The following is a 114,648-nucleotide window of genomic DNA, read 5'->3' as shown; positions in this document are numbered from 1 at the left end:
CGGGGCCCGAAGCGGCCGATCCGGCCGAGTGCGAAGCAGTACGCGAGGGCGGCGATGCCGCCGAACGCGACGCCGTAGACGAGGACACCGGTGGACAGGCCCGCGGTGGACTGCATCGTACGGCTGACGGGTTCGGCGCCTCCCCCGTGGTGGTGGGCGTGCGCCTCCTCGAAGGCGATGGCCGCGTCGACCCGCGACTCGCCCAGGAAGTAGGCGACGACCAGGGCGAGCAGGCCCGCGGCGAGTCCCGCGAGCATGCCACGCACCAGGAGGGCGCGGACGGTGGTGGAGTTCATGGTCTGGTACGTCCTTCCCCGGCCGTCAGTGGCAGGGGAAGCCGAGCAGGTGGCGGGCGTCGTGCACCCACTCGTGGACGTCCTCTCCGGACATCACGGAGGTGGCGCCCTGTTCGGCGCCGACGAAGTAGAGCAGGACCAGCATCAGGATGCCGAAGAAGACCGCCCAGGGGACGATCGCGCCGATCGGCAGCTTCTCGGGTACGGCAGTGGGGGCAGCGCTCGGCTGGACGGCGGACTGCGCCATGGCAGGACCTCCCTGGGGAACTCGCGTCCCATTTCGGTGGTGCACAGGACGACGGGCGCGGGTCTGACTCGCCCGGCCCGCACCGAAGTGCGTGCCCGGCATACAGTGGCGCGACCGTGCCGGAATCCCACCGGCTTCCACGTACCGTCGTCGATTTCGACGTGACCGTACCGCGAGGCAGGGAATCGGCCAAGGGCGCGTGGGTGCGTGGCGTGCGCCCGGGTGGGCCTGGCGGCACGTCAAGTCACGGGCTGCGGAAGGGTGTTGGGGGCGAGGAGTGGCCGAAGTAACGGAGTGGGCATGACAAGCCGAGTGATGTTGGTCTCACCGGCGATCAGTGCGGCGCTGCGGGAGGCCCGCTTCGACGACGGCTGCTCCCTCGACCCGGCGGGGCTGCGCCGCGCCCGGGCGGCCGCGGGCATCCTGCCGTCCTGGGAGCGCGCCTGGTCCTCCCCCACCGTGCGCTGCCGCGAGACGGCCGGGGCGCTCGAGCTCGACGCCGTGGAAGTGCCTCGGCTCGCGGGGCTGGACGCCGGCCGCTGGCGCGGGGCGACGCTGGCGGAGGTGGGCGCGACGGAGCCCGAGGCCCTCGCCGAGTGGCTGGCGGATCCCGGCGCCGCCCCGCACGGCGGCGAGTCGGTCCGAGAGCTGTGCGACCGGGTCGCCGCCTGGCTGGAAACGGCCGCCGGGGCCCCGGGGCGGAGCGTCGCCGTGGTCGAACCGGAGGTGATCCGCGCCGCGGTCGTCCACGCCCTCGGTGCACCGGCACAAGCCCTGTGGCGCACGGACGTACCGCCGCTGACGGCCGTGGAGCTCAGCGGAAGGTCGGGCCGCTGGAACCTCACGGTGGGGCGGCCACTGGGCGGGGCGTAGCGAGCGCAAACCACCGGGCGGGCCGGTCGGCGCGGCCGGGGCAGGCGATCGTCGGCGCTCGGCGCGGCGACCGGTCGCCGGGCGGGCGGTCGCCGGGTGCTCGGCGCGGCCGGGGCAAGCGGTCGTCGGCGCTCGGCGCGGCGACCGGTCGCCTGGTGGGCGGCGCGGCCGGGTCGCTCCCCGGGCGCGGCCCGGTGGCCTCCTCGGCCGGCGTGGAGGCCGACGGAGGCGGCCGGGGTGCCACGGTGAGGGTCGGGCCGGGTCAGACCAGGGTGGCGATGAACTCCGTGCAGGCCTTGGCGCACGCGCGGCAGGCCTCGGCACTCTCCTCGGCGCCGGGGTGCGCGTCGAAGACGTGCGCGCTCTCCAGGCAAACGGTCCGGCACCACTCCAGCTGGACGCGCAGGCTGGCCTCGTCCAGATGGTTCTGCTCGGACAGCACTCGGCAGGTCGCGTCGCACACCTCCGCGCACATGATGCCCTTGCGGCGTACGAGTTCCTGCTGTTCCGTCCCGTCCGGATCCACGAGGCTCGCCCGTAGCGCGCACGCCCGGGCGCATTCGGTACACGCCTGCGCACAGGCGAAGCGGTCCTCCAGGAACCGGAAGAGCTCCTGCTGGGATGTCGTCGGTGTCACGTAGACCCGGGTAGCCGGTGCGGTGAGCGTCAAACCCGGGTACGGCGGAGCTGCCGGAGGTCCTCGGGCGGTAGCGGAACCGGATCGGCCGGTTCACTCACCCTTCGAGGGGTATTCACCTGATATGAGTACCGCAACCATGCAGCTGGCCGAAGCGAGCGGGCTGCTCAGCATCGGACTCTTCGTGGTCGGCGTGGCCGTGCTGGCCGTTCTGGCCGGTGGCTTCTGGCTGGGCTACCGCATCAAACTCAACGAGTCGCCCCGGCCGCGACCCGAAGAGCAGCCGCACCTCCCCCCGGACGGACCGGTCCATGAGGTGCAGGAGAACCGGGAACCCGACGAGGTACCCCAGGTCTCGAAGGACGGCCGTGCGCTGACCCCGTACGAGCTGACCAATATGCAGACCCGCTCGAGCCCGTCGAAGCAGCGCCCGCGCTGGGGCCGCGGCAGCAGCGGTTCCTTCGGCGGGGGCGGACTGGGCGCCCACTGAGGATCCGGCCCGAGCGCACGCACTCGACTCCGAGGAGTGAGATTCATGGCCGACTCCGGCCGCGGCACGCTGCCGCTGCCCGACTACGACCATCTGCCGATCGGCGGCCTGGAGAGCCGCGTACGGTCGCTGGCCGCAGGGGACGTGGAGAAGCTGCTCGCCTATGAGCACGAGCACGCCGACCGCCGCCCGGTGACGGAGGTGCTGACCTCCCGCCTGGAGCAGCTGCGGGCGGGCGCCGAACCGACCTCCGGAGACCCCGGGGCGCTCCGTCCCGAGCAGGGCCGCGGCCGGTCGGCCTCCCACGTCTCCCCCGCGACCTCGGCCCAGCCCCTCAGCCCTCCCCCGCACGGCACCCCGGACCAGCGGGGCAAGCCGAAGGGCGACCGGACATAAAGCCTGGTCAGCCAGGTCACAGCACCTCTGTGAGGCGCGGTTGCCGTCTCAGTGGGTCGACAGTCGGCCTCCTCGGCCCAGGGACGCCCTCGCTCGGGGTGCGACCGTGGGCCGGTCGCCTCGGGCGAGGGTTAGGGCGTCGAGGTGCGCCTGGATGTATGGCACGGCCACCCGTTGGAGCTCGAGCTCGCCGTCCACGAAGGCGGGGTGGACGTTGACCTCGAACACGACTCCGCCGTTCTCGACGGCCAGGTCGACGCCCGCGAAGGGCAGTCCGACGGAGGCGGTGGCGGCGACGGCGAGCTCGGTGAGGCGGGCGGGCAGGTTCTCCGGGGTGATGTGGAGGGCGGTGGCCCCCTGGCAGGTGTTGCACGGGGTGTCCGTCCGGGGTTGTACGTGCTCCCGGGCGTGGATGACACGGCCTCCGAGGACGAAAACGCGGAACTGGTGACGGGCACCGTCCGGCCTGATGTTCCGCGCGTCCCGGGAGAGCAGCCAGTCGGTACCCCGCTCCGCGTAGAACGCGGCGGCCTCCTCGAGCTGGACCGGCGTGGTCACGTGGAAGGTGTCGTTGCCTCCCGTACCGATCACGGGCCGGGCCCAGGTGTCCCCGCCGAGCCGGTGGAAGGCGGTCTCGGCCTCGCGCGCACCGGGCCGGGACAGCACCTCGGTGTCCATCTGGGCGACACCGTCCCGGGCGAAGCGGGCCACGGTGAGGTTCTTCTCCGTGGCCGTACGCCAGGCGTCCGTGCCGGTGGCGAGGGTGACCACGTGGTGCGCTTCCAGGAGCTGCTGGAAGGCGGCGAGTCCCTGTCGGCGGTGCGGCGGGATCTCGTAGACCACGACGACGTCGGGCACGAAGTCCAGCCCCTCCTCGGGGACCTTCAGCCGTAAGCGGTCTCCGTCGGGGACGGCGCAGCCGGTCCCGTCGGGGGCGAAGTGGCGGGCGTCGATACGGACGGCGGATGCGCCGGTGAGCAGTTCCACGGCTGTGGCCAGGTACTCGCGGCAGCCTTCGGAAGAGGTGGGGTCGGCGATCAGGGCGATGCACGGTCGGGACACAGCGGCCTCCCAGGGCTTTGGACACGCGCTCGGACCGCGGACACTCGGCTGCCTGGTCCGAGCGGTTTCACGGGGTTGGTGCTGTCGCGCGGGTGGACCTCGGGTCACGTCGCTCCGGCCCGCCGCGCCCGTGTACGCGGGGCGCGCCGGGAAGTGGTGACGGCCGGGCGGTACGGCCGGTGGCCACCGGGGGTGGGGCTCCGCCCTGCCGACGTACGGCACAAGGCTGGGCGCCACACTGTAAGGGCTCAACAAGACCCCGTGACAGGGCGCACACGTGCCCGTCCCCTGCTCCCGCGTCTGCGCCGTTCGCCCCGATGTGTGCGCCCCGCGGGGACCGTGCACACGGGATGCACGGCAACTGGGGCGTCGAGGGGACTACGGGGCCTGCGGGGCGTGGGAGTCCGCCCGACCTCGGTCGAGCCGCTCCACGTGGGCGATGTTCTCGCGGTCCTCGGCGTCTTCGCCGGCGTCGGCGGCGAACCAGGCGTCCAGGATCTCCTTGAGCAGCGGTTCGGAGGTCAGCCGCAGGCTGAGCGCCAGCACGTTGGCGTCGTTCCAGCGGCGGGCGCCGTCCGCCGTGTACGCGTCGGTGCACAGGGCCGCCCGTACCCCGGGCACCTTGTTCGCGGCGATCGAGGCACCCGTGCCGGTCCAGCAGCACACGACCGCCTGGTCCGCCGTCCCGGCGGCCACCTCACGGGCCGCCGTCTCCGAGCACACCGCCCACCGCGGGTCGTCCCCGGTCCGCAGCGCGCCGTAGGCGCGCACCTCGTGGCCCCGGGCCCGCAACTGTTCGACGAGGGAGCGGGCGACGGGTTCGTCCATGTCGGAGGAGACGGAGATGCGCATGTGGCGGAGCCTACTCGGACCACGCCCGTGCCACGCCGCCTTCCGTCACTCCCCTTTCAGCGCCAGCGGCAGCGAGCTGAGGCCGCTGAGGAAGTTGGAGTACACCGGCCGGGCCGGACCGGTCAGCTCCAGCTCCGCCACCGTGTCGCGCAGTCCGGCCAGGACGGCCCCGATCTCGGCCCGGGCCAGGTAGGCGCCCAGGCAGAAGTGGCGACCGTAGGCGAAGGTCACGTGCTTGTTGGGGCTCCGGTCCAGGCGCAGCCGGCCGGGTTCGTCGAACACCCGCTCGTCGCGGTTGGCGGAGGCGTTCCAGACGGTGACGACGTCCCCGGCGCGGACCGGCCGTCCCCTGATCTCCGTGTCGGTGGTGGCGGTGCGCCCCGAGTGCAGCGCGGGGGTCGTCCAGCGCAGCATCTCCTCCACCGCGGTGTCGATCCCCGTCTCGCCCCGCTTGAGCGCCCGCCACTGGTCGGGGTGGTCCACCAGCGCCAGGGCGGCGCCGACCATGGACAGCCGGGCCGTCTCGTCGCCCCCGAGGATCAGGCTGTAGCAGTTGAGCATGATCTCGTCGTCGTCCAACGGCAGCCCGTTCACGCGGCTGCCGGCGAGCAGTGCGATGACGTCGGCGTGACCGCCGGCGCGCCGTTCACGGGCCAGCTGGGCGAAGTAGAGCAGGATCTCGCTCTTGGCGATCCAGGCGTCGGCCGCCGTGCTGTCCGCGTCGTGCGAACCCAGCGCGGACGAGGTCAGCCGGAGCACCTCGGCCCGGTCGCCGTCCGGCACTCCGAGCAGGTCGCAGATCGCACCGAGCGGGATACCCGCGGCCACGTCGGTGGCGAAGTCGCAGGTGCCCTGCTCGATCGCGTCCCGCAGCAGCCGCCGTACCGACCTGCGGACACTGTCGACGATCGGTTCCAGGGCCCGCGGGGTGAACGCCGACATCAGGACGCGGCGCAGTCCGGTGTGCCGCGCGCCGTCGGTGATCGCGAGCATCCGGCCGGCCGCGGAGTCGCCGCCGGCCAGCAGGGTCTCCAGGACGTTGCCGCCCTCGGAGGTGAAGCGCGCGCTGTCCCGGTAGACGGCGGTGACGTCGGCGTGCCGGGTCACCACCCAGAAGCCGGGGGCGGATCCGGTCTGCGGGTTCCAGTGGACCGGGTCGTGCTCCCTGAGGTGGCGCCACACGGCGGACAGGTCGCTCTCGGCGTGCAGTCGCGGCTCGGCCAGGTCCAGTGTGTCGAGTTCCTCGGGAGCGATCGTCCGCCGCGAGTCCATCGTCTCGTACCCCGATCCGTCTATTCGCCCATGGCCCGGATGAGGCTCTTGGGGCGCATGTCGGTCCAGTGCTCCTCGACGTGGTCCAGGCAGGACTGGCGGCTCGCCCGGCCGTGCACGACGGTCCAGCCGGCCGGGACCTCGGCGAAGGCGGGCCACAGCGAGTGCTGTCCCTCGTCGTTCACCAGGACGAGGTGCTCGAGGGTGTCGTCGTCGAACGGGTTGGTGCTCATGGGGAGTCGCTCCTGTCGTGTCGGGCGTGTGTGGAGTGTCAGGCGTGCGTGAGGAGTCGGGCGGTCAGGCGTGCCGGGGTGCGGTGGCCCGGAGCCGGCGATCCAGCACGGGCCCGATCCGGTCCAGTGCGGCGGGCCCCGTCATCCCTCCGTGGAGGCAGGGGATGTCGTGGTTGTCGACGCGCCCTTCGACGTACGGCCGCCATGAGCCGTGCCGTCCGGGGTGTGCGTCGGGATCATGGGCGGCGGTGAAGAAGAGAAGGTCGCCCTGGTACGAGGCGGGGGCGAACTCCGCCATGAGGCGACGGTTGTTCGCCGTCACCTCGACCAGTGCCTCCAGTTCGGCGTCGTCGAGGCCGCCCGGCAGGTCCGGCACGCGGCGGACGAGTTCCGTGAACCTCGCGTCGGTCAGCTCCTCGTCCTCCGGTGCCGCCGGGCGCCCCAGGATGGTGAGGAGGGCGCGGAGCACCGCGGGCCGATCGGTCGGGCGCGGGCCCCGCGCCGTCCACTCGCCGGGGAACGAGTCGAGCAGCGCCAGCAGCGCCACCCTCTCCCCCGCCGCCTGGAGTTCCGTCGCGACGCGGTGGGCTACGAGACCTCCCATGGAGTACCCCAGCAGGTGGTACGGGCCCCGCGGCTGAACCTGGCGGATCAGCGCGGTGTGCTCGGCGACCGCCTCCGCCAGACTGCCCGACCGCACCTGCCCGGGCACCAGGCCCCGCGACTGGAGCCCGTACAGCGGCCGATCGGCGTCGAGATGCCGGGCCAGCCCGGCGAAACCCCAGGCCAGCCCGGAGGCCGGCGGGAGACAGAACAGCGGCTCACGACGGCCACGGGTGCGCAGGGGCAGCAGGACGCCGAGGGCGGTACCTGAGGTGGCCGGGGCGGCCGGAACGACCGGGGCGACCGGGGCGACCGGGGCGACCGGGGCGACCGGGGCGACCGGGGCGACCGGGGCGACCGCCGAAGTCGGCGGCCCGGCCGACCTCGCCAACCCCGCCACCGACGGTGTGTCGAAGACCGCCCTCATCGTCGGCTCGCCGCCGAGTTCCGCACGGATGCGGGCCGTCAGTCGGGGGACCAGCAGGGAGTGCCCACCGAGGTCGAAGAAGCTGTCGTGAACGCCGACGCGGAGCGGATCGAGTCCGAGGAGGTCGGCGACGATCGCGCGGAGGCGCTCCTCCTGCTGGGTGCGCGGTGCGCCGGACGCCGGAGCCGGGGCGCCGGGGGCGGGCAGTGCCGTGCGGTCCAGCTTGCCGCTCGCGGTGAGGGGGAGGCGTTCGAGGAGGGTGACCGTGGAGGGCACCATGTGCGCGGGCAGGGCACGGGCGAGATGCGCGCGCAGCTCGGCGGGCCGCGCCCCCTCCGGTTCACCCGGCACGGCACAGGCGACCAACTGCTTCTCGCCCAGCGCGTCCTCGCGCACCGCGGCCGCCGCCTGTGTCACAGCCGGGTGGGCCGCGAGCACGGCCTCGATCTCGCCGAGCTCGACGCGGAACCCGCGCACCTTCACCTGGTGGTCGGTCCGGCCGAGGAAGCGCAGCTGTCCGTCGAAGCCGCGCACGGCGAGGTCGCCCGTGCGGTACATCCGCTCCCCCGGGCCGCCGAAGGGGTTGGCGACGAACCGCCGCGCGGTCAGTCCGGGGCGGCCGAGGTAGCCGCGGGCCGGTCCGCCGCCCGACAGGTAGATCTCCCCCGGTACCCCGTCGGGCACGGGCCGCAGGGCCTGGTCGAGGAGGTGAAGGCGGTTGCGCGCGAGGGGGCGGCCCAGCGGCGGCGCCCCGTCCGTGGCGTGCGGGTCCACGTCGGACTGCCAGGCGGTGGCGTAGACGGTCGCCTCGGTGGGGCCGTAGAAATTGATGATGCGGGCGGCGGGGAACGCCGCTTCGAGGTCGGTGCGGAGGCGTTCGGGGATGGGCTCGCCGCCGAGTGCGACGACTCTGGGTGAGATGTCCGGGGGGTCGGCGACCACCGTGCTCAGCACCGATGGCACCCCGCTGATCAGGCTCACCTCACGGACGTCGGTGTCGTCCGCGGTGAGTGCGAGCAGGTTCTCCACGATCTGGATGCGGCCGCCGCACAGCAGGGGAGAGAAGATCTCGAAGACGGACACGTCGAAGTTGAGCGAGGTGGAGAACAGCACCTCGGCAAGCCGCTCGGGACCGAGCGTGGCGTGCGTCCACTCGACGAACTCCACGATGCCCCGGTGGGTCTCCAGCACGCCCTTGGGTCGTCCCGTGGAGCCGGAGGTGTACGTGACGCAGGCGAGGTTGTCCGGCCGCGACTCCGGCAAGGACCCCTGACTGCCCCCCGCCTCCGGTGGGAGCGTCACCGTGTCCGCGGGCAGCACCCCCACCGTCTCGTCGGTGGCGAGGACGACCACCGGCCGGGCGTCGCCGACGATGTACGCGAGGCGGTCCGGCGGGTAGGCCGGGTCGAGGGGCAGATAGGCCGCCCCGGACTTCAGCACGCCGAGGACCGCCGTGACGAGGTCCGTCGTGCGCGGCAGAGCGATGCCCACGACACGTTCGGGCCCCGCCCCGAGCGAAACGAGCCGACGGGCCAGCCGTTCGGCGCGGTCGTCCAGTTCGCGGTACGTCCAGGTGGCGCCCCGGTCCAGTACGGCCACCGCGTCCGGGGTGGCCGCGACCTGGGCCGCCCAGAGGTCGGTGAGTGTGCGGGTCGCCGGCGGCGCGGAAGGGAGTTCCTCTCCGGTCTCCCCGGGTGCCAACCCGACTCCGCCGAGGAGGCGTTCGGGGTCCTGCGCCATGGTCTCCAGGAGCCGTACGAGGCGGTCGAGCGTGGCGTTGGCCCAGTCGGCGTCGAAGAGGTCGGGCCGGTAGGCGAGCCGGAAGCGCGGCCGCGGGCCGGGCAGGGCCACCAGGGTCACCGGATAGTGGGTGGCGTCACGCCCGCCCGTACCTACGACACGCAGGCCGTCGCCGGGACGGCCGGTCTCCTGGTCGTCGACCGGGTAGTTCTCGAAGACGACGAGTGTGTCGAAGAGTTGGGGCACCCCGGCCGCCCGCTGGATGTCCGCCAGGCCGAGATGATGGTGGTCCAGCAGCCGGACGTATCCCTCCTGGACCCGGCGCAGCAGTCCGCTCAGCGGCTCGTCGGGTCGCAACCGTACCCGGGTGGGGACGGTGTTGATGAACAGGCCGACCATCGACTCCACACCGGGCAGTTCGGCCGGGCGGCCGGAGACGGTGGCGCCGAAGACGACGTCGTCGTGGCCCGTCGTACGGCTGAGCAGGATCGCCCAGGCGGTCTGCACAAGGGTGTTGACGGTGACACCCAGGTCGCGTGCCAGTGCGGTCAGCGCGGTGCCGGTCTCTGACGTCAACTCGACACGGGCCTGTGCCGGTTCTCCCGAGCCCCGGCCGTCGGGCGCGTGCGGGGCCAGCCGGGTCGGTTGGGAGAGCTGGGCCAGCGCGTCCCGCCAGGCGGCCTCGGAGGCGGTACGGTCCCGGCGGCCCAGCCACTCCAGGAAGGTGCGGTAGGGCGGGGCGGGGGGCAGAGCGGAGGGGTCGTCGCCGGCGTCGTACAGGGTGCGCAGTTCACGCAGGAGGACGGAGACCGACCAGCCGTCGAGCAGGATGTGGTGGTGGGTGACGAGCAGCCGGTGCCGCCGCTCTCCCGTGCGGACCAGTGTGCACCGCAGGAGTGGAGGCGTGGCCGGGTCGAATCCGCGGTCCCGGTCCTCGTCCAGCAGGCGGGCCCACTCCCGCTCGGTGTCGGTTTCCGGCCCGGTCAGGTCGGTCTCGGTCCACGGCAGGGTGGCCCGGCGCGGCACGACCTGCACCGGTTGCCCGCCCCTGCGGCGCCGGAAGGCCGACCGGAGGGTGGGGTGGCGTTCCAGGAGGGCCTGGGCCGCGGCGCGCAGCCGGGCGGCGTCCACGGTGCCGTCGAGTTCGAAGACCAACTGGACCACGTAGACGTCCCGGGAGTGGCCCTCGTGCTCGTACACGGCGTGGAAGAGCAGGCCCTCCTGGAGCGGGGTCAGGGGCAGGACGTCGACGGACGCGGACTTCGCGGGCGACGCGGATTGCGTGGGCACGGGCTGTTTTGTCGGCGCGGGCTGTGCCGTCATGGGGTTCGTACCGTCTCTTCCGGGTCGTCCTGGCCGTCGAGGCCCGCGGCGAGTTCGTCGAGTTCGTCCTGGGTGAGGGCGTCGGTGTCCGGGTCGGCTCCGGGTGCCCGTGCGGCCCTGGCGGCCAGGGCGGTGAGCGCGGAGTACCAGCCGTCGGCCAGGGCCCGTACGTCCGCCTCGGTGAGCACGCCGTCGGACCACGTCCAGTCGGACAGCAGGCGGGGGCCGGTGTCGGAGTCCTGGACGACCGCGTTCAGGTCGAGGGCGTGGGCGGCGGCGAGGCCGAGGTCGGTGCCGACGCCGAGGGCCATTGACTCCGGGGCGAAGGCCCAGTCGGTCGTGTCCGCGGCGACGGTGTCGGCCGGCGCGGGGAAACGGCCCAGGTAGTTGAAGCCGATCTCGGGCGTCGGCGGCTCGGCCAGATCAGGGGCGGTGTCGGGGTTGAGGTAACGCAGCAGCCCGAAGCCGACGCCGTGGTCGGGCAGTTGGCGGAGCCGCTCACCGACGCGCCGGGCCGCGGTCTCGGCTCCTGGTCCGGCGCTCAGGGCGTCGCGCGGGTCGATGCCGTCCAGGTCGAGGTGGACGGGGTACAGGGAGGTGAACCAGCCGACCGTACGGGACAGGTCCAGCCCCGGCGCCACCTCCTCGCGGCCGTGCCCCTCGACGTCGACCAGGACGTGCGCGGAGTTCTGACGGTCGGCGACGGCGAGGGCGAGCCCGGTCAGGAGCACGTCCTGGGTGCCGATGCCGAAGGCGGCCGGGACAGTGGTCAGCAGCGGAGCGGTCACGTCCGGCCCCAGGGTGAGCCGCAGTGAGCGGGTGGTGGCGGCGGTGTCCCGTTCGGGGTCCAGCGGGCGGGCGCCCAAGAGGGTGCGCGCGGCGGCCGCCATACGGCGCCACATCCCGGCCTCGGCGACACGCGCAGGCGTGCAGGCCTCCTCGCCGAGGAGGACGGACCAGCGGCGGAAGGAGGTGCCGACCGGCGGCAACTCGGCGGGGCGCCCTGCGCTGATCGCGGTCCAGGCGGCCTCCAGGTCCGGTACCAGGATCCGCCAGGAGACCCCGTCCACCGCCAAGTGGTGGATGACGAGCAGCAGACGTCCGGGCCGGTCGGGGCCGGCGTCGAACCACACGGCGCGCACCATCACCCCCGCCGCAGGGTCGAGCAGCTCCAGGACCCGGTCGAACTCCTCGGCGACGACCCGGTGCAAGTCGTCCGTCCCCGCGACGGCGCGACGGTCGAGCAGGTCGGCGGCGCGCACCTGCCCGACCGGGCGCACCTCCAGGTCCGGGGTGGGGGTGAGGCGGGCCCGGAGCATGGCGTGGTGGTCGATGAGGGCTTGCAGGGTCTCGGTCAGGTGGGCCGGGCCCGCGCCGGCCGGGACCGTCAGGAGGACGGACTGGCTGAGCCGGTCGACAGGGCCGCCGCGCTCCAGGAGCCAGCGCATCACCGGAGTGAGGGCCGCCGTGCCGACACCGTCGTCCGCGGCGGGGCCGGCCGCTCCCACGGGGCCCCGGGCGACGGCGGCCAGCCCGGCCACGGTCTGGCGCTCGAAGACGTCCCGGGGCCTGATGACGACTCCGGCCTCCGCCGCCCGGCTCACCAGCCGGATCGAGGAGATGCTGTCCCCGCCGAGCGCGAAGAAGCCCTGGTCGAGGGGGACTTCGGTCAGCTTGAGGAGGTCGCCGAAGAGTCCCGCGAGGATGCGTTCGGCGGGCGTCACCGGTTGCCGCCCGGACGCGGTGCCTGCGGGTGCGGAGGGCGCGGGCAGGGCCTTGCGGTCGAGCTTTCCGTGCGGGGTCAGCGGGAGGGCGTCGAGCACGACGACGGCCGACGGCACCATGTAGTCCGGCAGCGCGTGCTCCGCGTGCCGTCGCAGCTCCGCCGGGTCGAGGGCGGGGCCGGGCCGCTCGGGAACGACGTAGGCGGTCAGGCGTCGCTCGCCGGGCTCGTCCTCGCGGACGACCACCGCGGCACGGGCGACGGCCGGGTGGCGGGTCAGGACCGCCTCGGTCTCGGCGGGCTCGATGCGGAAGCCGCGGATCTTGACCTGGTCGTCGGCGCGTCCCAGGTACTCCAGTTCGCCGTCGAGCGACCAGCGCGCCAGGTCGCCCGTCCGGTACATGCGTTCGCCCGGTCCGCCGAAGGGGTCCGCCACGAACCGCTCCGCCGTCAGCCCCGGTCGGCCGAGGTAGCCGCGGGCCACTCCGGCGCCGGCGAGGTACAGCTCACCCGTCGCGCCGGGCGGCACCGGACGCAGCCAGGCGTCCAGAACGTGCGCCCGGGTGCCGTCGACGGGGCGGCCGATGGGCGGGGCCTGGTCGCCGGAGAGCGGCACGCTGATCGTCGCGCACACCGTGGACTCGGTCGGCCCGTAGGCGTTGGCCATACGGCGCCCGGGCGCCCACCGGGCCACCAGCTCGCCCGGGCACACCTCCGCGCCCACGACCAGGGTGCGCAGGGCGGGGAAGTCGGAGGTGGGCAGTGTGGCGAGTGCGGCGGGCGGGACCAGGGCGTGGGTGATACCGCCGTCCCGCAGGGCCCGTTCGAGGTCGTCGCCGACCAGAGGGCCGGTATCCGCCGGCACCACCAGCGTGCCGCCCGATGCGAACGCCATGAGCAGTTCCATCACCGACGCGTCGAATCCCGGTGCGGAGAACTGCAGGACCCGGGAGTCCGGGCCGAGGCGGAAGCGGTCCCGCTGCGTCCGTGCCAGGGCCGCCAGGCCCCGGTTGTCGACGACGACGCCCTTCGGCACGCCGGTGGAACCCGAGGTGTAGATGACGTACGCGGCCTGGTCCGCGGAGTACGTCACCGGCAGCTCGCCCGGGGTGCCGTCCTCCCGCAGGTCCCGCAGGACGTACGCCGGCCGGGCGTCGGCCGTCATCAGTTCGACGCGCTCGCGGGGCTGAGCGGGGTCCACCGGCAGGAAGGCCGCGCCGGCCAGCGCCACCGCGAGCAGCGCGACGATCCGGTCCGCGGAGCGCGGCATCAGCACCGCCACCACGTCACCGGGACCGATCCCACGCCCGGCCAGTGTGCGCGCCAACCGCTCGGCCCGTGTGTGCAGTTCGTCGTACGTCAGGTCGTTGAGCGCGGTGGCTCCCGGAGTGCGGCGGGCCTGCGCGCGGAAGAGTTCGGCCAGTGAGGCATGGGGAATCTCGGGCGTGGTGGCGTTCCACGCGTCGATCCGGGCCCGTTGGGTGGCGTCGAGCAGATCGAGGTCGCCGATGCGCCGGTCGGGGTCGGCGGCCACGGCGGTCAGGAGGCGCACCAGCTGTCGTGTGAGCCGCCGGGCCGTGGCGGGGTCGAAGAGGTCGGTGCTGTACTCGGCGACGCCGTCGACCCCGGCGGGGGATCCGTCGTCGTTGCGCCGCTCGGTGAGGTAGAGGGACAGGTCGAAGCGGGCGGCCCCGGTCTCGACGGGTTCCCTGGTGACGTCGAAGCCGGGCAGGGACGGCGCGGGTTCGGCGGTGTGGCCGGTGAAGGCCAGCATGACCTGGAAGAGGGGGTGGCGGGCGAGGGTGCGTTCGGGACTGAGGGCCTCCACGAGGAGGTCGAACGGGACGTCCTGGTGGGCGTAGGCGGCGAGGTCGACGTCCCTCACGCGGTGCAGGAGTTCGCGGAAGGTGGGGTTGCCGGAGGTGTCGGTGCGCAGGGTGAGGCTGTTGACGAAGAACCCGACGAGGTCGTCGAGCCTGCCGTCGGTGCGTCCGGCGACCGGTGTGCCGATCGGGATGTCGGTGCCGGAGCCGAGGCGGGTCAGCAGTGCGGCGAGGCCCGCCTGGAGCACCATGAAGAGGGTGACGCGCGAGGACACGGCGAGGTCGGCGAGCCTGGCGTGGAGCTCGGCGTCGAGGGCGACGCAGGCGCGGTCGCCCCGGCCGCTGGGCTCGGCGGGCCGCGGGCGGTCCGTGGGGAGCGGGAGTTCCTCGGGCGCGCCGCGCAACGCCTCCTTCCAGAAGGCGATCTGGCGTTCCATCAGGTCGCTGTCCGTGGGGTCCAGCAGCGCTCGCTGCCAGCAGGCGAAGTCGGCGTACTGGACTGGCAGTCGCCGCCACTCGGGTGCGTGCCCGGCCGACCGGGCCGCGTACGCCGTCTCCAGGTCGCGCATCAGCGGTGCCATGGACCAGCCGTCCACGGCGATGTGGTGGGCGAGCAGCAGCAGGACGTGGGTGTCGGCGCCGAGGTCGAAGAGGGTGACGGCCAGGGGGAGGTCGGTGGCGAGGTCGAAGCGGTGGCCCGCCGTCGCGGTGAGCAGGGCGGGCAGTTCCTCGGGGGTGGCCCGGACGACCCGAGGGTGTGGTCGCGCCCGGCCCGGGTCCAGGACGTACTGGTGGGGCGTGCCCCGGACGTCGGGGCAGAGGGTGCGCAGCGGTTCGTGGCGCGCCACGACGTCGGCGAGGGCCTCTTCCAGCGCCGCCCGGTCCAGGGGTCCGGTGAGGCGCAGCGCCCAGGGGACGGTGTACGTGGTGTGTCCGCCGTCTAGGCGGCTCATGAACCACAGACGCTGTTGGGCGTACGACAGGGGCAGCGGGTCCGGCCGCCGCTGGAGGCGGGTGAGCTGCGGACGGTGTACGTCGTCCGTCTCCCCCACTCGGGCCGCGAGGCCCGCGGGGGTCGGCGTCTCGAAGACCGCGCGGACCGGGAGCGTGGCACCGAGGGCACTCCGGATCCGGTCGGCGAGCCGCATGGCGAGCAGCGAGTCGCCGCCGAGGGCGAAAAAGCTGTCGTCCGGGCCCGCTTGGTGCGCGGCGAGGCCGAGAACGTCGGTGAAGAGCCCGCACAGGATCTCCTCGTGCGGGGTGCGCGGGGCCCGGCCCGTGCCGGTGGCGGGGCCGGTGGCGGGCAGAGCGGCCCGGTCCAGCTTGCCGTTGGCGGTGAGCGGCAGCCGGTCCAGGACGACGACGGCAGAGGGGACCATGTGGCCGGGCAGCACCCCGGCCACGTGCCGCCGTACGTCTGACTCGTCAAGGGAGGCGGAGACGGGGACGGCGTAGCCGACCAGCCGTCCGTCCTGCACGAGGACGGCGGCCCGCGCCACGCCGGGGTGGGAGGCGAGGGCCGCCTCGACCTCGCCGGGCTCGATGCGGAAGCCGCGGACCTTGACCTGGTCGTCCGCCCGGCCCAGGTACTCCAGGCCACCGTCGGCCGTCCGGCGGGCCAGGTCGCCCGTGCGGTACATCCGGTCGCCCGGGCCGCCGAAGGGGTCGGCCACGAACCGCCCGGCGGTGAGCCCCGGACGCCCCAGGTAGCCGCGCGCCAGGCCGGCACCGGCGACGTACAACTCGCCGACGGCTCCCGGGGGTACGAGTCGCAGTCCGGCGTCCAGGACGTAGGCGCGCAGGTCGGGAAGGGGGCGGCCGATGCCGGCCGTCACCCGTCCCGCCGTCAGGGGCAGGCCGGTCACATGGACGGTGGTCTCGGTGATGCCGTACATGTTCACCAGGACGGGAGCGTCCTGCGGATGGCGCGTGTACCACTCGGCGATCTGCCCGACATCGAGCGCCTCTCCACCGAACACGACGTGACGCAGCGCCAGTTCGCGGGAGACCTCGGGGAGGTGGGCGTCCGCGCGCAGCAGTTCCCCGAACGCCGACGGGGTCTGGTTGAGCACGGTGACGTGCTCGCGGGCGAGGAGCCGCAGGAACTCCCGCGGGTCCCGGCTCACCGCGAACGGCACGATCACCAGCGTGCCGCCGTGCAGCAGCGCTCCCCACAGCTCCCAGACCGAGAAGTCGAAGGCGTAGGAGTGGAACAGCGTCCACACGTCGTCCGGGCCGAAGTCGAACCACGCGCGGGTCGTTTCGAACAACCGGACCACGTTCCGGTGCGGTACGGCGACGCCCTTGGGCCGGCCGGTGGAGCCGGAGGTGTAGATGACGTAGGCGAGGTGGTCGCCCGTCAGGAGGGGCGGGGCCGTCTCGGGGGCCTCGGGCAGCCGCTCGTCCAGGCGGATCACGGGGACGTCGGAGCTGGGCAGGCCAGAGGCCAGGCCTCCGGTGGTGAGCAGCAGCACGGGCGCGGCGTCGGCGAGCATGAAGGCCAGCCGGTCGGCGGGGTAGTCCGGGTCCATCGGCAGGTAGGCCGCGCCCGTCCTGAGCACCGCCAGCACGGCCACCACCAGGTCCGGGGAGCGGGGCAGCGCCAGGGCGACGAGCCGCTCCGGGCCGGCCCCACGGGCCGCGAGCAGTCGGGCCAGGCGGTCGGCCCGTGCGTCCAGTTCCGCGTACGTCAGCCGGGTACCGTCGTGCACCACGGCCGTCGCGTCGGGGGTGCGGGCGGCCTGCCGGGCGAACAGTTCGGGCAGGGCCGCGGCCGGCGCCTCGGCGGTGGAGGCATCCCCCAGCAGCAGCTCGCGCTCCCCCGGCAGCAGGGCCGCCACGTCCGCGGCGCGGCGGGACGGGTCCGTGGCCAGGGCTTCGAGGACGGCGGCGAACCGGTCCACGAGGGCGCGGGCGCCGGTCTCGTCGTACCGGTCGGGGCGGTAGGACAGCCGGAGCGCCAGGCGATGGGCGGGCAGGACGGCCAGGGTGAGCGGGTAGTGGGTCGCGTCGCGGCCCGTGACCTGGGTGACCCGCGGCGATGAAGCGCCTGCCGGGTGGTTCTCGAAGGCGAGCAGGGTGTCGAAGAGTTCGCCGTCGACGCCGGTGCCCCGCCGGATGTCGGCAAGGCCGAGGTGCTGGTGCGCGAGCAGGCTCGTCTGCCGGCCCTGGAGGGCGGTGAGGAGGTCGGCGATGGTGGCCTGGTCGTCCCAACGCACCCGCGTGACGGTGGTGTTGATGCAGAAGCCCACCAGCGAGGCGATGTTCCGCAGTTCGGGCGGGCGCACACTGACGGTCTGGCCGAAGACGACGTCGGTGCGGCCGGTCAGCCGGCCGAGCAGCATCCCCCAGGCGCCCTGGACGAGAGTGTTGAGGGTGATCCCGAGGGACCGTGCCGTGGTGTCGGCGGCCCGGCTCAGTTCCTCGGGCAGTTCGACGACGAGTTCGTCCGGCAGGACGGCCGTGGGGTTCGCCGAGGGGGCGAGGAGGGTGGGTTCGACCACTCCGTCCAGCGCGTTCCGCCAGGCCGACTCGGCACCGTCGCGGTCCTGGCGGGACAGCCAGGCGAGGTAGTCGCGGTAGGCGGGCGCCGGGGGCAGCGAGGTGGGGTGCTCGCCGGCGTACAGGGTGCTGAACTCTCGTACCAGCAGCTGCTTGGACCAGCCGTCGAGGAGGATGTGGTGGTTGGTGACGACGAGGCGGTGGCTGTCCTCGGCCCAGCGCACCAGCAGGTACCTGAGCAGCGGTGGCCGCGCGAGGTCGAAGCGGCGGGTGCGCTCCTCGTCCAGGAGGCGCTCCCACTCCTTGTCGCGTTCGTCGGCGCCCAGGCAGGACAGGTCGGCCTCGACCCAGGGCAGTTCGACGTCCGTGGGCACGATCTGCACGGGCCGTCCCGCCTCGCGGCGCCGGAAGCAGGCGCCCAGGTTGGGGTGCCGGTCGAGCAGGGCCTGCCCGGCGGCGCGTACGGCGGCGGGGTCGACCGGACCCGTGAGCTCCAGGACCTGCTGGGCGGCGTAGACGTCGGGGGCCCGCTCGTCGTCGTACAGGGCGTGGAAGAGCAGCCCTTCCTGCAACGGCGACAGGGGCAGGACGTCGGCTATTCCGGACCGGGGCACCGTGGGTTACCTCCACTCGCTGCCGAACTCGGCTTCGAGTTCGTCGATCTCTGCTTGGGACAGGGACACCAGGGACAGGTCGGACGGGGTGTGCCCGCCGGCTCGGGTGCCGTCGGCCTGGGCGGTCAGCTGCGCGCACCACAGGTCGGCGAGGGTGCGTACGTCGTCCTCCGACCAGACGCCGGGCGCCCAGGACCAGGTGGCGTCGAGCCGGCCGTCAACGGTGGTCACGGCGGTGATCTCCAGACCGTGGGCGACGGGCAGGGCCGGGTCGTGGGCCGCGCCGAGACGGAGCGGGCCGGGGATCTCCTCGGGCGCCGCCGACCAGTCGGCCTCCGGCTCCCGGGTGGTGCATCCCAGGTAGTTGAAGCCGACCTGCGGGACGGCGAGCGCGGCGAGGACGGGCCCGGTCTCGGGGTTGAGGTGGCGCAGCAGACCGTGGCCGATCCCGTGGTCGGGCACGGACCGCACCTGTTCCTTGACGCTCTTGAGGACGTCGGCCGGCCGGTCGAGGTCGACTCCGGTGAGGTCGAACCGAGCCGGTACGACGCTGGTGAACCAGCCGGCCGTGCGGGACAGGTCGACGCCGTCGGCGATCTCCTCGCGTCCGTGCCGCTCGATGTCGACGAGCAGGGCGGGGTGGCGGTCGCGGGGCCGTCGCCACCGGACGAAGGCGGCGGCGAGCGCGGCGAGCAGGATGTCGTCGGGGCCGGCGTGGAACGCGGCGGGGACGGTGGTCAGCAGGCGGGTGGTGAGGTCGGCCGGGAGATCCCGGGAGAGGTGGCGCATCGCGCCGACCACGTCCCGCGTGGGGTCGAGTCGACGGGCGCCGAGCAGCGGATCGGGTGCCGACAACAGTCGCTGCCACACGGCGAGTTCGGGGACCCGTGCCGGATCGCGCGCCTCCCGTTCCAGCAGCCGGGCCCAGTGGCGCAGGGAGGTGCCCCGCGCCGACAGCTCCTCTTCGCGCCAGGCGGCGGCCAGGTCGGTGCGCAGGACGTTCCAGGAGACGCCGTCCACGGCGAGGTGATGAATCGTCAGGAGGAGGCGGCCAGGGCGGTGGGGACCTGCGTCGAACCAGGTGGCGTGCAGCAACTTCCCCGCGTCAGAGTTGAGTTCGGGTACGACGTGGGACAGGGCGGGTGCGAAGCCCGCGTCCGGCACGGCGACCCGGTGGAGCAGCGTGCCGGCGTCGACGCCGCCGGGAGGCGGGATGACCGCCGTCCACTCGTCCTCGGAGACGCACATCCGCAGGGCGTCATGGTGGTCCACGAGCGCCTGGAGGGCTCCGGCGATCCGCTTCTCCTCGGCCCCGGCGGGTGTGACGAGCAGGGCCGACTGGCTGAACGCGCCGATCGGTCCGCCGCGTTCGCGCAGCCGGTGCATGGCCGGGGTGAGGGGCAGGTCGCCGATGGGCGCTTCCTGTTCGGGGGCCGGGCCAGCGGCCGGGCGCTCCGCCGCCACGGCGGCGAGCGCGGCGATGGTCCGTTGCTCGAACACGTCACGCGGGGTCAGGCGCAGTCCCGCGGCGAGGGCACGGCTCACCAGGTGGATGGAGGTGATGCTGTCGCCACCGAGCTCGAAGAAGCCGTCGTCGACGCCGGGTTCGGCGACGCCGAGCACGTCCGAGAAGAGTCCTTGCAGCGTCTCCTCCTGCGGGGTGCGTGCCGGCCGGCCCGCAGGGGACGTCTCCCGCGCGGGCGCCGGGAGGGCCGTCGGGTCGAGCTTCCCGTTCGCCGTCATCGGCAGCGCGTCCAGCGTCACGAGCGCCTCGGGGACCATGTGGGCGGGCAGCTGCCGGGCGGCGTGCGCGAGGAGGGCGGGCCGGTCCGTGTCGGCGGCCCCGACGACGTAGGCGATCAGGCGGCGGACTCCGGTGTCGTCCTCGCGGGCCGTCACCGCTGCCCGGGTGACGGCGGGATGGGCGGTGAGCACGCCCTCGATCTCACCGGGCTCGATCCGCAGGCCCCGGACCTTGAGCTGTCCGTCGGCCCGGCCGCGCAGTTCCAGGGTGCCGTCGGCGCGGCACACAGCCAGGTCACCGGTACGGTACATGCGCCCGCCGGGCTGTCCGAAGGGGTCGGCGACGAACCGCTCGGCGGTCAGGCCCGGCCGCCGCCAGTAGCCGCGGGCCACCTGGTCTCCGGCGACGTACAGCTCTCCTTCGACGCCGGTCGGTACGGGTTGCAGCAGGGCGTCCAGGACATGGGCGCGGGTGTTCCACATGGGGCGGCCGATGGGCACGGGGCCGGTGGGCAGGTAATCGCCGGGTTCGATGCGGTGGTCGGTGCAGCCGACGGTCAGCTCGGTGGGGCCGTAGTGGTTGATCAGACGCACGCTCGGGTGGTCCCGGCGCCAGGCGCGCAGGGCCTCGCCGACCAGGGCCTCGCCGCCCAGCATGAACTCCTCGGTGGGCGAGAGGTCGTGCGGCAGTGCGGGCAGCAGCGGGAGGTGGCTGGGGGTCGCCTTGAGGAAGGTGCAACCGCCCGGCGGTGGGGTGGCGCCCGCCTCGTGGAACGCGGCGATGTGGACCCGTCCGCCGGCGGCCAGCGCCCCGTGCAGGGTGGTCACGGTGGCGTCGAAGGTCATCGTCGCGTGCAGCAGCGAGGTGCCGCGCAGGCTCGGGTACGCCTCGACGCACCGGGCCACGTAGGTGGTGAGGTTGCGCTGCTCGACGACGACACCCTTGGGGAGGCCGGTGGTGCCGGAAGTGTAGATCAGGTAGGCGGGATCCGCGGGGTGGGCCTCCGCGAGCGGGGCGCCGGGGTCGTCCGGGGCCTCGTCGGGGGGCAGGACCGGGCAGTCGACGCCGGCGGGGAGCCGGTCCCTGGTGATCACGCAGACGGGTGCCGCGTCGGAGAGCAGGTGGGCGGTGCGCTCAGCGGGGTGCTCGGGGTCGAGCGGGAGGTAGGCCGCGCCCGCCTTGAGGACGGCCAGGACGGTGACCGCGATCTCGACGGACCGGGGCAGCGCGAAGGCGACGAAGCGGCCGGGCCCGGCGCCGCGTGCGGTGAGTGCACGGGCCAACCGATCGGCCCGTACGTCGAGTTGGCGATAGGTGAGGCTGGTGCTCGGGTCGGACACCGCGATGGCGTCCGGGGTCTCGGCGGCCCGCTCCTCGAACATCCGGTGGAACAGCCTGTCGGGGATCTCCCGCGCGGTGTCGTTGAACTCGGCCACCAGCCGCCGGCGTTCGTCGGGCGCGAGGATGTCGAGGGCGCCGATGGGCAGGTCCGGCTGTGCGACGGCGGCCCGCAGCAGTCGCTCCAGGCGGGCGGCCAGGTCCCGGGCGGTACGGCGGTCGAAGAGGTCGGCGCTGTATTGCAGGACACCTTCGATGCCGTCCGGGGAGCCGTCGGGCGCGCGCTGTTCGCCCAGGTTGAACGTCAGGTCGACCTTGGTGGCGCCGGTCTCCACGGACAGGGTCCGGGCGCTGAGCCCGGGCAGGTCGAGACGGGGCCCGGCGGTGGGGCGGAAGGCCAGCATCACCTGGAAGAGGGGATGCCTGGCCGGTGAGCGGGGCGGATTCAGCGCCTCGACCAGATCCTCGAAAGGCAGGTCCTGGTGGGTGTAGGCCGCCAGGTCGGTCTCCCGGACCCGGGTGAGCAGGTCCCGGAAGGTGGGGTCGCCCGAGGTGTCGGTGCGCAGGACAAGGGTGTTGACGAAGCAGCCCACCAGGTCGTCGTACGCCTCGTCGGCTCGGCCGGCGACGGGGGTTCCGAGGGGGATGTCGGTGCCCGCGCCCAGCCGGGTGAGCAGGGCGGCGAGCCCCGCCTGCACGACCATGAAGACCGTCGTCCCGCTTCCGGTGGCCAGCTCGCGCAGCCGCTGGTGCAGGGCGGAGTCCAGCCGGACGGGGATGTCCCCGCCCCGCCGGGTGGCGCGGGCCGCTCGTGGACGGTCCACGGGCAGCGGGAGTTCCTCGGGGATCCCGGCGAGCGCCGTACGCCAGTGGGCGAGCCGGGGCTCCTGGTCCTGGCCGAGGTCGGCGTGCTGGCGGAGGCAGTGGTCCGCGTACCGCACGGGCAGCGGCGCCCAGTTGGGTCCGCGTCCCGCGAGCCGCGCCCGGTACGCGGTCGCGAGGTCGCGTGCGAGGGGGTCCAGGGACCAGCCGTCCGCGGCGATGTGGTGCAGGACGAGGAGCAGGACGTGCTCCTCGGGGCCGAGGACGAGGAGGTGGGCGCGGATCGGGAGGTCCCCTGCGAGGTCGAAACCCCGGCTTGCCGACTCCGTGAGGAGCGAGGGCAGTTCGGCTTCTGTGGCGTCACGGACGCTCAGGTCGGGGTGTGCGCGCTCCAGCAGCCGCTGGCAGGGGATGCCGTCGGCGTCCGGGTAGACCGTGCGCAGGATCTCGTGCCGGTCGACGACGTCCCCGAGGGCGGCACGCAGGGCCTCGGCGTCCAGGGGGCCGCCGGTGAGTCGCACGGCGAGCGGGACGTTGTAGGCGGCGCCGGGCCCTTCCAGGCGGTGCAGGAACCAAAGGCGTCGCTGAGCGGACGACAAGGGGACGGCGCTGGGGCGAACCGCGCCGGCACGCACGACGGGGCGTCGTCGTGCGGCTGCCGCCGTACCGGGCGCGATCCGCCGCGCCAGGCCGGCCGGGGTCGGCGCCTGGAACACGTCGCGGAGGGTGAGCTCGGTGTCGAAGGCGGTGCGCACGCGACCGAGGAGGCGCAGGGCGAGCAGCGAGTGGCCGCCGAGGGCGAAGAAGGCGTCGTGGGGGCCGACTTCGGGCAGTCCGAGGACGTCCGCGAACAGGGCGCACAGGACTTCTTCGTGCGGGGTGCGGGCGGGACGGGTGGCCGTGGTGGTGGTCGACGTCGGTGGGGCGGGCAGCGCGGCGCGGTCGAGCTTGCCGTTGGCGGTCAGGGGCAGCCGGTCCACAAGGACGACGGCGGAGGGGACCATGAAGTCGGGCAGGAGCTCGGTGAGTTCGTCGCGCAGGGCGTCCGGCGACGGTGAAGCACCCGCGGCGGGGACGGCGTAGGCGACCAGGCGCCGGTCCCCCGGCCGGTCCTCACGGACGACGGCGACCGCCCGCGCGACCTCGGGGCGCCCGGCCAGCGCCGCCTCGATCTCGCCGGGTTCGACGCGGAAGCCGCGCAGTTTGACCTGGCCGTCGGCCCGGCCGTGGAACTCCAGCTCGCCGTCCGGGGTCAGCCGGGCGCGGTCGCCGGTGCGGTACATGCGGGCGCCGGGCGGGCCGAACGGGTCGGCGACGAACCGTCCGGCTGTCGCGCCGGGGTGGCCGAGGTAGCCGCGGGCCACACCGGGACCGGCCACGTACAGCTCCCCCACCGTTCCGGGTGGCAGCGGCTGGAGGGCGGTGTCGAGGACGTGGGCGCGCATGCCGTCCAGGGGGCGGCCGATGGGCAGCGGATCAGGGACAGGGGCGTCGGCGGTACAGGGGCGGCTGGTGGCGAAGGTGGTGGTCTCGGTCGGGCCGTAGCCGTCGGTGACGGTCAGGTCCGGGCAGACCGCGAGGACCCGGCGGACCGCGGCCGCGGGAACGGCCTCGCCGCCGGTCCACACCTGACCCAGCCCGGCGAAGCAGGCGGGGTCCTCCTCCGCGGCAAGCTGGAAGAGTCCGGCCGTGAGCCACAGCGCCGTCAGCCCGTGCCGCTCCGTCAGTCGGGCGACGGCGCCGGCGTCCAGGTCCTGGTCCGGGTCGGCGACCACGGCGGTCCCGCCGGTCAGCAGCGGCACCCACATCTCGTACGTGGAGGCGTCGAACGCGGTCGGCGAGTGGACCAGCACGCGTGCGTGCGCGCCGTCGCCGAACGCCGGGTCCGTGGCGAGCGCGGTGACGTCGCGATGGGTGACGGCGACACCCTTGGGAGTGCCCGTGGAGCCCGAGGTGAAGCTCACGTAGGCGAGTTGGTCCGGGTGGAGGCGCACGCCCGGGTCCGTGTCGGGCTCGGTGGCGAGTGTGGGGTCGTCTGTGGTGAGGGTGACGACACCGTGCGTCGCACCGTCGGCGGCTCCTTCCGGATGCGGTATGCCTCCGGACAGCCGGTCGGTCAGCAGGACGGCCGCCGCCGTGTCGGTGAGGATCCGTCGGGTGCGGGCGGCGGGGGCGCGCGGGTCGAGGCCGACGTAGGCGCCGCCTGCCTTCAGGACGGCGAGGAGTGCTGCGACGAGGTCGTCGGAGCGGCGCATCAGGACGGCGACGCGGTCCTCGGGGCGGACGCCGAGGGAGCGGAGTCGCTGGGCCAGGCGGTTGGCGCGGGCGTTCAACTGCCGGTAGGTGGTGCCGCGTTCGCCCTGGACGACGGCCGTGCCGTGCGGGTCGGCCGCGACCCGGCGGGCGAACAGGTCGGGCACGGTGGCCGCGCCCGGGCGGGCCGTGGGAACGGTCGGGCGGGCCGTGGGAACGGTCGGGCGGGCCGAGGGAACGGTCGGGCGGGCCGAGGGAACGGTCGGGCGGGCCGAGGGAACGGTCGGCCGGGCCGTGGTCCGCTCCTCCGGCAGGAGGGTGTCCACGCGGCCCACCGGAGTTCCCGGGCCGAGGGCGGCTGCGGCGAACTCTTCCAGGAAGCGGACGAAACGCCGGTGGTGGGCGGTGAGTTCGGGCTCGGTGTAGTGGTCTGGGCTCGCGTCGAGGTCGACTCGGATACCGGCGCCGTCCGAGCGGTCGTAGACGTTCACCGCGAGGTCCTCGACCGGTCCCGTGGACAGGTTGTGGCGTGTGGTCGGCTGTCCGGCGAATCGCACCTCGGGCCCGAAGGCCATGATGTTGACCACCGGCCCGAAGAACCGTCGCCCGTCCTGCGGCCAACCGAGGTCCCGGCGCAGTTCCTCGCCGCGGAACCGCTGGTGGGCCAGGAGGTCGCGGGTGGCGGCGGCCGTGCGTCGTACGAGGTGGAGGGCGGCGGTGTCGGGGCGTACGGGGAGCCGCAGTGGCAGGACGTTCGACGCCATGCCGGGGGTGGCGAGTTCGGCCCCGGTCTCGCGGCCGGTGACGGCGAGGCCCAGGACGATGTCCCGGGCGCCGGTGAGCCGGTGGAGGTAGGCGGCGGTCGCGGCGAGGACGACGCGTGACCAGCGGGTGCCGGCGTGCTCGGCCGCCGCGTGCACCAGATCGCCGGCCGCCGTGGGGAGATGGCCCGTGCGACGCAGGAACCGGTCGGCCACCTCCGGCTGCCGGGTGGAGAGGCTCACCGGGTCGGGACGGTCGTCCAGCGTCCGCGTCCAGAACAGCCGGTCCGCCGTGTGCCGTGTGCCGGCGTGGTAGGCCTCGTCCTCGGTGACCAGCGGGGCGAGGGGTGCGGGCGGCGGGGTGTGGGGCGTACCGGCGACGGCGGCCGTGTAGGCGTCGGCCACCCGGCGGGCGATGAGGGAGCAGCTGTAGCCGTCGACGGCGATGTGGTGGTAGCGCTGGTACCAGATCCAGTGGGCGTCCGCGAGCCTGAGCAGCGCGTACCGGAACAGCGGGCCGCATCCGAGGTCGAAGGCCGTGGCGAAGTCGGCGGCCATCCAGGCGTCGGCGGCGGACCGGGGGTCGGGGTCGTCCGTGAGGTCGACGACCGGCAGCTCCCAGGCCGGGTCGGCGTCGACGATCTGCCGGACTCCCTCCTCGACGGCTCCCTCGTCGGCGGCTTCCGTGAAGCGGACCCGCAGCGTCTCGGTGGTGTCCACCACCTGGTGTACGGCGGCCGTGAAGCGGGCCGGGTCGACGGGTCCGTGGATCTCCGTGTACTCGCCCACGTTGTAGGCGGGACCGGCGTGGTCCAGCCGCTGGCCGAACCACATCGAGCGCTGGGCGGCCGACGGCTCCAGGGCTTGGGGGGCGGTCACCGGCCCGCCTCCGCGACGACACCGGCGCCGATGTCCGCGGCCATACCGGTCAGCATCCGTTCCACGCGGGCGGCGACGTGCCGCGGGCCCTCGTCGCGGCCGCGCCAGGGGACGCGCAGCCACGGCTCGGCGGGCACGAGGGGGATGTCTCGGGCCTGGCGGGCCCGCCCGCCGCCGGTGATGTTGAGCAGGACCAGTTCGTCGGCGCGCACCTGCCCTGCGACGACGGCGTCGGCGAGGGCGGCCAGTGCCACTGCGGCGCCGGGTTCGATGTCGATGCCCTCGGTCTCCTCGAAGAGGGCCATCGCTGCGAGCGCTGCCCCGTTGTCCGTGCACAGGACGTCACCCCCGCTCTCCACGAGCGCGTCACGGACTCCGCCGCGCACGGTGAACGGCGGACGCCGGTTGGTCAGTTCCCGGGCCAGCGGCTCGTGCTCCCGGTGAGCCGGCGGCTGTCCGGTGGACCGCCACGCCTCGTGCAACGGGGCGAACGGGGCGTTCTGGCACATCAGCAGGCGCGGCAGCGTCTCGCCGGGCGCGCGCACTCTGCGGGCCGCCTCGTGGGCGCCGATCGCGCCGGTGCCGCTGCCGACGGCCTGGACGTACGTCTCCGGCAGCCGCCCGATCGTCTCGGCGGCGGCCAGCATGACGCTGCCGAGTCCGTCGCGGCGGCCGACGTTGCGGGCGCCGCCCTCGGCGTGGTGGCCGGGGAGCCGGGCGAGCAGGTCGGCGCAGGCGATGGCGTCGCTGTAGGTGGCGGTGCCGTCGAGGACGACGAGCCGTACGCAGGGGTCGAGCGGGGCGGGGAACCGCATCCGTTCCAGGGCGGGGGCGGGCACCACGAGCAGGCAGGGCACCCGGTGCCGGGTGGCGGCCCAGGCGAAGGCGGCGGCGGTGTTGCCGGCCGAGGGGATCACGAGGACGGGCGGCGCGGCGGGCAGCCGGCCCAGCACCGTGTACGCCTCCAGGTCCTTGAACGTGCACGTGGGCAGGTGCGCCCCACGCTCGGGCCAGTGGCCGTTGAAGGCGACCCAGAGGCGGCTGAGGCCGATCCGGCGGCCGAGCCGCTCGGCGGGGTGGACCACGGGCCCGGGAACGTCCGGGAAGGTCTGCGCCACGGGCAGCATGGGGGCGTGGCGAAACAGCCCGGTGTTCTCCGTCGCAACCGTTCCGCTTCCGTCGTATTCGGCGCACAGAAATGCCGGTTCGTGCCGGCCTGTGCAGTCGAGGAGGAGGCCGTCGTCCTCGTATCGGGCTCCGCACGAGGAACACACGACCTTGTAGTGACGTGCTCCCGGGCGTACTCGGGACATGTGCGCCTGCCTTCCAGCGTGCCGCGTTCGCGACCCATTGGAACCGGCGCTTCGGAACCGGCGGGCAACGTGCGAATTACCGTTGCCCGACATCTGGTTGACACATACGGATTGGACGGACTGTTCAGTTCCGCTTCATCCGCGCTTTTGCGCGGGGCAGTTGAGAAAGCATCGGCTCCAGGGATAGTCCGAGGCACAACGGGCCGTACCCGGAAGGGCGGGGGAGGAAAGAGTGATGCGCTGGTGAATGCGAACGTGAGGAATTGTGTGGAGCCAGCTCACTGGCTTCCCTCTCGGGTTCCGGTTTCCTTTCTGTCATCGAATGGCGAAGCACGGGAATTCGACTCCGCCGGGGGCGTGACGGGCCGTTCGTACGCGGAGCCCGCGGCCGGATCGCTGCTGACGGCGTACCGGAAAATGGTCGTCGGGCGCCGCTTCGACGAGCAGGCGACGGCCCTCGCCCGCCAGGGCAGGCTCGCGGTACACCCGTCGAGCCTCGGCCAGGAGGCCTGCCAGGTGGGCGCGGCTCTGGCGCTGCGCGACACCGACTGGCTGTTTCCCACCTACCGCGACTGTGTGGCGCTGGTGAGCCGCGGCATCGACCCCGTCGAGGCGCTGACGCTGCTGCGCGGGGACGCGCATTGCGGCTACGACCCCGTGCGGCACCGCACCGCGCCGCAGTGCACTCCGCTGGCGACCCACGCGGCGCACGCGGTCGGCCTGGCACACGGCGAGCGGCTCAAGGGCGCGGACACGGTCGCCCTTGCCCTCGTAGGCGACGGCGCCACCAGCGAGGGCGACTTCCACGAGGCGCTGAACCTGGCGGGCGTGTTGCAGGCCCCGGTGGTCTTCCTGGTGCAGAACAACGGGTACGCCATCTCCGTTCCGCTCTCCGCCCAGTGCGCGGCACCGAGCCTGGCGTACAAGGGAGTTGGCTACGGTATGCGCTCCGAGCAGGTCGACGGCAACGACGCGGCGGCCGTCCTCGCGGTCCTGACCACGGCCGTCGAGGACGCCCGGTCGGGCGGCGGCCCGTGGCTGGTCGAGGCGCACACGTACCGCGTCGCCCCGCACACCAGTGCCGACGACCCGTCCCGCTACCGTCCCGCCGCGGAGGTTGAGCAGTGGCTGGGCCACGATCCTCTCCCCCGGTTGGAGTCCGCGCTGCGTGACCGCGGCCTGCTGGACGACGCCGGGGTCAAGGCGGTGGCCGACGAGGCGGAGTCGTACGCGGCCGGGGTCCGCGCCCACCTCTCCACCGAACCGGACCTGGATCCACTGACCTTGTTCGACCATGTGTTCCGTTCACCGACCACGCACCTCACCGAACAGCGCGACGCCCTGCGGGCCGACCGGGAGGGCTGCTGACATGGCGACGGGCACAACGCTGGCTCAGGCGCTCAACAGCGCGCTTCGGGACGCCCTCGACGCGGACGGACGTGTCGTCGTCCTCGGTGAGGACGTCGGCCGCCTCGGCGGCGTCTTCCGGGTCACCGACGGGCTCGCCGCGACGTTCGGCGGTCACCGCTGCTTCGACACGCCCGTCTCCGAGGCCGGCATCGCGGGGCTCGCGGTGGGCATGGCGATGGCCGGGTGGCGGCCGGTGGTCGAGATGCAGTTCGACGCGTTCGCCTACCCGGCGTTCGAGCAGATCGCCTCCCACATCGCCAAGATGCGCAACCGTACCCGGGGCGCGCTCCCCCTGCCGCTGGTGGTCCGTGTCCCCTACGGCGGCGGCATCGGCGGAGTGGAACACCACAGCGACTCCAGCGAGGCGTACTACGCGCACACGGCGGGCCTGAAGGTGGTGACACCGGCGACGGCGGCCGACGCGTACTCGCTGCTGCGCGAGGCGATCGATGATCCGGATCCGGTGGTCTTCCTCGAACCCAAGCGTCTCTACTGGACCCGGGAGGCGGTGGAACTCCCCCTGCGCACCGAGCCGTTCGGCACCGCCGCCGTGCGCAGGACCGGCCGTGACGTCACGTTGGTGGCCTACGGGCCGTCGGTGGCCGTAGCACTGGAGGCGGCGCGCGCGGCGGCTGCCGAGGGCCTGGACGTGGAGGTACTGGACCTGCGTACCCTGGTCCCCCTCGACGACCGCACGCTCACGGCGTCCGTACGGCGTACCGGGCGGTGCCTGGTGGTACACGAGGCGCAGGGCTTCGCCGGGGTCGGCGCGGAGATCGCGGCCCGCGTGCAGGAGCGGTGCTTCGACGCGCTGCGGGCGCCGGTCCTGCGCGTCACCGGGTACGACATCCCGTACCCGCCACCGCTGTTGGAGGGCGCCCACCTGCCGGGCACGGGCCGCATCCTCGCCGCGTTGCGCCGCCTGCTGCCCACCGGCACCGGGCGCGGGCCCGACCGGTCCGCACCCGCCCCGGCGGCCGCGGTCACCGCAGGCCATACGTTCCATCTGCCAGACCTGGGCGAGGGGTTGGCGGAGGCCGAGGTCCTGGAGTGGAGGGTCGCCGTCGGCGAGTCGGTCGCGCTCGACCAGGTGGTCGTAGAGGTGGAGACCGCCAAGTCCGTGGTGACGCTGCCGAGTCCGCACGCGGGGACCGTGACGGCCCTGCACTGCGAGCCGGGTGGGACGGTCGAAGTGGGGGCGCCTCTGCTCAGCGTGTCGGAGGAGGGCGCTCCGGAGAGGGCGGCCGAGAACGCGTCGCACGGCCGGTCGGGAGCCGTGCTCACCGGGTACGGAACGAACGGTTCGGCGTCGTACCCCGCGGCGCTCACCGGCGGGGCCACCCGCGTCCCTCTCGACACCGCCGCCGCCGACAAGTTCCTCCGCGGCCACCGGGACACGCCCGCCGTCACCATCTGGACCGACGCCGACGCCACTGACCTGCTCGCCGCCCGGGTCACCCTCGGCGCCGGTCTGCTGCCGCTGCTCGCCCGGGCGTGTCTCGCCGGGCTGGCCGCTCATCCCGCGCTCAACGCCCGTGTCGACACCGAGCGCGGGGAGCTCGTTCGGCTCCCGGCGGTGCACCTGGGTTTCGCCGCGCAGACTCCCCGGGGTGTCGTCGTCCCCGTGGTGCGGGACGCCGACCGGCTACCCCTCGACGCCCTCGCGGCGGAGCTGCGCCGGCTGACCGGCCTCGCCCGCCGGGAGGAGCTCCCGGCGGGCCTGCGGACCGGCGGTACGTTCACACTGAACAACTACGGGGTCTTCGACGTCGACGGCGCCACGCCGATCCTCAACCACCCGCAGACGGCGATGCTCGGCGTGGGCCGTGTCACCGACCGCCCCTGGGTGGTGGAGGGCAGGGTGGAGGTGCGCAAGGTGGTGCACCTCTCCCTGACCTTCGACCACCGAATCTGCGACGGCGCGACCGCGGCCGGTTTCCTCCGTCACGTCGTGGCCGGTGTCACGGCTCCTGACGGGACGGAACCGAGGACGCCCCTTCCCGGACCCCGGACTGCTTCCGAGTGACGCGATACAGCTCCTGGGAGGTGCTGATCAGCTCGCGCTGCTCCTCCTCCGAGCCGACCATGGGCTGCGACCCGCGCAGCGGCACCTGGGCGCTCTCCGGCAGGAACCGGACGGTGACCAGGCCGATGACGCCGGCCAGCATCAGGTAGTAGGCGGGCATCATGTCGTCGCCGGTGAGGCTGATCAGCGCCTCGGTGACCAGCGGCGTGGTGCCGCCGAACGCGGCGACGGCGAAGTTGAAGCCGATGCCCATGGCCGCGTACCGGACGGCCGTCGGGAACAGCGCGGGCAGGGTGGCGGCGCTCGGCGCGGCGAAGCAGGCCAGCAGGGTGGAGAGGATCAGCACACCGAGGATCGGCGGCCAGGTGCCCTCCATCTTGATCAGCATGAAGGAGGGCAGGGCGAGGAGGACCATCGCGGCCGCGGCCCACCCGTAGATCGGACGCCTGCCGACCCGGTCGCTGAACCGCCCGATGAATGTGATCAGCACGACGATCCAGACCATACCGATGAGTACCAGGACGTCGGCGGAGCCGCTGGAGCGGTTCAGGGTCTCGGTCTGATACGTCGGCAGGAAGCCGGTCACCATGTAGTTGGTGACGTTGTAGAGCAGCACCAGGCCCATGCAGATGAGCAGCGGCTTCCAGTGGTTGCGGACGATGCTCTTGAGCTCGCCGCCCGTCGACTCCTGGGCGAGGCTCTTCTCGTGCTCGTCGAGCTGCTGCTGGAAGGCCGGCGACTCCTCCAGCTTCATCCGCATGTACAGACCGATCACACCGAGCGGACCGGCGATCAGGAACGGGACGCGCCAGCCCCAGGAGAGCATCTCGGCGTCGGTCAGGAGCAGGTTCAGCAGTGTGACCAGGGCGGAGCCCAGCGCGTAGCCGACGAAGGTGCCGAAGTCGAGCCAGCTGGACAGGAAGCCCCGTCGGCGGTCCGGTGAGTACTCGGCCACGAAGGTGGTGGCGCCGCCGTACTCGCCACCGGTCGAGAAGCCCTGGATCATGCGGGCGAGCAGCAACAGGATGGGGGCGGCGATGCCTATGGTGGCGTAACTCGGGATGAGGCCGATGGCGAACGTCCCGGCCGCCATCATGATCATGGTGGTGGCCAGCACCTTCTGCCTGCCGAGCCGGTCGCCGAGCGGCCCGAAGACCAGGCCGCCGAGGGGGCGTACGACGAAGGCCGCGGCGAACGTCGCGAAGGAGGAGATCACCTGGGCGGCCGGGGAGGCGCCGGGGAAGAAGACCTTGCCGATGGTGGCCGCAAGATAGCTGTAGACCCCGAAGTCGAACCATTCCATGCAGTTGCCGAGCGCCGACGCGCCCACCGCGCGTTTCAGCAGCGGCGGTTCGACGACCTGGACGTCCTCCTTGCGGAAGGCCCGCTTGCTGCGGCGGAGCCTGCCGGTGAGGTCGTCCCGGACCTGCCGGGGCAGGTCCACGACCGCCTTCGCCACTCCGGACCTGGGTTGCCCGCCGGGCTTGGCGTTGACCACGTTCTTCCCTTTCTCTCGACCTTCGCCTACGCGAATCCTGCACAGGCTTGATCGACCCGCGCACCCCCATGCTCCTGCCCGGGTTTACTCGGGACATACGGGTATCAGTGGTCACACTGGTGGCTGTTGGCCGCCTCACATCAGTTCGACGACACGACCTTGGTCACGTTGCCCTGCGAGACGGCCTCCAGACAGCCGCCTTCGCCATAGTCGTTGCTGATGTACACATCGATGGCCGCGACGGTACGGCGCAGATCATGTGCTGTCCGCGGACGGTGTCTTCCTGCTCGCCCCGGACGGGGTGACGGCACCCTTCCCGGACGGCCTCCGAATGAGGCCGGGGTCAGCCCGGACCGCCTTGGCTCAACCCTGCGCGTCCATCAAGGCGCTGACATAGGCATCCAGCCGCTCCTCCACGGCTCGCGTGGTCAACTCCGTCCTCCCTGCCTTCCGCCATGGCTGCGACACCAACTGCACTTCTTCCGAGGCGGCCAGCCCGTCGCGCACCAGCCAGTACAGCCGTTCGCTCGCGGACGCGGCGAGCACCCCGCCGGCCTCCTCATACGCCTCATGGAACCGCAGACCCCACTCCGGTCCGTGCAGCAGCGCGAGATTGACGGAGCAGTGCGCCACATCGAGATCCGCCGGGCCCCAGGAGGTCACTGCCCAGTCGACGACGCCGGTGATCTGGGCATCTGCCAGCCTTGAGGGCGGCACGTCGAACAGCACATTGCCTGGCTGGAAGTCCCGGTGCAGGAATCGCCCTTCAAAGGGTGGCACGGGCTTGCGGATCACATCGATCGCCTCGGCCCATACCGCCGCATCGGCGCCCTTCGGAGTCACTACGGTGTCGGCGGTCGTCAACGTCACATACTTTCGAGGCCGCTCGGAGGGTCGTAACGCGTGGATCGCCACGAGTTGACGGGCCAGCAGAGGGAGGCGCGTCTCCAAACCCTCATCCTCGAGGACCGTCCGGCCAGCCAGGTGTGTCATAAGGAGCGACGGATACTCGCAATGCGCGGCGGTCGAATCGACCGCGACCAGTCCAGGAGCCGGCACACCGGTCCCCGGAAGCAGGGTCAGGGCGCCGGCCTCCCTGCTCAGCCAGTCCTCGGCGTGCTCCACGTTGACGAAGGTCCTCAGCACCAGGTCACGCGTGCCTCCACCTCGCGTGCCGATGGTCAGCCTCCGCATTTCGGCACTGATGCCGCCGTGCAGCACCTCGGTTCTGACGACCCGTTCACCGAACTCCAGATGCCGGTTCACCCAAGCCAGTGTCAGCGGTCGGACAGCCACCGCCTCATCGTGGATGGTCACCGGGCCGCCTCATCATCCGGACGGCTGCACACGCGAACGCTTTGTGGGAGGCCATGGCCGTACTGCTCAAGCCACTGGTGCAGGCGGTGGATGTCCTCGCAGCGGTGGCGGGCGCGTTCGATGATCTGGGTGCGGGGCAGCATTGCGGGCGGTATCAGGACAGGCGCCACTTCAGGCACTTCGGTCACCGTCTCCTCCTTGTTGCGTTGGCGCAGGCAGTCGCGGTGATCCACCCTCATCCCTTTCGACTGAACGCGGCTACGGGGGCTGCCGCCAGGTGGTCCGCCGACACCTCGCCGCCCGCCGCGCGGGCACCGCCGGTCAAAAAGCCCTGTCACGGGCGCGCAGCCGGTCGATCTCGGCAAGCACGCGGGCCACATGCGGACGCACCCGCGCCCGCAGTTCATCGCTCCAGCTCTCCTCAGAGTAGGGGCAGTCGAGATAGAGCCGCCTGGCGTGCTCAAGGGCGGCGCGGTGCTCGGGCGGGAGCTGGGCAAGGGCCCAGTCGGCGGCGGCGTCCTTCGACTTGATCTCGCCGGTGGCGAGCGTGGTCCAGATACGGGCGAAGGTCAGCAGGACGTTGCGGGTGTCGCTGTCCAGGTCTTCGAGCAGGCCGGGGATACCCGCCACGCTCGCCCGGACCACGTCGGCCTGGGGAACTGGGGCGAGGACCTGCGCGGGGCGGGGGCCGGCGAGGGGGTGGTCGCCGGTCAGCGCCATGGTGATCAGCAGGGCCAGATCGGGCATCGGCTCCGGCCGGGGGACCTCCCCGGCCTCGTACTCCGCACGCAGCCACTCGCCGTAGAGGAAGTCACAAATCGGCGGGTACCGCCACGGCCGGACCTCGGACTGGACGACCACGGTGACCTCGACCGGGCGGGCGTTGTGCCGGGAGCCGGAGATCCGGAGCAGTCCACCGAGGAGTTCCCGTCGATCCTGCTCGTCCATTCGCCGCCGGGAGACGACCAACACGTCCACGTCGCTGGCGGGCCTGAGTCCACCGAGCACGGAGGAGCCGTGGAGGTAGGTGCCGATGACGTCTTGGCCCAGCACACCGCCGACCAGCCTCACGATCTCCTGAACCTGATTCACAGCCCCAGCGTCTCCTGTCATCCGGTGCGTGCACAGCACTGAGCGCCGGCGCCGTCGAGCCGGTGCAGGATCTCCTCGCCGGAGCCGGCGCCGGGCTCCGGCCCTCGACCAGACCAGGAAGCGCCGATGGGCCGTCGGCTTCGATGTCCCGAAGCAGGGCGGTAGAGCCCGCCGAGCGCGACCACGGGGCCAGAACGTGGATGACGGCCGCGAACAGCCTCTCCATACCGAGGCCGACGGCGCCTCACCACACAGGGACACGGCCTCAAGGGACGCTCCGGTCCATCCGGTCGTCGAGGGCATCCGGCCAGGCTCCGCGTCCAGTCAGGTCGAGCACGAGGGCCGCGATGTTCCAGGCGTCGTCCTCGCCCCGGTGGTGCCGCCCTTCGAGGGGCAGCCCGGCGATCCGCAGGGCCTGGGCCATGCCGGGCCGCTTGCGCAGGCCGTACGCCTCGGTAAAGGCGGCCTTGGCGTTGGTGTGGCGGCCGCCGAAGGGGTACGGCGTACGGGTCGCCGCGCACTGCCGGGTGAACTGATGACGGTCGTAGTCGCCCCAGCTGGCCCACGGCCGCTCACCGCTCCGGTGGAGGGCCGCCAGTCGGCGGCAGGCCTCGGCGAACTCGACGCCGGTGTCCACTTCCTGTGGGGTCAGGCCGGTCAGCTCGGTGCAGAAGTCACTCACGGTGGACCGCGCGGGCCGCACCAGGATGCGATGCCGTGCGACGCGCTCCCGGGCCGCCAGGTCCACGACGGTCAGCCCGATCTCGATGATCTCGCTGACGGCGCCGGGCGGTGGGGATCCCCGCCAGCAGGTCGCTTCCACGTCGACGACGTTCAACCAGGTGGCGCGTCCGCTGCGGTCCATGGCGGGCAGCCTAGGAAGCAGAAGAGCGTCCGGTCATCCGATTTTCCGCTCCCCCATCTGGCTTCGCACGGCTGTTCACCTGACGCTGCATCTGATAGGAAACATTCCTATCAACCATCCGCCCCCCACAAGCCACTTGGAGTCAAAGTGGTCAACTCCACCGAGCCGGAACGTTCCGCCTCGAGCCCCTCCCGCCGCGCTCTCCTCACCCTGCTGGGCGCCTCCCTGACAGCGGTCCCACTGCTGGGCGCCTCGCACGCCTCCGCCAACGCCCGCGCTGTAGGCCTCGACGACCCGGCGATGAAGGAGATCGCCATGAAGCTGGTCTCCAGCGCGGAGAACTCCTCGCTCGACTGGAAGGCCCAGTACAAGTACATCGAGGACATCGGCGACGGCCGCGGCTACACCGCCGGTATCATCGGATTCTGCTCCGGCACCGGCGACATGCTCGACCTCGTGGAGCTCTACGCCGAGCGCAAGCCCGGCAACGTCCTCGCCAGGTACCTCCCCGCCCTGCGGAGGGTGAACGGCACCGACTCGCACGACGGCCTCGACCCCTCGTTCCCCGGCGACTGGCGCACGGCGGCCCGGGACACGGTGTTCGAGCGGGCGCAGAACGACGAGCGCGACCGCGTGTATTTCAACCCGTCCGTCAAGCAGGGCAAGACCGACGGGCTGCGGGTGCTGGGCCAGTTCGCGTACTACGACGCCATCGTCATGCACGGCGACGGCACCGACCCGACCAGCTTCCGCAACATACGCAAGCGCGCCCTGCGCACCGCGAAGCCTCCGGCGCGGGGCGGCGACGAGGTCGCCTACCTCAACGCCTTCCTCGACGCCCGGGTCTGGGCGATGAAGCAGGAGGAGGCGCACAGCGACACCAGCCGGGTGGACACCGCCCAACGCGTCTTCCTGCGCAAGGGCAACCTGGACCTGACCCCTCCGCTGGACTGGAAGGTGTACGGGGACAGCTACCACATCGGCTGATCCGGCGCGGGCCTGCTCGGCCTTCCGCCTCCGCCCCGACCTCGGCGTCCGCCCCGACCTCGACCTCCGCCCCGACCTCGACCTCCGCGCCGACCTCGACCTCCGCCCCGACCTCGACCTCAGCCTCCGCCCCGACCTCGGCCGAAACGTTCCGTCCGCCTGATCCCTAAGGTGGGGTCCATGACCGAGGTCGAGGTGGTGCAGCTCCTGGTGTCACCGGAGCACCGGCTCGCGGGACGTCCGTCGGGCGGACCTCCCGCCGCTCCGGACGACGAGCTGGTCCGGCAGGTGAAGGTGCGCGGCGGCCTCGGGCTGGTCGGCGACCGTTACTTCGGCCGGCGGGCCCATCGCGACGCGGCCGTGACGATCATGGCCGCGGAGCACCTCCCCCTGGACATCGATCCGGGCGTCGGACTGCTCCAGACCCGCCGGAACATCCTGATCCGGGGCTTCGACATCGACTCCTGCATCGGCTCCACGATCTCCCTCGACACCGGCGCCGGCCCCGTCACGTTCTCCGTGAACCGCCCTGCCAGGCCGTGCGCGTGGATGGACGTCACGATCGGCCCGGGGGCGCAGCGCGTGCTGCGCGGCGGGGGCGGGGTCCGGTGCACGCCCCTGTCCGACGGAGTGATCACTCTCGGCACGGCGGCCCTCTCCGTGATCGAGGGGCCGCCCGCCGGTCAGTAGCCGGTCACCGCTCCAGGCGGGCCGCCGCGGCGAGCGCCACCGCCGCCGCCCCCGTGCCCAGCACGGCGCCCGCGATGACGTCCCCCGGGTAGTGCACCCCGGTGTGGACGCGCGAATACCCCACGGCACAGGCGAGCAGCCCGAGCGGCACCGTGGCGGCCGGCCAGGCGGGACCCACGGCCGCCGCGAACGCGACGGCCGAGGCGGTGTGGCCCGACGGGAACGACGCGGACTCCGGCATCGGCACGTGCCGCCCCGGGAACGGCGAGTCCTCGGCGCGGTGGGGACGGGGACGGCGTACCAGACGTTTGCCGAGCAGGTTGGCGGTCGCCGAGGCCACCCCGATGGCGGCGACACCGATCGCCGCAGCGCGGCGGGGGCGGCCGGGGAACAGCGCCATGAGGCCGGCGACCGTGAAGGAGATCTTCGAGTGGTCCGCCGCCGCGGACAGCCGCCGCAGGGCGGAATCCAGCGCGGGGGTCTCGGTGACCGTCACGGCCTCGTACAGCGTCTGGTCGAGGGTGGCGAGGTCGCGCACCAGGCCGCGCAGGGCCGGGTGTTCCCTCGACGTGCGGTCAAGCATCGCTCTTCTCCTGAGTCGTACGGGGTCGGGGAGACGGGCTCAGCGCGAGACGTACCACGCGCCGCCAGTCGACGGACGGTGCCATGTACGTGGCGCCCGGGCGGTGTCTCGGCACCCGCACCCGCAGCGCACCGGGCCGTACGGTGCACACGACGGGCGTGGGCAGGGTGAGTGCCTCCCCGTCGACGGCCACCGGGATCTGCTCCTCGACGGCCTCGACGACCACGCGACGTGACGTCAACACAGTAATGCCGCCGGCCCGTTCACCGCGCAGGGCCAGCTCCGCGGCCTGCGCCGCGCTCTCCACGCGGACCGCGACCACCCCGAGCGCACCCGCGTCCAGCCGGGGCCTGCGCCCGCCGCCGAGGGGATCGACCCGTCCATAGGCGTTGTTGCTCACGAGCAGCGCCTGCGGACCCTGCAGACGGGTGTCCCCGGCCCGCACGTCCAGGGAGGTGCCCTTGTCACCGACCAGCAGATCCGGCAACTGGTCGAGGACGGTCGCCGCCTTGGCGTCACGGTAGTCCGGGTTCTGCACGATCTCCGCGTACGTACCGAAGGAGACCGTGTTGACGAAGGAGCGCCCGTTCACGTCCCCGAGGTCGATGCGCAGTTCCACCCCGTCGGAGAGGGCGTCGAGGCCGCTCGCCGGGTCGTCCCGGTCCAGGCCGAGGTCCATCGCGAAGTGGTTGCGTGTCCCGGCAGCGATGACGAGGAACGGAATGTGGTGCTCGGCGGCCACGGCCGCGACCAGCGCCTGGGTGCCGTCGCCGCCCGCGACACCGAGCAGGTCGGCGCCCTCGGCCACGGCGCGCCGGGCCAGTGCCATGGGGTCCGGGTCGGCGTCGAGGTCGAGCAGCACGACGCGGGCGCCCAGCGCCTCGGCCCGCTCCACGAGTGAGTGCCGGCCGACCTTCCCTCCCCCGGACCGCGGATTCATGATCAGGACGGGCCGTCGGGGCGGCCGGACCGAACGGCTGTGCATGCCGCGCGGTCGGCGCAGGCGTCGCAGCGCGCTGCGGGCGCACGCCAGGGCGGCCACCCACGCTGCGATCGCGGCCACCGCCACCACCCACAGCCCCGACACCGCGTAGAGCACCAGGACGGTCACGGGGGCGGCGAGGGCGAGCAGGGTGCCGAGCAGGCGCACCGCGCCCCGGTGGGCCAGGGTCCACCAGAGACCCGCGCCCGCCAGGGCGAGACCTACGAGGCCGAGCAACAGGATCAGCCAGCCGCCGGAGCCCGCGCCGACGGCCACCGCGGCGACGGCACCGGCGAGACACAGCAGGGCGAGCCGGGCCCAGGCCCGCGCGGAGCCCGCCCCTCGGTTCGACCTCTTGACCTTCGCCATGCCCCTCCCTCTTCCCTCTTCCCTGTCTCTTCCCGCTTCCCTCTTCCCTGACTTTCCTCCATGGTCGATGACCGCCCGGAGGTTCGGCATCCCGGCCTTGCGCGCGCATCGGCGAACCGCTTCGAATGCCCCGCCATTTGTGGAACAAACGTGCGGATTATGGGTGCGTGATGGCCGTTATGTGGGGCACTTGAACCGGCGGAGGTTGATAAAATGGTTCCCCTGATTCTTGTTCTGCTCCTGGCCCTGGTCCTCTTCGGCGCCGGTTTCGCGCTCAAGGCGCTGTGGTGGATCGCCGTCATCGTGTTGGTGCTCTGGCTGGTGGGCTTCCTGGTCCGGCCCACCGGGGCAGGCGGCCGCCGGGGCCGCTGGTACCGCTGGTAGGCAGGAGCGACACAGCACGGGCGGGCCCGTCGGCACGGTGCCGACGGGCCCGCCCGTGTCCGCGGCTCACCGGCTCAGCACAGCACCCTGAGCGCTCCCGGCAACACCCGCGCCGTGACCGGGAGGGCGGCCTCGACCTCGCCGTCGGCGCCGTAGGGCACGGGGCGGTCGGCCTCGACGCGGATCTCCCGACCGCGCAGGATCCGCACCTCGGGCCGCCGCACGTGCGCTCCCGTCCGCAGTTCGTTCATCAGGGTGAAGAACAGGCGTCGCGGCGCCTCACGGATCATCACGACCTCCAACAGGCCGTCGTCGACCCGGGCTCCGGGCGCGATGATCCGGCCCGAGCCGTAGAAGCCGGAGTTGGCGATCACCACCGTGTAGCCGCTGTGCGCGTGTTCCTCGCCGTCGACGGTCACCCGGTAGTGGGCCGGACGCCACGTGGTGACCGCCCGCAGTCCGCCGGCGTAGTAGGCGGCGGCGCCCCGCAGCATCTTCGCCCGGTTGGCGTACCGGTTGGCGACCGCGTCGACGCCCGCGTACACGCTGCCGAGCACGACGGTGCCGTGGTGGACGGCCGACTCCACCTCGACGGTGTCGACCGGGCGCGGCTCGCCGCTCAGCAGCACCTCGGCCAAGGCGGGCGCCTGCGTGGGCAGCCCGAGGGCGCGGGCGAAGTCGTTCCCGCGGCCGGCCGGGACCAGCCCGAGGGTCGCACCGGTCCCGCTGAGGGCTCCGCCGACGGCCCCGGCGATGCCGTCCCCGCCGACCGCCAGCACCACGCGCCCGCGTTCCCCGGCGTCCCGGGCGACGTCCTGCGCATGGCGCAGGCTGCGGCTGTACTCGGTCTCCAGCTCAGCGCCCGCCTCCCTGAGCAGCCGGGCCATCGCGAGCAGCGCGGCGGCGCCGGTGGAGCCGCCGGCGGTGGGGTTGACGACGGCGGTGAACTGTCGCATCGGTGGGCCTCCGGCTGACGGCGTTCGAAGAGGAAGGACTTGACACGGTGTCGGGTCAGTCGAGGGGCAGCAGCACACCCGGGTTGAGCACTCCTGCGGGGTCGAGCCGTCGCTTCACGGCTCGCAGGGACTCGATGCCCAGGGGCCCGGCCTCGCGGACGTACCCGTCACGGTGGTCGGTGCCGACCCCGTGGTGGTGGGTGATCGTGCCCCCGGCGGCGAGGATCGCCTCGTTGGCGGCGCGCTTCGCCCGCGTCCAGTGCGCGAGGGGCTCGTCGCCCTGGGCGGAGACGACGGTGAAGTACAGGGAGGCGCCGTTGTCGTAGACGTGGGAGATGTGGCACATGACCAGGGGCGGGGTGCCGGCCTCGCCGAGGGTCGCGGTGAGCGCCTCACGGACGGAGGCGTACAGCTCCGGGATCCGGGACCAGAAGGTGGCGGTCTCCAGCGTCTCGGCGAAGGCGCCCGCGTCGAGCAGCGCGTCCCGCAGGTAGGGAGCCGAGTAGCGGCCGTGGGCCCACTTCTCCCCCGGTTCGGCGCCCAGATGGATGCCGCCGCAGTCGCGCAGTACGGCGGCTGCGTGCTCACGGCGGTGGGCGGTGTCCTCGGGGGTGCCTTCGTAGCCGGCGATCGCCAGGCATCCCGCGGCCTGTTCGGCGGCGGAGCCGATGGCGTCGGGCTGGGCCAGGCCGACGAGGGTCTCGGCCTCGTCGGACAGCCGCAGCACGGTCGGGCGCGGTCCGTCCTGGGCGAGCCTGCGCAGCGCGTCGGCGCCCTCCTGGAAGGAGGCGAAGCGCCAGCCCTCGTAGACGCGGCTCCGCGGGACGGGCCGGATCCTTACGGTTACGGAGGTGATGACGCCGAACGCTCCCTCGGAGCCCAGGATCAGCTGGCGCAGGTCGGGTCCGGCGGCCGAGCGGGGGGCGCGGCCGGTGTCGATCGTGCCCCGCGGGGTGGCCAAAGTCAGGCCGAGGACCATCTCGTCGAAACGTCCGTAGCCCGCGGAGGCCTGTCCGCTGGAGCGGGTCGCGGCGAAACCACCGATCGTGGCCCACTCGTAGGACTGGGGAAAGTGCCCCAGGGTGAAGCCGTGCTCGGCGAGCAGCGCCTCGGCCTGAGGGGCGCGCAGCCCCGGTTCCAGGATGGCGGTGCGGGAGACCGGGTCGAGGGCGAGCAGTCGGTCCATGTGACGCAGGTCCAGGGCGACGAAGTCGCCGCGCCGGCCGGGGGTGAGGCCTCCGACGACCGAGGTGCCGCCGCCGAACGGCACCAGGGCCAGGCCGTGTTCGGCGCAGGCCGCCAGTACCGCGAGCACCTCGTCGTGGCTGTCCGGGAGGATCACGGCGGCGGGGACGTCGTCTACGTCGCCGCGGCGGATGCGCAGCAGGTCGGGCGTGGACTTGCCGCGCGTGTGGCGGACCCGTGTCTCGGCGTCGGTCCGCAGGCGCTCCGCGCGGCCGCCGACGGCGACGAGCAGCGCGCGCAGTGCGCCGGGATCGAGGGCGGGTTCGGGTACGGCGATCTCCTCCAGGGCGACCGGCTCGGCGCCGTACGGCTTCACGCCGAGCAGATCGCGCAGAAGCCCGATCACCGTGTCCGGCAGCGGCGTCGCCCTGGCGGGGTCGCCCCAGCCGCTCCACAGCATGTCCATGGCCTGCGTCCTCACGGGTCGATGTCGGGATTGCCGTCTCCTGTGCGGCCGGTGCGGGAGAAGCACATCGCCCGGACTCACCGGCAGTTACACTGTGACACATGACGCCTATTCGTCACAACAACTCGGACAGCGACGTGGTGCTCGACGCGGTGCGCGACTGTGTCCTGGCCGTGGGAGTCCGCCGTACGACGCTGACCGACGTGGCCCGCCGCGCGGGTGTCTCGCGCATGACGATCTACCGGCGCTGGCCCGATGTGCGTTCCCTGGTCGGCGATCTGATGACCCGCGAGTGGGTCGAGGTGGCCACCCGCGCGAGGCCCGGGCGCCGCCCGGGGACGGACGCGCGCTCCCTCGTCGTCGACGGACTCGTGGCCGGCGTGGAGGCCTTCCGCGCCCACCCGCTCTTCCGCAAGATCGTCGACGTCGACCCCGAACTGCTCCTGCCCTACGTCCTGGACCGTCGCGGGGCCAGCCAGGAAGCGCTGCTGGAGCTGCTGGCGGGCGACCTGCGGGAGGGACACGCCGACGGATCGGTCCGGCCCGGTCACGCCGAACGGCAGGCCCGTTCCCTGCTGCTGATCGTGCAGTCCTTCACCCTGTCGCTGCGGACCATGACCGATGAGGACGACGCCGATCTGGACAGCGCCGCGTTCCTCGCCGAGTTGCGGACCATCCTGGAGAGGATCCTCACCCCATGAGCGCCGCCACCACTCCCCCGGTCCGCGGGTCGTCGCTGTCCACCGCCCGCCGCTCGCGCGAACTCGCCGACAGCGTGGGCGGCACGGATGTGGACGTCCTCGTCGTCGGACTCGGCGCGACCGGCGCCGGGGGCGCGCTGGACGCGGCGTCCCGCGGTCTGTCCGTCGTCGCCGTCGACGCCCACGATCTGGCCTTCGGCACCTCCCGCTGGAGCTCCAAGCTCATCCACGGCGGACTGCGCTACCTCGCCTCCGGCCAGCTGGACGTGGCGCACGAGAGCGCTGTGGAGCGCGGGGTGCTGATGGAGCGCACGGCGCCCCATCTGGTGCGCGCCCAGCCGTTCCTGCTGCCCCTCACCCCGCTGGTCCCCCGGGGCCAGGCGGCCCTGGCCTGGGCCGGCTTCCGGGCCGGCGACACCCTGCGGCTGGCCGCGCGCACGGCCCGGGCCACCCTGCCCGCGCCGCGCCGGCTCTCCACGGCGGAGGCCCGGCGCCTCGCCCCGTCGGTGCGGGCCGACGGTCTGCGCGGGGGGCTGCTGTCCTGGGACGGGCGGGTCACCGACGACGCCCGCCTGGTGATCGCCCTCGCCCGCACCGCCGCGGCGCACGGCGCGCGCGTCCTCACCCGGGTCCGGGTGCTGCGGCTCACCGGCTCCGGTGCCGTGGTGCGCGACGAACTCACCGGCGAGTCAGGGGAGATACGGGCTCGCGTGGTGGTCAACGCCTCGGGGGTGTGGGCGGGCGAGCTGGTGGACGGCATCCGGGTGCGGCCCTCGCGCGGCACACACATCGTGCTGCGCTCGGAGCACCTCGGCTCCCTGCCCACGGGCCTGCACATCCCGATCCCGGGCGAGAGCAACCGCTTCGTCCTCGTGCTCCCCCAGGGCGACGGCCGGGTCTACGTCGGACTCACCGACGAGCCCGTCGACGGCGAGGTCCCCGACGTTCCGGAGGCGCCGGAGACCGACATCGGCTTCCTGCTCGACGTGCTCGGCTCCGTCGTGACCACGCCGGTCCACCGGTCCGACGTGGTGGGCGCGTTCGCGGGGCTGCGCCCCCTCCTGGATTTCACTCCGGCGGGCCAGGCGGAGGACACGCGCCGCACCTCCGACATCTCCCGCCGACACGCCGTCATCACCTCGCCCGACGGGATCGTCACCGTGGTCGGCGGCAAGCTCACCACGTATCGGCGCATGGCCCAGGACGCGGTCGACGCCGCGGTGACCGCGGCGCGCCTCGACGCGGCCCCGTGCCGCACCGCCCGCCTCCCCCTGGTCGGCGCCGCACCCCCGCGCGTCCTCGACACCTTGCCGGCGGCCCCACGCCTCCTGCGGCGCTACGGGACCGAGGCACCGGCCGTCCAGGCGCTCGCCGCCCGCGACCCCCGCCTCGACGACCGCTTGCTGCCCGGACACCCCGCCACCCGGGCCGAGTTGCTGTGGGCCATCCGGCACGAGGGAGCCCTCGACGAGGCGGACCTGCTGGACCGGCGCACCCGCGTCGGACTGGTCCCGGAAGACCGGGCGGCCGCGCTGGAAGCCGTACGCGAGCTCCTCGAGGAGGCCCGTACGCGTGAGCCACGACCCTAGGCGTGTGATCCCAGCGGGCCGGGGGTCCTTCGGGATACCGGGGTGTCGGCCGTGACGTGCGGAAGGACCCGGTGGGCCGCCCGCCTCCTCCGAGGGGGCCGACGCGTAGTGGACGTTTCCCCTCGGAGCCGTCTCGCAGCGGCGGGCGGGCCATCCGGCCGGCCGTACCGACGCCCGCGCCCAGAAGCCCTGTTTGCGGTGTTCAGCGTCGTACTCGGCGTACGCGGGTGTTCGCCCGGTGCGGTGAGCCCAGGCACCCGCCCTCGAAGCAGGGGGCAGGTGCCGGGCGTCATGGGCAGGGCGGGACTTCGCGGAGCCCCTGGACGTCCGACCCATGCTGCGGGCGGTGCACGGTCAGGCTCGCGACCTCGAACGACATCTCCGTGACGTCGGGGTCGGGTGGCGGGTGGTAGCGGCCCGCGCACACGGAGAGGTTGACGATGAGGTAGGCGTGCCAGTCGCGTCCCACGCCGTGTCGGTCCCTGCAGAAGGGTGTGCCGTTCAGTGTCCACACGACGTGTCGGGCACCGAACTCCACGCCGAGGTCGATCCAGCCGCCGGGGCGGACGGCTTCGTCGCGGCGGTAGAGGTGACCGCCGCGCACATGGTTGGAGAGCTCCAGCAGGTCCGGGTTGTCCGGGTGGTACTCGAAGACGTCGATCTCCTGATCGCCGTCGCGCCAGGTCCAGATCGCCGGCCACGCGCCCATCTCGGTGGGCAGGCGCACCCGCGTCCGCAGCAGGTCCCCGGTGCGGACGAGGAACCCCTCCTCGCTGTCCTCGGTGGTCAGCAGCCCGGTGTCCCACAGGCCGTCGGGGCGGCGCGTCGCCCGGAACGTCCCGCTGCGGCAGTAGGCGGGGTCGGCGACCAGGTGATCCAGCTTGTTGTCGCCCGGGTTGACGGGTCCACCATCGGGATAGGCCCACGAGCGCCCCGCGACCCATTGCCGCGGCGAGGCGAAGTCGCCGGTGAAGACGGGGGCGGCGGTGAAGACGGGGTCGGCCGGCATACGGCTCCTCCATTGCCCTGGCGTGGACAGGCGCAGGGGTTCTGCCCGAGCCGGACGTCGGCATGCCGTCCTACGGGGAGTCAAGTGCCTCTATCACTCTCGCGGGTGAAAACCCATCTCCTTTCCCTACGCCACGCACTTGATCGCCCACATAGTTACCCCAGTGTTACTTTCCAGTATGTAACCGGCGGTAACAAGCAGTGCTAGTTTTTCGCGCACCCAACACCGGAGCAGCGCGAGGAGTGAACTGTGAGCCGCTACACAGCACGTCCGCCTTCCACGTTCAGCCGTCTGACCGCAGCCGCGGTCGCCGCCATGGCATGTCTCTGCGTCGACGCGACCCCGGCCGACGCCGCCACGGTCGCCGAACCCGTCGTGTCCCGGGGGGTCACCATCCCCGCCTTCTACACGCCACCCACCCAGCTTCCCGCGACCAACGGCACGTTGATCCGCCAGGAGCCCCTCCCCCTCGGGCTCTCGCTGCCCGGCCTCGACGGCCGCCCCCTGCCGGGCACCGCCACCCGCCTGATGTACAAGTCCACCGACGCCGACGGCCGGGCCGTGGCCGTGACCGGCGCCTACATCGAGCCGTCGGCCGACTGGAAGGGCGACGGGCCCCGGCCCCTGGTCGCGATGGCCTCCGGGACCATGGGGCAGGGTGACCAGTGCGCACCCTCGTTCGCCCTGGAGCACCCGCTCACCCTCACCGAGCAGACCGCGTCCATCGGCTACGAGAATCTGGCGATCTACCGTCTCCTCGCCACCGGAGCGGCCGTCGTCGTCACCGACTACGTCGGCCTCGGCGCCACCGACCGTCTGCACACCTACGTCAACCGCCTGGACCAGGGCCACGCGGTGCTGGACGCCGTCCGTGCGGCGCGTGCCTTGCCCGCCACCTCCCTCGCCCCCGCCTCCCGGGTCGCCCTCTACGGCTACAGCCAGGGCGGCGGCGCCACCGCCTCGGCGGCCGAACTGCAGCCGACGTACGCGCCCGACATCCAAATCGCCGGGACCTACTCGGGCGCGCCGCCCGCCGATCTGACCGCCGTCATGAAGGGGATCGACGGGAGCGCCCTGGCCGGGGCCCTCGGCTGGTCGATCAACGGGTTCGCCCAGGCGTACCCGGATCTGCGCAGTGTCGTCGACGCGAACATAAACGACGCCGGGCGCAAGGCCCTCGCCGACATGTCGACCATGTGCGTGGGCGACGCGATCCTGGGCTACGGCTTCGCCAACAGCACCGCGTGGACGACCAGCGGCAAGTCGGTCGCCGACATCATCGCCGCCGAGCCCCGCGCCCAGGCCGTCCTCGACCGGCAGCGCATCGGGACGCTCAAGCCGACCGGGCCGGTCCGGCTGGCCACCGGGATCCAGGACGACATCGTTCCGCACGGCCAGGCCCGTCAACTGGCCGTGGACTGGTGCCGCAAGGGTGGCGACATCACCTACGAGGCCGTGGACCTGCCCAACCTCGGCGACCGGCTCCTCACCAACCACATGGCCCCGCTCATCACCGACCAGAGCGCGGCGATCTCCTGGCTCACCGACCGCCTGGAGGGCGAACCCACCACGTCCAACTGCTGGACGCTGCCCTTCCAGCGCTGAGGGGGTGACGTCAGCGGGCCTCGACTGCCCGGGCGGCCCCGGCGGTCTCCCAGGGCCGTGGCCCGCTTCCGTCGGCCCAGGCCAGCAGGTCCTGCCGGTCCACACAGACGATCCCGCACTGCTCGGCGTACTCCACCGCCGGCGCGGTGAAGTCACTGGTGGTGACGAGGACGGCGACATCGGCCTCGTGGACGGTGAAGCAGGTGCCGCCGAAGCGCTGCATGTCCTGGGAGCCGACCCGGTGGGAGTCGCCGTAGCGCTTGCACTGGATGACGATCCGCCACCCCTCGGGGGACACGGCCACGACATCGGCGCCCAGGTCCCCGGCACCTCCGACGACCTCCACGGCGGAACACGCGTCCCGCTCGCAGAGGAAGGCGATCGCCGCCTCGAACTCCTCGGGGTCCAGGGCGTCGTAGTCGATGTCGATGCCCTCGGCCACGCGCTGACGGGGAACGGCCGCGGTCTCCAGCGCGTCGGCCGCCTGCGTCGCCGCCTCGTCGAGAGCGGTCGCGGCCCGTCGTGCCGCTCTCGCCAGGTGCAGGCGGCGCCCGAGGCCGGCGACGGCCGCCACACCCAGCAGGGCCAGGACGAACGCCCAGCCGGGATGTCGCTCCACGGTATCGGCCACCGTGCGGGCCGCGAATCCCAGGATGCTCACCACCAGGGCGAGCAGGACGAAGAAGAAAGCTGTCGAGCGCAGGTCGAACGCTCGCCGACGGTACGCGGGCGGTGTACGACGCGCAGGTGCGGCCACGGTGATGAACCCCCTCTTGGGACGGACGTGAAGATCACCTCCTCCGTCTGCCCAAGATCGGCTCGTTCAGTGGATCGTGAAGATCTGGTCGAGGCCGACGATGCGCAGGATGCGCATCGTGTTCGCCGGTACGCCGGTCAGGGCGACGTCGGCGCCGGCGGCGGTGGCGTGGTTGCGGGCGGCGATCAGGGCGGTGATGCCGCTGGAGTCGCAGAACTCGAGACCGGCCAGGTCGAGGATCAGACACTGACCGGGGTCGAGGGTGAACCGGGCGACCCGGTCGCGCAGTTCGGAGGCGTTGGAGTAGTCGAGTTCTCCGCCGATCTCCAGTACCGGACCGGTGGCGGCGTCTCTTGGAGTGATCTTCAGCAGGCTCATGGCGTTGTCTTCGTCGTGGGGTCGGAGTGGATCGGGACGGAGGAAGGGGCTCCCAGGGCGAGGAGGGCGGTGTCGTCGTCCAGACCGTCGCCGAACGCGTTCAGCAACTCGGTCAGCGCCTTGACCACGTCCTTCGGCGGGGCGCCGGCGTGGCGGGTGGCGAACTCCCGCAGGGCGTCGTCGCCGTACAGCGCGCGGTCGGGCCCGGTACGGGCTTCGGTGAGGCCGTCGGTGTACAGCAGCAGCGTGTCGCCCGGGGCCAGTGTGGTGGTGACCGGGGTGAAACGCGCCGTGGGCAGTATGCCCACCAGGAGCCCGCCGGGGGTGGGCAGGAACTCGCTGTCGCCGTCGGCCCGCAGGACCAGGGCCGGAGGGTGGCCTCCGGAGGCCAGTGACACGGTGACCCGGCCGCTGTCCCGGTCGGGTTCGAGGGTGCCGAATATCGCGGTGCAGTAACGCGGATCGCTGCCGGTGTAGCGCTCGTGGAGCACGGTGTTCAGCGTGTTCAGGGCGGCGACCGGGTCGGGGTCGTGGAGGGCCGCCGCGCGCAGGGTGTAGCGGGTGAGCGAGGTGACGGCGGCGGCCTCGGGGCCCTTGCCGCACACGTCGCCCAGGAAGAAGGCACACTGTTTGCCGTCGAGGGCGAAGACGTCGTAGAAGTCTCCGCCGAGGCGGTCGGGCGAGGCCGTGTGGTAGTAGGCGGCGGTCTCCAGACCGGGCACGGCGGGGAGTGTGTCGGGCAGCAGGCTGCGTTGCAGGACGGCGAACGCCTGCTGGAGCCGGGCGCGGTCGGCCTCCGCCTGCTGCCGGGCCTGCTCGGCGGCCTTCCGGCCGCGCAGGAGTTCCTCCTCGTAGGCGCGCCGGTCCCCGGCGTCGAACAGGGTGGTGCGGATCAGGAGCGGTTGGCCCTCGGAGCCGTACTTCAGGGCCGAGGAGACCAACACGGGCATGCGGGTGCCGTCGGCGGCCTTGATCTCCAGGGCGATGCCGCCGATCTCGCCCTGCATGCGCAGCAGCGGGGCGAAGTGGGTCTCGTGGTAGAGCCTGCCGCCCACGGTGAGCAGGTCGGCGAAGCGCATGCGCCCGACGACGTCGTCCTGGGTGAGGCCGAGCCAGCCGAGGAGGGTGGCGTTGATCTTCGCGATCGTGCCGTCCATCAGCGTGGACAGATAGCCGCACGGGGCGGTCTCGTACAACTCCTCGGCACTGTCCTCCAGCAGCGAGGCGAAGACCGCGTCCGCCGCGTCGTCGTCCGATTCGTGCGGGTCTGGCACCTGCCCGACTCGGCACATCACCGCAGGTCCGCGAGGAACCGGGTGATCGCCTCGTTGGTGGCCTCGGGTGCGGACAGGTGCGGGCAGTGGCCGGTGGCGTCCAGGGTGACCAGCCGGGAACCCGGGATCGCCGCGTGCACGAACGCCCCCACCTCGCGCGGGGCGATGGCGTCCTGCACGCACTCCAGGATCAGTGTCGGCACGGTGACCGTCTTCAGATCCTCGCGGGAGTCGGACAGGAAGGTGGTGCGGGCGAAGACATGGGCCATGTCCGGGTCGGTGGCGCAGAAGCTGTTGGTCAGCTCCTCGCCGAGTTCGGGCCGTTCCGCGTTCCCCATGATCACCGGGGCCATCGCGGCCGACCAGCCCAGATAGTTGGCCTCCAGGGACGCCAGCAGTTCGTCGATGTCCTCGGAGCTGAATCCGCCGCGGTAGCCCTCGTCGTCGAGGTAGCGGGGCGAGGGCGCGACCATCACCAGGGAGCCGATGCGCTCCGGGGCCCGCCCCGCGGCCAGGACGCCGATCATGGCGCTGACCGAGTGCCCGACGAACACGGCGTCCCGCAGGTCGAGTGCCTCGCACACCTCCACCACGTCCTGGGCGTAGCCGTCCAGGGATGAGTAGCGGTCCTCGCTGAAGGCGGACGGGTCGGAGCGGCCCGAGCCGACGTAGTCGAAGAGCACCACCCGGTGGGTGTCCACGAGGGCGGGCACGGTGAGCCGCCACATGTTCTGGTCGCAGCCGAACCCGTGGGCCAGGACGACGACCGGTCCCGTCGGGTTGCCCGTGACGGTGACGTTGTTGCGGCGGGGGGTGTCCATGCCCGTGATCCTCTCACCACGGGCATGGGTTCATGTCATCCCGTCCGGTGGTCGCCCCCGGCGTTCAGCAACTGCTGGAAGTGGGCCATGCAGGTCAGACAGTGGCGGTCGGTGTCGGCCCCGCCGGGCCCCGTTGCGGAAAGCTCCACTCCGCAGAGACTGCTTCTCGCGTGCCGGGCCACCACGTGCCACACCAGATCGGAGCTTCCTGTCTGCGGACCTACGCACATCTCGTACACGACGCGCCTCCCTTGACGGCGATGCTTCCAGCGCACCGCACCATCGCCGCCACGTCCCGGTGGGCGGGCCGTTCGCGTGAATTTCCGGCGCGTCCCGGTGGCGCGAGGTTTGCGGACCTGCGCGCGGGTCAGCCGATGGCGAGGGCCCGCAGGTCCTGGGGGGCTCCCCGGAAGGCGTCGTGGTCGCCGACCGTGCGGCCCGTCGAGGTGTACTGCCACATCGTGTAGTGGCTCCAGCCCGCGGGCAGGGTGCCCGCGTCGGAGGCGTACCGGGCGATCCACAGCGGGTTGGTGGCGGCGAAGCCGCCGTAGTTCCCGGTGCAGGTGGTCCACCAGCTCGTCGCCGTGTAGATCACGGCGTCCCTGCCGGTGCGGGCCCTGTAGCGGTTCAGGAAGTCGCGGATCCAGCTGACGAGCCCGCTCTGCGACTTGCCGTAGCAGGCGTCCCCGTAGGGGTTCCACTCCATGTCGAGGGCGCCCGGCAGGGTCTTTCCGTCCGCGGACCAGCCGCCGCCGTGGTCGACGAAGTAGTCGGCCTGGGTGGCGCCGCTCGCGGTGTCCGGGGTCGCGAAGTGGTAGGCGCCGCGGATCATGCCGATGTCGTAGGAGCCGCCGTACTGCTGGGCGAAGGACGGATTGCGGTACGAGGTGCCCTCGGTGGCTTTGGAGTAGGCCCACTTGACGCCGCTGCCCCAGAGGGTCGACCAGGCGACGGAGCCCTGGTAGCTGGCCACGTCGACACCCTCGGTGAGGGTGGCCCGGGCCCGGCCGGGCGTGCCGGACCACCCGTCGTGGGTCAGGACCCCCATGCCCATGTAGGCCGAGCCACGGACCGGGACCTGACCGGCCGGGGAGGCGCGGACCGGGCGGTGGTCGGCCGGGGAGGCGCGGACCGGGCGGTGGTCGGCCGCCGAGGGGGTGGCGGTCAGGGGCAGGACGAACGCGAGCACGGCGACCAGTAGGCCCGTCGTGCGCAGTCGGAAGCGGCGCGCCGCTGTGATCAGGGATCTATGCACGGATCCCATCCGACCCACAGTCACGTCTCCCCGCACGTCGGCGTCGTCCACCCGGGGCCCGCCGCCGTTCTCCCACGCGACCCCGTGATCCGACGTCTGAACGTCGGGTGTCCGGGTATTCGGGCGTGACAGGTCATCACACGCGTCGTCGGTCACCACCCGGACGGCGCTGAGCCATGAGGGGTTGGGATGAGGAGCTTGGTGCGCCGGCGCGGCCGCACGACTCGGGAACTGTCCGCACGACACGCACGTCACCTGCGCGCACAGTTGGGTGTCGCCGCCGACATCGCCATCACCGTGCGGCGCAGGGAGGTGATCGCCCGTCTGCGGGCCGATCTGCGCGCCGGCGGCGAGCGGGTGCTGCGCGGCCGGGTGACCGTCGACGACGTCCTCGAGTACGCCCGTCAGCACTTCGGCCTCACCGCGGTCCCCCGCGACCAGGCCGCCTCCGTACTGCGCGCACGCTATGAACTGCGGGCCGGCAACGTGGACCTGGACACCGACGCCTACTGCGCGTCGTACCGGCCGACGGCGGCCTGAGCACCGGCGCCCCGTCCGGCCCTCACCGCGGATCTTCGACTGGCCGTGCGGCCGCTCCTCCCCGTCGTCCATGAGGCGCGCGTACAAGCCGAGCCCGCGGCACGACGACCACCCACGAGCTGCCAGAACACCAGCCGCCCCCGAGCCGCCCCCGCCCGGCCCTCACCTCGGTCACACCGCTTCGCCCGGCAGCGCGGAACGGCTCACGCGGATCTTCGACTGGCCGTGCGGCCGCTCCTCCCAGTCGTCCATGAGGCGCGCGTACAAGCCGTGCCCGCGGGCGAGGGACAGGAGGGTCTCGGCCCGGTAGTAGAAGTCCTCGTGCAGGACCTGGTGTTCGGTGCCCTCGGTGCGGTCGAAGGTGAAGTCGAAGAAACCCTTCTCGGTCAGGACCCGGCCGACGTGGGCGAGGCACTCCTCGATGACGTGCGGCGGGGAGTGGGAGAAGACGCTGTGCGCGTGGACGACGTCGAAGTGGTCGTCGGGGAGGAAGTCCAGGGTGAGGTCGCCGGTGAGGGTCAGGTGCGGCAGCTTGTCCTGGAGGCGGCGCTCGGTGAGTGTCCTCTTGGCGGCGATGAGGATGTCGGGTGAGATGTCGATGCCGTAGTAGTGGCCCGGGGCGAGGTAGTCGATGAAGCGCCAGCCGCCACGCAGGTTTCCGCAGCCGATGTCGAGCATCCGGTGTTCGGGGGCGAGGCCGTGTTCGACGAGGTAGTCGAACTGCATCTGTCCGAGGGCCAGCCACCGTTCGTGGGACCTGCTGCCGACGGCGGCCTCCGGGTCGCGGCGGGTGTCCCCGGCCATCACCGCCCGGTAGTAGCCGACGTGGTCGGGATGTCTGAGGCGCAGCCAGGTGTCCCGGGTGGCGCGGCGCAGGTACGGGGCGACACGGCCGGGGTGCAGCAGGGCGTATCCGATCTTGTGGGTGAGGGTGGACCGGTCGCGGTCCGGTGTCCTGCGGGGGTTGCTGCGCTGGGCCATGCGGTGACCTCCGTAGCGGGGGCGCTCCCCGATGCGGGAAGGAGCCCGTGAGCGCTCTCCTGTCCACGGCACCACCGCCCCCGCCGGTCCACCAGCGAACCGGCCCGTCCGGGTGGTGCGCGTCCCACGGGACCGCTGCGGTTACTGGTGGGTTCAGTCATGTCGGACCCGCTGTTCGAGCGCCGCGGGCGATCATCTTTACTCTGTGGGGCCGTCACGTACACGGAGCGTCCAGCCCGGAGCAGCGCCCGTCGTAGGAAAGGAAGTCATGGGGTCCCATCCGAGCAGCGGGCCGACAGCCCCTCACGAGCCGCTGGAGTCACTGAGCCTGGAGCCGCTCATGACCCGGGACTACGAACGCGACCCGGCCCTCGTCTACGAGCGCCTGCGCCGTACGCACGGTCCGGTGGCGCCGGTCGACCTGCTGGGCGTCCCCGTCTGGCTGGTCCTGGGCTACGAGGAGTCGCTGGAGGTCCTCCGGGACGACGACGCCTGGCCCAAGGGACTGGAGAACTGGCGGGCCCGTGAGGAGGGGAGGGTCCCGGAGGACTGGCCGCTGGCCCCGTCGCTCGACGTCAACCACGTGCTCATCCAGGGTGGAGAGGGCCACCGGGGTCTGCGGGCCGCGTGGGACGCGGCTCTGCGGCCCTTCCAGGACCCGCGCAACCCGCGGGCCCGGCAGCTCAGGGCGAGCATCGCCCGCGACGCGGACGAGCTGATCACGCTGCTGTCCCAGGGCGGCGGCACCGGCTGGGCGGACCTGTCGGCCCAGTTCTCGCGGCCGTTGCCGTTGATGGTCGCCAGTCATCTGCTCGGCTTTCCCGGCTCCCAGAACGACGACGCGCTGATGGACATGTGGCGCGTGCTGGACGCCGGCCCCGACGCCGGGCCCGCCCTGGAGCGGCTGCTGGCGGCCCTTGCGGACCTCGGCGCGCTGAAGATGAAGGAGCCGGGCGACGACTTCCCGTCGTATCTGCTCGCCGCCCACCCCGGCCTCGGTGTCGAGGAGCTGGCCCGGGAGCTGATGATGCTGCTCGGCATGACCTCGGACCATGTCGGCATCCTGATCTCCAACACGGTCGTCGAGGTGATCAGCGGGAACGCCTCGACGCGGGCCAGCCTGTCGGCGGGGATGATCAGGGAGACCATGAACCGGGTGGTGATGCAGAAGCCGCCGCTGATCAACTTCGTGCCGCGGTTCCCCGTGGCCGACACCCGGCTGGGCGACTACACCCTCGCGGCGGGCGACCCGGTGTGGGTGTCCGTCGGTGCCGCGCACGCCGACCCGGCCTTCTCGGACAACGTCTGCCCCGCGTCCACCATCAGCACCCGGGCGCACCTGGCCTGGGGCGCCGGGCCGCGCCAGTGCCCGGCCAGGGAGCTGGCGACCACCACGGCGGCGATCGGGGTGAGCCGGCTGATCGAGCGCCTGTCGGGTCTGGAGCTCTCGCTGCCCGTCGACCAACTCCCCTGGCGCTCCTCCCCCTTCATGCGCGGCCTGCGCTCGCTGCCCGTCCGCTACTCCCTCGCGAACCCGCCCGCCGCCCCGCCCGCGGGAGTGCCGCCCCTGCCCGCCGCCCCGCCCTCCATCGGTGACGCTCCGGCCCTCGACGCCACGGAGAGGCCACGGTCGTCGCTGTGGCGCTACCTGGCCGGACTGGTCCGCGGGCGGTGACGCGTTGGCCGCCCAATGCGCGGGCGGCCACCCGGCTCGCGATCAATCGGTCTCAGCGTCGGTGACGCCCGTCCGCCTCCCGGGTGCGGGGCGCATTCCCGGTCCGAGTGTCGGCGGCCGTCGATAGGGTCGGGCACCATGACCGACTGGACCGGGGTACGCGAGCGGGTTCTGGCTCTGGCCGCGGTGCCGGGCAGCGACAAGGTGTTCGGGGCGATGGGGCACGGATTCGCGCTCGATCCGCCTCTGACGGCCTCCGAGGTGGCCGATCTCGAAGCGTGGTCGGGTGTTGAGCTGCCCGAGGACTATCGCTCGTTCCTGATGCATGTCGGAGCCGGCGGCGCCGGCCCGGCCTACGGCGTCCTTCCGGTGCGGCGCGAGGGCGTCGGCGGTTGGCGCTGGGTCGGCGACCTTCCTGAGGAGGTCGAGCCGGACATGCTCGCCGAGCTGTTCCCGGGAGGGGCGGACCCGGTGGCAGCGGCAGGGATCCTGGCTGAGCGGCCGTTCAGGGAGCAGTTCGACGACCTCGCCGATCTCGACGCGGCCTTCGACGTGTGGGAGGAGCGTCCGGCCGAGGTGCAGTACGACCCTCGCTCCACTGCTGGGGCGCTGTGTCTGTGCGATGAGGGCTGCGGGCTGATGGTCTGGCTGGTCGTCACGGGCTCGGAGCGCGGACGGATGTGGCGTGACCCGCGCTGCGACGGCACGGATCTGCACCCGATGCGCGACGCCGACGGCTCTCCGCTGGACTTCGCCGCTTGGTACCTCGGGTGGCTCACGGCCGCCGAGGCTGTCTGCGGCCTGGACCGATGACGGCGACCACAACGAACTCAACCTGCGTTGCGGACACAAGTGGGGCCGCTCGCGCGGGGAGCCGCACACTCGTGACATCGGTGTGCCGACGGGGAGTGAGGCGGTGTGGAGGGTCGGGCGCGTGCCGTACGGGGTGCCGTCGCCGCCGCGTCGGCCCTGCTCGTCGTGAGCGCTTGCGGTGGCTGGCCGGGCGGCGGGCAGCAGCCCGGCCAGGAGCTGCGGATCATGGTTCCCAACACTCCCGGCGGCGGCTACGACACCACGGCCCGCACCACCGCCCGAGTGCTCCAGGAAGCGGGGATCGCACCGGACGTCCAGGTCTTCAACCTGCCGGGCGCCGGCGGCACCGTGGGCCTGCAACGCATCGTCAACGAGCGGGGCAACGGCACGCTGGCTCTGCAGATGGGCCTGGGAGTCGTCGGGGCGTCGCACGTCCTGCACTCCACGGCGACCGTCGCCCGGACCACGCCCCTGGCCCGGCTGATCGAGGAGGCGGGTGCCGTGGTCGTACGGAGCGACTCGCCGTACCGGACGATCGACGAGCTCGTCACCGCCTGGCGCGCGGCCCCCGGTCATGTGTCCGTGGGTGGCGGCTCCGCCCCGGGCGGGCCCGACCACCTGCTGCCCGTGGAACTGGCCCGGGCGGTCGGCATCGCGCCGGAACGGGTTCATTACGTGCCCTACGACGGCGGCGGAGGCGACCTGCTGCCCGCCCTCCTGGACGGGAAGGTCGACTTCGCCACCAGCGGGTTCGGTGAGTTCCTCGGCCAGATCGAGGCCGGCCGGCTCCGGGTCCTCGCGGTCACGAGCGAGCGGCCGGTGCGTGCTCTGCCGGGCGTCCCGACCCTCAAGGCCTGCGGTGTCGACCTGGTCTTCCACAACTGGCGGGGCGTGGTCGCGCCGCCCGGCATCAGCGACCGGGACGAGAAGCGCTGGATCGACGCCCTGACCGCGCTGCACGACTCCCCCGCGTGGCGGACCGAACTCACCCGGCACGGCTGGGACGACGTCTTCCTCACCGGCGAGGCCTTCCGGAGATACCTCGAGCGACAGGACGAGTTCGTCGCCGGCCTGGTGAAGTGACAGCCGCACCCCAAGGGAAGGTCATGTGATCGCAAAGACCACAACCTCCCTTGCTTACCGAAGCGAGACAGCCGGATTTGCCCGCGGGCACCATGTGGGCCACCCCAGCACCTCGAAAGGCGGTGACTCACATGCGTCTGCGCACCCCCCTCAACCTGCTCACGGCGGTCGCCCTCGTGCTCGCGGGACCGCCCCTGCTCACCGCGGGCGACGGTGCCGACAGCGGCACACGGATCCCTGGCCTGCGTTTCATGGTCCCCAACTCCCCCGGCGGCGGATACGACATCACGGCCCGCACCGCCGCGAAGAACGCCGAGGACGCCGGACTCACGCACAACATCGAGGTGTTCAACCTGCCGGGCGCCGGCGGCACCGTCGGTCTGAGCCGGCTGGTCAGCGAACACGGCAACGGCAAGCTCGCGATGTCGATGGGACTCGGCGTGGTCGGCGCCGTCCGCTCCAACCACGCGCCGAAGACCCTCGCCGACACCACCCCCATCGCCCGGCTCACCGAGGAGCAGGACGTCGTCGTGGTCGCCAAGAATTCCCCGTACAGGACGGTCGACGAGCTCATCGAGGCCTGGAGGAAGAACCCCGGGAAGCTGCCGGTGGGCGGCGGTTCGTCGCCCGGTGGGCCGGACCACCTCGCGCCGATGCTGATGGCGCGGGCCGCCGGGATCGCCCCGAAGGAGGTCAACTACATCCCCTTCGACGGCGGTGGCGAACTGCTCGCTTCGATCCTCGGCAGCAAGGTCGCCTTCGGGGTCTCCGGCGTCGGCGAGTACCTCGACCAGATCAAGGCCGGCGAGCTGCGGGTCCTCGCGGTCACCGGCCCGGAGCGGGTCGACGAGCTCGACGCCCCCACCCTCAAGGAGTCGGGGTACGACGTCGACTTCACCAACTGGCGCGGCATCGTCGCCCCGCCGGGCCTGTCCGACGCCGAGCGCCACAAGCTCACCCGCCTGGTCGAGGAGCTGCACGACTCGCCCGAGTGGCGGAAGTCCCTGCGGCAACACGGCTGGGACGACGCCTTCCTGACCGGTGAGAAGTTCGGCGCGTTCCTGGCCGCCCAGGACAAGCGCGTGGTCTCCGTACTGAAGGAGCTCGGCCTGTGACCGCCTCCGCCGTTCCCGAGGCCGAGACCGCGAAGCGCTCCTCATGGATGCGCGAGCACTCCGAACTCGGCCTATGTGTCCTGCTGTTGGCTCTCGGGGTGCTGGTCCTGACCGACGCCCTCACCATGGACGTCGACATCGCGCAACGCGGTCCCGTCGGACCGAGGACCGTGCCGGTCGTCGTCGGCGCGGGTCTGCTGGTGGTCGCCGCCCTGCTCGCCCTCGACGTCCTGCGCGGCGGCCGAGGACAAGCCGAGGGCGGCGAGGACGTCGACCTGTCCGAACCCGCCGACTGGCGTACGGTGCTGCTGCTCGCAGGAGTCTTCCTGGGCTCCGCCGTCCTCATCGAGCCGCTCGGCTTCCCCGTGGCGGGGGCGCTGTTGTTCTGGGGTGCCGCCTTCGCGCTCGGCAGCCGCCGGATCGACCGCGACCCGCTCATCGCGGCCGTCCTCTCCTTGGTCACCTACACCGTCTTCAACAACCTGCTCGGGGTACCGCTGCCCGGCGGCCCGCTGATGGGAGCGCTGTGACATGAACGCCCTCAACTCCCTGTTGGACGGCTTCGGGACCGCGCTCACCCCGCTGAACCTGCTGTGGGCGGCGCTCGGCGTGCTGCTCGGCACCGCCATCGGCGTCCTGCCCGGCATCGGCCCGGCGATGGCGGTGGCGCTGCTGCTGCCGGTGACGTACGGACTCGATCCGATCGCCGCGTTCATCATGTTCGCGGGCATCTACTACGGCGCCATGTTCGGCGGCTCGACCACCTCGATCCTGCTCAACACCCCCGGTGAGAGCGCGGCCGTGGTCGCGGCCATGGAGGGCCACCCGATGGCGAAGTCGGGGCGCGGCGCACAGGCTCTGGCGGCGGCCGCCATCGGGCACTTCGCGGGCGGCATGGTCGGTACGGTCCTGCTGGTCGCGCTCGCTCCGGCGGTCGCGAAGCTGGCGGTGGACATCGGTGCCCCGGACTACTTCGCCATCATGGTGCTGGCGTTCATCGCGGTGACGTCGGTGCTGGGCTCGTCCCGGATCAGGGGGCTCGCGTCCCTGCTGATCGGGCTGACGCTCGGTCTGGTGGGCCTGGACCAGATGACCGGCCAGCAGCGCCTGACCTTCGGCTCGCTCCAACTCGCCGACGGCATCGACGTGGTGATCGTGGCGGTCGGACTGTTCGCGATCGGCGAGGCCCTGTGGGTGGCGGCCCATCTGCGCCGCGGCCAGGGCGAGCCGATACCGGTGGGCCGGCCGTGGCTCGGCCGTGACGATGTGCGACGGACCTGGAAGTCGTGGCTGCGCGGCCCGTTCATCGGCTTCCCGTTCGGCGCGATCCCGGCCGGGGGCGCGGAGATCCCCACGTTCCTGTCGTACGTCACGGAGAAGCGTCTGTCGAAGCACAAGGACGACTGGGGCAAGGGCGCGATCGAGGGCGTCGCGGGACCGGAGTCGGCGGCGTCGGCGTCGGCCGCGGGCACCCTGGTGTCGATGCTGACCCTGGGCCTGCCCACGACGGCGGTCGCGGCGGTGATGCTGGCCGCTTTCCAGCAGTACGGCATCCAGCCCGGACCCCTCTTGTTCGAGCGGGAGCCCGAGCTGGTGTGGGGCCTGATCGCGTCCCTGTTCGTCGGCATGGTGCTGCTGCTCGCGCTCAACCTGCCGCTGGCTCCGGTGTGGGCGAAACTGCTGCGCATCCCCCGGCCGTACCTGTACGCGGGGATCCTGTTCTTCGCCGCGGTCGGCGCGTACGCGGTGGGCGGCGAGGTCGTCGACCTGGTGATCCTGCTGATCATCGGGCTGATCGGCTTCGGCATGCGGCGCTACGGCCTGCCGGTGCTGCCCGCCGTCATCGGCGTCATCCTCGGCCCGAACGCCGAGCAACAGCTGCGACGTGCCCTGCAGATCAGCGACGGCAGCGTCACGGGACTGGTCAACACACCGTTCTCGGTGACGGTCTACGCGGTGATCGCGCTCCTGCTGGTGTGGCCGCTGCTGAGGAAGCTCGTCGTCCGCGGCCGTACCGCCGCCTCCTGAACCGTCCGACGGCCGCGTGCCACCGGCTCTTTCGCGGTGGTCGGACGGAGGTCATGATGGTGCGACCCGTCACAGGAACCGCCCGGTCGTGTCAGCAGCAGAGATGTGAGTTCGTCGTGGTCGCCACCTTCCGTCGCCACACCCTCGCGGGCGAGATGCTGGTGCTCCAGCTCGCCATCGTGGTGGTGGTGCTGCTGGCGGTCGCGGCGGTCTCGCTGGCCCAGTCGGAGGCCACCTTCAACCGGGTCGAGGGCCGCCGGGTCGGTGCGCTGGCCGAGCAGTTGGCCGCCAATCCACTCGTACGCAACCAACTGCCCCGTCCTGCGCCGGAACAGACGCTGGGCCCGTTGCTGCACTCCACCCTGGTGCAGTCCGGGGTCACCTCCGTGACCGTCGCCGACGCCTCCGGGCGCGCCGTCACCTCGACCGATCCGACGGTCATCGGCGACCCGCTGCCGCTGGGGCCGGGTGTCACCGGGGGCCGGGGCTGGTCCGGCGAGGTCACCTGGGACGGCGGCCATGAGCTGGTGGCCCAGGTGCCGGTGCTGGGCGCGACCAGTGGCGACCTGGGGCGCACCCTGGGCATCGTCATGATCGGAGAGCGGTCCCCGACGGTGTGGCAGCGGCTCGGCGGGGCGTCCTCGTACCTCCTCGCCTATCTCGGCATCGCCAGCGGGCTCGGGCTGGCGGGCTCCTGGCTGCTGGCGCGGCGCGTCAAGCGGCAGACCCTCGGACTGGAACCGCGGGAGATCGCCGGGCTGGCCGAGCACCGGGAGGCCATGCTGTACGGGATCGCGGAGGGGGTGGTCGCCCTCGACCCGCAGCAGCGCGTCACCCTCGTGAACGAGGTGGGCAGACGGCTGCTCGACCTGCCCGAGGCGTGCGTGGGCAGGACGCTGGCCGACCTCGGCATCGAGGGCCGGCTGCGGGACGTACTCACTGGAACGGGGCGGGACATGGCGGGCCGGCACGACCAGGTCGTGGTCCGCAACGGCCGCGTCCTGGTGATGAACAGGATGACCGTCACGAAGGACGGCCGTCCGCTCGGCTCGGTCACCACACTGCGCGACCGGACCGAACTGGCCCGGCTGGAACGGGAGATCGGCTCCTTCCGCAGTTCGTCCGAGCTGCTGCGGGCCCAGGCCCACGAGTTCGCCAACCAACTGCACACCATCTCCGGGCTGATCCAGATCGGTGAACAGGACGAGGTGGTGCGCTACATCCGCACACTGACCCGGCGCCGCCAGTCCCTGGACATGACGATCGGCCGCCGGGTGCGGGACACGGCCGTCGCCGCGCTCCTCATGGCGAAGTCCTCCCTCGCCGCCGAGCGGAAGGTCACGCTGAGGATCTCGGACAGCACGGCTCTCGGCCGGCTGGCTCCGGAGGACGCGGCCGACGTGGCCACCGTCGTCGGCAACCTGGTCGACAACGCGGTCGACGCCGCCGCCGGGGCCGGACCCGGCGGCCACGAGGCCTGGGTCGAGGTCGCGCTGCGGCAGGACGCGGCCAGTGTGGAGATCGCGGTGCGCGACTCGGGCCCTGGGGTCGCGCCCGAACTGGCCCAGGAGGTCTTCACCCACGGCTTCACCACCAAGGCGGCCGCGGAGGGCGAGCGGGGCATCGGGCTCGCGCTGACGCGGCTCGTCTGCGAGCGCCGTGGCGGGGAGATCACGGTCACCAACACTCCCGACGGCGCCGAGTTCACCGCGCGCATGTCCGTGAGCCACCCCGTCGAAGCGGTGGCGGAAGGAGCGGCCCGATGACCGCAGTGTCCGACGTGATCGATGTCCTCGTCGTCGACGACGACTTCATGGTGGCCCGGGTCCACCGGACCTTCGTCGACCGGGTGCCCGGTTTCCGGGTCGTCGGCACGGCGGGTACCGGCGAGCGGGCCGTCGCGGCGGTCGAGGCACTCCGCCCCGACCTGGTCCTGCTCGACCTCTATCTGCCGGACACCTTCGGCCTGGACCTCATCCCGCGACTGCGCGGTGCCGGGCACGACTGCGACGTCATGGTCATCACCGCCGCCCGCGAGGCCGACACCGTGCGCGGCGCCGTACGCCAGGGCGTGGTCGACTACCTCCTCAAACCCTTCGACTTCGAGGACCTGCACCCCCGTCTGGAGCGGTACGCCGTCCGGCGCGGCCGTCTGCTCACGGCGGTGGTGCGCGACCAGGCGGACATCGACCGCGTCCTGTCCGGGAGCCTCCTCCCCACCGTGAGCACTCGGCTGCCGAAGGGTTTGAGCGTCGAGACCGCCGACCTCGTCGAACGCGCCCTCCGCGACACACCCGGCACCCTCTCAGCCGCCGAGTGCGCCGCCGTAACCGGCATCTCCCGCGTCAGCGCCCGGCGTTACCTGGAACACTTCCACGCCACCGGCACCGCCACCGTCTCCCTCCGCTACGGCGCCGCCGGCCGCCCGGAACGACGGTACGGCCGGCGGGGGTGAGCCGTCTCAGGCACCGGCGTACCCCAGTTGGCGTCGCATGTACGGCGTCATGAGTGTCTTCGCCTTGGCCAGGACGGACGTGCGGCTGCCGAGGACCGCCGTGTCGCCGCCCGGGACCGGCAGCATGGTCAGTCCGTCGGCCGGGCCGAACGGCACGATGAGCGGGGTGCGGTGCATGGGCCGGTAGAGGCGGGGCTCCTTGCGATGCCTGCCCGAACTGTTCAGGTGGGCGCGGATGTTCCATGCGGCGAGGTCCGCCTGGGCCAGCGCGGCGGGCGTGATCTTGAGCTCGGTGGCGTCGTTCACGTCACCGACCGCGAAGACGTCCGGTCGGCCGTCGACGCGGAGCGTACGGTCGACCTTGACGTGCCCGGACGGGTTCAGCCAGTCGCCGTGCCCGGCCAGGCGCAGCCAGAGCGTGTTGGGAGTGGTGCCGGTCGCCCAGAAGGAGAGGTCGGCCTCGATGATGTTGCCCTGGGCGTCGCGGTAGGTGCCGAAGTCGTTGCCGGGTGACATGAAGGAGTCGAGCCGGACCTCGACGCCGTGCGACTCCAGCCAGGCGCGCGCCCTGCGCCCGGCCCGCTCGCTGCCCGTGGCGTGGAGCAGCGAGGGCCCCGCGTGCGCGAGCGTGACCCTGGCCTGCGGACGGGCGAGGCGGATCTCGGCGCTCAGCTCGACGCCGGAGGGCCCGCCGCCGACGACGAGGACGTGGTCGGCGCCGCCGATCCTCTGCTGGTGCCCGGCGAACGACTTCACCGCCTCCTCGGTGGTGGTCCCGGTGAAGCGGGCCGGTTCGGGATAGTCGGCACCGGTGGCGATCACCACCACGTCGTACGGCAGCCGCTCCCCCGTGGCCAGCGCCACCTGCCGCTCGGCGGTGTCGATACGGACCACCTTGCCCGTCACCACGCGGCCGTTGCGCAACAGCCGGTCGTAAGGGATGAAGGGGGTCACCGACCACTCCGGGTGGACGCCGGCCCGCAGGGAGGCGATGCGATGGAAGAAGACCTCCTTGCGGTCCACCAGTGTGACCCGGGCCGTTGCGTCCAGCCGTTTCGCCAGACGGACACCCGCATAACCGCCGCCGATCACCACTACGTCGCCGTCACGCACGCCGAATCTCCTGTACCAGGTGGGGGAAGCGAGCGCCCGCGGCGGGTGGGCAGCCCTAGGCCACTCGGTCTGGCAGGGAGCGTAACGCTTGAAACATAAAGCTTTGGTGGGACTCTGTGAGCGTTCCGTGAAGCATCCGGGCCGACGGCCTCTGGTCGGAACGTCCTGACACCACCGCCGGCTTCTCCAGCGGACAACGTGGACGCCGTAGCCTCTTTCGCGGCGAAGGGAACGCGCTGAAGGTCTGGTGCACGGTGACCATCACACCGAGCGTGCGGCTGCGATCCCGGGCGAGCAGTCGGGCAGCGCTGTCCGGGTGGTGGCCGATCTCGTCGGCGGCGCGCAGGACCCGGTCCCGGGTCGCCTGACTCGCGCCGGGCTGGGTGCGGAAGATGGTCGAGACCAGCGCCCGCGAGACGCCCGCCCTGGCGGCGACGTCCGCCGCGGGTGTTTTACCCGGAGACCTCGCGGCATACGACATGGGCTGGGTGCCGACGGGTGGGGCACGAGCTCCGCCAGGCGGCCGCCGCCCCCAACGAACGAAGGGCCTGACAACGTGCTGTCCGACAAGGTGAGCCGGGTCGTGGACACCCGGGTCGACAACCCCGGAGCGGTCACGGCCGGATGCAACCTGACCGGGACCCGACGCCCCACCACCAACCGTTAGGAGGACGGCCATGGACGTCAGGGACGACGCGGCTCAGGCCCCCGCCTTCACGACCGACGCCCCGCCGCCCGCCGTATCCCGGCGGCTGCGGGTCATCACGGTCGTCGCCACCTTCGGCGGACTGCTCTTCGGCTACGACACCGGTGTCATCAACGGCGCCCTGCCCTACATGACCGACGATCTCGGTCTGACCCCCGTCACCGAGGGCATGGTCACCAGTTCGCTCCTGCTCGGTGCCGCCCTGGGCGCGGTCGTCGGCGGTCGGTTGTCGGACGCCCGCGGCCGGCGCCGTACCATCCTCAGCCTCGCGGTGCTGTTCTTCGTGGGCGCGCTGGGCTGCACGCTCGCGCCGACCACCGCGGTCATGGTCGTCGCCCGGTTCGTGCTCGGCCTCGCGGTGGGCGGCGCCTCGGTGACCGTGCCGGTGTATCTGGCCGAGGTCTCGCCCGCCGAACGACGCGGCGCACTCGTCACCCGCAATGAACTCATGATCGTCAGCGGCCAGTTGCTCGCCTTCACCTGCAACGCGATCATCGCCCGGGTGGGCGGTGGGTCCGGTGGGATCTGGCGCTGGATGCTGGTGATCGCCACGATGCCGGCCGTGGTGCTGTGGTTCGGCATGCTGGTCGTGCCGGAGAGCCCGCGCTGGCTGGCCTCGCGGAGCCGCTTCGGCGAGGCGCTGGAAGTACTGAGGCAGGTCCGGTCGCGGCAGCGGGCCGAGGCCGAGCTGAGCGAGGTCTCCGCACTCGCCGTCAAGGACGAGCGGGAGAAGCTCGGCGGCCGGCAGGAGATGAGGTCCACGCCGTGGGTGCGCAAGCTGATGTACGTCGGCTTCGGCATCGCGATCGTGCAGCAGATCACCGGCGTCAACACGATCATGTACTACGGCACCCAGATCCTCACCGACGCCGGCTTCGCCGCCGACAGCGCCCTGACGGCGAACATCGCCAACGGCGTGATCTCGGTGCTGGCCACCTTCGTCGGTATCTGGCTGCTGGGCCGCGTCAACCGGCGGCCGATGCTGATGACAGGTCAGATCGGAACCACGGCGGCTCTGTTGCTCATCGGTGTCTTCTCCCTGGTGCTGCCCACCGGGGACGGCCGGGCCTACGCGGTGCTCGCCATGACCGTCACCTTCCTCGCCTTCCAGCAGGGCGCGATCTCGCCGGTGACCTGGCTGATGCTGTCGGAGATCTTCCCGATGCGGATGCGCGGCTTCGGTATGGGTGTGGCAGCCGTGGCGCTGTGGCTGACCAACTTCGTGATCGGTCTGGTGTTCCCGTCCCTGGTGGACGGGATCGGGATCTCCAACACCTTCTTCCTCTTCGTGGTGGCGGGAGTCGTCTCCCTCACCTTCGTCAAGCGCTACGTCCCCGAGACCAAGGGCCGCACCCTCGAATCCCTCGAAGCCGAACTCCGGGCGCGCTTCTCCTGACCTCCGTCCAAGGACTCGACCATCACCGTACGTGTAGGCGTCATCGGCGCCGGAATGATCGGCCAGGACCACATCCGGCGCCTGACCGAGGTCGTCACCGGGGCGGCTGTCACCGCGGTGACCGACATCGACCAGGCCCGCGCGGTCGACGTGGCCGCGCGGGTGGGCGCGGTGGCGCTGCCGTCCGGCGCCGAGCTGATCTCCTCCCCCGAGGTGAACGCCGTCCTCGTCACCTCCTGGGGCCCCACCCACGCCGAGCACGTCCTGAACGCCATCGCGGTCGGCAAGCCGGTGTAGTGCCAGAAGCCGCCGGCCACCACGGCCGAGGACTGTCAGCGCATCGTGGAGACCGAGCGCGCCCACGGCCGCCGCCTCGTGCAGGTCGGCTTCATGCGCCGCTTCGGCCCCGGCTACCGGCAGATGAAGGAGGTCATCGCCTCCGGCGCGGTCGGTACTCCGCTGATCGTGCACTGCGCCCACCGCGACCCGACCGTGCCGGACGTCTACACCTCCGCGATGGCCGCGCAGGACACGGCAGTCCATGAGATCGACGTCCTGCGCCGGCTGCTCGACGACGAGATCGTCTCCGCCCAGGTGATCACCCCGCGGGCCACCGGCAAGCGGTTCGCCCACCTCAAGGACCCCCGGATCATGTACTTCGATACGGCGAGCGGTGCCCGTATCGACCTCGAGGTCTTCGTCAACTGCCAGTACGGCTACGACATCCAGTGCGAGACCGTCGGCGAGGAGGGCCTGGTCCGGCTGCCCGACCCGCCCGCCGTGGGAGTCCGTACCGCCGGCCGGCACGGCACCGCCGTCCTCCAGGACTGGAAGGGCCGGTTCGCCGAGGCCTTCGACACCGAGTTCCGGGAGTGGATCGACTCCGTCGCGACCGGCGGCGAGCTCACCGGTCCGTCCGCCTGGGACGGTTACGCCGCCACCGTCATCACCGACGCCGCCGTCCGCTCCCTGGACTCCGACGGCACCGTCATCACCGTCGACATGAAGCCCCGCCCGGTCTTCTACGGAGGCACCGCATGAAAATCGCCCTCGACCCGTACATGTTCCGCGCCCTGCCGATCGACGACATGGTGCGCACGGTCGCCGAACTCGGTTACGGGTAAATCGAGTTGCCACCCCGCGCCGACTTCATGCCGTTCTTCCCGCATCCGCGGGCGGACGACGAGCGCGTGGCGCAGCTCAAGAACTCCCTGCGCGCGCACGGCGGGCAGCTCTCCGCCGTCCTGTCCTTGTACAAGTGGTCCTCGCCCGACGAGACCGAGCGGCGGGCCGCCGTCCGCTATTGGGAAGCGGATGATCGAGATCACCGCGGACCTCGGGTGTCCGCTGATGAACTCGGAGTTCAACGGCCGCCCCGAGCGCGCGGCCGAGAGCGAGGCGGCGTTCTGGCGTTCGCTGGAGGAGTCGCTGCCGCTCTTCGAGCGTGAGGGCATCGCACTCAACCTCGAGGCGCACCCGGACGACTTCTGCGAGGAGAACGCCCAGGCCGTCGACCTCGTCCGGGCGACCAACAAGCCCTGGGTGAACTACCTCTACTGCGCCCCCGCACAGTTTCCACCTGTCGGGTGCCGCGGAGGTCGGCGCGGGCATCGCGGCGATGATGCGCTACGCGGGCGGCAGGCTCCAGCACGTGCACATCGCGGACTCCTTCAATCACAAGGGGGCCGGCGGCCTGCGCTACATCCTCAACCCGCCCGGCACCACCGCCCGTGTCCATCAGCACCTGGACATCGGGCACGGCGAAGTCGGCTGGGACGCTTTCTTCGGCACGCTGCGAGAGCTGGACTTCGACGGCGTCGCGACGGCCTGCGTCTTCGCCTGGGAGGAGCGCGCGCGGGATTCGTCCGCCTTCATGCTGGACCGCATCACCAAGGAGTTGTCCCGCTGAGCGGTCACGTGCGGGGCATGTCCTCCGGCTGGGTGTCCGCGAACTCCCACCAGGCGAGCGGCAGCCAGTCCCCGTCGACGAAGCCGTCGACGGAGCCCCCGGTGCCTCGGATGGCGACCTGGGTCCCCACCGGGTAGCTGGTTCCGGACAGGCCGGACACCGGGACGAGCAGCACGCCGAAACGCTGTTTCAAGGTTCTTGATCCTTCCGAATCCGATACATACGGAAACAAGACTTTGCAGTGCCTACGTGCAAATCATCGCACCATGGACCACTCTGGAGTGTGAGGAGTTCCACAGAAAACGTGACGAGCTGCGGGGATCAAGGATTTTCCCCGAACGAAGGCCGAGCTCCCCGGAGCCGCCGTTCCCGCAAGTGATCGAGCAAGCACACAGAGTGGAGGTGCTCGACAATGAGGGCCGTCGTGTACAAGGGACCGTTCGAGGTAGCGATCGAGCAAGTGGAGGATCCTCGCATCCAGCACCCGAACGACGTGATCGTACGTGTCACGTCCACCGCCATATGCGGCTCCGACCTGCACATGTATGAGGGCCGCACCGCCGCCGAGCCGGGGATCGTCTTCGGCCACGAGAACCTGGGGGTCATCGAGGAGGTCGCTGAGGGCGTCACGTCGCTCAGCCGAGGAGACCGGGTCGTCATGCCGTTCAACGTGGCGTGCGGTTTCTGCAAGAACTGTACGGCGGGGTTCACCGGCTTCTGCGTGACCGTGAACCCGGGCTTCGCCGGCGGGGCCTACGGCTACGTGGCCATGGGCCCCTTTGTCGGAGGCCAGGCGGAGTACGTACGGGTGCCCTACGCCGACTTCAACTGCCTGAAGTTGCCCGAGGGCACCGAGAAGGAGACCGACTTCGTCCTGCTCGCCGACATCTTCCCCACCGGTTACCACGGCAACGAACTGGCCGACGTACGTCCCGGTGACACGGTCGCCGTCTACGGCGGAGGCCCGGTAGGGCTGATGGCCGCCTACTCGGCGATGGTGCGCGGGGCGAGCAAGGTGTTCGTGGTCGACCGGGTGACCGAGCGGTTGCAGAAGGCCGAGGAGATCGGCGCCGTGCCGATCAACTTCGCCGAGGGCAACCCGGTGGAGCAGATCCGTGAGCAGACCGCGGGCGAGGGTACGGACAAGGGCATCGACGCCGTCGGCTACCAGGCCCAGGCGCGCGGCGAGGATCGCGAGGAGCCGGCGACCGTTCTGAACTCGCTGGTCGAGACGGTCCGGCCGACGGGTGCTCTGGGCATACCGGGTCTGTATGTTCCGCGGGACCCCGGCGGACCGGACGAGTCGGCCAAGCAGGGCATGCTGATGGTCTCCATCGGGCGCATGTTCGAAAAGGGACTGCGTATGGGGACGGGACAGTGCAACGTCAAGCGCTACAACCGTCACCTGCGTGATCTGATCATCGAGGGCCGTGCGCAGCCCAGCTTCGTCGTCTCCCACGAGCTGCCGCTCGACCAGGCGCCGACGGCATACGAGAAGTTCGACAAGCGGATCGAGGGCTACACCAAGGTCGTCCTCCACCCCCACGAGTGAGAACCCTCTCGGCCGTCGACACCACGACCGAGCAGCACACGCATCACGCGCACCGCGGCCTCGGGATCACCGCACGGCGACCCCGAGGCCGCGGCGACTCCCCGTGCCACGGCGACAAGGCCGCCGACCGCTTCCGGCGCGACGTGCTCGACCGTACCGGCGTGCGCACGCCATCGCCTCAGCCGTGGATCCGAACGTCCTCCCAGAAGACGTCGCAGCCACAACTCGGCAGTGCGACGGGCCGTTCGGGACGGGGGTGGGCCAGTGACCGGCCCCTTGCGCGGCCCGGTCAGGCAGTCGAAACGGGACCGGGCGGCACGTGAACCGTCATGATCAGGTGGCAGGTCGTGGTGCCCGCGCCACGGTAGATGTGCGGGGTGTCGCCGTCGAACGTGGCGGTCTGGCCGGCTTCGACGGTGTGCTCGGTGCCGTCGACGACCAGGTTCATCCGGCCGGCCGTGACGCTGACGGTTTCCACGACTCCGGCCTGGTGGGGGTGGCTGGGGTACTCCTCGTCCGGTTCCAGTCGCCAGCGCCAGACCTCGACCGGGGACGGCCCTGAGGTCGTCAGCATGAGCCGGGCCTCGCTGCCCCGTTCCCCGGTCCACAGCGGTGCCACGGAGCCGGCGTCCACCACTCGTACGCGCCCTTCGGGCGGGCCCTGCATCAGGGCGGACACCGAGATGCCGAGGGTGTCGGCCAGCCGGACCAGGGTGGCGAGGTTGGGGTTGCCCTGGGCCTTCTCAAGTCCTACCAGGGCCCCCTTGCTGACCTGGGCACGCCGGCTGAGTTCCTCCAGGGACAGGCCCGCGCGGAGGCGCGCCGCCCGGACGTTGTGCGCGACCGTCCGCAGGGCTGCGGCTGTCTCGGCCACCTGATCACCATCCTCGCGGCAAGACCATTTGAATGCACCGCACGGTCGTTTGGTTGACATCCGTCGGTCGTTCTGTTGTACGGTTCAGTCGTTCCATTGCATAGTAAGGGATGTGCCGTGACCGTTCTGCTGCTGGCCCTGGGCAGCTCACTCGCCTACGGATGCGCCGACTTCCTCGGCGGCCTGGGTGCCCGCAAGGCCCACGTACTGCGAACCGTACTGATCGCGGCCCCCGCCAGCCTCGCGGTGGAACTGCTGCTGTGGCCGGTGCTCGGCGCCTCGTTCAGCACCGCGACCCTCGGCTGGGGTGCCGCGTCGGGGGTCGCCTCGGCCGCCGCGTTCGCCATGCTCTACCGCACCCTGGCGATCGGTCCGATGAACGTGCTCTCTCCCGTGACCGCGCTGGTGTCCGCCGCGCTGCCCGTCGGTGTGGGTCTGCTCCAGGGCGAGCAGCCGGCCGCCGCGGGACTGGTGGGGCTGCCGCTCGCGCTGGCGGCGGTGGTGCTGATCAGCGCCGGACATGGCGTCGGCTCGGCGCGTCCCTCGCGTACCGCGCTGCTGCTGGCGTTCGGTGCGGGCGCCGCCATCGCCCTTCAGCTGGTCTTCCTGCACCAGGCGCCGTCCGACAGCGGAGTGGCCCCGCTGATCATCGGCCGCTCGGTGTCGTCGGCGGTCACTCTGGCGGCGGCAGGGCTGATGCACCGTCGGCTGGGCTCCGAGCGGCCGGCGTACGCGATGTCGGCGGCCGCGGGCGCGCTGGACTCCGTGGCGAACCTGCTGTTCCTGCTGGCCGCCCGCAGTGGGGACCTCGCCGTGGTCGCCGTGATCACCGCGCTCTACCCGGCAGGCACCGTCCTCCTAGCGCGCGGCGTTCTTGCCGAACGCATCCACCGCGGCCAGCTCATCGGCCTGGGCACCGCCGCCGTCGCCGTCAGCCTCCTCGCCCTGACCTGAACGAGCCCTGACGCCGCCGAGCCCCCCGCCCCGACGGCCCAAGTCCCGACGGCCCGACGGCCCGGCGGCCCCGGCGGCCCGAGCCCCGACGAGTCCCCGCCCTCGCCGCCCCACCAGCGCCACCCGACGCAGAAAACGGAAACCACGCTCATGACCACCTTTCGCCTCTCCCCCGCCGTCGCAGACGCCTTCCCCGACACCCTCATCGCCCTGGTCACCGCAACCGGCCTGCGCGGCCGGGAGTCCTGGCCCCGCACCACCGCGGCCCTGGAGGAGCTGGAGCGACAGCTCGCCGACGACACCTGGTACCCCGCCGGCGAGACCGACCCGCGCATCGAGGCCTGGCACACCGCCTACCGCTCCTTCGGCACCAACCCCCGCCGCATCCGCCCCAGCGTCGACGCACTCGGCCGCCGCCTCGCCAAGAAGGGGACGCTGCCGCGCATCAACCCGGCCGTCGACTCCTACAACGCCGTCTCCGTCCGTCACGGCCTGCCCGCCGGCGCCTTCGACCTGGACCAGGTCGCCGGGAACGTCGACATCCGCCACGCGGACGGCACCGAGTCCTTCACGCCGCTCGGCGAGCCCGACACCGTCGAGCACCCCAAGCCCGGCGAGATCATCTACGCCGACGCAGGCGGGGTCCTGACCCGCCACTGGAACCACCGCGACGCCCACCGCACCCGCGTCACCGAGGACTCCGCACACGTCGTCTTCGCCCTCGAAACCCTCCAGGCCACGCGTGACGGCGATCTCCTCGAGGTCGCGGCGGAGGAACTCCAGGACCTGCTCTCACCGCACGCCGAACAGACCACCGTGCACTACCTCGGCCCGGCACAACCCCAGGCCACCGTCTGAGTTCTTCCATGTGGCGGAATTGCCTTGGGACGCGCTGTGCCGGACCCGGTCAAATCCTCCACATCTCTGCACGACGGACGCAAGCAAGCCATCATGCCCGCTGCTTCGACCCCGCTGCTCTTCCCGCACGGCCACTGGCACGGGTCCTGGTGCCGGAGTGAGGTCATCGCCCGGGTCGCGGCCGCGGGCCGCCCGGCCGTCACCGTCGTGGCGCCGGCCGTGGGACTGCTCCTGCTGGACGTGGCGGTGCAGTGCGCCCAGGTCACCAACCAGGCCCGCATCTTCGCGCTGCGGCCCGAGGCCCGCAGCCGTCTGAACACCGGCTACATGACCTGCGCGTTCCTCGGCGGCAGCGCCGGGTCATGGCTCGGCACCCGCGCCTACGTCCAGCTCGGCCGGGGCGCCGTCTGCGCTCTCATCGCTCTGGCCGCGCTCCTCGCCCTCACCGCGTACCTGTCCGGCATATCGCCGTATTCGTCGAGGATGTCGAACTCGTAGCGCGAGCCGAACATGGCCGGGCGGTGCGTTCGGCGGTCCGGGAAGACGTGGTCAGGCGGGCTGCCACAGCTCGATCCGATTGCCCTCGGGATCGGTGACCCAGCCGAATCGGCCGACCCCGTCCATGTCCTGCGTTTCCTCGACCACGTCCGCGCCCCTGGCGCGCAATTGCGCGAGCATCGCCTCCAGGTCGCGGACCCGGAAGTTGAGCATGGTTCGCTGGGCGCGGGACCCGAAGTAGTCGGTCTCGTTCTCGAACGTCGCGAACACCGTCGGCCCGGCTTCCTGACGCCACAGGCCGTTCTCATCGGCGTCCAGACCCAGACAATCGCGGTACCACGCGCTCAGGGCCACCGGATCGGCGGCCCGCATGAAGTACCCGCCGATCCCAAGCACACGTTCCATACCGCCATCTTGCCAGGACGGCGACGGGGCGGGCCGACACCACACCATCGGTTCCTTACGTACCGACGTCCGGGAAGGCGCTGCCGGTCCGTGCCCGCGCGCTGTTGAAAGCGGTGTCGGGGGTATCTGCCTGCGCCGCTTCCCAGAGTTGATCGAACCGCCGGATCAGGGGCTGGACCTCGTGTGCGCGCGCGTTGATCCTGGTCGAGGAGATTACGCCGAGCTGGTCGGGGTGGAGCTCGTAGGACAGCGCCCCGTCGAAGACGATGAAGTCGATCATCCGGCCGCGACGGTAGTGGAGTGGGAGCGTCTCCAGAGCGACCACTCGGACGTCGACACCCAGGGCCTGCTGCTCGGCACGCAACGGATCGATGGCGGCCAACTCGTCCCTGCGGCTGACAACGAACAGCCGCCTGATCCTGATCCCACGCTCGGTGATCGCCTCACGCTGGGCCGTCAGATAGCGGCCGGCCGCTTCGGTGTTCCAGAAAACTTCGTCGGCGGGGCTGGTGTTGATGGAGTCGATGCTGTTTCTGGCGCACCTGGTGAGTGTCATGAGCCAGTCGTGGTTCTCGCCGGGGCACTCGGTGCTGAGGTTGGTGAGGTCCTCCATCTGCGCGGCGAGGCGGTCGATCTCCGCGAGGGCGAAACCATGAAGGATGCCCGGGCCGACGGTGACGACCTTCGTGGTGTGCTCGGCGAGCCTGGGGACACCGTCGCCGCGTAGCTTCTCCACCTCGCTGAAGAGTTTGGTCGCCGTGTTCATGTCGGCGAACCGCTTGTCGAGCGAAGTCTCCACCACCTCCATCTGTTTCGCGAAGGACACCAGGAACTGCACGATCAGCGCGGTGCCACCGCACAGCACGGACAGCACGAGCTGCCACGGACGGTTCCACTCGTCGGCCCCGAGCAGTTGGGCGAGCAGATAGACAACGCCCACGACGAGCACGACGACCAGGATTTTCTGAGTCCCTTCCCACCGGCTCATCGCGACCGGTCGCCGCCCGCGCCCGGTCTCCACGGCCTGCGTCCCGGCACGCGGGGAGCGGGAGGCGGACACGTACGGTCGGACCCGGATGCCGATGAGCGAAGCCAACACGCGACGTCCCAGCGGAAGCTCACGCTGCTGCTCCAGCGTGGGTGGCAGCCCCGTCATGCCGACCCCTCCTCCTCAGTCACCGGTTCGGTGTGCCTCGCCGCCATCTCACGGCCGCTGACACTGCGGCTCGCCTCGTCGGGTGCGGCCACCGGCCTGGTGTCGGCGTGCGGCCGCCGCACGGACGGGGGGCCGTCGACGCCCCCGGAGCGGCGGGCCACCTGGCCTCTCGCAACAACTGGGGACGCCCCCTCCTCCCCGGTTGCACCCGGGGCGTCGGCGGAACCCTGCTGGAGTTCGGCAGGGGCCGCCGGCCACTGAATTGCGGTTGCTGGTGGCGGAGCTCCGGAGTGAGGCGGTGACGCGGTGGGTGCCGGCTCCGGGGACTGTCCCGTCAAGGCGTCGTTCAAGGAAGGGATGCGGCAGAGTTGCATGAGGATCACCGGTGCCGACATCCCGATGACAAGCGCGGCGTACGCTCCCGTGATCTGCCCGCCCGCACCCATCGCCCACACGGCCCCCGCCCCCATCACCGTGTGCAGCACTCCTGCGACCGGATCGGCAAGTGGATCGAAGTACTGCCCGAACCGAGGCTGTTCATCCCCTTGCTGTCCGGGCGGTAACCGCCGATACGCCCGGCGATCCGCCTGCCAGTCCTGCAACCGGGCGTACACGTCCACCAGTGCCCGCAGCACACCCCCCGCCGCTCCCAACAGCAACAGCGTCGGCACATCCACGACATCCCCCGGGTGCGTCCGTACAGCGCACATCAGAAAGCGCAAGCCTAGGGCCCACGACCGGGACCAGAGGAAGAAACTCCGATTTCCACTCGAAGTTGACCATGGGTGAAACATGCCGCCGGTCTCGCGGAAGCAGACGACCCGCCGCGATGAGTTCCGGCCGGATCGCGAGTCTGTTCCGGTGACCGTCATAGGACGGCGCAGGACGGCGTACGACGCCGCCCCGCACGAGACACCACGGAGGACACCATGACGACCGCACCCGACGACCCGACCACCGCGCTGTCCGGCCGCCCGCCCGTCGTCGACCCGGCCACCTGGCAGACCGCCCGTGACGAACTCCTGGTTCGCGAGAAGGCCCACACCCGCGAGGGCGACGCCATCGCCGCGGCCCGCCGACGGCTGCCGATGGTGGAGTTCGACGGGACGGTCGAGGTCGTCGGACCCGACGGCCCCATCCCCTTCCTGGAGCTGTTCCAGGGCCGCGACGAGCTCGTGGTCTACAAGCACATGTGGTACGACGGCGCGCCGCACCAGGGGCAGTGCGAGGGCTGCACCACCACGGCCTGGCACCTGAAGGACGCCGTCTACCTCAACGCCCGCGGCGTGTCGCTCGCCGTCCTGACCACGGGCCGGTGGGACGAGGTGGCCTCCTACGTCGAGTTCATGGGCTACACCCAGCCCTGGTACTCGGTGCGGGGCGTCGAGGGGCCGGCCGGCGGCGAGATGGGTTACCTCGCCTGCTTCCTGCGCGACGGCGACCGCGTGTTCCTCACCTACGCCACGACGGGCCGTGGCAACGAGCGGGTCAACGGGTCCCTCGGCCTGCTCGACATGACGCCCTACGGCCGCGGCGAGGCGTGGGAGGACCACCCCGAGGGCCGGCCCGTGCTCGGTGATGTCCGCGAGGGGCACCCGTCCGAGGGCCGCCAGGCCTGCTGGTACTGGCGCTCGGACGCGGACGGGAACGCCACCTGGGGCCCGACCAGCCGCCCCGTACCCCAGTGGACCCGCCCCGGTGCCACCCCCGTGGAGACCCTCGGCCGGCGCGGCCACCACCACTGAGGTGCGGTTCGACGTACACGTCCCGCGGGCGGCCGCGCGGTGCCGTCGCGATCAGTTCGGCGGAGCGTTCGGCGGCCGGACGGAAGAGGCGGTGGTGTCCTACTGCGGGGCTGTCCAAGCGGCCAACAGGCGCAGGGCCTCTCCGGAGGGTGTACCGGGTTCGGCGGTGTAGACGGTCAGTGTGAGTCCGGGTTCGGCGGCCATGGCCAGGCCGCTCAGGCCAGGGTGAGGTCGCCGACGACAGCTGATTCCCTCGCTGCTGGCCGCCTCCGACGTGCTCGGCACCGGCTGGTGCGGGGCGGTGGCAGCCGCGGCCGGCTCAGGCAAGACCGTCGCGGTCGTCGGCGACGGCGCGGTCGGCCTGATGGCCGTCCTGGCCGCCAAGCAGCTGGGTGCGGAGCTGATCATCGCGATGTCCCGCCACCCCGAGCGGCAGGAGCCGGCCCGGTTCTACGGCGCGACCGACATCGTCGAGGAGCGCGGTGACGCGGGCGTGGCGAAGATCAAGGAGCTCACGGGCGGCCTCGGCGCGCACTCGGTGGTCGAGGCCGTCGGGACGGAGGAGTCCGACCATGCGGGCCATAGGCGCCACCCGCCCGGGCGGGCACATGGGCTTCGTCGGCGCCGCCTACGACGTCACGCTCAAGGGTGTCGACCTGTTCTTCGCCGGCATCCACACCGAGGGCTGCCCGGCTCCGGTGCGCCGGTTCCTGCCCGAGCCGATCCAGCTCATCTGGGACCGCAGGATCGACCCGGGCAAGGTCTTCGACCTCACCCTGCCGCTGGACGAGGCCGCGGAGGGCTACAGGGCCATGGACGAGCGCCGCGCCACCAAAATCCTCCTCACCCTCTGACCCGGTTTCGCCTCTGGGCCGGCCTCCTCCCTGCCGAGGCAGACTCAGGGGGAATGCCCGGTGGGGCGTCACCGCACCCACGACCCAGCGACAGGAGATGACGACATGGCACTGGTACTGGTCACCGGGGCGTCCAGCGGGCTAGGGCGGGACACGGCGAACGCGTTGGCCGACGAGGGGCACGACGTGGTCATCCACGTCCGCAGCCCGGCCCGGCTGATCGACGGGGAAGACACCGTCCGGTGGAAGGGCGTGGTCACCGGTGACCTGGCCGAGCTCGACGACATCCGTGGCGTTGCCCGGCAGGCCGCCGACTACGGCCGTTTCGACGCCGTCATCCACAACGCCGGCGTCATGCACCGCCCGGAAGTGGTCACCGTCAACACGGTCGCGCCCTACATGTTGACGGCCTTGATGGACAAGCCGGCGAGGCTCGTCCACCTCAGCAGCTCCATGCACCGCACCGGCTCCACCGACCTGCGACGGCTGGCCGCCGGCACCGCTTCCTACGACGACAGCAAGCTGTGGGTCACCACCCTCGCGCTCGCCCTCGCGCAACGATGGGAAGGGACGTCCAGCCATGCGGTCGACCCCGGGTGGGTCCCCACGCGCATGGGCGGTGCGGGCGCGCCGGACGACCTGGCCGCCGGGCACCGGACACAGGTGTGGCTCGCCACCGGCGACGACGTGGCCCCGGACACCGGCGGCTACTGGTACCACCGGCAGGCACACGACCCACATCCCGCCGCGCGGGACGAACAGTTCCAGGCGCACCTCATCCAGGCTCTGGAGAGCCGCACAGGCGTTTCGCTCGGCTGAACAACGCGTGCCAGAAACTGCGCATCGCTGTCGAGTGACTGCGCATCATGGAGACGGAAAGGACTCAAGGGCTTCGGCTCCGTCGGTCATGAAGAGATACTGGACAGTGTCAGCAGCAGTGCCGCCGGAACCGCCTCGGACCGCGACCGGACCACCAAGATCGATAACTGGCCAAGCCCACCCCGAACTGCAAAGCTGAAGGTCAGAGAGTCATCTGGCCAGTCTCCCAGGAGGTTCCTCATGAGGATGCTCATCAACGTCGCGGAGACCGTGGTCGCGGACGCGCTGCGGGGCCTGGCCGCGGCTCATCCCGAGCTGACGGTGGATGTCGAGAACCGCGTGGTCGTACGGCGGGACGCGCCCGTCGCGGGGAAGGTGGGCCTGGTCTCGGGTGGCGGTTCGGGGCATGAGCCGCTGCACGGCGGTTTCGTCGGCCCCGGCATGCTGTCCGCTGCCTGCCCTGGTGAGGTGTTCACATCGCCCGTGCCCGACCAGATGCTGCGCGCGGCCGCCGCCGTGGACAGCGGAGCGGGTGTGCTGTTCATCGTGAAGAACTACACGGGGGACGTGCTCAACTTCGACATGGCGGCCGAACTCGCCGAGGACGAGGGCATCCAGGTCGCGAAGGTTCTCGTCAACGACGACGTGGCGGTCACCGACAGCCTCTACACGGCCGGTCGGCGCGGTACCGGCGCGACCCTGTTCGTGGAGAAGATCGCCGGTGCCGCCGCCGACGAGGGGCAGCCGCTGGAGCGCGTGCAGTCCATCGCCCGGCAGGTCAACGAGAACTCCCGCAGCTTCGGCGTGGCGCTCAGTGCCTGTACGACTCCCGCCAAGGGCAGTCCCACCTTCGACCTGCCGCCGGGGGAGCTGGAGCTGGGCATCGGGATCCACGGTGAGCCGGGCCGGGAGCGGCGGCCGATGATGACCTCCGGCGAGATCGCGGACTTCGCCGTGCAGGCCCTCCTGGAGGACCTCACCCCGAGCAACCCCGTCCTCGTCCTGGTGAACGGCATGGGCGCCACACCGCTGCTGGAGCTGTACGGCTTCAACGCCGAGGTGCAGCGCGTGCTCGCCGACCGCGGAGTCGCCGTCGCCCGTACGCTGGTCGGCAACTACGTGACCTCCCTCGACATGGCCGGCGCCTCGGTCACCTTGTGCCAGATCGACGAGGAGCTGCTGCGGCTGTGGGACGCGCCGGTCAGTACGCCGGGCCTGCGCTGGGGCATGTGACCGGCGGAGAACGGCCGGAGACCGACCCCGACGTATCCACCACGCAAGGAGATCCAGTGCTCGACGCCGAGTTCTTCCGCCGTTGGATGACGGCGACCGCCGCGTCCGTGAACCGCGAGGCGGAACGGCTCACCGCCCTCGACTCCCCCATCGGTGACGCCGACCACGGCACCAACCTGCAGCGCGGCTTCACCGCCGTGACCGCAGCCCTGGAGAAGGAGCCGCCCGCGACTCCCGGTGCCGTACTGACCCTGGCGGGACGGCAGCTCATCTCGACCGTCGGCGGGGCGTCCGGTCCGCTCTACGGCACCCTGTTGCGCCGTACCGGCAAGGCGCTCGGGGACGCCGCCGAGGTGGGCGCGGAGCAGCTCGTCGAGGCACTGCGGGCCGGGGTGGACGCCGTGATGACCCTCGGGGGCGCCGCTCCCGGCGACAAGACCATGATCGACGCATTGGTGCCGGCCGTCGACGCACTCGGCGACGGCTTCACCGCGGCCCGGACCGCCGCCGAGGAGGGCGCCGTCGCCACGACTCCCTTGCAGGCCCGCAAGGGCCGGGCGAGCTACCTCGGGGAGCGCAGCATCGGGCATCAGGACCCGGGCGCGACCTCCTCGGCGCTGCTGATCGCGGCCCTCGCGGAGGCGAACGGTGAGTGAGGACAAGCTGGTCGGGATCGTGCTCGTGTCGCACAGCGCCGAGGTGGCCGCCTCGGTGGCCGAGCTCGCCCGCGGGCTCGCCGGCGGCGGCACGGAGGTGCCCGTGGCCCCGGCCGGCGGCACCGAGGGGGGCGGGCTCGGCACCAGCGCGGAGCTGATCGCGGCGGCCGCCGCGTCGGTCGACCGCGGCGCCGGCGTCGCCGTCCTCACCGACCTCGGCAGCGCCGTCCTCACCGTGAAGGCTCTCCTCGCGGAGGGCGACGAGCTGCCCGCCCGCACCCGCCTGGTGGACGCCCCGTTCGTCGAGGGCGCGGTGGCAGCGGTCGTCACAGCGGCGACCGGAGCCGACCTGGCCGCGGTGGAGGCGGCGGCCGCGGAGGCCTACAGCTACCGGAAGGTGTGAGGAGCGGAGGCTCACGGCGGGCCCGGCCCGGTGGGATTCACCCATGCCACCGCTCCTCCCCCACGGCCCCGACCTCACCGGCCGTCAGTCCTGGCCCGGCGCACGGCCGTCCCCGCGAAGCGCCGCGCCAGCCGCTCCCCCGTCTCGACCGCGGCGGCGTGGTCCTCGATCGGAGTCGCCCTGGAGTTCTTGAAGACGATGTAGGTGACGCCCGAGGGTGCTCCGCCCCTGCGCGGGTCGGTGGGGAGACCGAGCCCCGCTGCCGTGGCGTACGACGCTTCGCCGATGAGGTCGGCCGGCCCGGCGTCGCCGACGACGGCGTACTGCACCCGGTCTCCGTGGACGACGGCCGCGACGGAGCCGCCGCGCACCCCGTGTTCGCGAGGTTTCCAGCGCGAGCTCGGGGCGGGTACGACGATGTACGGCAGCGTCTCGGCGCTCAACGGGCGTCCGTCGGACTGCTGATAGGCGGTGGCGCGCGAGAACCACGGGTCCGTCCTGCGGTTGCAGTGCGCACCGGGGCGCCCGTCGCAGTCGATGTCCAGGTCGGCCGTCCAGAACACGGCGCCCTCGGTGCCGCAGACCGGGATGCGGGCGGGCGCGCCGGCGTCACTGCGGTAGTACCTGCGGGAGATGGGGACGCAGCCACGCACCTTGGCCAGCAGGTCGGCGGCCGCCACGGTCCTTTCGTGGCGTGCCACCGGCTCGTGAGGGAAGTGGGACGCGACGGGCTGTCCGGCCTGGGCCAGCAGGAGGAGCCCCGTCGCGGCCAGGGGCAGCGAAGGGACTGGAACGTTCAAGAGCCCGCTCATGGGCAGATTGTGACGGACCGTTGACACAATCCGGCGTTGCTGCGTCCCTGTGGCCATTCCGATAGGCCGTACAGCCGTACGTGAACGCTTCTGACGGCCCGACAGGGGGCGGGGGCCCGAGCCTGTCCCGGCTCCGGCCTCCCGGCCGCCCACGCCGGCGCGGGATCAGCGACGACAGCGGTCCGCGCCACCGGCACGAACTCACCATCGCTCGCGCTGAGTTCGGCCGTGAGGAGATTCAGCATACGTAACTCCCCCGGACTCCTGGAACCTGCGGTCCCGGTTGCGCCGGCCTCTTGATGCTCCGCCGACGGCCGCGACACCGCACCCGGGGACTTCCGCGCCGGCGCCCACCGCGCCGACGGTGCGTTCTACGTCGACCTGTCCTGGGAGCCGCCGCGGGTGGACGGCGTGGTCACGGAGTACGGCATCGAGCTCGACGGGCGTCCGGCGACCTCACTGGTGCGGGGCGGGACGGCACCCCCGCGAGTGTCTCCCACAGCTTCCACGTGGGCCGGAGCCCGGCGTGGAGCACTCGGTACGTCTCAGAGCCAGGCTTCCGGACGGTACCTGGGGCGCCTGGTCCACCCAACACGCCGTCACGAGGGGCGACACCGACCGGCGTGACGCGCGAGGGCACCAACCCCAGCCACGCATGACACGCGCGCGGGCATCGGCCGTTCGTAGGAATCCGGGGGTATCCGTCACCTGACCGGCGGTGCTCCGCGTGCGGGGCGGGGCGGGGACGCGTTGGCTGCCTCTGAGGCAGCACGGGCGTTCCCGACCCCCGGCGGCGCAAGGGATGTACCGCCAACCGTGCCGCCGGAGGACACTCCATGCGCACTACTCATCCTCTCCTGCGCGCCGGCCTGACCGTCGCAGCCGCCGCCGCGCTGCCGCTCGCCCTGTCCGCCGGACCGGCCGCCGCCCAGTCCGGGATCTCCGTGAGCACGACCGGGTCCACGATCTCGGTGGTGACCGGCGCGTGCTCCCAGATCAACGGCAGCTGGGGCACCGCGTCCCTGCTCACCGGCTCGCAGGCGAACTTCGCCCAAGGGCGCCAGGTGGCACTGTCGGGCACGAGCGTCAGCCAGTCCGCGGCCTGGTCGAACGTGGGCCCCGGCACCTACACGGTGATCGTGATGTGCTCCAACGGGGGCACCGCGGGCACCCAGTCCGTCATCGTCGCCCCACCGTCACGGCCCACGATCTCCGCGACAGCGACAGCGACAGCAACGGCGACGGCCTCGCCCTCGCGCGGTGTCATGGGCGGTCTAGGCGGTTCCAGCCGGGACTACGGCCCGCTCACCCTTACGGCGGGCGGCATCCTGGTGGGCACCGGAGTCGTCGCGACGGCCTGGTTCCTGCGCCGCCGCTCGAAGCCGTACCGCCTCTAGTACCGCTTCGAGCACCGCCCGAGGTCACGCCGAGTCGTGCCGCTCCGCCACCACGGACAGTTCGGCCAGCGCCTCGGTGAGCCACTGGATCCAGAAGGTCTCCAGTTCGATGCCCGCGCGCAGGACCAAGTGCTGGAGCCTGGCCTGCGCGCCGCGCTGGCCGGGCGGGAAGTCGCGCTTCTCGATCTCCTCGTACTCGGCCAGCTGCAGCCGGTGCAGCTCCAGGTGGCGGCGCAGGTCGGCCTCGAGACCCGCGGTGCCGACGACGGCCGCGGCGCGCAGCCTGAGCAGCAGCGCGTCACGGTGCGGCTTGGGGTCCTGGGACGCCGCCGTCCACCGCGCCAGTTCGGCGCGGCCCGCGGGCAGGACCTCGTAGGCCTTCTTCTGTCCGCGGGCCGGCTGTTCGCTCGGCAGGGCCCGGATGTGGCCCTCGGCCTCCAGCCTTCCCAGCTCGCGATAGATCTGCTGGTGCGTCGCCGACCAGAAGTAGCCGATCGACTTGTCGAACCGGCGGGTCAGATCCAGCCCCGACGAAGGCTTCTCGAGCAGGGCGATGAGGATCGCGTGCGGGAGTGACATGGGGTCATCCTAGGGACGGCTCTGGAGGGCTAGAGGGCGGCCGCGACCTCGGTGCCCTGCTTGACGGCCCGCTTGGCGTCCAGTTCGGCGGCCACGTCCGCACCGCCGATGAGGTGCGCCTTCGTGCCGGCGGCCACCAGCTCCTCGTACAGGTCCCGACGCGGCTCCTGTCCGGTGCACAGCACGATGGTGTCGACCTCCAGGACGGTGGACTCCTCACCGACGGTGATGTGCAGACCGGCGTCGTCGATGCGGTCGTAGCGCACGCCCGGGACCATGGTGACGCCGCGGTGCTTGAGCTCGGTGCGGTGGATCCAGCCGGTGGTCTTGCCGAGGCCCGCACCGACCTTGGTCTCCTTGCGCTGGAGGAGATGGACGGTGCGGGGCGGGGCCGGGCGCTCGGGGGCGGCCAGGCCGCCTGGCGCCTTGTAGTCCATGTCGACGCCCCAGTGCCGGAAGTACGTCCGCGGGTCCTCGCTCGCCTTGTCGTCGCCGTCGGTGAGGTACTCGGCGACGTCGAAACCGATGCCGCCCGCGCCGAGGATCGCGACCCGGTCGCCGACGGGTGCGCCGTCGCGCAGGACGTCCAGGTAGCCGAGGACGCGGGGGTGGTCGACGCCCGGGATGTCGGGGGTGCGGGGGGTGACTCCGGTGGCGACGACGACCTCGTCGAAGTCGGAGAGGTCCTCGGCGGTGACGGGCGTGTTCAGGCGTACGTCCACGCCGTGGGCGTCGAGCTGGTGGCGGAAGTAGCGCAGCGTCTCGTCGAACTCCTGCTTGCCGGGGACCTTGCGGGCGACATTGAGCTGGCCGCCGATCTCGCTCGCGGCGTCGAAGAGTGTGACGTCGTGGCCACGTTCGGCGGCGCTCACGGAGCAGGCGAGGCCGGCCGGGCCCGCGCCGACGACCGCGACGCGCTTGCGCAGCCGGGTCGGGGAGAGGACCAGCTCGGTCTCGTGGCAGGCGCGCGGGTTGACCAGGCAGGAGGTGATCCGGCCGCTGAAGGTGTGGTCGAGGCAGGCCTGGTTGCAGCCGATACAGGTGTTGATGGCGTCGGGCGTGCCCGCGGCGGCCTTGTTCACGAAGTCGGGGTCGGCGAGCATCGGGCGGGCCATCGACACCATGTCCGCGCAGCCGTCGGCGAGCAACTGCTCGGCCACTTCCGGGGTGTTGATGCGGTTGGTGGTGACCAGCGGGACGGACACCGCGCCCATGAGCTTCTTGGTGACCCAGGTGTAGGCGCCGCGCGGCACGGAGGTCGCGATGGTGGGGATGCGGGCCTCGTGCCAGCCGATGCCGGTGTTGATGATCGTCGCCCCGGCGGCCTCCACGGCCTTCGCGAGGGTGATCACCTCGTCCAGCGAGGAGCCTCCGGGCACCAGATCCAGCATGGACAGCCGGTAGATGACGATGAAGTCCTCGCCGACCGCCTCGCGCACCCGCCGGACGATCTCGACGGGGAAGCGCATGCGGTTCTCGTACGTTCCGCCCCAGCGGTCCGTGCGGTGGTTGGTCTGCCGGGCGATGAACTCGTTGATGAGGTAGCCCTCGGAGCCCATGATCTCCACACCGTCGTAGCCGGCCTGCCGGGCGAGGCGGGCGGCGCGGGCGTAGTCGTCGATGGTGCGCTCGATGTCGGCCTCGGTGAGCTCTCGGGGCACGAAGGGGCTGATCGGCGCCTGGAGGGGGCTCGGGGCGACGAGGTCGCGGTGGTAGGCGTAGCGGCCGAAGTGCAGGAGCTGCATCGCGATGCGGCCGCCCTCGCGGTGCACGGCGTCGGTGATCAGACGGTGCTGCCCGGCCTCGGCGTCGGTGGTGAGTTTCGCTCCACCCTCGCCGGGGCGTCCCTCGTCGTTGGGGGCGATGCCGCCGGTGACGATGAGGCCCACTCCCCCGCGGGCCCGGGCGGCGTAGAACTCCGCCATGCGCTCGAAGCCGCGCTCGGCCTCTTCCAGGCCTACGTGCATGGAGCCCATGAGGACGCGGTTGGGCAGCGTGGTGAAGCCCAGGTCGAGCGGGCTCAGCAGGTGGGGGTAACGGCTCATCGGGCCCTCCGTGCGGGGTGTGGTGCCCTCCGTTGTAGAGGACCCGCACAGCATTGTGCAACTAGTTGCACTAATTCTTTTGCAACTAGTTGCACAATGACCCGGGCGGCCGGGGCGTCAGCGGCTCGCCAGCCGGAGGTGCAACTCCCTCTCCTGGTCGCCGGAGGCCGCGGTCAGGTTCTCCACCGAGAACAGGCCGTCCAGGGTGGTGCGGAACCGCTCGATGGCCCAGTAACCGCCCTGCACGTCGGCCGTGACGGAGGCCTGGAGATGGGCGGGACGGGCTCCCTCGTGGGGGTCGGCGACGTCGAACGTGCCGAGCCACACCATGGGTCGCGTCTCGTGCAGTTGCTCTGGCACGTCCTCGTCGCACCGGTCGGAAGAGAAGCACGCGCACAGCGTGTCGAACACGACCCGCGCGTCCTCCTTGCTGCAGTCGCTGATCGCGACGGAGACGGATTCCTCGTGCGGACGCTCGCTGTCCATTTCGTGAACGCTCCTCTCATGGCGGGACTGCGGTACCGCGAGTTCCCCACGAAACCGCACTTCATCCCAGGGAAGCCCCGGGAAGCACATGCGGCACCTCAGCCGCGGGTGAAGCGGTAGGTCTTGCTGTCCGTGAGGACACAGAAGCCCGGCGAGACGACGATCACGCGCAACACCGCCGTACGGCGGTCGTAGTCGACGCCCTCCGCCTCGAACGTGCCCGAACAGGAACTGCGCAGGGGCAACTGACGCAGGGCGGTGACATGCCCGGACACGTCCGACGCGCCGTTCGGCGGGGCCGACAGGTCGACCTGGAGCAGCGGCTTGGTGATGCCGAACAGGGTGCCCGCGGGGTCGTCGGAGGAGCACAGCAGCCGGGTCGCGTCGACGAAGTCACAGCCCTGGACGTCCCGTACGGCGTGGTCGAGGCGGACCGTGGACGCCTGCGGCAGGTTCGCCGACGGCGAGGTGGCCGGGTTCACGCCCGGGGTCGGGAAGACCAGCAGCCGGCTCATGGTGCCCCACTCACCGGCCACCATCCACTGACCGTCCGGCGACACCGCGACCCAGGAGTTGTTCAGCGCCTCCCCGGAGCTCAGCGTGTGGACGTACTCCGACCAGCCGCCGCCGGGCGCCTGCGCGCGGAACATCTTGGTGGTCCCCGAGTCCCGTTGGTACGGCTCGATGTAGTGGCCGTCGTAGGAGGCGTCGGGGTCGCCGACGTGGTTCCACCCGCGAGTGCTGAGGCCGAGGGGGATCGTGCCGATGCCCGTGTAGCGGTTGGCGCTGCCCGCGGGGATCTCGACCGAGGCCAGGCCCTGGCTCTCGGTCAGCGGATCGGCGCGGTCCGAACCGGCCTCGGTCCAGGTGTCGGCCGCGGCGGCGGGCGGGGCGGCCGACAGTACGGCGGCGGTGGCGAGGGCGACCAGACCGGTCAGGGCCAGGTGACAGCGGTGCCGGAGGGTGCGCGGGGGCATGAACCGACTCCTCGGTTGGGGGGTGGGAGGTGATCGGCGGACAGTCTGGCGGCACCCGATAGTCATGTACAGACCAAAGAACAAAACGCGGGGTGTCGAGGGGACGCCGGGCCCACTCTCGGGGGATGGTGGAGGCCGGCGTGGAGATGAGGTTGAGCGCGGTGCAAGGTGGGGAGTCGGCACGGGAGACAGGCGTGCTTCGCGGACGGCGGAGGCGGTGCTTGCGATGAGTGCAGCCGGGTCGCCCGCATCCGAGGGCGGTGCACCGGTACGCGAGCCGGTGCGGCCGAGCGGACTGCTCGACGTGCTGAACGTGGCCTCGGTGCTGTTGGACGCCCGGGGACACATCGTCCTGTGGAGCCCGCAGGCCGAGGAACTGTTCGGCTACCCGGCCGAGGAGGCGCTCGGCCGGTACGCGGCCCACGTCATGGTCCACGAGCAGCACCACGACCTCGCGGTGAAGCTCTTCGCCGACGTGATGGCCACCGGCGAGGGCTGGGCGGGCGCCTTCCCGATCCGGCGCAAGGACGGCAGCACACGGCTGGTGGAGTTCCGCAACATGCGGCTCCTGGACGAACAGGGCCAGGTCTACGCGCTGGGGCTCGCGACCGACCGCTCGACCCTGCGCCGGCTGGAGCGGGACGTCGCGCTGTCGACGCGGATGGTCAACCAGTCACCGATCGGACTCGCCGTCCTGGACACCGAACTGCGTTACGTGTCGATCAACCCCGCCCAGGAGGACATCGACGGCATCCCGGCCGAGGAGCACGTGGGCCGTACACCCCGCGAGCTGCTGCCGCGGCTGGACGTGGACACCTTCGAGTCGGGGGCGGAGGAGGTGCTGCGGACCGGCCGGCCGCTCGTCGATCTCTCCCTCGTCGGCCGCACCCCGGCCGACCCGGACGAGGACCACGCCTGGTCGCTCTCGCTGTACCGGCTGGAGGACACCGCCGGGACCGTGCTGGGCGTGGCCGCGTCGATCGTGGACGTCACCGACCAGCACCGGGCGGGCGTCGAGGCCGAGGCCGCCCGGCGGCGCCTGGCGGTGATCGTCGATGCCTCCGCCCGCATCGGCACCACCCTGGACCTGGACCGTACCGCCCGTGAACTGGCCGACGTGGCCGTACCCGAACTCGCCGACATCGCCGCCGTGGACCTGCTCGACGCGGTCGTCGGCGGCCGGCGCACCGGCCTCGGTCCCGCCGAACCTGCGGTGATCCGCGCGCTCGCCGTCCGGGCGGACCACTCCCCGGAGGGCCTGGAGGCGGCGGACCCGCCCGGGCAGGTGGCCCGCTACGGGCACGACCGGCTGATCACGGAGTGCGTCCGCACGGGACGGCCGGTGCTGGTGGAGCGGGTGACGGACGAGGACCTGGCACGCATCGCCCGCTCACCGGAGGCGGCCGGGCTGCTGGGGCGCGCGGGCGTCCACTCGTATCTCGCGGTACCTCTGATCGCGCGCGGCGAGGTGCTCGGCGCGCTCGACCTGAAACGGGCCGGCAATCCGCTGCCGTTCGGCCGGGACGACCTGTTGCTGGCCAAGGAGCTGGCCGCCCGCGCCGCCGTGCAGATAGACAACGCCCGCTGGTACCAGAACGCCCGCGACACCGCCCTCACCCTGCAGCGCAGCCTGCTGCCGAGCCACCCCTCGGTGACGGGCGGCCTGGAGGTCGCCTCCCGCTACCAGCCCGCCGGGGCCACCACCGAGGTCGGCGGGGACTGGTTCGACGTGATCCCGCTGGAGGGCGGCAAGACAGCGCTCGTCGTCGGCGACGTGATGGGCAGCGGCATCAGCGCCGCCGCCACGATGGGCCGGCTGCGCACCGCGACGAACACACTCGCCTCCCTCGAGCTCGACCCCGCCGTGCTCCTCGAACACCTCGACCGGATCACGCAGAGCCTCGACCACTCCATCGCCACCTGCCTCTACGCCGTCCACGACCCCCAACTCCGGCAGTGCAGGATCGCCAACGCCGGGCATCTGCCGCCGGCCCGCGTCCGGGCGGGCCGTCCGCCGGAGCTGCTCGACCTGCCCACCGGAGTACCGCTCGGGGTCGGCGGCGTGGCGTTCTCCACCACCACCGTCGACTTCGCGCCCGGCGACCAGTTGGTGCTCTACACCGACGGGCTGGTCGAGACGCGCAGGCATTCCCTGGACGAGCGCCTGGACACGTTGCTGACGCTGCTCGACGACCCCGCGCGCCCGCTGGAGGAGGTCTGCGATCTCCTGCTGCGCACACTGCACCACCCGGACAATCACGACGACGTGGCGCTGCTGATCGCTCGCGCGCGGACGTAGATTCACAGGCGATCATTACCGGTTCTTTACCGACCGCATTCCACAATCACAGCAGGGCGGTACCGCGAGCGAGGGAGTGGGCCGTGACGCAGGATCCGGATCGGAACAACATCGACGGCGGCGCACCGGGCGAGTGGGAGGTCCTCGCGGGACCCGGCGGGCCGGAACGGGAGCGGACCTCCCTGCGCGAGCTGTGGCAGCGGCGGTCCGTCCGCGCCCGGACGGTGATCGTGGCCACGGCCGTGGCCGTCCTGGCAGTGGGCGGCACCGTCGCCTACGCGGCGAGCTCGGGCGGTTCGGACGGCGGGGCCGCTCCGGCGGCCGCCGCTTCCGCCTCGCACTTCCCCGAAACGCCCCGCGGCCACCACGGCGGCGGCCCCTGGGCCGGGCTCGGCGGCGACGCGGTGCACGGCGAGGCGACCGTGAAGGACCGCGACACCGGCGAATGGATCGTGCGGATCTGGCAGCGCGGCACCGTCGAGAAGGCCGACGGCGACCAGGTCACCGTCAGGAGCGAGGACGGCACCGCGTGGACATGGGCGGTGGGCAAGGGCGCCACCGACCGGCGCGACGGTTCGTCGGACCCCGTGCAGAAGGGCGAGACCGCGTACCTCGTCGGTGACCTCTCGAAGGACGGCACCCGCACCGCGATCCGCGTCCGCGCGGGCTCCGACGACAAGGGCCCGGGCAACTGGCGCGGCAAGCGGGGGCACGGGCCGTGGGGCCACGGCGACCGCACCCCCTCCCCTCAGCCGTCGGGCAGCGGCGCCCGGACCTGATGACGCCTCGGACGACTAGGTTCTGGTGCCGATCACCACGTGGGCGTGCCACTCCTCCGAGACGGTCAGTTCGGTGGTCAGGCCGACGCGGGTGAAGGCGTCCACGGCCGTCGGCGCCTGACGTTCGCTCGTCTCGACCAGCAGCACTCCCCCGGGGGCCAGCCACCCCGGTGCCCCGGCGGCGACCCGGCGCAGGACGTCGAGCCCGTCGGCGCCTCCGTCGAGGGCGGTCAGCGGCTCGTGATCGCGGGCCTCCGAGGGAAGCAGCGCGACCTCCTCGGTCGGGACGTAGGGCACGTTGGCGGCCAGGATGTCCACGCGCCCCCGCAGCGCGGCGGGCAGCGCCTCGAACAGGTCACCCGTGTACACCTGGCCGCCCCGGCCGGCGACGTTGCGGCGGGCGCAGCGCACGGCGGCCGGGTCGATGTCGGCGGCGTGCAGCTCGACCGGGCCGAGCGCGGCGGCCAGGGCCGCGCCGAGCGCGCCGGAACCGCAGCACAGGTCGACCACGACCCGGGCGTGCGGCGCGCGGGCGAGGGCCCGGTCGACGAGGAACTCGGTACGGCGGCGGGGCACGAAGACACCTGGTGCCACCTGGATGCGCAGACCGCGGAACTCGGCCCAGCCGAGGACGTGTTCGAGGGGCAGGCCCGCGACGCGGCGCTCCACCATGGCGGCGAGTTCGTCCGGCGTACGGGCGGTGGTGAGAATCAACTCGGCTTCGTCCTCGGCGAAGACACAGCCGGCGGCGCGCAGCGCGGCCACGGCGGAGTCGCGGGACGGAGCGGGAACAAGTGGAGGCATGGAAAGCCGAGAGCCTTTCGGGAGCCGAAGGGCGCTCTCGCGTGTCGCCTATGAGCGGCGGTCCACGCCATCTCGAGGTGAGAGCACCCGACCTGACACAGCGGTAATGGGTCCCACCTCCTCGGCTCCGCGCGGCTGGGTCCCTCCACAGCCGGACGCTCACCCTACCGTGGGGCGGCCTTGGGAACCCGCCCAGTTGTACTATGCAACCAAGAGTGAACGGGAGGGCGAGTGGCAGCCGAGGCCGTGGAGACCATCCAGCGCGAGATGACGAGCTTCGCCCGTCGCGCCCGGGCGACGGCGGGCCGCATGCACCCCGAGCTGTCCCTCGTCTCATACACCCTGCTCGCCCACCTGGAAGGGAGCGATGGCTGTCGCGCGACCGACCTGGCCGCGCACTACGGCCTGGACAAGTCCACCGTCAGCCGCCAGGTGACCGCCCTGGAACGCGCCGCCCTGATCGAACGCCGTGTCGACCCGGACGACCACCGCGTCCAGCTTCTGCACCTCACCGACCCCGGCCGCCGCATCCTGGCCCAGGTCACCGAGAGCCGCCGCACCGCCTTCCAGGAACGTCTGGAGGACTGGCCGAGCGAGGACCTGGAGCGGTTCGCGGCCTATCTCGTGCGCTACAACGGCTGGTCGGCGCCGGAGGACTGATTCCGTCGGCCGGCTACGGCACCGCCACCGCCCGTTCCTCTCCCAGCCGCTGCGGTGCCCGGGCCGCCAGGAACGCCGTGGTGCGGCGCAGGCGGAAGCCGAGGGACTCGTAGAGGCGGATGGCGCTGGTGTTTCCCGCGCCGGTGTGGAGGAACGGGGCTTCGCCGCGTTCGCGGATGCCGTGGGCCACGGCGAGGACGAGGCGGGAGGCGAGGCCCTCGCCGCGGAAGGCGGGGTCCGTGCAGACCGCGCTGATCTCGGTCCAGCCCGGCGGGTGCAGGCGTTCGCCGGCCATGGCGATCAGGGCGCCGTCGCGACGGATTCCGAGGTAGGTGCCGAGTTCGATGGTGCGGGGCAGAAAGGGGCCGGGCCGGGTGCGGGCGACCAGGTCGGTCATCTCTTGGACGTCGGCGGGGCCGAGGCGGACGGCCTCCGGGTCCGGTGCGGCGGCCAGACCGTCGTCGACGAACTGCGCGCCCTCGATGCGGGCGGTGATCTCCCAGCCGTCGGGAACCTCCCCGCCGAACCCCGGCAGCGGCACCTCGGCGCCGGGTCCGGCGAGTGCCGCGAGGTCCGCCCAGTCGGCCGGCTCCGGCTCGTCGGGCAGGGCCAGCCAGGGCGAGACGTCGACGGGGTAGCGCAGGACCCGGCCACGCCGCTGCGCGAAGTGGGCGTGGGGGCCGGTCAGGGCGGCGAGGGCCGGGTTGTCGAGGATGTGCGGCCGCGCGGCCCTCGGGACGGTCTCCGACGTGCTCATATGGCGGCCTCGGCGATGACGGGGGCCTCGGTGGACCGGATCCCGGGGGTGGAACCGTGCCGCGGCCTGTCGCACCGCGGGAAAGTCTGCGCCTGTCGCATGGTTCGTGTTCTCCTTCGCTCTCGCCACGTCACCGGCCGCTCGCTCCGTCCGGCCCGGCACCAAGAGGAAAGAAGGCCTGTTCAGCGGCTATTCCCGGGGCGCCGGTGTGTTCATACGGCCTTAACGATCTGCGGGTGGGCGACGGTCCGGGGCACCCCTGGCGGGCACGTACGGTGGAACGCATGCACGTCACACGAGGCTTCACAGGCCGCCCCCGTGTCACCCATGCCGGACTGCCGCCCGGGCAGTACGACGCCGGCGACGACTGGCCCGTCCTGTCCGCGGAGGTGACGCCCGACCTCGCACCCGCCGAGTGGACGTTCCGCGTCGACGGGATCGTGGAGCGGCCGCGCACCTGGGACTGGGACGAGGCGCAGGCACTGCCGGCGTCGGCGTACGAGGGGGACATCCACTGTGTGACGGGCTGGTCGAAGTTCGGGGTGCGGTTCGGGGGCGTCTCCCTGGACGCCTTCCTGGACGCCGCGCGGCCCCAGGCCTCCGCGACGCACGCCGTCGCCTACTCGCACACCGGGTACACCAGCAATCTGCCCCTGGCGGACCTGTCCGGTGGGCGGGCGTGGATCGCCTTCGCGTACGAGGGGAAGCCGCTCGCGCCCGAGCACGGTGGCCCGGCGCGGCTGCTGGTGCCGCATCTGTATTTCTGGAAGAGCGCCAAGTGGATCGCGGGCATCCGGATCCTCGGCCACGACGAGCCGGGGTTCTGGGAGCAGAACGGCTACCACGCCCGCGGCAACCCCTGGGAGGAGCAGCGGTACTCCGGTGACTGAAACCTTCACCTCCCCCGCCTTCACCCCGCCCACGCGCTTCGCCGTGCCCGGGCGGATCGCCGTGAGCGAGCAGACCGCCGGCGCGTGGCAGACGGCCACGCTCACCGAGATCCGCCGCGAGACGCCGCGGGCGGCCACCTTCCGCTTCGCGGTGCCCGGCTGGGCGGGGCACCTTCCCGGGCAGCACCTGATGCTGCGGCTGACCGCCGAGGACGGGTACGTGGCCCAGCGGCACTACTCCCTCGCGTCCGCGCCCGACGACCACGGGCACATCGAGCTCACGCTGGACCACGTCGACGACGGCGAGGTCTCCGGCTGGTTCCACACGGTGGCCCGGACCGGGGACCGGGTCGAGGTGCGCGGCCCGCTGAGCGGCTTCTTCGCCTGGCCGGGCGACCGGCCCGCGCTGCTGATCGGGGCGGGCTCCGGCGTCGTGCCGCTGATGTCGATGGTGCGGCACCACCGGGCCCGGGGGCTGGCGGTGCCGTTGCGGCTGCTGGTGTCCGCACGTGCCCCCGAGGACCTGATCTACGCCGACGAGTACGGCGCCGAGACCACGCCCCTGTTCACGCGGAGCGCGCCGGAGGGGGTGCCGGTGGGTCGGCTGGCGGCCGCCCATGTGGCACCGCTCCTGGCCGAGCCGCCGCCCGGCGGGTGGGAGGCGTACGTATGCGGCTCGAACGCCTTCGCCGAGCACGCGTCGCGGCTGCTGGTGCAGGCCGGCCAGCCAGTGGAGCGGATCCGGATCGAGCGGTTCGGCTGAGGGACGCCCGGAACGCACCCGGCGAAACCGTCCGACTCTTCCCGTTTGCGCCTCTTGGGTGAAGGATGTCCTGTGAACGGGGTAAGACATCCATGTGGGCACTCGTACGCGTGACGGCGAGGAGGTCGACATGCGAAGCCGGGTGCACGGCTGGCGCCGGCGTCCCAACCCCCTGCGACGCCGGTCCGACGTCGTGGAGAGGTGGACGCTGCTGATCGTGGCTGTGCTGCTGCTGGTGGGCGCGCCGCTGGCGGGGGCGGTGGCCGGCTGGTGGGCGCACGACGAGGCACGATCGGTCGCGGCGCAGCAGCGCGCGGACCGGCACCGGGTGCGGGCCGAGGTCATCGGCAAGATCCCGGACACACTGCCGTCGGTGGAGGGCGGCCAGGAGAACTCGTTCCGGGTGGCGGTGCGCTGGACGGAGCCCGGCGAGAAGGCACGGACGACCAAGGCGACCGTGCCGGCGGGGACGCGGACCGGTGACACGGTCGACGTGTGGTTCGACGCGCGCGGCCGCACGGTGGCTCCCCCGCCCGGCGAGACCGAGGTCTGGCAGCACACCCTGGCCATGGGCGCGTGCGCAGCGGGCGGCACGGTCGCCGTGATCCTCGTCGGACACGTGGTCGTACGCCGGGTGGCGATGCGGCACCGCATGGACGAGTGGGAACGGGCGTGGGCCCGCACAGAGCCGGAGTGGACCCGCCGCCGAGCCTGACGTCGCCTGACCAGCGGAATCCGCGGCTGATAACAGGGGCTCGTCGATGGCGTGCCGGCCTGTGAAGGTCTGGTCAGTCGTCCGACCCTCCACGTACCGTGTGATCATCCGCACGCTCTCTCCACGAAGGCGGTTGTTGATGGCCCTGTTCGATCTCCCTCTCGACGAGCTCCGCGAGTACCGCAGCACGTCCGCCGAACCGGCGGACTTCGACGCGTTCTGGTCCAAGACCCTCCAGGAGGCGCGTGAGCACGACCTCGACGCCCGCTTCGAGCCGGTCGACACGGGACTGAGCACGGTGCAGGTGTACGACGTGACGTTCGCCGGGTTCGGCGGTCACCCCGTCAAGGGCTGGCTCCGGCTGCCGGCCGGGGCCGAGGAGCCGCTGCCGCTGGTCGTGGAGTTCATCGGGTACGGCGGTGGGCGGGGTCTGCCGCACGAGAACCTGCTGTGGGCGTCGACGGGCAGGGCGCACTTCGTGATGGACACCCGGGGTCAGGGCAGCGGCTGGGGCGGCGGGGGCGCCACGGCGGATCCGGTGGGTGCCGGGGTCGCGTACCCGGGTTTCATGACCCGTGGCATCGAGGCGCCCGAGCAGTACTACTACCGCCGGGTGTTCACGGACGCGGTACGGGCGGTCGAGGCGGCCCGGTCGCATCCGCTGACGGACTCGGCTCGGACCGCGGCGATCGGGGGCAGCCAGGGCGGCGGCATCACGATCGCCGTGGGCGGCCTGGTCCCGGACCTGGTCGCGATCGCGCCGGACGTGCCGTTCCTGTGCGACTTCCCGCGCTCGGCGACGGTGACGGACCGTCACCCCTACCGTGAGATCGGGCTGTTCCTCAAGACACACCGCGGCCGCAAGGACGACGCCCTGCGTACGCTGTCCTACTTCGACGGTGTCCACTTCGCCGCGCGCGGCCGGGCGCCCGCCCTCTTCTCGGCGGCCCTGGAGGACCAGACGTGCCCGCCGTCGACCGTGTTCGCCGCGTTCAACGCCTGGGCGCACGACGACAAGACCATCGAGGTGTACGAGTTCAACGACCACGAGGGCGGCGGCCCGTTCCACGAGGAGGCCAAGGTGCGCTGGTTGCGGTCGTACGCCTGACCAACCCCTGGCGCTGCTGTCCGACCAGTCGGTACGTTCGGGTACGCCCGGGTCGCGGTGGCGCGGCCCGGTTCCCGACGGACGACGGAGGGCGCATGTCCGAACTGCACGAGCCACAGGTCCAGGGCCACTGCGACGCACGCTTCACCGCGCTGCGCACGACGTTCGAGGAGAACTTCCGCGACCGGGACGAGCTGGGTGCCGCCCTGGCCGTCACCGTGGACGGCGTGACCGTGGTCGACCTGTGGGGCGGCTGGGCGGACTCCGCGCGCACCCGGCCGTGGGAGCACGACACGCTGGTCAACGTGTGGTCGACGTCCAAGGGGCCGGTGGCGCTGTGCGCGCATCTCCTCGCCGACCGGGGGCTGCTCGACCTCGACGCGCCGGTGGCCGCGTACTGGCCGGAGTTCGCCGCCGCCGGCAAGGAGAAGGTCCAGGTACGGCATCTGCTGTCGCACCGCTCCGGCCTGTCCGGGCTGCGCGAGGAGCACTCGCTCGACCAGCTCTACGACTGGGAGCTGACGACCTCCCGACTGGCGGCGACGGAGCCCTGGTGGGAGCCGGGGACGCAGTCCGGGTACCACGCGCTGACGTACGGCTTCCTGGTCGGCGAGGTCGTCCGGCGGGTCACGGGGCTGCTGCCGGGTGCCTTCCTGGAGCGGGAGGTCACCGGACCGCTCGGGATCGACTTCACCGTCGGGCTGCCGGAGAAGGAGGCGGGGCGGGCCGCCGAGATGGTGCATCCGCCGGTCACGTCGAGCAGTGAACAGGCGGAGGTCTTCAGTCAGTTGACGCCGACGGCGATCGCCGCCGTGGCCAACCCGCTGGTCGGCGCGAGGCAGGCCAACACGCCCGAGTGGCGGGCCGCAGAGATCCCCGCGGCCAACGGTCACGGCACCGCGCGTGGGGTCGCCGCCCTGTACGGGATCTTCGCGGGCCGTGGGTCCTACGACGGCCACCGCGTCCTCTCCGAGGCGGCGGCCGAGCGGGTGCGCGAGGGGCAGGGGAGTTGCCGTGACCTGGTGCTGGGCGCCGGGTTGGAGCATGACACGGAGATCGGGCTCGGTCTGTGGCTGAGCGGTCCCAACGCCTCGTACGGGCCCAACCCGCGGGCGTTCGGCCACGACGGCTTCGGCGGCTCGTGCGGGCTCGCCGACCCGGAGGCGGGGGTGTCGCTGGGGTATGTGATGAACCGTATGGGCCCTCACATCGCGGACGATCCACGGAAGATGGCCCTGGTGGAGGCCCTGTACAGCGCTCTGTAGCGGGCTCGGCGTGCGTCCGGCGGCTCAGGAGGGTCCGGGGTTCAGAAGGGTCCGGGGGTTCAGAAGGGTCCGGGGGCTCAGGAGGGTCCGGGCCGGTCCGTCCTCCGCGCCTCGACCATCCGGACGCGTGGGCTTCCGTCGCCCCGGGTCCCGAACTCGGGCAGCGCGTGCAGGGTGACGTCGAAGCCGGCTCGCTCCAGCTCCCGTCCCACGTCACCGAGTCGGAAAGCGCGGTAGTACATGACGAAGCGCGGTCGCCACAGCGCGTTGCGCACCCGCATCACCGCGTCGAAGCCGAGCAGCATCCAGAACCCCGGGGACGAGGGTCGCGGCGGGGCGAGCACCGGGAAGGCGAACGTGCCGCCCGGCCGCAGCACGGAGCGCACCTGGCCGAAGACGCCCGGGAGTTCGTGTGGGAGGAAGTGTCCGAACGCCCCGAAACTCACCACGAGGTCGAAGGCGGACCTGAACGGCAGCGCGCGGGCGTCCGCACGCACCCACGCCACGGGCGGCCCCGCCGTCTCCGCACGCCGCCTCGCGACGTAGAGCATCCCGGCGCTGAAGTCGGTCCCGGTCACACCGCGCCGGCACACCCGCGCCAGCACGTCCACTCCGGCGCCCGTGCCGCAGCACAGGTCGAGCCCGTCGTCGTAGGGTCCCGTCCGCACCAGGGCCGCGCCTACGGCGTCGAGCACCGAGTCGGGCGTACGGAAGGGCGTGTGGTCGAACTTCGGGGCGAGCAGGTCGTAGCCGTGCTCCACGGACGACAGCGCCTGGACGGCGAGTTCGCGCAAGGTGGGGCCTTCGGGGCTGAACATCCGTGTCACCTCAGGCGACGCGCTGCTTGAGAACGGTGAGTACGCGCTCGCACCAGCGCACGTTCTCCTCCTCGAAGGAGATGCCGGCCATCAGTGTCAGGTACGGCCCGATGCGGTCGGCCTCGCTCAGGTACTCGTCCTCGGTGCGGCCGTCGAGGAGGCGTTCACGGACCCGGAGGTAGCGGTCGAGCTTGCCGCGCGCCCAGGTCATACGCTCCTCGATGAGGGCCCGGGTCGTCTCCGGGTCTCCGCCGTCCATCGCCTGGATCTTGATGAGGAGTTCGTCGCGGATGGCGGTGGGCCGACGCGGCGGCCGTTCGGCGAAGGCCCGCAGATCCTGTCGGCCGGCCTCGGTGAGCGTGAACATCCGCTTGTTGGGCCGTCGCTCCTGCCGCACGACACGGGCCTCGATCAGTCCGTCCTGTGCGAGGCGCTCCAGTTCGCGGTAGAGCTGCTGGGGCGTCGCCGGCCAGAAGTTGGCCAGGGACACGTCGAAGACCTTCGACAGCTCGTATCCCGAGGCCTCGCCCTCCAGCAGGGCGGCGAGGACGGCGTACCTGAGGGACATGTGGACACCGTAACAGCAGGTGACTACTCTCAACGAGACTACTCAACTAATTGATTATGAGGTGATTCGATGCGCGCGTTCCGCGAGGCGGTCGAGGCGGGCGATCTCGATGCGGTGGAGGCACTGCTGGCCGAGGACGTGCTCTTCACCAGTCCCGTCGTGTTCAAGCCGTACCCGGGCAGGGCGATCACCGCGGCGATCCTGCGGGCGGTGTCACAGGTCTTCGAGGACTTCCGGTACGAGCGCGAGCTCACCGGCGCCGACGGCCGCGACCACGCGCTGGTGTTCACGGCGCGGGTCGGCGACCGGGAGCTCAGCGGCTGCGACTTCATCCATCTGGACGAGAACGGACTGATCGACGAACTGACCGTCATGGTCCGCCCGTTGTCCGGCGCACAGGCCCTGGCGGCGGCCATGGGCGCACGATTCGAGCAGATCGCGAAGGAGGCGGAGGCTCGATCCTCCGCGCACTCCTGACGACGACGTCCTCAGTCGTCGCCGTTGCACCCCTGCCGGGGCGTCACGGGCCCTCTCCGCGGCCCGTGGCGCCCCGCTCGCGTTGTACGGCGGGGGAACAGGAGAGACCGGGGCGATGTTGAACGGACCAGAACGACCTGTGTCGTGGAACAGCGTCAGGTGTTACGCTGCCGACAGCACTCGTGCACGCCCCGTCGTGGGCGCCGGTGCCGTCTTCCTTTCAGTCCGCTGATCCGCAGGCCGGTTCAGGCTGATGCGGTCAGTTTCCCCGCACACCTCGTGAGCAGCGCTCTTGCGCCATGCCGAGGCACGTGTCTCTCTCCTCTTCCCCCCGCATGTCTCATGCCGCCCGTCCTGGAAAGGACCCGTCTTCATGACCACCGCTCTCGAACACCCTCCCGTACAGCAGCAGGCCCACCCCCAGCCCCAGCCGGTGACCGGTGTCCTCGACATCGACAGCAGCGGGAAGGGGCACCTGCGCTCCACGGACTGCCTGCCCACGCCCGCCGACCCGCAGGTCTCGCCCGCGCTGATCCGCCGCCACGGCCTGCGCAAGGGCGACCTGGTGGACGGCGTGCGTGGTGGGCGCAACTCCGTGACCGAGGTCGCGTACGTCAACGGCCGTACGCTCGACGAGCTGCGCGGCCGCCCTCACTTCCGCGACCTCACACCGCTGCACCCCCGTGAGCGCATCCGCCTCGAACACCCGGCGTCCGGGCTGACCGGACGCGTCGTCGACCTGGTCGCACCGGTCGGGAAGGGGCAGCGCGGGCTGGTCGTGGCGCCGCCCAAGACCGGCAAGACCGTGCTGCTCCAGCAGCTCGCGGCGGCGATCGCCGGCAACCACCCCGAGTGCCGTCTGATGGTGGTGCTGCTCGACGAGCGCCCCGAGGAAGTCACCGACATGCGGCGCTCCGTGCGCGGCGAGGTCTACGCCTCGACCTTCGACCGGGCACCGAAGCAGCACATCGGGCTGGCCGAGCTGGTCGTCGAGCGGGCCAAGCGGCTCGTCGAGGCCGGCGAGGACGTCGTCATCCTCCTCGACTCGCTCACCCGGCTGTGCCGGGCCCACAACAACGCGGCCGCCGCCGGCGGGCGCACCCTGAGCGGCGGAGTCGACGCGGCCGCGCTGCAGGGCCCCAAGCGGTTCTTCGGCGCCGCCCGCCTGGCGGAGGAGGGCGGCTCCCTCACCGTCCTCGCCACCGCCCTCGTCGAAACGGGCTCCCGAGCCGACGACTTCTACTTCGAGGAACTCAAGAGCACCGGCAACATGGAGCTCCGACTGGACCGCGAACTCGCCGCACGCCGTGTCTTCCCGGCCGTCGACATCACTCCCTCGGGCACCCGCCGCGAGGAACTCCTCCTCGCACCCACCGAGTTGACCGCGGTACGCGGACTGCGGCGGGCCCTGCGGACCCGCGACGGGCAGGCGAACCTGGAGACCCTTCTGGAGCGGATGCGGCAGTCCCCGGACAACGCGACGTTCCTGCGCCGGATCCAGCCCACCCTGCCGGGTGCCCCGGCCTGAGGTTGGTATCAGGTCGCTGATGGAGGCGCAGGCCGGCGCTGCTGTCGAGCGCCGTCCGGAGTGACAGCGAGCCCGGATGGGGGCCACCACCCCGGCTCGACGTGCAGGTGCACAGTCGCCCGCCTAGCGTGTTGGCGAACGGAAGCAAAACCACGCACCTCGGCGTGCCACCGGTTCGGACGGGCTTCGACGATGTGGGCGTGGGCAGTGCCGGGGCCCCATGGTTGCCCGGTGCGCGGCTTCCCCACACCCTCCGGGAGTTCGGCATGTCCCGTATCACGATCAACGGCGTGACGATGGACCCGCTGGCCCAGGCCGACGACCTGGCCACCGCGTCGCTGGTGTCCGAGGACGCCTCCGCGTCCAATTACCTGCTCGTCCAGACCACACACCCACCCACGGCCGAGGAGAAGGAAGAACTGGCGGCGCTCGGGGTGGTGATCCACGAATACGTTCCGGACGACACCTATCTGTGCGGCTTCCGGCCCACGGAGCTGGATGCCGTGCGCGCCCTGCCCTTCGTGGCCTGGGCGGACGTGTACTTCAAGGGCTTCAAGATCGCCCCGTCGCTCCGGTCGAAGCGGCTGCGCCCGGGGGTCGCCGTGCTGGCCGATCCCATGGAGGCGGTGGGTCCCCGGACCCGGACCGTCGACATCGTGCTGCACGAGGACGTCGAGGCGAGCTCGGACACGCTACGGGACCGGATCGCGGCGGCAGCCGGTGTCAGCACCGGCGACATCGAGCCCGACCGCGACAAGGTACGCATGACGGTCCGTGAGGAGGACCTGCCCGAGCTGGCCGGGCTCGACGAGGTGAAGGGGATCGAGGAAGTCCCGGAGAGGGTGCTGTACAACACCGTCGCTGGGAACCTGATGCACGCCCACGTGTCTCTCAACGGCACGAAGTTCCGGGGCGAGGGCCAGATCGTGTGTGTCGCCGACACCGGGTTCGACAAGGGGTCCGCCACCAATGTGCACCCCGCATTCACCGGCCGGGTCAAGCGCCTGGTCGCACTGGGCCGTACGAGCCCCGCGCGGACCGACGACCCCGACGGGCACGGCACCCATGTGGCCGGCTCCGTCCTCGGCGACGGGACGTCACAGTCGATGGGCGGAGCCATCACCGGCACGGCACCCGAGGCGAGACTGGTCCTCCAGTCCCTGCTGGCCGACGACGGCTCGCTGTCCGGCATCCCGCGGAACCTGCGTGACCTGTTCGAGCCGCCCTTCCTGGAGGACGGGGCGCGGATCCACACCAACTCGTGGGGTCCGACCACTCCGGGGCTTCCGTACAACAAGAGCGCGCGCGAGGTCGACCAGTTCGTCTGGGACAACAAGGACTTCGTCATCTGCTTCGCCGCCGGCAACGACGGTACGGACCGCGACGGCGACGGTCGTGTCAACCTGAGGGCCGTCAGCGGGGAGACCGGGGCCAAGAACGTCATCACGGTCGGCGCCAGCGAGGGCGACCGCCCCCAGATCCCTCACACCTATGACGACCTGAGGCCGCTCTCCTACCCCGCCCCGCCGATCCGCGGGGACAGGATGGCCGACAACCCCGCCGGGATGGCGGCCTTCAGCAGCCGCGGCCCGACCCAGGAGGGACGGCCCAAGCCCGACTTGGTCGCTCCCGGCACGGCGATCCTTTCGACGCGCTCGCGGATCGCGCCCGACGACGGTCGCTTCGGCGTCTCCACGGACCCCGCGTTCATGTTCGACAGCGGCACCAGCATGGCCACCCCGCTGGTCGCCGGCTGTGTGGCGGTGCTGCGCGAGACGCTGGTGAAGAACGGCACTGTGAAGCCCAGTGCCGCGCTCATCAAGGCCATGCTGATCAACGGTGCCGATGAGCTCAAGGGCCAGTACGTCCCCTCCGAGGCGGGCCCCTCGCCCAACAACAGCTCGGGCTTCGGCATCGTCAACCTCCAGCGCGCCGTCGTCCTGCCGACCGATGCCGGCCGGGCGGGCTTCACCGACGCCAAGGAACTGGACCAGGGAGAAGAGCGCGCGTTCGGCATCACGATCCCCGAGGGCGCGCCCAGCACCCTGAAGGTCACCCTCGTCTGGACGGACCCCCCTGGCCCGGCCCTGCAGAACGACCTCGATCTGATCGTCCGCGCAGGCGGCCAGGAACGCCACGGCAACATGGGCACGGATCCCGGGTTCGACCGCGTCAACAACGTCGAACAAGTGCACTGGCGGGACATCCCCGCCGGGGAGGCCGAAGTCGTCGTCCGCGCCTTCCGGATCACCCAGTTCGCCCAGCCGTACGCCGTCGCCTGGCGCGTCCTCTGACTCGCACCCGGGTGATGTCCCGGCCCGTCGGGCCGGCGCGCGTGCGGCGCCCGGCCCACCGCGGCGGGCGCGGCAGGGGTCACTAGTCTCGGTGATCGTGAACAGACGACGCCAGAAGAAGCTCACCAAGCGCCTGGTTTTCGCGGCGATGCTCGGCAGGGGCACCGAGGTGCGCGCGCTGCTGCGAGCCGGGGCCGATCCGGGGACGCCCGACGTCGAGGGCACCACGCCTCTCTACGCGGCGTCGGTGCACGGTGCCGCCGACATCGTCCGCGACCTGCTGGCGGCCGGCGCTCCACCCGATGCCGAGAGCGGACACGGTCAGGAGGGCACTCCGCTGTGCGGGGCCGCCTGCTGGGGCCACACGGAGGCGGTGCGCGCGCTCCTCGGACACGGGGCGGATCCGAACCTGCGGGAGGACCGGGGCACGGGCCTGTCGCCGCTGGACTGGGCGCAGAAGGGGCCGTATCCCGAGACCACGGCACTGCTGCGCGCCGCGGGAGCCCGGTAACCCCCACGCCCCACGCCGGTGACGGGTTCGTGTGGGGCATCCGGGTGCTCGCGTGGGGTGTTCGGCGCGGTCGGCGTGGTGCCGGAGAGGTCCGTTTCTACGTTGATCATATGACTATCGGATTCTCATCCCGGGTGGCCGCGTCGACCTGCGCGGTCTGCACGGCGGGCGTCCTGGCCCTCGCTCCCGCCGCGGCGGCCGTGCGCGGCGGGACGGACCCCGGTGCGCCGGACCGGCCCAGGGCGGCCCTCCCGCGTCCCTCGCTGCTCCAGCGCCACGGCACACAGGTCCGCCCGCGCACCGGGGCACCCAGGGTCCCGGAGGTCTCCGCCCTGTCGTGGCTGGTGGCCGACGCCCACAGCGGCGCGGTGCTCGCGGCGCATGACGCGCACCGCCGACTGCCGCCCGCCAGCACCCTCAAGACGCTGTTCGCCCTCACCGTGCTGCCGGTCCTGCCCGGAGGCGTCCGGCACCTGGTCAGCGGGGCGGAGTTGGCGGACGTGGGGCCGGGCAGCAGCCTCGTCGGGGTCGCCGAGGGACATGCCTACCGGGTGGACGACCTGTGGCACGGGGTCTTCCTGAACTCCGGCAACGACGCCGTGCACGTCCTGGCCGCGCTCAACGGCGGCTGGCGCGCCACAACCGCCAGGATGCAGTCCAAGGCCCGCTCCCTGGGCGCCCGCGACACCCACGTCCTCTCCCCCGACGGCTACGACACCCCGGGCCAGGTGTCGTCGGCCTACGACCTCGCGGTGTTCGGGCGGGCGGGGCTGCGCAACCCGGACTTCGCACGGTACTGCGGCACGGTCGAGGCCACGTTCCCGGGCCGCGGCGGTACGTACCGGATCCTGAACACCAACCGACTGCTGACCGGTGCCGGCGGGGTCGAGCGGTATCCCGGTGTGATCGGCATCAAGAACGGCTACACCAGCAACGCGGGCAACACGCTCATCGCCGCGGCGCGCCGGGGCGGGCGCACTCTCGTGGTGACGGTGATGAACCCTCAGGCGGGCGGCGGGTTCGCCGTGTACGAGGAGGCGCGGGCGCTGCTCGACTGGGGGTTCGCCGCCGCGGAGCGGGTGGAACCGGTGGGATCGCTGGACGCGCTGCGGGCCACGCCCCGGCAGGGGCCGGTCACGCTGCCGATCGCGGCGGCGGTCGCCCCGGACGGCGGGGCCGGCTGGCCGGAGGCGGCGGCGATCGTTGGTGCCGCCGCTCTGGGCGCGGCCGCCGTGGCGGTGGCGCTGCGGCTCCTGGGGGTACGCACCGAGGGGAGTTGACCGACCGGCAGCCACAGCAGCAGGCCCAGGGTGATCCAGGCGTAGGCGCTGCCGCCGATGAAGCCGTCCACGCCCGACGCGTCGTCGAACCAGAGCCACACCACGCTGCTGCACAGCACCGCGTACAGCGCGCCGGCGACGCGCGGGTGTCCGGCGCGCAGCAGTACGGCGAAGCTCGGCAGCAGCCACACGAGGTGGTGCACCCAGGTGATGGGACTGACCAGGCAGGCCGTCAGCCCGGTGAGGGCGAACGCGGCCTGCCACTCCCCCGCCGCCACGGCCCGGCGCGCCCGCCACACCCACACCCCGAGCACCAACAGGACCACCGCCGCCCAGACTTCGCGGCCCGGCTCACCGAGGCGGGCCAGGACGCCCTGCAACGACTGGTTCGAGACGTAGTCGAGGCGGCCCACCCGGGTCGTGTCCCACAGGGCCCGGGTCCAGTAGAAAAGGGACGCGTCCGGGGCCACCAGGGCCGCGAGCCCGGTCGCCGCGGCGGCGACGACCGTCGCGGCGACCGCGGCGCGCCACCTGCGGGCCACCAGCAGCAGCCCGATGAAGAGCGCGGGCGTCAGCTTGATCGCGGCGGCCAGCCCGATGCCCACTCCCGCCCAGCGGCCGCGCCCGGTGGCCAGCAGCCACCCGTCGACGAGGACGAGGGCCAGCAGCAGGACGTTGACCTGCCCGAAGCTGAAGGTGTCGCGCAGCGGTTCGAACAGGGCCAGGGCGCACAGGGCCAGCACGCAGCCGTACCAGCCGTGCCGCCGCCACGCCCGTCCGGTGAGCAGGCGCATCACCAGGACCAGCGCCGCCGCATTGAGCAGCAGTGCGACCGCGATCGCCGTATGCAGTCCCGTCCACGCCATCGGCAGCATCACGACCGCCGCGAACGGCGGATACGTGAAGCCGTACGTCGTACCGGGCACCCGGTAGTCGTAGATCCGTCCGCCGTGGTGGGTCCAGCTGTCGACCGTGCCGTAGTAGACGCGCAGGTCGAACCAGTCGCGCAGCAGCGGCACCGTCGCGGTGAACACGGTGACCGCGATGCCGAGAGCCAGCACCAGGAGAAGACGGCCGCGGTCGGTCCGAGGACCCTTCATGTCATACGCCCTCGTCATGCCGTACGCCCTCCCAGCGCCGGAGCCTGTGCCGTCTGGTGGGCCTGCCACAGGACGACCGCGGCGAGCGCTCCGCCGGAGACGGCCAGGACCAGTTGGCCGGTGTCCGCCGGGCCGCCGCTCGGCAGGACGGCGAGGGCGAGCACGCCGGTCAGGGCGGCCGTGCGGTGCCGCGTCGAGGCGCTCGGGGCCGCGGCGGCGATGAGGAACAGGCCCCACAGTGCGTACCAGGGGCGGATGGCCGGCCCGAAGGCGGCCACCGCCGCCAGGCTCAGGCCCAGCGCGTACACGGGGCGCCGGTGGCCGCGCCACCATATGGCGAGGACGAGGGCGGCGGTGACCGCGAGCCCGAGGACGTGCCAGGCCGGGACGGCCAGCGGCGCCAGGTCGCTGCCGAACCTCTCCAGGAGGGCTCCGGTGGCCCGGCCGAGGAGACTGGTGAGGGCCCAGTTGTGCCAGGAGACCGGGGTGTCCAGAGCGCCTGTCCAGCCGTACCCCGTGCCCGCGACCGCCGTGGCGGCGACGGTGGTCGCGGCGGACGCGGCCGCCGTCGACAGGACGGCCCGTGCGGGGCGGTGGCCCGCGCGCATCCGCAGCACCACGAGGGCCACGAGACCGAGCGCGGCGGGTGCCTTGACCAGGGCGGCGAGGGTGACGAGGACGGCGCCCAGAACGGGCCACCGGCCGAGTGCGGCGACGAGGCCCGCGCCGAGCAGGCCGAGCATGATGGCGTCGTTGTGGGCGCCCGCGACCAGGTGGAGCAGCACCAGCGGGTTGAGGACGCCCAGCCACAGCGCGGCGGCCGGGTCGGCGCCGCAGTGCCGGGCGAGGCGGGGCAGGGCGGCCGCCATCAGGGCCACGCCGAGCAGGGCGACGAGCCGCATGCCGAGGAGTCCGGCCGGGAGTTCGCCGTGGGTGAGGCCGGCCAACGCGGAGGCGAGGGCGAGGAACACCGGGCCGTAGGGGGCCGCGGTGTGCTGCCACAGCGGGGCGACCTCGTCGGCGAGGGGGCCGCCGAGCCGGGCGGGGCCGTGGGTGTATACGTCGATGTGCGCGTCCACCATGGCGCCCTGGGCCAGGTAGCTGTAGACGTCCCGGCTGAACAGCGGCGGGGCGATCAGCAGTGGCGCCGCCCAGACGGCGAGGACCAGCAGCAGGGCTCGGGGGGCGGGCGGGTCGGTGCCGCGCACGAGGCGGCCGAGCAGCAGCCAGGCCGCGATGAGCAGGACGACGCCGAAGTACGCGCCGACCAGGCCGACGGCGGCGTGCGGCGAGGAGGGCGCCAGGAGTTCCCGGGCGGGCAGGGCGCCTGCGGTCTCACCGCCCAGCGCGAGGAAGCCGGTGCCGGCCAGGCCCAGTACCTGGCAGCGGCGGAGATCGACGGGAAAAGCCATGGCCAACACTCCGTCAGCCTGTCGACGTCGGGTGGCCGGAAAACGACGCTGCCCTCTCGGGGCGGCGGCGCGTGGGCAACCGGCGGGTGATGCCGGGTCGAATCCCGCTCACGACGCCTCTGCCCGGCCGGGCAACGCTGGTGCCATGACGACGGCACCTCCAGGCGGGCGTCCGTCACCGCGGTCCTCCAGCGCCTCGCCGCAGGCGTTCTGCTCCTGGGCGCCGCGGCCGGTCTGGTCGGACAGCACGGCGGGCGTGGGGTTCAGAACACCGACAGCCCGGTCAGCGTCGTGAAGCGGTCCAGCGCCGCCACCCCCGCCACCGAATTGCCCCGCTCGTCCAGCCCCGGGCTCCACACGCACAGCGTGCACCGGCCCGGCACGACGGCGATGATGCCGCCGCCGACGCCGCTCTTGCCGGGCAGCCCGACCCGGTAGGCGAAGTCGCCCGCCGCGTCGTAGGTCCCGCACGTCAGCATCACCGCGTTGACCTGTTTGGCCTGGCTGCGGCTGAGCAGCCGGGTGCCGTCGGCGCGGATGCCGTGCCGGGCCAGGAAGGTGGTGGCCAGGGCGAGATCGGCGCAGGAGGCGGTGATCGAGCACTGGCGGAAGTACTGGTCGAGCAGCTCGGGCACCGGGTTGCCGATGTTGCCGTAGGACGCCATGAAGTGCGCCAGGGCCGCGTTGCGGTCGCCGTGCCGGGCCTCCGATGCGGCGACCTCCGCGTCGAAGGACAGCCTCGGGTTGTCGCTCTCGGCCTGGAGGAACCGCAGCAGTTCGCCGGCCGCGTCGCCGGTACGGCTGTGCAGGCGGTCGGTGACGACCAGCGCGCCGGCGTTGATGAAGGGGTTGCGCGGGATGCCGTTCTCGTACTCCAGCTGGATCAGGGAGTTGAAGGGGTTGCCGGAGGGCTCGCGACCCACGTGCTCCCAGAGTTCGGCGCCCTCGCGGGCCAGGTCCAGGGCGAGGGTGAAGACCTTGGTGATCGACTGCGTGGAGAACGGCTCCCGCCAGTCCCCCACGCCGTACACGGTGCCGTCCGGTTCGGCGACGGCCATGCCGAAGCTGCGCGGGTCGCGGGAGGCGAGCGCCGGGATGTAGTCGGCGGGCCGGCCGCGTGCCGGGGTGCCCGCGATCTCCGACGCGATGCGGTCGAGAACCGGCTGGAACTGCGAGGACATGATCGTCATCATGCCGCACGCCTGGCTGCGGGCGGTTGCCGGGTTGCGGGCCCGCCACCCTCGTCGTGCCGTCCAATCAGGCATGTCTTACGCCAAACTCCGCGTGCTGGCCCGTCGGTCGCGGACCCGCACGTCAGGGTGAAGGTGCGCGGTCCCCATGAGGCGGGGTCCGTTCGGTCGTCGAGCAGACAGGAGCGATGTTGCGCCAGCGGAACGAACGCACCGAAGCCACCTACTCGATGCGGCGGGACGGCAGGAGCAGAGCCGGCGCGGCGGGCCTGTGCGCCACGGCGGTGCTGCTGGCCGGATGCAGCATGCCCGCCCCGCACGTCCCCCTGCGGGAGAACGCCCAGGGCGGACGGGACTTCTACCTCAGTGCGCAGGGTGACGACAGCGCCGACGGCCGCACCCCGCAGACGGCCTGGCGCACCCTCCGCCGCGCCGACACCCTGCGGTTCGAGCCGGGCGACCGGCTGCGGCTCCAGGGCGGCGCGCGGTTCCGGGGCACGATCAGCATCGGCCAGGGAGATGCCGGCGATCCCCGCAAGCCCGTGGTGATCGAGTCGTACGGCAAGGGCCGCGCGATGATCCTGGCGAGCGGGACACGCGGGATCGAGGTGCACAACACGAGCGGCATCGTCCTTCGTGACCTGGTGATCGCGGGCGACGCGGCGGCCTACCGGAGGCGGGAGGGCATCGTCTTCGTCAGCGATCTGCCGGGCAGCCGGAAACTGCCGTACGTGCGGGTCTCGGGCATCGAGGTGAAGGGCTTCAGCAACGGCATCCGGCTGCACGGCGGCGCCGAGGGGTCGGGCTTCCGGGACGTGGTGATCAGCGACAGCGCGCTGCACACCAACCAGGACGCGGGCCTCGTGGCCGACGGCCCCGCCTTCGACGCGGACGCGCCCGCCTACGCGCACGAGGACATCACCGTGTCCGAGGTGACGGCGTACAAGAACGTCGGCGACCCCCGGGCGGCCCATCGCAACACCGGTAGCGGCATCGTTCTGGGCAGCGTCCGGCACGGTGTGGTCGAGCGGTCCGTCGCCCACGACAACGGGGAGTTCTCCTCACCGGACGCGATGGAGGGCCCCGAGGGCATCTGGACGTACGACTCGACGCGGATGACGTTCCAGAGGAACGTCTCGTACGGCAATCACACCGGCTCCCAGGTGGACGGGGGCGGATTCGGCCTCGACAACAACGTGTCGCACTCGGTGATGCAGTACAACCTGGCCTACGGCAACGACGGGGCCGGCTTCCTGGCCTACTCCGCCGTCCTCAACACCGCCCACACGGACAACACGATCCGCTACAACATCAGCCACAACGACAGCCGCAAGCTCCAGGCCTACGGCGGCATCGTCGCGTTCGGCGCGCGGGTGAGGAACCTCGCGATTTACCACAACACGGTACTGACCACGGCCAACGATGTCGTCCGTGCGCCCGCGCTGCGGCTCGAACAGAGCCTGGCCTCCGTCACCGTGCGCAACAACGTGTTCGCGACGGACGGGCCTCCGGTCGTGTCCTCCCAGGACGCTTTCGACCCGTCGGCCGTGCTCTTCCAGGGCAACGACTACCACAGCCCGCAGAGTTGGAGCCTGCAGTGGGGTGATGCCTGGTTCACCGATCTGGCCGCCTGGCGCCGGGCGACGGGTCAGGAGATGCTGGGCCCGCGCGCGACCGGCACCTCCGTCGACCCCTGCCTCGCCCAGGTCCCGCTGCCCGTGGCCGGTCCGAACCTCTACGGCGCCGGTCCGACGCGCGGCGCACTGGCCTCCCGGTGCCCGCGCACGCCGGCCGGTGCCGCCGTGGACCTCCGGAGCCTGGGCGTGAACCCGGGGCCGGTGGACTACTTCGGGGCGCCGCTGAGCGGGTCCCTGGGTGTGGGGGCCGTGCAGTCCGGTCCGAAGGCCTGAGGGATCGTCACCCGCAGGGCGTCGCCCGGGCCGGGCTGCGGGACGTGCGCGGGGCGGCCCAGGGCACGCACGTGCCAGCCGGCCACCCTCCAGGCCGCCGGGTCCAGGGCGTTGCGCGCGTCGAGCAGACGCGGCGCCCGGACCACCTCGGCCAGCTTGACCGGGTCGAGTTCGCGGTACCGGCGCCACTCGGTCAGGTGCAGCACGACGTCGGCGTCCCGGCACGCCTCCATGACGTCCGTGCAGTAGGTCGGCCCTGACAGCGCGGCCCGCGCGTTGTCGAGGCCCTCGGGGTCATGGACGGACACGTCGGCACCCTCGGCGACGATCTCCGCGGTGACGGCGAGCGCCGGTGAGTCGCGTACGTCGTCGCTGTCGGGCTTGAAGGTGGCGCCGAGTACCGCGACCCGCCGTCCGGCGAACGCACCCCCGAGGAGATGACGGGCGAGGTCGACGGTCCGCCTGCGCTGCCGGTGGTTGATCCGGTCGACCTGACGCAGGAAGGACACCGCCTCCCCGACCTGGAGTTCCTCGGCCCGGGCGAGGAAGGCGCGGATGTCCTTGGGCAGGCAGCCGCCGCCGAAGCCGAGTCCGGCCGACAGGAACCGGCGTCCGATGCGGACGTCGTGGCCGAGGGCGTCGGCGAGGGTGACCACGTCGGCCCCCGAGGCGTCACACACCTCCGCCATGGCGTTGATGAAGGAGATCTTCGTCGCCAGGAAGGAGTTGGCGGCGACCTTCACCAGTTCCGCGGTGGCGGGGTCGGTGCTGACGTAGGCGACCCCGGCGCGCAGCATCGAGTCGTAGACGGCGCGCAGCAGCTGGTCGGCGCGGGGCGAGGTGACGCCGACGACGAGCCGGTCGGGGCGCAGGGTGTCCTGGACGGCGTAGCCCTCGCGCAGGAACTCCGGGTTCCAGGCGACTTCGGCGTCTACGCCGGGACGCAGTCGCGCCGCGACCCTGCGGCTCAGCGCACGGGTGGTGCCCACCGGCACGGTCGACTTGCCGACGATGAGGCTGTCGCGGGTGAGGAGCGGTACCAGTCCGTCGACGACCGCCTCGACATGGCGCAGGTCGGCGGCGAGGGAGTCGGGGCGCTGGGGGGTGCCGACGCACACGAAGTGCAGGTCGCCGAAGTCGGCCGCCTCCTGGAGGGAGGAGGTGAAGCGCAGCCGCCCGTCCTCGGTGTTCCTGGTGAGGATCTCGGGCAGACCTGGTTCGAAGAAGGGCGCCCGGCCTGCCGCGAGCGCCTCGATCTTCCTGGTGTCGGTGTCGACACCGAGGACGTCGTGTCCGATGTCCGCCATGCACGCCGCGTGCACGGCGCCGAGGTAGCCCGTACCGATGACGGTCAACCGCATGAAGGTCCTCCTGTCTTGGGGCGCCGCCGACGTCGACGGGCTCAGCGGGCGTAACCGCGGGGGTTGAGTTCCTGGAACCGCCAGGCGTCACGGCACATCGCGGCGAGGTCGCGGGCGGTGGTCCAGTTCCAGGCGGCGGCCACGGCGCTCGCGTCGGCGACGAGTTCGGCGACGTCGCCGGGCCTGCGGTCGACGACCCGGTAAGGGATGTCCCGGCCGCTCGCCTCGGCGAAGGCGGCGACCAGTTCGAGCACCGAGGTGCCGGTGCCGGTGCCGAGGTTGAACACCCGCATGCCGGTGTCGTCGTCGAGGTGCTCGACGGCCACCCGGTGTCCCTCGGCGACGTCCATGACGTGGATGTAGTCCCGGACTCCGGTGCCGTCGGGGGTGGGGTAGTCGTCGCCGAAGACGCTGAGCCGCTCGCGTCGGCCGACGGCGACCTGGGCGACGTACGGCATGACGTTGTCGGGGACGCCGTGCGGGTCCTCGCCGAGCAGGCCGTCCGGGTGGGCTCCGACCGGGTTGAAGTAGCGCAGCGCGAGGACCTTCATGTCCGTCAGGTGGGCGCAGACGTCCGCCAGGATCCGCTCGCACATCAGCTTGGTGCGGGCGTAGGGGTTGGTGGGGGCGACCGGGCTGTGCTCGGTCAGGGGGACGTTCTGGGCGTCGCCGTAGACGGAGCAGGACGAGGAGAAGACCAGGCGGCGGACGTCGTGTTCGTGCATGACGGACAGCAGGGCGCAGGTGCCGCCGACGTTGGTGTCGTAGTACTCGACCGGCCGTGCCACCGAGTCGCCGACCGCCTTGTGGGCCGCGAAGTGGATGACCGCGTCCACCCGGTGGGCGGCGAACACCTCGGCGAGGGCGCCGCGGTCCCGCACGTCGGTGTCGTAGGCAGCGGTGAGGGGGCGGCCCGCGGTCTTGGCGATGCGCTCCAGGGCGCGGGGCGAGCTGTTGACGTGGTTGTCGACGACGACGACTTCATATCCGTGGGCGAGCAGTTCGACGCAGGTGTGGCTGCCGATGAAACCGGCGCCACCGGTCACCAGGACCGTTTCGGGCATCGGGTACCTCGTTCTGTTCTGTCGTGCCGGAGTGTCGCAGGGGGCTCGGGGCTCCAGGGTCCGGGGCGCGTGGCGTCAGCCCGCGAGGAACCCGCGGAGGTAGGTGGGGAACAGCATCAGCGCCCAGGCCAGCGGTACGAGGGCGACGAGGCCCGCGGTCAGGGGCAGGACGGCCGTGCGCAGGGCGCGGTGCACGCGGACGCCCGCCGACCGCGCGGTCTCCCGGATGTGCAGGACGCCGACGGCGAGGGTGACGAGCGCGTAGGAGAGGGATCCGAGGAGGCACAGGAAGACGTAACCGACCGCGGGGCCGGTCAGCTCTCCGAGCACGGCCGCGCCGGACAGCACGACGGTGATCAGGAGGTAGGGCAGCATCAGGCGCAGCGGCAGGGGCTCCATACCGTCGCGGACCTTGGGCGTGACCTTGAAGACGACCTTCCTGGGCCGTACGCGCTGCGTCAGCGCGGCCGCGGCTCCCCAGGCGACATAGGGCCAGCGGGTCAGTGCGAACAACCAGCCCTCCCAGCTCAGCAGGGGAGCGTCGACGGGGCGCAGCAGGCCGCGTCGGCGCAGCAGCAGGGTGAGCAGGACCAGGAACAACGACATGGTCCAGAAGTGCAGCAGGAATGCGGCGTAGTTGACGTTGATCCAGGGGTGGCCGGTGACGGCGGCGATCGGTGGCAGCAGCAGGCCGGCGGTGGTGGTCAGCGCGAGCAGCGGATAGTAGGAGAGGGCGAACGCGAAGCGGACCCGCAGTCGGCCGGGCATGCGGCGCAGGTGCTTGGGGAGCATGCCCAGCAGCATGAACACCAGGCTGCGCGACCACTGGAACTCCTGCGTGACCATGGCGGCGAAGGTGATGGGGCCGTCGCCGTGCGCCTCCGCGTCGATGGCGAACGCCCCGTGCCAGCCGGCCGAGTTCAGCAGGAACGTCGTCGAGAAGTCCTCGGCCAGTTCGGGTCCGAGGCCGCCGATGTCCTGCAAAGCACGAGTCCGTACGGCGTAGTGGGAGCCGATGCACAGCGGTGCGAGGCCGTCGGAGTGGCCCAGTTGCATGGGTCCGTGGAAGGTGGCCTCGCGGTGCAGCCGGCCCCGGGCCGACCAGGAGGTGCCGGCGTTGGCGTCGCACACGCTGGGGGCGGCGACATAGCCGACGGCCGGGTCGGCGAACGGCCGGACCATCTCGCTGAGGTAGCGGGGGTGGGGTACGTGGTCGACGTCGAGCTGGGCGACCACGTCGTAGTCGCTGTAGCCCCAGTGGTCGTAGAAGTAGGCGAGGTTGCCCTCCTTGCACCGGGTGCGGCGGGGCCAGGCGTCGCGGTGGTACGCCGGGTCGCCGCGCCGGCAGGAGACGCGCACGGCGTTGGTCTCGCACCACTCCAGGATCTCCTGGGTCGGGGCCTCGTCGCACAGCCAGACGTCGTAGGGGTGGGGGAAGTCCTGGCGCAGCATCGCGGTGAGGGTGGCTCGGGCGACGGCCCAGGGCTCGGACGGGGCGCGGGTCACGACGAAGGCGGTGCGCAGCCCGGGCACCTCGACGGCGGGGTTGAAGGTGCGCAGCCGGACCATCACGACGACGAAGTACAGCGGCAGCGCGGACAGGTACAGCAGCAGTGCGCTGTTCACCGCGAAGCCCGTCCAGCCGACCCGGTGCTCCGGGCGCAGCCACCACTCCCAGAAGACGACCAGGGCGGCCCACCAGCACACCGCGAGCAGGGACACCTTCGTCCGGTCGAGGCGGCCGAGGACGGGGATCCAGGAGACGGTGCGGGGCGTGAGCGCCCTGCGCGGCTTGCCGAAGACCGGTCCGTCGGCCGGCATGTCGACGACGTTGCCCGATGAGAGGGTCCACAGGTGGGTTCTCAGCATCGCGTCGTCGGTGGCGGGCAGGTGCCGACCGCCGTGGATCGTGGTGCCGCGGGCGCGGTCGTAATCCGTCTGGGTCACGACGCGGCGGGGGTCGCGCCGACGGGACCGGGCTCGGCGGTGACGACGCCGGCCTGTTGTCCGCCGCGGACGGCGGAGAGCGCGGCGGCGATGTCGTCGGGGCGGGCGGCGAACCACTCCACCGTGCGGCGCAGACCGACCTCGATGTCGATCTCGGGACTCCAGCCCAGGCGCTCCGACGCCCGTGTGATCACCGGCCGACGGCGGGTGGGGTCGTCGACGGGCAGCGGATGAAACCGGATCTCGGCCTGTGATCCCGTCAGGTTCAGAACAAGGTCGGCGAGTTGCAGCACCGTCAGTTCCACGGGATTGCCGAGATTCACCGGGCCGGGTTCGTCCTGGTCGAGCATGGCGACGATTCCGCGTACCAGGTCGTCGACGTAGCAGAAACTGCGGGTCTGCTTTCCGTCGCCGTAGACGGTCAGTGGTTCTCCGGCGAGTGCCTGGACGATGAGGCTGGAGACGACCCGGCCGTCGTGCGGGCGCATGCGCGGACCATAGGTGTTGAAGATCCGCATGATTCCGGTGTTCGTTCCGCGGTTCGTCCGATAGGCCTGGGTCAGCGCCTCGGAGAACCTTTTCGCCTCGTCGTAGACGCTGCGCGGGCCGATGGGGTTCACATGGCCCCAGTACGTCTCGTCCTGCGGGTGTACTTCGGGATCGCCGTACACCTCACTCGTGGAGGCGAGGACGAAGCGGGCGTCGTGGCGGGTCGCGAGGCGCAGCGCGTTCTCCGTGCCGCGACTGCCCACGGCGAGGGTTTCCAGCGGACGTGCGAGGTAGTCGGGGGGCGAGGCGGGACTGGCCAGATGGGCCACCGCGTCAACGGTTCCAGAGACCTCGGCCGACCGGCTGACGTCACCGCGGACGAGTTCGAAGGCCGGATTTCCGAGGAAGGGGGCGATGTTGGCGGGGGCGCCGGTCGAGAAGTCGTCGAGGCACACGACTTGGTCGCCGCGCCGCAGAAGTGCTTCGCACAGATGCGAGCCGAGAAAACCGCCGCCACCTGTCACGGCCACACGCATGAATTCTCCTGGATTCACCGAAGGATTCCATCGCTCCGCCCGGCGCAGGGTGTAGGGGAGACGTTCACCAGGACAGGAGACAGAGACGGCCTGTTTGGGAAGACCGCCAATTCAGCATATGAGCGTTGATAGCACTTTCTGGAGAATGGCGAGGCGGGCTGGGCCGATCGGCCGGTAGGCCCGGGTGAATGCCGCGTCACACATTCCCGCCGTCGCTGGGCTGCGACGGCTTCACCGCGTCATGGACGCTTCATACCTGGGTGTGAGGGCACCCCGCGTGTCGGTCCGGTGTGACACACCGGACCGCCTCCACGCGGGGTGCCGTGGTGTCAGAGCACCGGCGCGGGGCCGCTGCCCGCGAGCACCTCGGGGCGCAGCAGGTCCGCCAGGCGCTCGGCCGGTAGCAGACCCTTTTCCAGGACGAGTTCGGCCACGCCTCGGCCGGTGACGAGGGCCTCCTTGGCGATGTCGGTGGCCGCCGTGTAACCGATGTGCGGGTTGAGGGCGGTGACCAGGCCGATGGAGTTCTCCACGCTCGCGCGCAGCGCCTCGGTGTTGGCGGTGATCCCGTCCACACAGCGCTCG

At 72.1% G+C, this 114,648-nt stretch carries 91 protein-coding genes, 11 pseudogenes and 1 riboswitch (1 of these 103 only partly in view); of the genes and pseudogenes, 48 read left to right on the top strand and 54 right to left on the bottom strand.

The annotated features are described in order from the left end of the window. Positions 1–296 carry the beginning of a CbtA family protein gene (locus IG99_RS31515; protein ID WP_037679946.1) on the bottom strand. It extends 469 nt beyond the left edge of the window, so only the first 296 of its 765 coding nucleotides appear in the window; it begins with the start codon at positions 294–296; the stop codon falls past the left edge of the window. A 25-nt stretch (positions 297–321) separates the two neighbouring features. After that, positions 322–543 (bottom strand): CbtB domain-containing protein, encoded by a 222-nt coding sequence (locus IG99_RS31510; protein ID WP_037679945.1) that lies wholly within the window; start codon positions 541–543, stop codon positions 322–324. Positions 544–580: 37 nt separating this feature from the next. Then, positions 581–728: riboswitch (cobalamin riboswitch) on the bottom strand. A gap of 115 nt (positions 729–843) precedes the next feature. Between IG99_RS31510 and IG99_RS31505 the strand changes: the two genes are divergently transcribed. Then, positions 844–1,416, top strand: a complete 573-nt coding sequence (locus IG99_RS31505) for a histidine phosphatase family protein (protein WP_037679943.1) — start codon at positions 844–846, stop codon at positions 1,414–1,416. Positions 1,417–1,678: 262 nt separating this feature from the next. On the opposite strand, the gene IG99_RS31500 is transcribed toward IG99_RS31505, so the two are convergent. Further along, positions 1,679–2,053 (bottom strand): four-helix bundle copper-binding protein, encoded by a 375-nt coding sequence (locus IG99_RS31500; protein WP_037680027.1) that lies wholly within the window; start codon positions 2,051–2,053, stop codon positions 1,679–1,681. A gap of 124 nt (positions 2,054–2,177) precedes the next feature. On the opposite strand from IG99_RS31500, the gene IG99_RS31495 reads away from it, so the two are divergent. Together IG99_RS31495 and IG99_RS31490 are read left to right on the top strand one after the other, a co-directional pair. Continuing rightward, positions 2,178–2,543 carry a DUF6479 family protein gene (locus IG99_RS31495; RefSeq protein ID WP_199815645.1) on the top strand — a complete coding sequence of 122 codons (366 nt, stop codon included), beginning with the start codon at positions 2,178–2,180 and terminating at the stop codon, positions 2,541–2,543. A gap of 45 nt (positions 2,544–2,588) precedes the next feature. Next, a complete protein-coding gene (locus IG99_RS31490; RefSeq protein ID WP_037679938.1) occupies positions 2,589–2,939 on the top strand; it encodes a hypothetical protein in 351 nt (116 codons plus the stop codon). Between the two features lie 48 nt (positions 2,940–2,987). Here the strand turns inward: IG99_RS31490 and IG99_RS31485 are convergent, their stop codons facing one another. The 10 genes and pseudogenes from IG99_RS31485 to IG99_RS31450 form a co-directional block, all read right to left on the bottom strand. Further along, complete coding sequence (locus IG99_RS31485) at positions 2,988–4,001, bottom strand: ATP-grasp domain-containing protein (protein ID WP_051866114.1); 1,014 nt, start codon at positions 3,999–4,001, stop codon at positions 2,988–2,990. Between the two features lie 378 nt (positions 4,002–4,379). Further along, on the bottom strand, positions 4,380–4,853 hold the full coding sequence (locus IG99_RS31480) for an RpiB/LacA/LacB family sugar-phosphate isomerase (protein ID WP_037679937.1): 474 nt from the start codon (positions 4,851–4,853) through the stop codon (positions 4,380–4,382). Between the two features lie 45 nt (positions 4,854–4,898). Next, positions 4,899–6,125, bottom strand: a complete 1,227-nt coding sequence (locus IG99_RS31475) for a cytochrome P450 (RefSeq protein WP_037679935.1) — start codon at positions 6,123–6,125, stop codon at positions 4,899–4,901. A 20-nt stretch (positions 6,126–6,145) separates the two neighbouring features. Then, positions 6,146–6,358 carry an MbtH family protein gene (locus tag IG99_RS31470; RefSeq protein ID WP_037679933.1) on the bottom strand — a complete coding sequence of 71 codons (213 nt, stop codon included), beginning with the start codon at positions 6,356–6,358 and terminating at the stop codon, positions 6,146–6,148. Positions 6,359–6,422: 64 nt separating this feature from the next. After that, positions 6,423–10,418, bottom strand: coding sequence for a non-ribosomal peptide synthetase (locus tag IG99_RS31465; protein WP_037679930.1), 3,996 nt, complete (start codon positions 10,416–10,418; stop codon positions 6,423–6,425). 29 nt (positions 10,419–10,447) lie between these two features. Beyond that, a pseudogene (locus IG99_RS52085) lies at positions 10,448–11,842 on the bottom strand (condensation domain-containing protein); the annotation flags it as partial. 144 nt (positions 11,843–11,986) lie between these two features. Beyond that, positions 11,987–12,142: pseudogene (locus IG99_RS52080) on the bottom strand (phosphopantetheine-binding protein); the annotation flags it as partial. Positions 12,143–12,250: 108 nt separating this feature from the next. Then, a pseudogene (locus tag IG99_RS31460) lies at positions 12,251–18,112 on the bottom strand (amino acid adenylation domain-containing protein); the annotation flags it as partial. A 6-nt stretch (positions 18,113–18,118) separates the two neighbouring features. Next, a complete protein-coding gene (locus IG99_RS31455; RefSeq protein WP_051866127.1) occupies positions 18,119–25,864 on the bottom strand; it encodes a non-ribosomal peptide synthetase in 7,746 nt (2,581 codons plus the stop codon). Positions 25,865–25,905: 41 nt separating this feature from the next. Then, positions 25,906–27,222: a cysteate synthase gene (locus tag IG99_RS31450; RefSeq protein ID WP_037679920.1), complete on the bottom strand. Its 1,317-nt coding sequence runs from the start codon at positions 27,220–27,222 to the stop codon at positions 25,906–25,908. A gap of 417 nt (positions 27,223–27,639) precedes the next feature. Here IG99_RS31450 and IG99_RS31445 point away from each other — a divergent pair, with 417 nt between their 5' ends. Both IG99_RS31445 and IG99_RS52075 read left to right on the top strand, forming a co-directional pair. Next, positions 27,640–28,590 (top strand): thiamine pyrophosphate-dependent enzyme, encoded by a 951-nt coding sequence (locus tag IG99_RS31445; protein ID WP_199815653.1) that lies wholly within the window; start codon positions 27,640–27,642, stop codon positions 28,588–28,590. 1 nt (position 28,591) lies between these two features. Continuing rightward, on the top strand, positions 28,592–30,658 hold the full coding sequence (locus tag IG99_RS52075) for a 2-oxo acid dehydrogenase subunit E2 (RefSeq protein WP_051866111.1): 2,067 nt from the start codon (positions 28,592–28,594) through the stop codon (positions 30,656–30,658). Here the strand turns inward: IG99_RS52075 and IG99_RS31435 are convergent. From IG99_RS31435 to IG99_RS31415, 6 genes and pseudogenes are all read right to left on the bottom strand, one after another. Further along, positions 30,594–32,156 (bottom strand): MFS transporter, encoded by a 1,563-nt coding sequence (locus tag IG99_RS31435; RefSeq protein ID WP_051866109.1) that lies wholly within the window; start codon positions 32,154–32,156, stop codon positions 30,594–30,596. The two genes, IG99_RS52075 and IG99_RS31435, sit on opposite strands and share 65 nt — an antisense overlap. Positions 32,157–32,519: 363 nt before the next feature. Further along, positions 32,520–33,473 (bottom strand): phosphotransferase family protein, encoded by a 954-nt coding sequence (locus tag IG99_RS31430; protein WP_037679917.1) that lies wholly within the window; start codon positions 33,471–33,473, stop codon positions 32,520–32,522. Then, positions 33,470–33,706, bottom strand: a complete 237-nt coding sequence (locus IG99_RS31425; RefSeq protein ID WP_158973277.1) for a hypothetical protein — start codon at positions 33,704–33,706, stop codon at positions 33,470–33,472. Before IG99_RS31425 ends, IG99_RS31430 begins: the two co-directional genes overlap by 4 nt. A gap of 88 nt (positions 33,707–33,794) precedes the next feature. Next, positions 33,795–34,565 carry an aminoglycoside adenylyltransferase family protein gene (locus tag IG99_RS31420; RefSeq protein ID WP_199815644.1) on the bottom strand — a complete coding sequence of 257 codons (771 nt, stop codon included), beginning with the start codon at positions 34,563–34,565 and terminating at the stop codon, positions 33,795–33,797. Between the two features lie 44 nt (positions 34,566–34,609). Continuing rightward, positions 34,610–34,788: pseudogene (locus IG99_RS49725) on the bottom strand (IS5/IS1182 family transposase); the annotation flags it as partial. Between the two features lie 42 nt (positions 34,789–34,830). Further along, complete coding sequence (locus tag IG99_RS31415; protein ID WP_037679911.1) at positions 34,831–35,430, bottom strand: 3'-5' exonuclease; 600 nt, start codon at positions 35,428–35,430, stop codon at positions 34,831–34,833. A 147-nt stretch (positions 35,431–35,577) separates the two neighbouring features. On the opposite strand from IG99_RS31415, the gene IG99_RS31410 reads away from it, so the two are divergent. Together IG99_RS31410 and IG99_RS31405 are read left to right on the top strand one after the other, a co-directional pair. Further along, complete coding sequence (locus IG99_RS31410; RefSeq protein ID WP_037679908.1) at positions 35,578–36,417, top strand: chitosanase; 840 nt, start codon at positions 35,578–35,580, stop codon at positions 36,415–36,417. Between the two features lie 180 nt (positions 36,418–36,597). After that, entirely contained in the window at positions 36,598–37,107 is a 510-nt protein-coding gene (locus tag IG99_RS31405) for an MOSC domain-containing protein (protein ID WP_037679907.1), read from the top strand. A gap of 4 nt (positions 37,108–37,111) precedes the next feature. On the opposite strand, the gene IG99_RS31400 is transcribed toward IG99_RS31405, so the two are convergent. Beyond that, entirely contained in the window at positions 37,112–37,690 is a 579-nt protein-coding gene (locus IG99_RS31400) for a phosphatase PAP2 family protein (protein WP_037679904.1), read from the bottom strand. Continuing rightward, positions 37,683–39,041: a diacylglycerol/lipid kinase family protein gene (locus IG99_RS31395; RefSeq protein WP_037679901.1), complete on the bottom strand. Its 1,359-nt coding sequence runs from the start codon at positions 39,039–39,041 to the stop codon at positions 37,683–37,685. Before IG99_RS31395 ends, IG99_RS31400 begins: the two co-directional genes overlap by 8 nt. A 213-nt stretch (positions 39,042–39,254) precedes the next feature. Here IG99_RS31395 and IG99_RS31390 point away from each other — a divergent pair, with 213 nt between their 5' ends. Continuing rightward, positions 39,255–39,425 carry a hypothetical protein gene (locus IG99_RS31390; RefSeq protein ID WP_037679898.1) on the top strand — a complete coding sequence of 57 codons (171 nt, stop codon included), beginning with the start codon at positions 39,255–39,257 and terminating at the stop codon, positions 39,423–39,425. A 74-nt stretch (positions 39,426–39,499) separates the two neighbouring features. On the opposite strand, the gene IG99_RS31385 is transcribed toward IG99_RS31390, so the two are convergent. Both IG99_RS31385 and IG99_RS31380 read right to left on the bottom strand, forming a co-directional pair. Beyond that, complete coding sequence (locus IG99_RS31385; protein ID WP_037679896.1) at positions 39,500–40,381, bottom strand: diacylglycerol/lipid kinase family protein; 882 nt, start codon at positions 40,379–40,381, stop codon at positions 39,500–39,502. A gap of 55 nt (positions 40,382–40,436) precedes the next feature. Continuing rightward, positions 40,437–42,032: an FAD-binding oxidoreductase gene (locus IG99_RS31380; RefSeq protein ID WP_037679893.1), complete on the bottom strand. Its 1,596-nt coding sequence runs from the start codon at positions 42,030–42,032 to the stop codon at positions 40,437–40,439. 101 nt (positions 42,033–42,133) lie between these two features. On the opposite strand from IG99_RS31380, the gene IG99_RS31375 reads away from it, so the two are divergent. Next, on the top strand, positions 42,134–42,733 hold the full coding sequence (locus IG99_RS31375) for a TetR/AcrR family transcriptional regulator (RefSeq protein WP_037679890.1): 600 nt from the start codon (positions 42,134–42,136) through the stop codon (positions 42,731–42,733). Beyond that, complete coding sequence (locus IG99_RS31370; RefSeq protein WP_037679887.1) at positions 42,730–44,322, top strand: glycerol-3-phosphate dehydrogenase/oxidase; 1,593 nt, start codon at positions 42,730–42,732, stop codon at positions 44,320–44,322. Before IG99_RS31375 ends, IG99_RS31370 begins: the two co-directional genes overlap by 4 nt. Positions 44,323–44,611: 289 nt before the next feature. Here IG99_RS31370 and IG99_RS31365 read toward each other — a convergent pair whose 3' ends face one another. Beyond that, on the bottom strand, positions 44,612–45,331 hold the full coding sequence (locus tag IG99_RS31365) for a LamG domain-containing protein (RefSeq protein WP_051866108.1): 720 nt from the start codon (positions 45,329–45,331) through the stop codon (positions 44,612–44,614). A gap of 315 nt (positions 45,332–45,646) precedes the next feature. On the opposite strand from IG99_RS31365, the gene IG99_RS31360 reads away from it, so the two are divergent. Next, positions 45,647–46,936, top strand: a complete 1,290-nt coding sequence (locus tag IG99_RS31360) for a lipase family protein (RefSeq protein ID WP_037680008.1) — start codon at positions 45,647–45,649, stop codon at positions 46,934–46,936. A 10-nt stretch (positions 46,937–46,946) separates the two neighbouring features. Here IG99_RS31360 and IG99_RS31355 read toward each other — a convergent pair whose 3' ends face one another. The 5 genes from IG99_RS31355 to IG99_RS31330 form a co-directional block, all read right to left on the bottom strand. Beyond that, complete coding sequence (locus IG99_RS31355) at positions 46,947–47,693, bottom strand: restriction endonuclease (protein WP_037679885.1); 747 nt, start codon at positions 47,691–47,693, stop codon at positions 46,947–46,949. Between the two features lie 66 nt (positions 47,694–47,759). Continuing rightward, complete coding sequence (locus IG99_RS31350; RefSeq protein WP_037679883.1) at positions 47,760–48,071, bottom strand: STAS domain-containing protein; 312 nt, start codon at positions 48,069–48,071, stop codon at positions 47,760–47,762. Next, on the bottom strand, positions 48,068–49,363 hold the full coding sequence (locus IG99_RS31345; protein WP_037679882.1) for a PP2C family protein-serine/threonine phosphatase: 1,296 nt from the start codon (positions 49,361–49,363) through the stop codon (positions 48,068–48,070). The genes IG99_RS31350 and IG99_RS31345 overlap by 4 nt, the downstream gene beginning before the upstream one ends. Continuing rightward, a complete protein-coding gene (locus IG99_RS31340) occupies positions 49,363–50,166 on the bottom strand; it encodes an alpha/beta fold hydrolase (protein ID WP_037679880.1) in 804 nt (267 codons plus the stop codon). The genes IG99_RS31345 and IG99_RS31340 overlap by 1 nt, the downstream gene beginning before the upstream one ends. Positions 50,167–50,533: 367 nt before the next feature. Beyond that, positions 50,534–51,430: a lysozyme gene (locus IG99_RS31330; RefSeq protein WP_037679876.1), complete on the bottom strand. Its 897-nt coding sequence runs from the start codon at positions 51,428–51,430 to the stop codon at positions 50,534–50,536. Positions 51,431–51,610: 180 nt separating this feature from the next. Between IG99_RS31330 and IG99_RS31325 the strand changes: the two genes are divergently transcribed. Next, a complete protein-coding gene (locus tag IG99_RS31325; protein ID WP_158973276.1) occupies positions 51,611–51,961 on the top strand; it encodes a hypothetical protein in 351 nt (116 codons plus the stop codon). A 171-nt stretch (positions 51,962–52,132) separates the two neighbouring features. Here the strand turns inward: IG99_RS31325 and IG99_RS31320 are convergent, their stop codons facing one another. Then, entirely contained in the window at positions 52,133–52,942 is an 810-nt protein-coding gene (locus IG99_RS31320; protein WP_037679872.1) for a class I SAM-dependent DNA methyltransferase, read from the bottom strand. 268 nt (positions 52,943–53,210) lie between these two features. Between IG99_RS31320 and IG99_RS31315 the strand changes: the two genes are divergently transcribed. From IG99_RS31315 to IG99_RS31280, 8 genes are all read left to right on the top strand, one after another. Then, positions 53,211–54,617 carry a cytochrome P450 family protein gene (locus tag IG99_RS31315; RefSeq protein WP_037679870.1) on the top strand — a complete coding sequence of 469 codons (1,407 nt, stop codon included), beginning with the start codon at positions 53,211–53,213 and terminating at the stop codon, positions 54,615–54,617. Between the two features lie 138 nt (positions 54,618–54,755). Beyond that, positions 54,756–55,430, top strand: coding sequence for an SMI1/KNR4 family protein (locus IG99_RS31310; protein ID WP_037679869.1), 675 nt, complete (start codon positions 54,756–54,758; stop codon positions 55,428–55,430). Between the two features lie 105 nt (positions 55,431–55,535). Then, on the top strand, positions 55,536–56,513 hold the full coding sequence (locus tag IG99_RS31305; protein WP_037679867.1) for a tripartite tricarboxylate transporter substrate binding protein: 978 nt from the start codon (positions 55,536–55,538) through the stop codon (positions 56,511–56,513). Positions 56,514–56,644: 131 nt separating this feature from the next. Then, the gene (locus tag IG99_RS31300; protein WP_037679865.1) at positions 56,645–57,628 is read left to right on the top strand and encodes a Bug family tripartite tricarboxylate transporter substrate binding protein; all 984 of its coding nucleotides are present in this window, start codon (positions 56,645–56,647) and stop codon (positions 57,626–57,628) included. A 47-nt stretch (positions 57,629–57,675) separates the two neighbouring features. Then, positions 57,676–58,158, top strand: a complete 483-nt coding sequence (locus tag IG99_RS31295; RefSeq protein ID WP_078948017.1) for a tripartite tricarboxylate transporter TctB family protein — start codon at positions 57,676–57,678, stop codon at positions 58,156–58,158. Position 58,159: 1 nt separating this feature from the next. Then, entirely contained in the window at positions 58,160–59,656 is a 1,497-nt protein-coding gene (locus tag IG99_RS31290; protein WP_037679862.1) for a tripartite tricarboxylate transporter permease, read from the top strand. 116 nt (positions 59,657–59,772) lie between these two features. Then, the gene (locus tag IG99_RS31285; RefSeq protein WP_037679860.1) at positions 59,773–61,422 is read left to right on the top strand and encodes a sensor histidine kinase; all 1,650 of its coding nucleotides are present in this window, start codon (positions 59,773–59,775) and stop codon (positions 61,420–61,422) included. Further along, complete coding sequence (locus IG99_RS31280) at positions 61,419–62,111, top strand: response regulator (RefSeq protein WP_037679859.1); 693 nt, start codon at positions 61,419–61,421, stop codon at positions 62,109–62,111. Before IG99_RS31285 ends, IG99_RS31280 begins: the two co-directional genes overlap by 4 nt. Before the next feature lie 6 nt (positions 62,112–62,117). Here IG99_RS31280 and IG99_RS31275 read toward each other — a convergent pair whose 3' ends face one another. Both IG99_RS31275 and IG99_RS46260 read right to left on the bottom strand, forming a co-directional pair. After that, positions 62,118–63,224 (bottom strand): NAD(P)/FAD-dependent oxidoreductase, encoded by a 1,107-nt coding sequence (locus tag IG99_RS31275; RefSeq protein ID WP_037679858.1) that lies wholly within the window; start codon positions 63,222–63,224, stop codon positions 62,118–62,120. Between the two features lie 238 nt (positions 63,225–63,462). Then, a pseudogene (locus IG99_RS46260) lies at positions 63,463–63,705 on the bottom strand (LacI family DNA-binding transcriptional regulator); the annotation flags it as partial. 196 nt (positions 63,706–63,901) lie between these two features. On the opposite strand from IG99_RS46260, the gene IG99_RS31265 reads away from it, so the two are divergent. The 3 genes and pseudogenes from IG99_RS31265 to IG99_RS31255 all read left to right on the top strand — a co-directional run bounded on the left by IG99_RS31265 (position 63,902) and on the right by IG99_RS31255 (position 67,235). Next, entirely contained in the window at positions 63,902–65,326 is a 1,425-nt protein-coding gene (locus IG99_RS31265) for a sugar porter family MFS transporter (RefSeq protein WP_037679856.1), read from the top strand. A gap of 21 nt (positions 65,327–65,347) precedes the next feature. Next, positions 65,348–66,367 (top strand): annotated as a pseudogene (locus tag IG99_RS31260) (Gfo/Idh/MocA family oxidoreductase). Further along, positions 66,364–67,235: pseudogene (locus IG99_RS31255) on the top strand (sugar phosphate isomerase/epimerase family protein). The pseudogenes IG99_RS31260 and IG99_RS31255 overlap by 4 nt, the downstream one beginning before the upstream one ends. A 4-nt stretch (positions 67,236–67,239) precedes the next feature. On the opposite strand, the gene IG99_RS31250 reads toward IG99_RS31255, so the two are convergent. Continuing rightward, positions 67,240–67,428 (bottom strand): hypothetical protein, encoded by a 189-nt coding sequence (locus IG99_RS31250; protein ID WP_037679855.1) that lies wholly within the window; start codon positions 67,426–67,428, stop codon positions 67,240–67,242. A gap of 219 nt (positions 67,429–67,647) precedes the next feature. On the opposite strand from IG99_RS31250, the gene IG99_RS31245 reads away from it, so the two are divergent. Then, positions 67,648–68,787, top strand: coding sequence for a glutathione-independent formaldehyde dehydrogenase (locus IG99_RS31245; RefSeq protein ID WP_037679854.1), 1,140 nt, complete (start codon positions 67,648–67,650; stop codon positions 68,785–68,787). Positions 68,788–69,076: 289 nt separating this feature from the next. Here IG99_RS31245 and IG99_RS31240 read toward each other — a convergent pair whose 3' ends face one another. Further along, positions 69,077–69,661 carry a helix-turn-helix domain-containing protein gene (locus tag IG99_RS31240; RefSeq protein ID WP_037679853.1) on the bottom strand — a complete coding sequence of 195 codons (585 nt, stop codon included), beginning with the start codon at positions 69,659–69,661 and terminating at the stop codon, positions 69,077–69,079. Positions 69,662–69,778: 117 nt separating this feature from the next. Between IG99_RS31240 and IG99_RS31235 the strand changes: the two genes are divergently transcribed. The 3 genes from IG99_RS31235 to IG99_RS31225 all read left to right on the top strand — a co-directional run bounded on the left by IG99_RS31235 (position 69,779) and on the right by IG99_RS31225 (position 71,971). Then, entirely contained in the window at positions 69,779–70,615 is an 837-nt protein-coding gene (locus tag IG99_RS31235; protein ID WP_037679852.1) for an EamA family transporter, read from the top strand. Between the two features lie 150 nt (positions 70,616–70,765). Then, a complete protein-coding gene (locus IG99_RS31230; RefSeq protein WP_037679851.1) occupies positions 70,766–71,473 on the top strand; it encodes a B3/B4 domain-containing protein in 708 nt (235 codons plus the stop codon). A 93-nt stretch (positions 71,474–71,566) separates the two neighbouring features. Continuing rightward, positions 71,567–71,971 carry a hypothetical protein gene (locus tag IG99_RS31225; protein ID WP_037679850.1) on the top strand — a complete coding sequence of 135 codons (405 nt, stop codon included), beginning with the start codon at positions 71,567–71,569 and terminating at the stop codon, positions 71,969–71,971. A 51-nt stretch (positions 71,972–72,022) separates the two neighbouring features. Here IG99_RS31225 and IG99_RS31220 read toward each other — a convergent pair whose 3' ends face one another. After that, the gene (locus tag IG99_RS31220; RefSeq protein WP_037679849.1) at positions 72,023–72,376 is read right to left on the bottom strand and encodes a VOC family protein; all 354 of its coding nucleotides are present in this window, start codon (positions 72,374–72,376) and stop codon (positions 72,023–72,025) included. Positions 72,377–72,431: 55 nt separating this feature from the next. Further along, positions 72,432–73,532, bottom strand: coding sequence for a DUF6879 family protein (locus tag IG99_RS31215; RefSeq protein WP_063768355.1), 1,101 nt, complete (start codon positions 73,530–73,532; stop codon positions 72,432–72,434). 929 nt (positions 73,533–74,461) lie between these two features. On the opposite strand from IG99_RS31215, the gene IG99_RS31205 reads away from it, so the two are divergent. Further along, positions 74,462–75,277: a DUF899 family protein gene (locus tag IG99_RS31205; protein ID WP_037679848.1), complete on the top strand. Its 816-nt coding sequence runs from the start codon at positions 74,462–74,464 to the stop codon at positions 75,275–75,277. Positions 75,278–75,376: 99 nt separating this feature from the next. Here the strand turns inward: IG99_RS31205 and IG99_RS50635 are convergent. Further along, positions 75,377–75,516 (bottom strand): annotated as a pseudogene (locus IG99_RS50635) (MmyB family transcriptional regulator); the annotation flags it as partial. Positions 75,517–75,521: 5 nt separating this feature from the next. Between IG99_RS50635 and IG99_RS31200 the strand changes: the two are divergent. The 5 genes and pseudogenes from IG99_RS31200 to IG99_RS31180 form a co-directional block, all read left to right on the top strand. Further along, a pseudogene (locus IG99_RS31200) lies at positions 75,522–76,131 on the top strand (zinc-binding dehydrogenase); the annotation flags it as partial. A gap of 105 nt (positions 76,132–76,236) precedes the next feature. Continuing rightward, complete coding sequence (locus IG99_RS31195; RefSeq protein WP_037679847.1) at positions 76,237–76,950, top strand: SDR family NAD(P)-dependent oxidoreductase; 714 nt, start codon at positions 76,237–76,239, stop codon at positions 76,948–76,950. Positions 76,951–77,190: 240 nt separating this feature from the next. Next, the gene (dhaK, locus tag IG99_RS31190) at positions 77,191–78,183 is read left to right on the top strand and encodes a dihydroxyacetone kinase subunit DhaK (protein WP_037679846.1); all 993 of its coding nucleotides are present in this window, start codon (positions 77,191–77,193) and stop codon (positions 78,181–78,183) included. A gap of 56 nt (positions 78,184–78,239) precedes the next feature. Continuing rightward, positions 78,240–78,839, top strand: coding sequence for a dihydroxyacetone kinase subunit DhaL (gene dhaL / locus IG99_RS31185; RefSeq protein WP_037679844.1), 600 nt, complete (start codon positions 78,240–78,242; stop codon positions 78,837–78,839). Continuing rightward, on the top strand, positions 78,832–79,242 hold the full coding sequence (locus IG99_RS31180; protein WP_037679842.1) for a PTS-dependent dihydroxyacetone kinase phosphotransferase subunit DhaM: 411 nt from the start codon (positions 78,832–78,834) through the stop codon (positions 79,240–79,242). Before dhaL ends, IG99_RS31180 begins: the two co-directional genes overlap by 8 nt. Before the next feature lie 74 nt (positions 79,243–79,316). On the opposite strand, the gene IG99_RS31175 is transcribed toward IG99_RS31180, so the two are convergent. Further along, complete coding sequence (locus tag IG99_RS31175) at positions 79,317–80,054, bottom strand: glycoside hydrolase family 75 protein (RefSeq protein WP_051866101.1); 738 nt, start codon at positions 80,052–80,054, stop codon at positions 79,317–79,319. Positions 80,055–80,890: 836 nt separating this feature from the next. Between IG99_RS31175 and IG99_RS31170 the strand changes: the two genes are divergently transcribed. Beyond that, positions 80,891–81,451, top strand: a complete 561-nt coding sequence (locus IG99_RS31170) for a hypothetical protein (protein ID WP_037679840.1) — start codon at positions 80,891–80,893, stop codon at positions 81,449–81,451. A 24-nt stretch (positions 81,452–81,475) separates the two neighbouring features. On the opposite strand, the gene IG99_RS31165 is transcribed toward IG99_RS31170, so the two are convergent. The 4 genes from IG99_RS31165 to IG99_RS31150 all read right to left on the bottom strand — a co-directional run bounded on the left by IG99_RS31165 (position 81,476) and on the right by IG99_RS31150 (position 85,538). Then, positions 81,476–82,030, bottom strand: coding sequence for a PadR family transcriptional regulator (locus IG99_RS31165; RefSeq protein ID WP_037679838.1), 555 nt, complete (start codon positions 82,028–82,030; stop codon positions 81,476–81,478). Between the two features lie 29 nt (positions 82,031–82,059). Further along, positions 82,060–84,075 carry an NADPH-dependent 2,4-dienoyl-CoA reductase gene (locus IG99_RS31160; protein ID WP_037679837.1) on the bottom strand — a complete coding sequence of 672 codons (2,016 nt, stop codon included), beginning with the start codon at positions 84,073–84,075 and terminating at the stop codon, positions 82,060–82,062. A 117-nt stretch (positions 84,076–84,192) separates the two neighbouring features. Further along, the gene (locus IG99_RS31155) at positions 84,193–84,561 is read right to left on the bottom strand and encodes a hypothetical protein (RefSeq protein ID WP_037679835.1); all 369 of its coding nucleotides are present in this window, start codon (positions 84,559–84,561) and stop codon (positions 84,193–84,195) included. A gap of 98 nt (positions 84,562–84,659) precedes the next feature. Continuing rightward, the gene (locus IG99_RS31150; protein ID WP_037679832.1) at positions 84,660–85,538 is read right to left on the bottom strand and encodes a hypothetical protein; all 879 of its coding nucleotides are present in this window, start codon (positions 85,536–85,538) and stop codon (positions 84,660–84,662) included. 226 nt (positions 85,539–85,764) lie between these two features. Between IG99_RS31150 and IG99_RS31145 the strand changes: the two genes are divergently transcribed. Continuing rightward, the gene (locus IG99_RS31145; RefSeq protein ID WP_078948013.1) at positions 85,765–87,837 is read left to right on the top strand and encodes a SpoIIE family protein phosphatase; all 2,073 of its coding nucleotides are present in this window, start codon (positions 85,765–85,767) and stop codon (positions 87,835–87,837) included. A gap of 83 nt (positions 87,838–87,920) precedes the next feature. Then, the gene (locus IG99_RS31140; RefSeq protein ID WP_051866100.1) at positions 87,921–88,616 is read left to right on the top strand and encodes a hypothetical protein; all 696 of its coding nucleotides are present in this window, start codon (positions 87,921–87,923) and stop codon (positions 88,614–88,616) included. A gap of 15 nt (positions 88,617–88,631) precedes the next feature. Here the strand turns inward: IG99_RS31140 and IG99_RS31135 are convergent, their stop codons facing one another. After that, positions 88,632–89,420, bottom strand: coding sequence for a putative protein N(5)-glutamine methyltransferase (locus IG99_RS31135; protein WP_037679826.1), 789 nt, complete (start codon positions 89,418–89,420; stop codon positions 88,632–88,634). Between the two features lie 267 nt (positions 89,421–89,687). Here IG99_RS31135 and IG99_RS31130 point away from each other — a divergent pair, with 267 nt between their 5' ends. Then, positions 89,688–90,080, top strand: a complete 393-nt coding sequence (locus IG99_RS31130; protein WP_051866121.1) for a MarR family winged helix-turn-helix transcriptional regulator — start codon at positions 89,688–89,690, stop codon at positions 90,078–90,080. Positions 90,081–90,093: 13 nt separating this feature from the next. Here IG99_RS31130 and IG99_RS31125 read toward each other — a convergent pair whose 3' ends face one another. Beyond that, positions 90,094–90,837: a GNAT family N-acetyltransferase gene (locus IG99_RS31125; protein ID WP_037679822.1), complete on the bottom strand. Its 744-nt coding sequence runs from the start codon at positions 90,835–90,837 to the stop codon at positions 90,094–90,096. A gap of 284 nt (positions 90,838–91,121) precedes the next feature. Between IG99_RS31125 and IG99_RS31120 the strand changes: the two genes are divergently transcribed. The 5 genes from IG99_RS31120 (at position 91,122) to IG99_RS31100 (ending at position 95,578) form a co-directional block, all read left to right on the top strand. Beyond that, on the top strand, positions 91,122–91,727 hold the full coding sequence (locus IG99_RS31120) for a sulfite oxidase-like oxidoreductase (RefSeq protein WP_037679998.1): 606 nt from the start codon (positions 91,122–91,124) through the stop codon (positions 91,725–91,727). Then, positions 91,720–92,490, top strand: a complete 771-nt coding sequence (locus IG99_RS31115) for a ferredoxin reductase (RefSeq protein ID WP_037679818.1) — start codon at positions 91,720–91,722, stop codon at positions 92,488–92,490. Before IG99_RS31120 ends, IG99_RS31115 begins: the two co-directional genes overlap by 8 nt. A 130-nt stretch (positions 92,491–92,620) precedes the next feature. Continuing rightward, positions 92,621–93,205 (top strand): Rv1733c family protein, encoded by a 585-nt coding sequence (locus tag IG99_RS31110; RefSeq protein ID WP_037679997.1) that lies wholly within the window; start codon positions 92,621–92,623, stop codon positions 93,203–93,205. 139 nt (positions 93,206–93,344) lie between these two features. Beyond that, on the top strand, positions 93,345–94,313 hold the full coding sequence (locus tag IG99_RS31105; protein ID WP_037679815.1) for an acetylxylan esterase: 969 nt from the start codon (positions 93,345–93,347) through the stop codon (positions 94,311–94,313). A gap of 95 nt (positions 94,314–94,408) precedes the next feature. Beyond that, entirely contained in the window at positions 94,409–95,578 is a 1,170-nt protein-coding gene (locus tag IG99_RS31100) for an EstA family serine hydrolase (RefSeq protein WP_037679814.1), read from the top strand. A 77-nt stretch (positions 95,579–95,655) separates the two neighbouring features. Here IG99_RS31100 and IG99_RS31095 read toward each other — a convergent pair whose 3' ends face one another. Continuing rightward, a complete protein-coding gene (locus tag IG99_RS31095; protein WP_037679811.1) occupies positions 95,656–96,396 on the bottom strand; it encodes a class I SAM-dependent methyltransferase in 741 nt (246 codons plus the stop codon). 10 nt (positions 96,397–96,406) lie between these two features. Further along, positions 96,407–96,964 carry a PadR family transcriptional regulator gene (locus IG99_RS31090; protein WP_037679809.1) on the bottom strand — a complete coding sequence of 186 codons (558 nt, stop codon included), beginning with the start codon at positions 96,962–96,964 and terminating at the stop codon, positions 96,407–96,409. 69 nt (positions 96,965–97,033) lie between these two features. Between IG99_RS31090 and IG99_RS31085 the strand changes: the two genes are divergently transcribed. The 5 genes and pseudogenes from IG99_RS31085 to IG99_RS50625 all read left to right on the top strand — a co-directional run. Then, complete coding sequence (locus IG99_RS31085; RefSeq protein ID WP_037679806.1) at positions 97,034–97,441, top strand: nuclear transport factor 2 family protein; 408 nt, start codon at positions 97,034–97,036, stop codon at positions 97,439–97,441. A 373-nt stretch (positions 97,442–97,814) separates the two neighbouring features. Beyond that, on the top strand, positions 97,815–98,969 hold the full coding sequence (rho, locus tag IG99_RS31080; RefSeq protein WP_037679803.1) for a transcription termination factor Rho: 1,155 nt from the start codon (positions 97,815–97,817) through the stop codon (positions 98,967–98,969). Positions 98,970–99,235: 266 nt separating this feature from the next. Then, positions 99,236–101,263, top strand: a complete 2,028-nt coding sequence (locus IG99_RS31075) for a S8 family serine peptidase (protein WP_037679801.1) — start codon at positions 99,236–99,238, stop codon at positions 101,261–101,263. A 97-nt stretch (positions 101,264–101,360) separates the two neighbouring features. Further along, complete coding sequence (locus IG99_RS31070; protein WP_037679995.1) at positions 101,361–101,774, top strand: ankyrin repeat domain-containing protein; 414 nt, start codon at positions 101,361–101,363, stop codon at positions 101,772–101,774. A 110-nt stretch (positions 101,775–101,884) separates the two neighbouring features. Next, positions 101,885–102,718: pseudogene (locus IG99_RS50625) on the top strand (D-alanyl-D-alanine carboxypeptidase family protein); the annotation flags it as partial. 59 nt (positions 102,719–102,777) lie between these two features. Here the strand turns inward: IG99_RS50625 and IG99_RS51750 are convergent. The 3 genes from IG99_RS51750 to IG99_RS31050 form a co-directional block, all read right to left on the bottom strand. After that, positions 102,778–104,154: a glycosyltransferase 87 family protein gene (locus tag IG99_RS51750; RefSeq protein WP_037679798.1), complete on the bottom strand. Its 1,377-nt coding sequence runs from the start codon at positions 104,152–104,154 to the stop codon at positions 102,778–102,780. A gap of 14 nt (positions 104,155–104,168) precedes the next feature. Further along, entirely contained in the window at positions 104,169–105,566 is a 1,398-nt protein-coding gene (gene mptB, locus IG99_RS31055) for a polyprenol phosphomannose-dependent alpha 1,6 mannosyltransferase MptB (protein WP_037679797.1), read from the bottom strand. 263 nt (positions 105,567–105,829) lie between these two features. Continuing rightward, positions 105,830–106,759, bottom strand: coding sequence for a glutaminase (locus IG99_RS31050; RefSeq protein ID WP_107056066.1), 930 nt, complete (start codon positions 106,757–106,759; stop codon positions 105,830–105,832). A gap of 185 nt (positions 106,760–106,944) precedes the next feature. Here IG99_RS31050 and IG99_RS31045 point away from each other — a divergent pair, with 185 nt between their 5' ends. Further along, the gene (locus tag IG99_RS31045; RefSeq protein WP_078948011.1) at positions 106,945–108,666 is read left to right on the top strand and encodes a right-handed parallel beta-helix repeat-containing protein; all 1,722 of its coding nucleotides are present in this window, start codon (positions 106,945–106,947) and stop codon (positions 108,664–108,666) included. Here the strand turns inward: IG99_RS31045 and IG99_RS31040 are convergent. The 5 genes and pseudogenes from IG99_RS31040 to aspA all read right to left on the bottom strand — a co-directional run. Further along, the gene (locus IG99_RS31040) at positions 108,600–110,027 is read right to left on the bottom strand and encodes a UDP-glucose dehydrogenase family protein (protein ID WP_037679795.1); all 1,428 of its coding nucleotides are present in this window, start codon (positions 110,025–110,027) and stop codon (positions 108,600–108,602) included. The genes IG99_RS31045 and IG99_RS31040 overlap by 67 nt on opposite strands. Before the next feature lie 41 nt (positions 110,028–110,068). Then, complete coding sequence (gene galE, locus IG99_RS31035) at positions 110,069–111,091, bottom strand: UDP-glucose 4-epimerase GalE (protein WP_037679792.1); 1,023 nt, start codon at positions 111,089–111,091, stop codon at positions 110,069–110,071. Between the two features lie 75 nt (positions 111,092–111,166). After that, positions 111,167–113,038, bottom strand: coding sequence for a glycosyltransferase (locus IG99_RS31030; RefSeq protein ID WP_037679789.1), 1,872 nt, complete (start codon positions 113,036–113,038; stop codon positions 111,167–111,169). Then, the gene (locus IG99_RS31025) at positions 113,035–114,063 is read right to left on the bottom strand and encodes a UDP-glucuronic acid decarboxylase family protein (RefSeq protein ID WP_078948010.1); all 1,029 of its coding nucleotides are present in this window, start codon (positions 114,061–114,063) and stop codon (positions 113,035–113,037) included. The genes IG99_RS31030 and IG99_RS31025 overlap by 4 nt, the downstream gene beginning before the upstream one ends. 329 nt (positions 114,064–114,392) lie before the next feature. After that, positions 114,393–114,648, bottom strand: a pseudogene (gene aspA, locus IG99_RS31020) (aspartate ammonia-lyase); the annotation flags it as partial.

Origin of the sequence: Streptomyces griseus subsp. griseus (assembly GCF_000720255.1) — a bacterium.
Classification (GTDB): Bacteria; Actinomycetota; Actinomycetes; order Streptomycetales; family Streptomycetaceae; genus Streptomyces; species Streptomyces griseus_I.
Note: the sequence above shows the minus strand (reverse complement) of the source record. Positions and strands in the feature narration are given on the sequence as shown.

What these genes read in the sequence shown, in the direction of transcription:
- IG99_RS31480 (WP_037679937.1), bottom strand. Translation starts at nt 4,853, where the DNA reads ATGCGCATCTCCGTCTCCTCCGACATGGACGAACCCGTCGCCCGCTCC.
- IG99_RS31345 (WP_037679882.1), bottom strand. Translation starts at nt 49,363, where the DNA reads ATGTGCCGAGTCGGGCAGGTGCCAGACCCGCACGAATCGGACGACGAC.
- IG99_RS31090 (WP_037679809.1), bottom strand. Translation starts at nt 96,964, where the DNA reads ATGTCCCTCAGGTACGCCGTCCTCGCCGCCCTGCTGGAGGGCGAGGCC.
- IG99_RS31075 (WP_037679801.1), top strand. Translation starts at nt 99,236, where the DNA reads ATGTCCCGTATCACGATCAACGGCGTGACGATGGACCCGCTGGCCCAG.
- IG99_RS31340 (WP_037679880.1), bottom strand. Translation starts at nt 50,166, where the DNA reads ATGGACACCCCCCGCCGCAACAACGTCACCGTCACGGGCAACCCGACG.
- IG99_RS31310 (WP_037679869.1), top strand. Translation starts at nt 54,756, where the DNA reads ATGACCGACTGGACCGGGGTACGCGAGCGGGTTCTGGCTCTGGCCGCG.
- IG99_RS31225 (WP_037679850.1), top strand. Translation starts at nt 71,567, where the DNA reads ATGCCCGCTGCTTCGACCCCGCTGCTCTTCCCGCACGGCCACTGGCAC.
- IG99_RS31330 (WP_037679876.1), bottom strand. Translation starts at nt 51,430, where the DNA reads ATGGGATCCGTGCATAGATCCCTGATCACAGCGGCGCGCCGCTTCCGA.
- IG99_RS31380 (WP_037679893.1), bottom strand. Translation starts at nt 42,032, where the DNA reads ATGGACATGCTGTGGAGCGGCTGGGGCGACCCCGCCAGGGCGACGCCG.
- IG99_RS31160 (WP_037679837.1), bottom strand. Translation starts at nt 84,075, where the DNA reads ATGAGCCGTTACCCCCACCTGCTGAGCCCGCTCGACCTGGGCTTCACC.
- IG99_RS31150 (WP_037679832.1), bottom strand. Translation starts at nt 85,538, where the DNA reads ATGCCCCCGCGCACCCTCCGGCACCGCTGTCACCTGGCCCTGACCGGT.
- IG99_RS31165 (WP_037679838.1), bottom strand. Translation starts at nt 82,030, where the DNA reads ATGTCACTCCCGCACGCGATCCTCATCGCCCTGCTCGAGAAGCCTTCG.
- IG99_RS31505 (WP_037679943.1), top strand. Translation starts at nt 844, where the DNA reads ATGACAAGCCGAGTGATGTTGGTCTCACCGGCGATCAGTGCGGCGCTG.
- IG99_RS31365 (WP_051866108.1), bottom strand. Translation starts at nt 45,331, where the DNA reads ATGCCGGCCGACCCCGTCTTCACCGCCGCCCCCGTCTTCACCGGCGAC.
- IG99_RS31130 (WP_051866121.1), top strand. Translation starts at nt 89,688, where the DNA reads ATGACGAGCTTCGCCCGTCGCGCCCGGGCGACGGCGGGCCGCATGCAC.
- IG99_RS31320 (WP_037679872.1), bottom strand. Translation starts at nt 52,942, where the DNA reads ATGGCCCAGCGCAGCAACCCCCGCAGGACACCGGACCGCGACCGGTCC.
- IG99_RS31025 (WP_078948010.1), bottom strand. Translation starts at nt 114,063, where the DNA reads ATGCGTGTGGCCGTGACAGGTGGCGGCGGTTTTCTCGGCTCGCATCTG.
- IG99_RS31040 (WP_037679795.1), bottom strand. Translation starts at nt 110,027, where the DNA reads ATGCGGTTGACCGTCATCGGTACGGGCTACCTCGGCGCCGTGCACGCG.
- IG99_RS31220 (WP_037679849.1), bottom strand. Translation starts at nt 72,376, where the DNA reads ATGGAACGTGTGCTTGGGATCGGCGGGTACTTCATGCGGGCCGCCGAT.
- IG99_RS51750 (WP_037679798.1), bottom strand. Translation starts at nt 104,154, where the DNA reads ATGAAGGGTCCTCGGACCGACCGCGGCCGTCTTCTCCTGGTGCTGGCT.
- rho (WP_037679803.1), top strand. Translation starts at nt 97,815, where the DNA reads ATGACCACCGCTCTCGAACACCCTCCCGTACAGCAGCAGGCCCACCCC.
- IG99_RS31450 (WP_037679920.1), bottom strand. Translation starts at nt 27,222, where the DNA reads ATGTCCCGAGTACGCCCGGGAGCACGTCACTACAAGGTCGTGTGTTCC.
- IG99_RS31490 (WP_037679938.1), top strand. Translation starts at nt 2,589, where the DNA reads ATGGCCGACTCCGGCCGCGGCACGCTGCCGCTGCCCGACTACGACCAT.
- IG99_RS31095 (WP_037679811.1), bottom strand. Translation starts at nt 96,396, where the DNA reads ATGTTCAGCCCCGAAGGCCCCACCTTGCGCGAACTCGCCGTCCAGGCG.
- IG99_RS31405 (WP_037679907.1), top strand. Translation starts at nt 36,598, where the DNA reads ATGACCGAGGTCGAGGTGGTGCAGCTCCTGGTGTCACCGGAGCACCGG.
- IG99_RS31110 (WP_037679997.1), top strand. Translation starts at nt 92,621, where the DNA reads ATGCGAAGCCGGGTGCACGGCTGGCGCCGGCGTCCCAACCCCCTGCGA.
- IG99_RS31415 (WP_037679911.1), bottom strand. Translation starts at nt 35,430, where the DNA reads ATGGACCGCAGCGGACGCGCCACCTGGTTGAACGTCGTCGACGTGGAA.
- IG99_RS31470 (WP_037679933.1), bottom strand. Translation starts at nt 6,358, where the DNA reads ATGAGCACCAACCCGTTCGACGACGACACCCTCGAGCACCTCGTCCTG.
- IG99_RS31205 (WP_037679848.1), top strand. Translation starts at nt 74,462, where the DNA reads ATGACGACCGCACCCGACGACCCGACCACCGCGCTGTCCGGCCGCCCG.
- IG99_RS31245 (WP_037679854.1), top strand. Translation starts at nt 67,648, where the DNA reads ATGAGGGCCGTCGTGTACAAGGGACCGTTCGAGGTAGCGATCGAGCAA.
- IG99_RS31400 (WP_037679904.1), bottom strand. Translation starts at nt 37,690, where the DNA reads ATGCTTGACCGCACGTCGAGGGAACACCCGGCCCTGCGCGGCCTGGTG.
- IG99_RS31170 (WP_037679840.1), top strand. Translation starts at nt 80,891, where the DNA reads ATGCGCACTACTCATCCTCTCCTGCGCGCCGGCCTGACCGTCGCAGCC.
- IG99_RS31230 (WP_037679851.1), top strand. Translation starts at nt 70,766, where the DNA reads ATGACCACCTTTCGCCTCTCCCCCGCCGTCGCAGACGCCTTCCCCGAC.
- IG99_RS31475 (WP_037679935.1), bottom strand. Translation starts at nt 6,125, where the DNA reads ATGGACTCGCGGCGGACGATCGCTCCCGAGGAACTCGACACACTGGAC.
- IG99_RS31375 (WP_037679890.1), top strand. Translation starts at nt 42,134, where the DNA reads ATGACGCCTATTCGTCACAACAACTCGGACAGCGACGTGGTGCTCGAC.
- IG99_RS31295 (WP_078948017.1), top strand. Translation starts at nt 57,676, where the DNA reads ATGCGCGAGCACTCCGAACTCGGCCTATGTGTCCTGCTGTTGGCTCTC.
- IG99_RS31195 (WP_037679847.1), top strand. Translation starts at nt 76,237, where the DNA reads ATGGCACTGGTACTGGTCACCGGGGCGTCCAGCGGGCTAGGGCGGGAC.
- IG99_RS31395 (WP_037679901.1), bottom strand. Translation starts at nt 39,041, where the DNA reads ATGGCGAAGGTCAAGAGGTCGAACCGAGGGGCGGGCTCCGCGCGGGCC.
- IG99_RS31360 (WP_037680008.1), top strand. Translation starts at nt 45,647, where the DNA reads ATGGCATGTCTCTGCGTCGACGCGACCCCGGCCGACGCCGCCACGGTC.
- IG99_RS31495 (WP_199815645.1), top strand. Translation starts at nt 2,178, where the DNA reads ATGAGTACCGCAACCATGCAGCTGGCCGAAGCGAGCGGGCTGCTCAGC.
- IG99_RS31105 (WP_037679815.1), top strand. Translation starts at nt 93,345, where the DNA reads ATGGCCCTGTTCGATCTCCCTCTCGACGAGCTCCGCGAGTACCGCAGC.
- IG99_RS31455 (WP_051866127.1), bottom strand. Translation starts at nt 25,864, where the DNA reads ATGTGGTTCGGCCAGCGGCTGGACCACGCCGGTCCCGCCTACAACGTG.
- IG99_RS31085 (WP_037679806.1), top strand. Translation starts at nt 97,034, where the DNA reads ATGCGCGCGTTCCGCGAGGCGGTCGAGGCGGGCGATCTCGATGCGGTG.
- IG99_RS31385 (WP_037679896.1), bottom strand. Translation starts at nt 40,381, where the DNA reads ATGCGACAGTTCACCGCCGTCGTCAACCCCACCGCCGGCGGCTCCACC.
- IG99_RS31325 (WP_158973276.1), top strand. Translation starts at nt 51,611, where the DNA reads ATGAGGAGCTTGGTGCGCCGGCGCGGCCGCACGACTCGGGAACTGTCC.
- IG99_RS31315 (WP_037679870.1), top strand. Translation starts at nt 53,211, where the DNA reads ATGGGGTCCCATCCGAGCAGCGGGCCGACAGCCCCTCACGAGCCGCTG.
- IG99_RS31370 (WP_037679887.1), top strand. Translation starts at nt 42,730, where the DNA reads ATGAGCGCCGCCACCACTCCCCCGGTCCGCGGGTCGTCGCTGTCCACC.
- IG99_RS31445 (WP_199815653.1), top strand. Translation starts at nt 27,640, where the DNA reads ATGGTCGTCGGGCGCCGCTTCGACGAGCAGGCGACGGCCCTCGCCCGC.
- IG99_RS31175 (WP_051866101.1), bottom strand. Translation starts at nt 80,054, where the DNA reads ATGAGCGGGCTCTTGAACGTTCCAGTCCCTTCGCTGCCCCTGGCCGCG.
- IG99_RS31290 (WP_037679862.1), top strand. Translation starts at nt 58,160, where the DNA reads ATGAACGCCCTCAACTCCCTGTTGGACGGCTTCGGGACCGCGCTCACC.
- IG99_RS31125 (WP_037679822.1), bottom strand. Translation starts at nt 90,837, where the DNA reads ATGAGCACGTCGGAGACCGTCCCGAGGGCCGCGCGGCCGCACATCCTC.
- IG99_RS31050 (WP_107056066.1), bottom strand. Translation starts at nt 106,759, where the DNA reads ATGATGACGATCATGTCCTCGCAGTTCCAGCCGGTTCTCGACCGCATC.
- galE (WP_037679792.1), bottom strand. Translation starts at nt 111,091, where the DNA reads ATGCCCGAAACGGTCCTGGTGACCGGTGGCGCCGGTTTCATCGGCAGC.
- IG99_RS31045 (WP_078948011.1), top strand. Translation starts at nt 106,945, where the DNA reads ATGTTGCGCCAGCGGAACGAACGCACCGAAGCCACCTACTCGATGCGG.
- IG99_RS31265 (WP_037679856.1), top strand. Translation starts at nt 63,902, where the DNA reads ATGGACGTCAGGGACGACGCGGCTCAGGCCCCCGCCTTCACGACCGAC.
- IG99_RS31510 (WP_037679945.1), bottom strand. Translation starts at nt 543, where the DNA reads ATGGCGCAGTCCGCCGTCCAGCCGAGCGCTGCCCCCACTGCCGTACCC.
- IG99_RS31215 (WP_063768355.1), bottom strand. Translation starts at nt 73,532, where the DNA reads ATGACGGGGCTGCCACCCACGCTGGAGCAGCAGCGTGAGCTTCCGCTG.
- dhaK (WP_037679846.1), top strand. Translation starts at nt 77,191, where the DNA reads ATGAGGATGCTCATCAACGTCGCGGAGACCGTGGTCGCGGACGCGCTG.
- IG99_RS31135 (WP_037679826.1), bottom strand. Translation starts at nt 89,420, where the DNA reads ATGCCTCCACTTGTTCCCGCTCCGTCCCGCGACTCCGCCGTGGCCGCG.
- IG99_RS31390 (WP_037679898.1), top strand. Translation starts at nt 39,255, where the DNA reads ATGGTTCCCCTGATTCTTGTTCTGCTCCTGGCCCTGGTCCTCTTCGGC.
- IG99_RS31300 (WP_037679865.1), top strand. Translation starts at nt 56,645, where the DNA reads ATGCGTCTGCGCACCCCCCTCAACCTGCTCACGGCGGTCGCCCTCGTG.
- IG99_RS31120 (WP_037679998.1), top strand. Translation starts at nt 91,122, where the DNA reads ATGCACGTCACACGAGGCTTCACAGGCCGCCCCCGTGTCACCCATGCC.
- IG99_RS31350 (WP_037679883.1), bottom strand. Translation starts at nt 48,071, where the DNA reads ATGAGCCTGCTGAAGATCACTCCAAGAGACGCCGCCACCGGTCCGGTA.
- IG99_RS31155 (WP_037679835.1), bottom strand. Translation starts at nt 84,561, where the DNA reads ATGGACAGCGAGCGTCCGCACGAGGAATCCGTCTCCGTCGCGATCAGC.
- IG99_RS31145 (WP_078948013.1), top strand. Translation starts at nt 85,765, where the DNA reads ATGAGTGCAGCCGGGTCGCCCGCATCCGAGGGCGGTGCACCGGTACGC.
- IG99_RS31280 (WP_037679859.1), top strand. Translation starts at nt 61,419, where the DNA reads ATGACCGCAGTGTCCGACGTGATCGATGTCCTCGTCGTCGACGACGAC.
- mptB (WP_037679797.1), bottom strand. Translation starts at nt 105,566, where the DNA reads ATGGCTTTTCCCGTCGATCTCCGCCGCTGCCAGGTACTGGGCCTGGCC.
- IG99_RS52075 (WP_051866111.1), top strand. Translation starts at nt 28,592, where the DNA reads ATGGCGACGGGCACAACGCTGGCTCAGGCGCTCAACAGCGCGCTTCGG.
- IG99_RS31100 (WP_037679814.1), top strand. Translation starts at nt 94,409, where the DNA reads ATGTCCGAACTGCACGAGCCACAGGTCCAGGGCCACTGCGACGCACGC.